The sequence below is a fragment of the Klebsiella sp. SWET4 genome (assembly GCF_024296565.1).
GTDB classification, from domain to species: domain Bacteria; phylum Pseudomonadota; class Gammaproteobacteria; order Enterobacterales; family Enterobacteriaceae; genus Klebsiella; species Klebsiella variicola.
On sequence record NZ_JANCOB010000005.1, the window covers coordinates 115,343 to 230,685 of the forward strand.

At 57.8% G+C, this 115,343-nt stretch carries 102 protein-coding genes and 1 riboswitch (2 of these 103 running past the window's edge); of the genes, 47 read left to right on the forward strand and 55 right to left on the reverse strand.

Translation table 11 applies throughout. The features are described 5' to 3' along the window. Window positions 1-866, forward strand: partial view of a glycoside-pentoside-hexuronide (GPH):cation symporter gene (locus NKJ21_RS13735; RefSeq protein ID WP_008807414.1) — the 3' portion only. It extends 541 nt beyond the left edge of the window; the window shows 866 of its 1,407 coding nt (coding positions 542-1,407); the start codon falls outside the window, past its left edge; it ends in the stop codon at window positions 864-866. Next, complete coding sequence (locus tag NKJ21_RS13740) at window positions 866-1,816, forward strand: family 43 glycosylhydrolase (protein WP_022066122.1); 951 nt, start codon at window positions 866-868, stop codon at window positions 1,814-1,816. The genes NKJ21_RS13735 and NKJ21_RS13740 overlap by 1 nt, the downstream gene beginning before the upstream one ends. A gap of 119 nt (window positions 1,817-1,935) precedes the next feature. Here the strand turns inward: NKJ21_RS13740 and ampE are convergent, their stop codons facing one another. Both ampE and ampD read right to left on the reverse strand, forming a co-directional pair. Continuing rightward, the gene (gene ampE, locus NKJ21_RS13745) at window positions 1,936-2,790 is read right to left on the reverse strand and encodes a beta-lactamase regulator AmpE (protein WP_012542846.1); all 855 of its coding nucleotides are present in this window, start codon (window positions 2,788-2,790) and stop codon (window positions 1,936-1,938) included. Further along, a complete protein-coding gene (gene ampD, locus NKJ21_RS13750; RefSeq protein ID WP_008807417.1) occupies window positions 2,787-3,350 on the reverse strand; it encodes a 1,6-anhydro-N-acetylmuramyl-L-alanine amidase AmpD in 564 nt (187 codons plus the stop codon). Before ampD ends, ampE begins: the two co-directional genes overlap by 4 nt. 133 nt (window positions 3,351-3,483) lie before the next feature. On the opposite strand from ampD, the gene nadC reads away from it, so the two are divergent. The 4 genes from nadC (at window position 3,484) to hofC (ending at window position 7,581) form a co-directional block, all read left to right on the forward strand. After that, window positions 3,484-4,377 carry a carboxylating nicotinate-nucleotide diphosphorylase gene (gene nadC, locus NKJ21_RS13755; RefSeq protein WP_002888684.1) on the forward strand — a complete coding sequence of 298 codons (894 nt, stop codon included), beginning with the start codon at window positions 3,484-3,486 and terminating at the stop codon, window positions 4,375-4,377. A gap of 181 nt (window positions 4,378-4,558) precedes the next feature. Beyond that, entirely contained in the window at window positions 4,559-4,990 is a 432-nt protein-coding gene (ppdD, locus tag NKJ21_RS13760; RefSeq protein WP_008807418.1) for a prepilin peptidase-dependent pilin, read from the forward strand. A gap of 10 nt (window positions 4,991-5,000) precedes the next feature. Beyond that, window positions 5,001-6,386, forward strand: coding sequence for a type II secretion system protein GspE (gene gspE, locus NKJ21_RS13765; RefSeq protein ID WP_254732945.1), 1,386 nt, complete (start codon window positions 5,001-5,003; stop codon window positions 6,384-6,386). Beyond that, window positions 6,376-7,581 carry a protein transport protein HofC gene (gene hofC / locus NKJ21_RS13770; protein WP_117112554.1) on the forward strand — a complete coding sequence of 402 codons (1,206 nt, stop codon included), beginning with the start codon at window positions 6,376-6,378 and terminating at the stop codon, window positions 7,579-7,581. The genes gspE and hofC overlap by 11 nt, the downstream gene beginning before the upstream one ends. A gap of 36 nt (window positions 7,582-7,617) precedes the next feature. On the opposite strand, the gene NKJ21_RS13775 is transcribed toward hofC, so the two are convergent. Then, window positions 7,618-8,661, reverse strand: a complete 1,044-nt coding sequence (locus NKJ21_RS13775) for a GMP reductase (protein ID WP_022066125.1) — start codon at window positions 8,659-8,661, stop codon at window positions 7,618-7,620. A gap of 343 nt (window positions 8,662-9,004) precedes the next feature. Between NKJ21_RS13775 and coaE the strand changes: the two genes are divergently transcribed. The 3 genes from coaE to yacG are packed head-to-tail and all read left to right on the forward strand — an operon-like array spanning window position 9,005 to window position 10,572. Next, entirely contained in the window at window positions 9,005-9,625 is a 621-nt protein-coding gene (coaE, locus tag NKJ21_RS13780; RefSeq protein WP_008807423.1) for a dephospho-CoA kinase, read from the forward strand. Then, window positions 9,625-10,368, forward strand: a complete 744-nt coding sequence (zapD, locus tag NKJ21_RS13785; protein ID WP_023322067.1) for a cell division protein ZapD — start codon at window positions 9,625-9,627, stop codon at window positions 10,366-10,368. The genes coaE and zapD overlap by 1 nt, the downstream gene beginning before the upstream one ends. 9 nt (window positions 10,369-10,377) lie before the next feature. Continuing rightward, window positions 10,378-10,572, forward strand: coding sequence for a DNA gyrase inhibitor YacG (gene yacG / locus NKJ21_RS13790; RefSeq protein WP_008807425.1), 195 nt, complete (start codon window positions 10,378-10,380; stop codon window positions 10,570-10,572). A gap of 52 nt (window positions 10,573-10,624) precedes the next feature. On the opposite strand, the gene mutT is transcribed toward yacG, so the two are convergent. The 23 genes from mutT to leuO all read right to left on the reverse strand — a co-directional run bounded on the left by mutT (window position 10,625) and on the right by leuO (window position 37,942). Next, window positions 10,625-11,017, reverse strand: coding sequence for an 8-oxo-dGTP diphosphatase MutT (mutT, locus tag NKJ21_RS13795; RefSeq protein WP_012968936.1), 393 nt, complete (start codon window positions 11,015-11,017; stop codon window positions 10,625-10,627). Between the two features lie 57 nt (window positions 11,018-11,074). Next, complete coding sequence (secA, locus tag NKJ21_RS13800; RefSeq protein WP_008807427.1) at window positions 11,075-13,780, reverse strand: preprotein translocase subunit SecA; 2,706 nt, start codon at window positions 13,778-13,780, stop codon at window positions 11,075-11,077. Window positions 13,781-13,842: 62 nt separating this feature from the next. After that, window positions 13,843-14,340, reverse strand: a complete 498-nt coding sequence (gene secM, locus NKJ21_RS13805; RefSeq protein WP_049245540.1) for a secA translation cis-regulator SecM — start codon at window positions 14,338-14,340, stop codon at window positions 13,843-13,845. 323 nt (window positions 14,341-14,663) lie between these two features. Further along, a complete protein-coding gene (gene lpxC / locus NKJ21_RS13810) occupies window positions 14,664-15,581 on the reverse strand; it encodes a UDP-3-O-acyl-N-acetylglucosamine deacetylase (RefSeq protein WP_002888632.1) in 918 nt (305 codons plus the stop codon). A 100-nt stretch (window positions 15,582-15,681) separates the two neighbouring features. Beyond that, window positions 15,682-16,833, reverse strand: a complete 1,152-nt coding sequence (ftsZ, locus tag NKJ21_RS13815) for a cell division protein FtsZ (protein ID WP_002888628.1) — start codon at window positions 16,831-16,833, stop codon at window positions 15,682-15,684. 62 nt (window positions 16,834-16,895) lie between these two features. Continuing rightward, on the reverse strand, window positions 16,896-18,158 hold the full coding sequence (ftsA, locus tag NKJ21_RS13820; RefSeq protein WP_004204343.1) for a cell division protein FtsA: 1,263 nt from the start codon (window positions 18,156-18,158) through the stop codon (window positions 16,896-16,898). Further along, entirely contained in the window at window positions 18,155-18,985 is an 831-nt protein-coding gene (gene ftsQ / locus NKJ21_RS13825) for a cell division protein FtsQ (protein ID WP_008807429.1), read from the reverse strand. The genes ftsA and ftsQ overlap by 4 nt, the downstream gene beginning before the upstream one ends. 1 nt (window position 18,986) lies before the next feature. Then, window positions 18,987-19,907, reverse strand: coding sequence for a D-alanine--D-alanine ligase (locus tag NKJ21_RS13830; protein WP_008807430.1), 921 nt, complete (start codon window positions 19,905-19,907; stop codon window positions 18,987-18,989). Then, window positions 19,900-21,375, reverse strand: coding sequence for a UDP-N-acetylmuramate--L-alanine ligase (murC, locus tag NKJ21_RS13835; protein ID WP_008807431.1), 1,476 nt, complete (start codon window positions 21,373-21,375; stop codon window positions 19,900-19,902). The genes NKJ21_RS13830 and murC overlap by 8 nt, the downstream gene beginning before the upstream one ends. Before the next feature lie 48 nt (window positions 21,376-21,423). Then, window positions 21,424-22,494 (reverse strand): undecaprenyldiphospho-muramoylpentapeptide beta-N-acetylglucosaminyltransferase, encoded by a 1,071-nt coding sequence (murG, locus tag NKJ21_RS13840; RefSeq protein WP_008807432.1) that lies wholly within the window; start codon window positions 22,492-22,494, stop codon window positions 21,424-21,426. Further along, complete coding sequence (gene ftsW, locus NKJ21_RS13845) at window positions 22,491-23,765, reverse strand: cell division protein FtsW (protein WP_004204337.1); 1,275 nt, start codon at window positions 23,763-23,765, stop codon at window positions 22,491-22,493. Before ftsW ends, murG begins: the two co-directional genes overlap by 4 nt. Continuing rightward, window positions 23,765-25,081: a UDP-N-acetylmuramoyl-L-alanine--D-glutamate ligase gene (murD, locus tag NKJ21_RS13850; RefSeq protein ID WP_008807433.1), complete on the reverse strand. Its 1,317-nt coding sequence runs from the start codon at window positions 25,079-25,081 to the stop codon at window positions 23,765-23,767. The genes ftsW and murD overlap by 1 nt, the downstream gene beginning before the upstream one ends. Before the next feature lie 2 nt (window positions 25,082-25,083). Then, window positions 25,084-26,166, reverse strand: a complete 1,083-nt coding sequence (gene mraY / locus NKJ21_RS13855; RefSeq protein WP_008807434.1) for a phospho-N-acetylmuramoyl-pentapeptide-transferase — start codon at window positions 26,164-26,166, stop codon at window positions 25,084-25,086. After that, a complete protein-coding gene (gene murF, locus NKJ21_RS13860; RefSeq protein WP_012968939.1) occupies window positions 26,160-27,518 on the reverse strand; it encodes a UDP-N-acetylmuramoyl-tripeptide--D-alanyl-D-alanine ligase in 1,359 nt (452 codons plus the stop codon). The genes mraY and murF overlap by 7 nt, the downstream gene beginning before the upstream one ends. Beyond that, window positions 27,515-29,002 (reverse strand): UDP-N-acetylmuramoyl-L-alanyl-D-glutamate--2,6-diaminopimelate ligase, encoded by a 1,488-nt coding sequence (gene murE / locus NKJ21_RS13865; RefSeq protein ID WP_008807436.1) that lies wholly within the window; start codon window positions 29,000-29,002, stop codon window positions 27,515-27,517. The genes murF and murE overlap by 4 nt, the downstream gene beginning before the upstream one ends. Then, entirely contained in the window at window positions 28,989-30,755 is a 1,767-nt protein-coding gene (locus NKJ21_RS13870) for a peptidoglycan glycosyltransferase FtsI (protein WP_008807437.1), read from the reverse strand. The genes murE and NKJ21_RS13870 overlap by 14 nt, the downstream gene beginning before the upstream one ends. A 15-nt stretch (window positions 30,756-30,770) precedes the next feature. After that, window positions 30,771-31,136, reverse strand: a complete 366-nt coding sequence (gene ftsL, locus NKJ21_RS13875; protein ID WP_002888550.1) for a cell division protein FtsL — start codon at window positions 31,134-31,136, stop codon at window positions 30,771-30,773. Next, a complete protein-coding gene (rsmH, locus tag NKJ21_RS13880; protein ID WP_008807438.1) occupies window positions 31,133-32,074 on the reverse strand; it encodes a 16S rRNA (cytosine(1402)-N(4))-methyltransferase RsmH in 942 nt (313 codons plus the stop codon). The genes ftsL and rsmH overlap by 4 nt, the downstream gene beginning before the upstream one ends. A 2-nt stretch (window positions 32,075-32,076) precedes the next feature. Continuing rightward, on the reverse strand, window positions 32,077-32,535 hold the full coding sequence (gene mraZ / locus NKJ21_RS13885; protein WP_012542858.1) for a division/cell wall cluster transcriptional repressor MraZ: 459 nt from the start codon (window positions 32,533-32,535) through the stop codon (window positions 32,077-32,079). A gap of 640 nt (window positions 32,536-33,175) precedes the next feature. After that, on the reverse strand, window positions 33,176-34,180 hold the full coding sequence (cra, locus tag NKJ21_RS13890) for a catabolite repressor/activator (protein WP_004145952.1): 1,005 nt from the start codon (window positions 34,178-34,180) through the stop codon (window positions 33,176-33,178). 180 nt (window positions 34,181-34,360) lie between these two features. Beyond that, the gene (gene ilvN / locus NKJ21_RS13895) at window positions 34,361-34,852 is read right to left on the reverse strand and encodes an acetolactate synthase small subunit (protein ID WP_002888536.1); all 492 of its coding nucleotides are present in this window, start codon (window positions 34,850-34,852) and stop codon (window positions 34,361-34,363) included. 2 nt (window positions 34,853-34,854) lie between these two features. Continuing rightward, the gene (gene ilvI, locus NKJ21_RS13900; protein ID WP_008807441.1) at window positions 34,855-36,579 is read right to left on the reverse strand and encodes an acetolactate synthase 3 large subunit; all 1,725 of its coding nucleotides are present in this window, start codon (window positions 36,577-36,579) and stop codon (window positions 34,855-34,857) included. Window positions 36,580-36,973: 394 nt separating this feature from the next. After that, entirely contained in the window at window positions 36,974-37,942 is a 969-nt protein-coding gene (leuO, locus tag NKJ21_RS13905) for a transcriptional regulator LeuO (RefSeq protein ID WP_072121929.1), read from the reverse strand. A gap of 612 nt (window positions 37,943-38,554) precedes the next feature. Between leuO and leuL the strand changes: the two genes are divergently transcribed. The 9 genes from leuL (at window position 38,555) to aroD (ending at window position 48,735) form a co-directional block, all read left to right on the forward strand. After that, window positions 38,555-38,641: a leu operon leader peptide gene (gene leuL, locus NKJ21_RS13910; protein WP_004222662.1), complete on the forward strand. Its 87-nt coding sequence runs from the start codon at window positions 38,555-38,557 to the stop codon at window positions 38,639-38,641. Window positions 38,642-38,736: 95 nt separating this feature from the next. Next, complete coding sequence (gene leuA / locus NKJ21_RS13915) at window positions 38,737-40,308, forward strand: 2-isopropylmalate synthase (protein ID WP_008807443.1); 1,572 nt, start codon at window positions 38,737-38,739, stop codon at window positions 40,306-40,308. Further along, window positions 40,308-41,399, forward strand: a complete 1,092-nt coding sequence (gene leuB, locus NKJ21_RS13920) for a 3-isopropylmalate dehydrogenase (RefSeq protein ID WP_008807444.1) — start codon at window positions 40,308-40,310, stop codon at window positions 41,397-41,399. The genes leuA and leuB overlap by 1 nt, the downstream gene beginning before the upstream one ends. 2 nt (window positions 41,400-41,401) lie before the next feature. Then, window positions 41,402-42,802: a 3-isopropylmalate dehydratase large subunit gene (gene leuC, locus NKJ21_RS13925; protein WP_008807445.1), complete on the forward strand. Its 1,401-nt coding sequence runs from the start codon at window positions 41,402-41,404 to the stop codon at window positions 42,800-42,802. Between the two features lie 10 nt (window positions 42,803-42,812). After that, complete coding sequence (gene leuD / locus NKJ21_RS13930) at window positions 42,813-43,418, forward strand: 3-isopropylmalate dehydratase small subunit (protein WP_008807446.1); 606 nt, start codon at window positions 42,813-42,815, stop codon at window positions 43,416-43,418. A gap of 397 nt (window positions 43,419-43,815) precedes the next feature. Then, complete coding sequence (locus NKJ21_RS13935; RefSeq protein ID WP_008807447.1) at window positions 43,816-45,849, forward strand: FAD-dependent oxidoreductase; 2,034 nt, start codon at window positions 43,816-43,818, stop codon at window positions 45,847-45,849. An 11-nt stretch (window positions 45,850-45,860) separates the two neighbouring features. Next, complete coding sequence (locus NKJ21_RS13940; RefSeq protein WP_239270623.1) at window positions 45,861-46,724, forward strand: shikimate dehydrogenase; 864 nt, start codon at window positions 45,861-45,863, stop codon at window positions 46,722-46,724. 10 nt (window positions 46,725-46,734) lie between these two features. Then, window positions 46,735-47,949, forward strand: a complete 1,215-nt coding sequence (locus NKJ21_RS13945; RefSeq protein ID WP_012542861.1) for an MFS transporter — start codon at window positions 46,735-46,737, stop codon at window positions 47,947-47,949. Window positions 47,950-47,979: 30 nt separating this feature from the next. After that, window positions 47,980-48,735 carry a type I 3-dehydroquinate dehydratase gene (gene aroD, locus NKJ21_RS13950; RefSeq protein WP_012968942.1) on the forward strand — a complete coding sequence of 252 codons (756 nt, stop codon included), beginning with the start codon at window positions 47,980-47,982 and terminating at the stop codon, window positions 48,733-48,735. A 37-nt stretch (window positions 48,736-48,772) separates the two neighbouring features. Here the strand turns inward: aroD and NKJ21_RS13955 are convergent, their stop codons facing one another. Further along, the gene (locus NKJ21_RS13955; protein ID WP_012542863.1) at window positions 48,773-49,669 is read right to left on the reverse strand and encodes a LysR family transcriptional regulator; all 897 of its coding nucleotides are present in this window, start codon (window positions 49,667-49,669) and stop codon (window positions 48,773-48,775) included. Between the two features lie 231 nt (window positions 49,670-49,900). Between NKJ21_RS13955 and NKJ21_RS13960 the strand changes: the two genes are divergently transcribed. Next, entirely contained in the window at window positions 49,901-51,211 is a 1,311-nt protein-coding gene (locus NKJ21_RS13960; protein WP_023339586.1) for an MFS transporter, read from the forward strand. A 44-nt stretch (window positions 51,212-51,255) separates the two neighbouring features. On the opposite strand, the gene NKJ21_RS13965 is transcribed toward NKJ21_RS13960, so the two are convergent. Further along, window positions 51,256-52,440 carry a sugar efflux transporter gene (locus NKJ21_RS13965; protein ID WP_239270622.1) on the reverse strand — a complete coding sequence of 395 codons (1,185 nt, stop codon included), beginning with the start codon at window positions 52,438-52,440 and terminating at the stop codon, window positions 51,256-51,258. 271 nt (window positions 52,441-52,711) lie between these two features. Continuing rightward, the gene (sgrT, locus tag NKJ21_RS13970) at window positions 52,712-52,864 is read right to left on the reverse strand and encodes a glucose uptake inhibitor SgrT (protein ID WP_012542866.1); all 153 of its coding nucleotides are present in this window, start codon (window positions 52,862-52,864) and stop codon (window positions 52,712-52,714) included. An 87-nt stretch (window positions 52,865-52,951) separates the two neighbouring features. Between sgrT and sgrR the strand changes: the two genes are divergently transcribed. From sgrR to thiQ, 4 genes are all read left to right on the forward strand, one after another. Further along, the gene (sgrR, locus tag NKJ21_RS13975; RefSeq protein ID WP_008807454.1) at window positions 52,952-54,607 is read left to right on the forward strand and encodes an HTH-type transcriptional regulator SgrR; all 1,656 of its coding nucleotides are present in this window, start codon (window positions 52,952-52,954) and stop codon (window positions 54,605-54,607) included. A 37-nt stretch (window positions 54,608-54,644) separates the two neighbouring features. Beyond that, window positions 54,645-54,864, forward strand: a riboswitch (TPP riboswitch). Window positions 54,865-54,896: 32 nt separating this feature from the next. Then, on the forward strand, window positions 54,897-55,880 hold the full coding sequence (thiB, locus tag NKJ21_RS13980) for a thiamine ABC transporter substrate binding subunit (RefSeq protein WP_016160289.1): 984 nt from the start codon (window positions 54,897-54,899) through the stop codon (window positions 55,878-55,880). After that, window positions 55,856-57,466, forward strand: a complete 1,611-nt coding sequence (gene thiP, locus NKJ21_RS13985; protein ID WP_039102840.1) for a thiamine/thiamine pyrophosphate ABC transporter permease ThiP — start codon at window positions 55,856-55,858, stop codon at window positions 57,464-57,466. Before thiB ends, thiP begins: the two co-directional genes overlap by 25 nt. Then, entirely contained in the window at window positions 57,450-58,151 is a 702-nt protein-coding gene (gene thiQ / locus NKJ21_RS13990) for a thiamine ABC transporter ATP-binding protein ThiQ (protein WP_023322058.1), read from the forward strand. Before thiP ends, thiQ begins: the two co-directional genes overlap by 17 nt. Here the strand turns inward: thiQ and NKJ21_RS13995 are convergent. After that, window positions 58,138-58,905 (reverse strand): DedA family protein, encoded by a 768-nt coding sequence (locus NKJ21_RS13995; protein ID WP_008807458.1) that lies wholly within the window; start codon window positions 58,903-58,905, stop codon window positions 58,138-58,140. The genes thiQ and NKJ21_RS13995 overlap by 14 nt on opposite strands. A gap of 128 nt (window positions 58,906-59,033) precedes the next feature. Continuing rightward, on the reverse strand, window positions 59,034-59,879 hold the full coding sequence (gene araC / locus NKJ21_RS14000; protein ID WP_004204301.1) for an arabinose operon transcriptional regulator AraC: 846 nt from the start codon (window positions 59,877-59,879) through the stop codon (window positions 59,034-59,036). A 336-nt stretch (window positions 59,880-60,215) separates the two neighbouring features. Between araC and araB the strand changes: the two genes are divergently transcribed. From araB to rluA, 6 genes are all read left to right on the forward strand, one after another. Next, complete coding sequence (gene araB, locus NKJ21_RS14005) at window positions 60,216-61,925, forward strand: ribulokinase (protein WP_012968947.1); 1,710 nt, start codon at window positions 60,216-60,218, stop codon at window positions 61,923-61,925. A 10-nt stretch (window positions 61,926-61,935) separates the two neighbouring features. Beyond that, window positions 61,936-63,438, forward strand: coding sequence for an L-arabinose isomerase (gene araA / locus NKJ21_RS14010; protein WP_254732948.1), 1,503 nt, complete (start codon window positions 61,936-61,938; stop codon window positions 63,436-63,438). Window positions 63,439-63,575: 137 nt separating this feature from the next. Continuing rightward, the gene (araD, locus tag NKJ21_RS14015; RefSeq protein ID WP_109909975.1) at window positions 63,576-64,271 is read left to right on the forward strand and encodes an L-ribulose-5-phosphate 4-epimerase; all 696 of its coding nucleotides are present in this window, start codon (window positions 63,576-63,578) and stop codon (window positions 64,269-64,271) included. 148 nt (window positions 64,272-64,419) lie between these two features. Continuing rightward, window positions 64,420-66,777 (forward strand): DNA polymerase II, encoded by a 2,358-nt coding sequence (polB, locus tag NKJ21_RS14020; RefSeq protein WP_155011022.1) that lies wholly within the window; start codon window positions 64,420-64,422, stop codon window positions 66,775-66,777. Between the two features lie 186 nt (window positions 66,778-66,963). Continuing rightward, a complete protein-coding gene (gene rapA / locus NKJ21_RS14025) occupies window positions 66,964-69,870 on the forward strand; it encodes an RNA polymerase-associated protein RapA (RefSeq protein WP_008807464.1) in 2,907 nt (968 codons plus the stop codon). Window positions 69,871-69,882: 12 nt separating this feature from the next. Further along, window positions 69,883-70,542: a bifunctional tRNA pseudouridine(32) synthase/23S rRNA pseudouridine(746) synthase RluA gene (gene rluA / locus NKJ21_RS14030; protein WP_008807465.1), complete on the forward strand. Its 660-nt coding sequence runs from the start codon at window positions 69,883-69,885 to the stop codon at window positions 70,540-70,542. A gap of 42 nt (window positions 70,543-70,584) precedes the next feature. On the opposite strand, the gene citX is transcribed toward rluA, so the two are convergent. Further along, window positions 70,585-71,124 (reverse strand): citrate lyase holo-[acyl-carrier protein] synthase, encoded by a 540-nt coding sequence (gene citX / locus NKJ21_RS14035; protein WP_008807466.1) that lies wholly within the window; start codon window positions 71,122-71,124, stop codon window positions 70,585-70,587. Window positions 71,125-71,303: 179 nt separating this feature from the next. Next, a complete protein-coding gene (locus NKJ21_RS14040) occupies window positions 71,304-72,668 on the reverse strand; it encodes a 2-hydroxycarboxylate transporter family protein (protein ID WP_008807467.1) in 1,365 nt (454 codons plus the stop codon). A gap of 323 nt (window positions 72,669-72,991) precedes the next feature. Between NKJ21_RS14040 and NKJ21_RS14045 the strand changes: the two genes are divergently transcribed. Beyond that, the gene (locus NKJ21_RS14045) at window positions 72,992-74,617 is read left to right on the forward strand and encodes a sensor histidine kinase (protein WP_254732950.1); all 1,626 of its coding nucleotides are present in this window, start codon (window positions 72,992-72,994) and stop codon (window positions 74,615-74,617) included. After that, the gene (locus tag NKJ21_RS14050) at window positions 74,607-75,305 is read left to right on the forward strand and encodes a response regulator (protein ID WP_008807469.1); all 699 of its coding nucleotides are present in this window, start codon (window positions 74,607-74,609) and stop codon (window positions 75,303-75,305) included. Before NKJ21_RS14045 ends, NKJ21_RS14050 begins: the two co-directional genes overlap by 11 nt. A 32-nt stretch (window positions 75,306-75,337) precedes the next feature. On the opposite strand, the gene djlA is transcribed toward NKJ21_RS14050, so the two are convergent. After that, window positions 75,338-76,165 (reverse strand): co-chaperone DjlA, encoded by an 828-nt coding sequence (gene djlA, locus NKJ21_RS14055; protein ID WP_008807470.1) that lies wholly within the window; start codon window positions 76,163-76,165, stop codon window positions 75,338-75,340. A gap of 243 nt (window positions 76,166-76,408) precedes the next feature. Between djlA and lptD the strand changes: the two genes are divergently transcribed. Genes lptD through apaH form a run of 6 tightly spaced genes read left to right on the forward strand, consistent with a single transcriptional unit; the run spans window position 76,409 to window position 83,144 of the window. Then, window positions 76,409-78,757: an LPS assembly protein LptD gene (lptD, locus tag NKJ21_RS14060; RefSeq protein WP_008807471.1), complete on the forward strand. Its 2,349-nt coding sequence runs from the start codon at window positions 76,409-76,411 to the stop codon at window positions 78,755-78,757. Window positions 78,758-78,811: 54 nt separating this feature from the next. Next, on the forward strand, window positions 78,812-80,098 hold the full coding sequence (gene surA, locus NKJ21_RS14065; protein WP_008807472.1) for a peptidylprolyl isomerase SurA: 1,287 nt from the start codon (window positions 78,812-78,814) through the stop codon (window positions 80,096-80,098). Between the two features lie 5 nt (window positions 80,099-80,103). Continuing rightward, the gene (pdxA, locus tag NKJ21_RS14070; RefSeq protein ID WP_044649825.1) at window positions 80,104-81,093 is read left to right on the forward strand and encodes a 4-hydroxythreonine-4-phosphate dehydrogenase PdxA; all 990 of its coding nucleotides are present in this window, start codon (window positions 80,104-80,106) and stop codon (window positions 81,091-81,093) included. Continuing rightward, entirely contained in the window at window positions 81,090-81,911 is an 822-nt protein-coding gene (gene rsmA / locus NKJ21_RS14075; RefSeq protein ID WP_008807474.1) for a 16S rRNA (adenine(1518)-N(6)/adenine(1519)-N(6))-dimethyltransferase RsmA, read from the forward strand. The genes pdxA and rsmA overlap by 4 nt, the downstream gene beginning before the upstream one ends. A gap of 2 nt (window positions 81,912-81,913) precedes the next feature. Next, window positions 81,914-82,291 (forward strand): Co2+/Mg2+ efflux protein ApaG, encoded by a 378-nt coding sequence (apaG, locus tag NKJ21_RS14080; RefSeq protein ID WP_004204274.1) that lies wholly within the window; start codon window positions 81,914-81,916, stop codon window positions 82,289-82,291. Window positions 82,292-82,295: 4 nt separating this feature from the next. After that, window positions 82,296-83,144: a bis(5'-nucleosyl)-tetraphosphatase (symmetrical) ApaH gene (apaH, locus tag NKJ21_RS14085; protein WP_008807475.1), complete on the forward strand. Its 849-nt coding sequence runs from the start codon at window positions 82,296-82,298 to the stop codon at window positions 83,142-83,144. 292 nt (window positions 83,145-83,436) lie between these two features. On the opposite strand, the gene folA is transcribed toward apaH, so the two are convergent. The 6 genes from folA to NKJ21_RS14115 all read right to left on the reverse strand — a co-directional run bounded on the left by folA (window position 83,437) and on the right by NKJ21_RS14115 (window position 90,106). After that, window positions 83,437-83,916, reverse strand: a complete 480-nt coding sequence (gene folA / locus NKJ21_RS14090; protein ID WP_008807476.1) for a type 3 dihydrofolate reductase — start codon at window positions 83,914-83,916, stop codon at window positions 83,437-83,439. Window positions 83,917-84,090: 174 nt separating this feature from the next. Next, window positions 84,091-85,956 (reverse strand): glutathione-regulated potassium-efflux system protein KefC, encoded by a 1,866-nt coding sequence (gene kefC / locus NKJ21_RS14095; protein ID WP_012542877.1) that lies wholly within the window; start codon window positions 85,954-85,956, stop codon window positions 84,091-84,093. Continuing rightward, window positions 85,949-86,482: a glutathione-regulated potassium-efflux system oxidoreductase KefF gene (gene kefF / locus NKJ21_RS14100; protein ID WP_008807478.1), complete on the reverse strand. Its 534-nt coding sequence runs from the start codon at window positions 86,480-86,482 to the stop codon at window positions 85,949-85,951. Before kefF ends, kefC begins: the two co-directional genes overlap by 8 nt. Before the next feature lie 95 nt (window positions 86,483-86,577). Further along, entirely contained in the window at window positions 86,578-87,882 is a 1,305-nt protein-coding gene (locus NKJ21_RS14105) for an MFS transporter (RefSeq protein WP_012968954.1), read from the reverse strand. Window positions 87,883-87,952: 70 nt separating this feature from the next. Continuing rightward, on the reverse strand, window positions 87,953-88,903 hold the full coding sequence (locus NKJ21_RS14110; RefSeq protein WP_012542880.1) for a 2-hydroxyacid dehydrogenase: 951 nt from the start codon (window positions 88,901-88,903) through the stop codon (window positions 87,953-87,955). Window positions 88,904-89,113: 210 nt separating this feature from the next. After that, the gene (locus NKJ21_RS14115; protein ID WP_080782883.1) at window positions 89,114-90,106 is read right to left on the reverse strand and encodes a LacI family DNA-binding transcriptional regulator; all 993 of its coding nucleotides are present in this window, start codon (window positions 90,104-90,106) and stop codon (window positions 89,114-89,116) included. A gap of 236 nt (window positions 90,107-90,342) precedes the next feature. On the opposite strand from NKJ21_RS14115, the gene idnO reads away from it, so the two are divergent. The 3 genes from idnO to NKJ21_RS14130 are packed head-to-tail and all read left to right on the forward strand — an operon-like array spanning window position 90,343 to window position 92,117. Continuing rightward, a complete protein-coding gene (idnO, locus tag NKJ21_RS14120; protein ID WP_008807482.1) occupies window positions 90,343-91,107 on the forward strand; it encodes a gluconate 5-dehydrogenase in 765 nt (254 codons plus the stop codon). A gap of 15 nt (window positions 91,108-91,122) precedes the next feature. Continuing rightward, a complete protein-coding gene (locus tag NKJ21_RS14125; protein ID WP_016160279.1) occupies window positions 91,123-91,653 on the forward strand; it encodes a gluconokinase in 531 nt (176 codons plus the stop codon). Beyond that, the gene (locus NKJ21_RS14130) at window positions 91,650-92,117 is read left to right on the forward strand and encodes a YhcH/YjgK/YiaL family protein (RefSeq protein ID WP_008807484.1); all 468 of its coding nucleotides are present in this window, start codon (window positions 91,650-91,652) and stop codon (window positions 92,115-92,117) included. Before NKJ21_RS14125 ends, NKJ21_RS14130 begins: the two co-directional genes overlap by 4 nt. 47 nt (window positions 92,118-92,164) lie before the next feature. Here the strand turns inward: NKJ21_RS14130 and NKJ21_RS14135 are convergent, their stop codons facing one another. From NKJ21_RS14135 to citC, 9 genes are all read right to left on the reverse strand, one after another. After that, window positions 92,165-92,398, reverse strand: a complete 234-nt coding sequence (locus NKJ21_RS14135) for a YgdI/YgdR family lipoprotein (protein WP_002888059.1) — start codon at window positions 92,396-92,398, stop codon at window positions 92,165-92,167. A 167-nt stretch (window positions 92,399-92,565) separates the two neighbouring features. Then, window positions 92,566-95,790 carry a carbamoyl-phosphate synthase large subunit gene (gene carB / locus NKJ21_RS14140; RefSeq protein ID WP_008807485.1) on the reverse strand — a complete coding sequence of 1,075 codons (3,225 nt, stop codon included), beginning with the start codon at window positions 95,788-95,790 and terminating at the stop codon, window positions 92,566-92,568. A 17-nt stretch (window positions 95,791-95,807) separates the two neighbouring features. Further along, window positions 95,808-96,956: a glutamine-hydrolyzing carbamoyl-phosphate synthase small subunit gene (gene carA / locus NKJ21_RS14145; RefSeq protein ID WP_012542883.1), complete on the reverse strand. Its 1,149-nt coding sequence runs from the start codon at window positions 96,954-96,956 to the stop codon at window positions 95,808-95,810. Window positions 96,957-97,413: 457 nt separating this feature from the next. After that, complete coding sequence (gene dapB, locus NKJ21_RS14150) at window positions 97,414-98,235, reverse strand: 4-hydroxy-tetrahydrodipicolinate reductase (RefSeq protein WP_008807487.1); 822 nt, start codon at window positions 98,233-98,235, stop codon at window positions 97,414-97,416. Between the two features lie 228 nt (window positions 98,236-98,463). Next, complete coding sequence (gene citG, locus NKJ21_RS14155; protein WP_087498587.1) at window positions 98,464-99,372, reverse strand: triphosphoribosyl-dephospho-CoA synthase CitG; 909 nt, start codon at window positions 99,370-99,372, stop codon at window positions 98,464-98,466. 18 nt (window positions 99,373-99,390) lie between these two features. After that, entirely contained in the window at window positions 99,391-100,917 is a 1,527-nt protein-coding gene (gene citF, locus NKJ21_RS14160; protein ID WP_023339578.1) for a citrate lyase subunit alpha, read from the reverse strand. Window positions 100,918-100,927: 10 nt separating this feature from the next. Next, the gene (gene citE / locus NKJ21_RS14165) at window positions 100,928-101,797 is read right to left on the reverse strand and encodes a citrate (pro-3S)-lyase subunit beta (RefSeq protein WP_087498588.1); all 870 of its coding nucleotides are present in this window, start codon (window positions 101,795-101,797) and stop codon (window positions 100,928-100,930) included. Then, window positions 101,794-102,087, reverse strand: a complete 294-nt coding sequence (gene citD, locus NKJ21_RS14170) for a citrate lyase acyl carrier protein (RefSeq protein WP_012542888.1) — start codon at window positions 102,085-102,087, stop codon at window positions 101,794-101,796. The genes citE and citD overlap by 4 nt, the downstream gene beginning before the upstream one ends. Window positions 102,088-102,117: 30 nt before the next feature. Further along, window positions 102,118-103,146: a [citrate (pro-3S)-lyase] ligase gene (gene citC, locus NKJ21_RS14175; RefSeq protein WP_239270618.1), complete on the reverse strand. Its 1,029-nt coding sequence runs from the start codon at window positions 103,144-103,146 to the stop codon at window positions 102,118-102,120. 256 nt (window positions 103,147-103,402) lie between these two features. Here citC and citS point away from each other — a divergent pair, with 256 nt between their 5' ends. The 6 genes from citS (at window position 103,403) to NKJ21_RS14205 (ending at window position 110,749) form a co-directional block, all read left to right on the forward strand. Further along, entirely contained in the window at window positions 103,403-104,743 is a 1,341-nt protein-coding gene (gene citS, locus NKJ21_RS14180) for a citrate/sodium symporter CitS (RefSeq protein WP_086631448.1), read from the forward strand. A gap of 155 nt (window positions 104,744-104,898) precedes the next feature. Beyond that, on the forward strand, window positions 104,899-105,150 hold the full coding sequence (locus NKJ21_RS14185; RefSeq protein WP_012540458.1) for an oxaloacetate decarboxylase subunit gamma: 252 nt from the start codon (window positions 104,899-104,901) through the stop codon (window positions 105,148-105,150). Window positions 105,151-105,165: 15 nt separating this feature from the next. Next, window positions 105,166-106,935: a sodium-extruding oxaloacetate decarboxylase subunit alpha gene (oadA, locus tag NKJ21_RS14190; protein ID WP_239270617.1), complete on the forward strand. Its 1,770-nt coding sequence runs from the start codon at window positions 105,166-105,168 to the stop codon at window positions 106,933-106,935. A 15-nt stretch (window positions 106,936-106,950) separates the two neighbouring features. Beyond that, complete coding sequence (locus NKJ21_RS14195) at window positions 106,951-108,252, forward strand: oxaloacetate decarboxylase subunit beta (RefSeq protein ID WP_239270616.1); 1,302 nt, start codon at window positions 106,951-106,953, stop codon at window positions 108,250-108,252. Window positions 108,253-108,423: 171 nt separating this feature from the next. Continuing rightward, window positions 108,424-110,052, forward strand: a complete 1,629-nt coding sequence (locus NKJ21_RS14200) for a sensor histidine kinase (RefSeq protein WP_063106340.1) — start codon at window positions 108,424-108,426, stop codon at window positions 110,050-110,052. Beyond that, window positions 110,045-110,749, forward strand: a complete 705-nt coding sequence (locus NKJ21_RS14205; RefSeq protein WP_023339573.1) for a response regulator — start codon at window positions 110,045-110,047, stop codon at window positions 110,747-110,749. The genes NKJ21_RS14200 and NKJ21_RS14205 overlap by 8 nt, the downstream gene beginning before the upstream one ends. A gap of 5 nt (window positions 110,750-110,754) precedes the next feature. Here NKJ21_RS14205 and NKJ21_RS14210 read toward each other — a convergent pair whose 3' ends face one another. Beyond that, a complete protein-coding gene (locus tag NKJ21_RS14210; protein WP_109910223.1) occupies window positions 110,755-111,384 on the reverse strand; it encodes a hypothetical protein in 630 nt (209 codons plus the stop codon). A 92-nt stretch (window positions 111,385-111,476) separates the two neighbouring features. Between NKJ21_RS14210 and NKJ21_RS14215 the strand changes: the two genes are divergently transcribed. Beyond that, entirely contained in the window at window positions 111,477-112,406 is a 930-nt protein-coding gene (locus tag NKJ21_RS14215) for a LysR family transcriptional regulator (protein WP_008807489.1), read from the forward strand. Here the strand turns inward: NKJ21_RS14215 and NKJ21_RS14220 are convergent. The 5 genes from NKJ21_RS14220 to lspA all read right to left on the reverse strand — a co-directional run. After that, entirely contained in the window at window positions 112,354-112,719 is a 366-nt protein-coding gene (locus NKJ21_RS14220; RefSeq protein ID WP_016160277.1) for a DUF805 domain-containing protein, read from the reverse strand. The two genes, NKJ21_RS14215 and NKJ21_RS14220, sit on opposite strands and share 53 nt — an antisense overlap. A 30-nt stretch (window positions 112,720-112,749) precedes the next feature. Next, window positions 112,750-113,664: a ribonucleoside hydrolase RihC gene (gene rihC, locus NKJ21_RS14225; RefSeq protein WP_012968970.1), complete on the reverse strand. Its 915-nt coding sequence runs from the start codon at window positions 113,662-113,664 to the stop codon at window positions 112,750-112,752. Between the two features lie 66 nt (window positions 113,665-113,730). Continuing rightward, window positions 113,731-114,681: a 4-hydroxy-3-methylbut-2-enyl diphosphate reductase gene (ispH, locus tag NKJ21_RS14230; RefSeq protein WP_002887979.1), complete on the reverse strand. Its 951-nt coding sequence runs from the start codon at window positions 114,679-114,681 to the stop codon at window positions 113,731-113,733. Window position 114,682: 1 nt separating this feature from the next. After that, on the reverse strand, window positions 114,683-115,132 hold the full coding sequence (gene fkpB, locus NKJ21_RS14235; protein WP_002887976.1) for an FKBP-type peptidyl-prolyl cis-trans isomerase: 450 nt from the start codon (window positions 115,130-115,132) through the stop codon (window positions 114,683-114,685). Window positions 115,133-115,249: 117 nt separating this feature from the next. Further along, window positions 115,250-115,343 carry the end of a signal peptidase II gene (lspA, locus tag NKJ21_RS14240; protein WP_008807492.1) on the reverse strand. 407 nt of this gene lie beyond the right edge of the window, so the window shows 94 of its 501 coding nt (coding positions 408-501); its start codon lies off the right edge, out of view — the gene reads right to left on this strand; its stop codon occupies window positions 115,250-115,252.

Below are 115,343 nucleotides of genomic sequence, written 5' to 3' on the forward strand. Positions count from 1 at the left end.
GCTACCAGATGGCGATGACCGTGCTGGCCTTTATCGGCATGTGTATGTTCCTGTTCTGCTTCGCTACCGTGCGTGAACGCATACACCCGGCGGTGCAGACGAATGATGAACTGAAAAAAGACCTCAAAGACGTGTGGAAAAATGACCAGTGGGTGCGCATCCTGCTGCTCACGCTGTGCAACGTCTGCCCGGGCTTTATTCGCATGGCCGCCACCATGTATTACGTCACCTGGGTGATGGGACAAAGCACCCATTTTGCCACCCTGTTTATCAGCCTCGGCGTGGTCGGGATGATGATTGGCAGCATGCTGGCGAAAGTCCTCACCGACCGCTGGTGCAAACTGCAGGTTTTCTTCTGGACCAACATCGTGCTGGCGATTTTCTCCTGCGCCTTCTATTTCTTTAATCCGCACGCCACCACGCTGATTATGGTGCTCTACTTCCTGCTCAACATCCTGCATCAGATCCCCTCTCCGCTGCACTGGTCGCTGATGTCCGACGTTGACGACTATGGCGAGTGGAAAACCGGTAAGCGCATCACCGGCATTAGCTTCTCCGGTAATCTGTTCTTCCTCAAGGTCGGCCTGGCGGTCGCCGGAGCAATGGTAGGTTTCCTGCTGTCATGGTACGGCTACGACGCCGGCGCGAAAGCGCAAAGCGCCTCCGCCCTCAACGGCATCGTGCTCCTATTCTCGGTCATCCCCGGCGTCGGCTATCTGATCACCGCCGGCGTGGTGCGCCTGCTGAAGGTTGACCGCACCCTGATGCGCCAGATTCAAAGCGATTTAGAGAAGCGCCGCAGCAACTACAGCGAGCTGAACGAATACCAGGAACTGAAAACCAGTGAACACGTAAGGAAAGCCTGATGAACAACTGGCCAAACCCCTTTATTGAACAGCGCGCAGACCCCTTTATTCTGCGCCACCTTAATCACTACTACTTTATTGCCTCGGTACCGGAATATGACCGGCTGGAGATCCGGCGCGCGGCCACCCTTGAAGGATTGCGCGATGCTGAGCCGGTAGTGGTCTGGCGCGCGCCGCAAAGCGGGCCGATGAGCCAGCTGATTTGGGCGCCGGAGCTGCATGAAATAGACGGTAAGTGGTATATCTATTTTGCCGCCACCCATACTCACGATCTGGATGCGCTGGGGATGTTCCAGCATCGCATGTTCGTTCTCGAGTGCGCCGACAACGATCCGCTGACCGGTCGCTGGCAGGAAAAAGGCCAGGTGGTCACGCCTTTCGATACCTTCGCCCTCGATGCCACTACTTTTATCCATCAGGGCAAACGCTGGTATCTGTGGGCGCAAAAATCCCCGCATATCGAAGGCAACTCAAACTTATATCTTGCTGAAATGGCCAACCCGTGGACGCTAAAAGGCGAGCCGGTCATGCTGAGCAAGCCGGAGTTCGACTGGGAGTGCCGGGGATTTAAGGTCAACGAAGGTCCTGCGGTGCTGGTGCATGGCGATAAGCTGTTCATCAGCTATTCCGCCAGCGCCACCGATGAAAACTACTGCATGGGGTTACTCTGGATCGATCTGCAGGCCGATCCGCTGCAGCCGACGAACTGGCATAAAGCCCCGCAGCCGGTCTTTCGTACCAGCTATGAAAACCGCCAGTATGGCCCGGGCCATAATAGTTTTACCCAAACGCCGGAAGGGGAAGATGTGCTGGTGTATCACGCGCGGAATTACACCGAGATAGAAGGCGATCCACTGTATGACCCCAATCGCCATACGCGGTTAAAACTCGTCAGCTGGAGGGAGGACGGGATGCCCGACTTCGGCATCCCGCCGGCGGATACGCTGTAGCGGTTCGGAATGAAGCCCGCTGACGCGGTTCTGCAGGCCGGGTCAGGCGAAGCCGCCACCCGGCAGCAAGAGTCCCGCAGGTGCATGCATCGTGGCAGGCTGAACGCGGGCTCAGGCCGTTAAACCAGGGTGCCGTAAATCGTCAGCAGCGCCATGATCACCACCACCACCAGCGAGGTTTTCTTGGCCATCGACACCGCGGCCTTCGGGGTCGCCACTTTATCCACGTGCGGTTCACGAGCCAGGGAATACTGCGCCAGGCGGGTCAATACCTGATACTGCGATGAATGGCGGTCGCCTAACGATGCAAACCACGCCGGGAGCGCTTTCTCTCCATGCCCCACCAGAGCATAGACAACCCCCACCAGACGCACCGGCAGCCAGTCCACGATATGCAAGAGACCATCGATCCCAGACTGCAAACGGTGATGCGGCGTCTGGTAGCGCGCCAGCCACGTCTGCCAGGCGCGCAGTACGCTGTAAGCGATAAGCGTCAGCGGCCCCCACGCGCCCCCCACCACAAACCAGAAAAGCGGCGCCAGGTAATATCGATAGTTAATCCACAGCAGCGCATTTTGCAGCTCACTCAGATATTCACGCTCATCGCAGCCCGGCGGTACGCCGTGGATCAGCGTCAGCTCGCTGGCCATGGCATCGCAGGCGCGACTGTCATTGCGCGACGCCGCTTTCAGATAGGCATGATAATGCAGCCGAACCTTGCCTGCCCCGATGCACAACAGGCCCAGCAAGATCCAGAACACCAGCAGAGGTACGTTAAATAGCTGCCCCTGCAGCAGGCGCTGAATGAGATACACCACCGCGACAGCCACCACCGTCATCAGCAGCGTGCCCAGCAGCGAAAAATGTTTTATCCGGCGGAACACCACCTCCAGCCGATGATCAAGCTGCCAGTGTTCGCCCAGCTTAAACAGCCGTTCGGCGATAAGCACCAGCAGCGTCGTAAACAGCGTCATGATGTCTCCTTATCTGACGGCGCACTGAGTAGCGCCCGGAATTTTATCCAGTCAAAGGCCGGTCCTGGATCGGTTTTCCGCACGGGCGCGATATCGCTGTGGCCCGCGATGTTTTCGGCGATAGCCGGGTAAATTGTGATCAGTAGTTCCGTCACCGCCGCCAGCTGCTGGTACTGCGCATCGGTATACGCCAGGGTATCCGTGCCTTCCAGCTCAATGCCAATGGAAAAGTCATTGCAGCGTTCTCGCCCCTGATAGCAGGAGACCCCCGCATGCCACGCACGCTTATCGAAAGGCACATACTGCACGATTTCGCCATCACGGCGAATCAGACAATGTGCCGAAACGCGCAGATGAGCAATCTCGGCAAAGAAAGGATGCGCATGGGGATCCAGGGTGCCAGTGAACAGCGCATCAATCCACGGACCACCAAATTCACCCGGTGGCAGGCTAATGTTATGCACCACCAGTAAGGAAGGGGCTTCTTCATCCGGACGGCAGTCATGGTGCGGCGAGGGAACCCGACGCGCGCCGACCAGCCATCCCTCGTTCAACTGCATGCGGGATCTCCTTTCGCGAACTCATGCTTCCGGGCCACACGCCGGCCCAAAGGATGAAGTGTGTATGGTACTGAAACGTCGTTCAGGTTAGCATGTTTCCCACTTCTGAATCTTATCTATCTGGAGCTTTATCATGTCGCCTCGTCGTTACAACCCCGACCGCCGCCGTGACGTGCTGCTGGAACGTATTAACCTCGATATTACCGATGCTGTCGCACACTCCCTGCGGGAAGATTTGGGCGGCGAAGTCGACGCCAACAACGATATTAGCGCGCAATTATTGCCGCAGGATGCACGCTCCCATGCGGTGGTCATTACCCGCGAAGATGGCGTCTTCTGTGGCAAACGCTGGGTGGAAGAGGTCTTTATTCAGCTCGCCGGTGACGACGTGAATATCACCTGGCACGTGGCCGACGGCGATGCGGTCAAAGCCGACCAGCCGCTGTTCGAGCTGGAAGGCCCGTCGCGTATTCTGCTCACCGGCGAACGCACGGCGCTGAACTTTGTGCAAACTCTCTCCGGTGTCGCCAGCGTCGTCCGTCGCTACGTCGACCTGCTGGCCGGCACCAAAACCCAACTTCTGGATACCCGTAAAACGCTGCCAGGGCTGCGTACCGCGCTGAAATACGCGGTACTCTGCGGCGGCGGCGCCAACCACCGCCTGGGCCTGTTCGACGCTTTCCTGATTAAAGAAAACCATATCATCGCCTCCGGCTCGATCCGTCAGGCGGTGGAAAAGGCGTTCTGGCTACATCCTGATGTGCCGGTGGAAGTGGAAGTGGAAACCCTGGATGAGCTGGAGCAGGCGTTAAAAGCCGGGGCGGACATCATTATGCTCGATAACTTCACCACCGACCTGATGCGCGAGGCGGTGAAAATCACTGCAGGCCAGGCGGCTCTGGAGGTCTCCGGTAACGTCACCTTCGACACCATCCGCGAATTTGCCGACACCGGCGTCGACTATATCTCCGTCGGCGCCCTGACCAAACATGTGCAGGCGCTCGACCTGTCGATGCGTTTTCGCTAAGCAATTGGCCTTCACGCTGCCGGGCGTGAGGGCCTGAATTTGCGAGCCGACTCGCAGCCGTTCATGCCCACCATGTAAGCAAAGTAAAAACCCTGGAATCTGGTTTCCCGGATCGTTTTCGCCTCCTCGCCTGGTATCCCAAATCCCGTCACAGTGCTCCAGTCACAACAAGGAGCGACTTATGGATAAACAACGTGGTTTCACCCTGATTGAACTGATGGTGGTCATTGGGATCATCGCTATTCTCAGCGCCATCGGCATCCCGGCCTACCAGAACTACCTGCGTAAAGCCGCCCTCACCGACCTGCTGCAGACCTTTGTCCCCTATCGGACGGCCATCGAACTTTGCGCGCTCGATCATGGCGGCCTGACGGTATGCGACGGCGGCAGCAACGGCATTCCCTCGCCGACAACCACTCGCTATCTCTCCGCCATGAGCGTGGCCAAAGGGGTCGTCACCCTCACCGGCCAGGAAAGCCTGAACGGACTGGGCGTCACCCTGACGCCGACCTGGGATAACGCCGAGGGCGTCACTGGCTGGCAGCGCGTCTGCACTATCACCGGCAACAGCGCCCTTCAGCAGGCCTGCGAAGACGTCTTCCGGGTGAAGTAAGGGCAAACACATGAAAACAGAACAGCTGATCCCTCTCTGTCGCCGCTATCACGCCATGTTGCTGCATAGCGACGAGCAGACGATATCCATTGCGGTGGTCGATACCCCACCAACAGAGCTGATGGAGGCGCTGCGCTTCGCGACGCAAAAGCGAATCGATATTGAATGCTGGAGCCAGGAACAGATGGACAAGCGTCTGCAGGCCCAGGAAAAGCAGGCGCAACTGGCGCAAAACGCGGGGCCAGAGAATATCGCCGAACGGGTCAACCAGATCCTCGAACAGGCTCTGCGTCAGCGGGCGTCCGATATTCATATCGAACCCACGGAAACGCATTTACGCATCCGCCTGCGGGTCGATGGCGTCCTCCATGCCCTGCCGTTGCTGGCCCCCGAGCTGGCGGCACCGATTATCGCGCGACTCAAGGTCATGGCCAGTCTCGATATCGCCGAGCATCGTTTACCACAGGATGGTCAGTTCGCGCTGAACCTCAGCGGACGACCGCTCTCCTTTCGCATCGCCACTCTACCCTGCCGCTATGGCGAAAAAATTGTCCTGCGTCTTCTGCATCAGGTTGACCAGGCCCTGGATCTGGAGGCCCTCGGACTCTCCTCTTCCCAGCTGGCGGCTTTTCGCCAGGCGCTTAATCAGCCGCAGGGTCTACTGCTGGTCACCGGCCCGACCGGAAGCGGTAAAACGGTGACCCTCTACAGCGCCCTGCAGGCCAGAAACCGGGAGCAAGTGAACATCTGTAGCGTCGAGGATCCGCTGGAGATCCCCATCGCCGGGATGAATCAGACGCAAATTAATCCGCGTTCCGGGCTCACCTTTCACAGCGTACTCCGAGCCCTGTTACGCCAGGATCCGGATATTGTCATGGTAGGCGAGATTCGTGACGCCGAGACCGCTGAAATAGCCCTGAAAGCCGCCCAGACCGGCCATCTGGTGCTTTCCACCCTGCACACCAACTCCACCAGCGAAACCCTCACCCGCCTGCAGCAGATGGGCATCGCCCGCTGGATGATATCTTCAGCGCTCTCGCTGGTTATCGCCCAGCGCCTGGTCCGCAAGCTGTGCCCCCACTGTCGGCGCAATGTCGGTAGCGCCGCCGACCTGCCGCACAGCCTGTGGCCACGCCCGCTGCCGCGCTGGCAGGCGGCTGGCTGCGAACACTGTTATCACGGTTATCACGGCAGGCTGGCGCTGTTTGAGGTCATGCCTGTCACCCCCGGGTTACGCCAGGGAATAGTCCAGGGGCTGAATGCCATTGAGATTGAATCTCTGGCGCGAGCCGCGGGGATGATGACGCTTTTTGAAAGCGGTTGTCAGGCTATCGAACAGGGGCTGACCAGCCTTGAAGAGGTGGTGCGGGTGCTGGGGATCCCCCATGGCGACTAAGCGTCTCTGGCGCTGGCGCGGTATCGATGCGCACGGCGCCCCTTGCCAGGGGATGCTATGGCAAGCCAGTCGTCTGGAGGTGCTGCACGACCTTCAGCAGCAGCGCGTCATGCCGCTGGCCGTGCGCCGCTGTGCAGTGAAGCTGAATCTCTGGCACCCACGCTACAGTAGCGAAACGATCCGTCAGCTCGCCACCCTGCTGCAGGCCGGCCTGCCGCTGGCGGACGGTTTATCTCTGCTGGCGCAGCAGCAACCACACCCGCAATGGCAAGCGCTGCTTGAGTCCCTGGGCCGCGAACTGGCTCAGGGTGTAGCTTTCACTACCGCGCTGGCGCAGTGGCCGCAAGCCTTTCCGCCGCTTTATCTGGCGATGATTAGCACCGGCGAACTGACAGGCAAGCTTGATATCTGCTGCCTGCAGCTGGCCAACCAACAGCAGGAGCAGCAGCGGCTCGCCGGCAAGGTCAAAAAAGCGCTGCGTTACCCGCTGATCGTACTCGCCCTGGCGCTGCTGGTGGTGCTGGGAATGCTCTATTTTGTCCTGCCCGAGTTCACCGCCATCTACCAGACGTTCAGTACGCCGCTGCCGCTGTTGACGCGGATGGTCGTTGCGGCAGGCGACATGCTAAGTCGCGGCTGGCCGCTACTGCTGGCCCTTTTCCTGAGCCCGCTGCTGCTCAACCAGCTGGTCCGGCGGCGTAGCGACTGGTTGCTGCGTCGCCAGCGATTGCTGAACGCGCTCCCTCTCATCGGCCCCCTGATCGGCGGCCAACAGCTGAGCCTGATCTTTACCATCCTGGCGTTAACCCAAAGCGCCGGTATTAGCTTTCTGCAGGGTTTGCAAAGTGTTGAAGCAACTCTGTCGTGCCCACTCTGGCGCCAGCGCCTGGCGCAAGCCCGTACGCTGATAGCCCAGGGGGAACCGATTTGGCAGGCGTTAAGCCGGTGCGGCGGTTTTACTCCGCTGTGCCTGCAGCTCATCCGTACGGGTGAAAGCGCGGGGGCGCTGGATCAAATGCTGGAAAATCTGGCGCACCATCATCGAGAGCAAACGCATCAGCGAGCCGACAGTCTGGCTGCGCATCTCGAACCCATCATGCTGGTGATAACCGGTTCACTGGTCGGCATTCTGGTGGTGGCGATGTATTTGCCCGTTTTTCATCTGGGCGATGCCATTGGCGGGGCGGGAGGGTGAGAAACGCTGGCGCAGCACAGGCGCCAGCGAAGCCGCTTACAGGCTATTGAATATCCGGTTCTCTTGTTCCTGAACGCGGATAAAGGTCGTCCGTTTGGTCAGCTCTTTCAGACGCGACGCGCCAACATAGGTGCAGGCTGAACGCAGGCCGCCAAGGATATCGCGAGCAGTATTATCCACCGGGCCACGCAGCGGTAGCTTAACGGTTTTACCTTCCGCCGCGCGGTATTTCGCGACACCGCCAACATGGCGCGTCATCGCCGACTCGGAGCTCATGCCATAGAACAGCATGAATTTTTCCCCGTTCTCTTCAACGATGGTTCCGCCGCTCTCTTCATGGCCCGCCAGCATGCCGCCGAGCATCACGAAATCGGCGCCGCCGCCGAAAGCTTTCGCCACATCACCCGGCATGGTGCATCCCCCGTCGCTGATGATCTGGCCGCCCAGGCCGTGCGCCGCATCAGCGCACTCGATCACGGCGGAGAGCTGCGGATAGCCGACGCCAGTTTTGACGCGGGTAGTGCAGACGGAACCCGGGCCAATCCCGACTTTCACAATATCGGCGCCAGAGAGGATCAGCTCTTCGCACATTTCACCAGTGACCACGTTTCCGGCGATAATGGTTTTCTGCGGCCAGGCTTCACGAGCTTTCGCCACAAACTGCACGAAGTGCTCAGAGTAGCCGTTAGCCACGTCGATGCACACAAATTTCAGTTGCGGATTCTGAGAGAGGATCTGTTGCGTCTTTTCGAAATCCGCATCGGAAGTGCCGGTGGAAACCATCACATGCTTGAGGACGTCTGCGGACGCGCCCTGTACAAACGCCTGCCATTCCTCAACGGTGTAGTGCTTGTGTACCGCGGTCAGAATACCAAAAGTGGCCAGTGCTTGCGCCATACTGAAGGTGCCGACGGTATCCATGTTGGCCGCAATAATTGGCACACCGGACCAGGTCTGGCCTGAATGTTTGAAAGTGAATTCACGTTCCAGCTCAACATCAGAACGGCTTTTGAGAGTAGAGCGTTTCGGGCGGATAAGAACGTCTTTGAAACCAAGCTTCAGATCTTCTTCAATACGCATGTGCGAATTCCTGGGGTTAATTGCATTATTGTGAGAGCACAACTCCAGTGACGTTATCATACGCACGAATCAGGCCTGCGCAAGACTGCGATTTTCACTTTTTTTACGCTACAATCGTATAAATTTACCTGGTGAATGGAGAAAAAAGCGCTTATGCCTTTCCTCGCCAGCGTATTATTTTTAACCATTTGATTTGCTTGATTAAAAGAAACAGAATAGCGGGCGGCGATCCCGGTTGGCACGTGACTATCACGACATGATCACTATCACCTCTCCGACGTGCGGCCAGTCATCGCTGTCTGAATGCAAAAAATACGAGCAATCCGTTTCAGGGTCAGAAGATATGGGGTACACAGTCGCGTTAACAGGTGGGATCGGCAGCGGTAAAAGCACGGTCGCAGACGCCTTCGCGCAGCTCGGGGTTAACGTTGTTGATGCCGATGTTATCGCCCGCCAGGTGGTCGAACCTGGCACCCCAGCGCTCCAGGCCATCGCCGGCCACTTTGGGTCGCAGATGATTGCCCCCGACGGCACGCTGAACCGCCGCCTGCTGCGGGAAAAAATTTTTGCTCACGTGGAGGATAAAGCCTGGCTTAACGCGCTGTTGCATCCGCTGATCCAGCAGGAAACGCGCCGCCAGATGCAGGCTGCTACCTCCCCTTATCTCCTCTGGGTCGTACCTTTGCTGGTCGAAAACCGCCTGTCCGGTCAGGCCGATCGCGTACTGGTCGTCGATGTGCCAAAAGAAACGCAGATCGAACGCACCATGCTGCGTGACAAGGTCAGCCGCGAACATGCTGAACATATTCTTGCCGCTCAGGCCACGCGCGAGCAGCGCCTGGCCGTCGCGGACGATGTTATTGAAAACACTGGCACGCCGGATGCAGTGGCATCGGATGTTGCCCGCCTGCACGAAAAGTATTTAATGCTGGCATCGCAGGCCGCCTCACAGGAAAACTCGTAATGCATACCCCCGTTCTGTTTGAACATCCCCTTAATGAGAAAATGCGTACCTGGCTGCGCATCGAATTTCTGATCCAGCAAATGGCTTTCCATCCGATGATTGCCACTCATGCCGATGCGCTCCATTTTTTCCGTAACGCCGGCGATCTGTTGGATGTGCTGGAGCGTGGCGAGGTGCGTACCGACCTGGTTAAAGAACTGGAGCGCCAGCAGCGCAAGCTCCAGTCCTGGGCTGAAGTACCGGGCGTCGATCAGGAGCGCATTAACGAACTACGCCAGCAGCTGAAGCAATCCTCCAGCACCCTGATGGCCGCGCCGCGTATTGGCCAGTTTCTGCGTGAAGATCGCCTGATTGCGCTGGTGCGTCAGCGCCTGAGTATTCCAGGCGGCTGCTGCAGCTTCGATTTACCGACCCTGCATATCTGGCTCCATATGCCACAGGCGCATCGGGATGAGCAGGTGGCCAACTGGCTCGCCAGCCTCGATCCGCTGATCCAGTCCCTGAACCTGATCCTCGACCTGATCCGTAACTCTGCGCTGTTTCGCAAACAGACTAGCCTCAACGGCTTTTACCAGGATAATGGCGAAGATGCCGATCTGCTACGTCTGCGTCTCGATCTGGCTCACCAGCTGTATCCGCAGATCTCCGGCCATAAGAGCCGTTTCGCTATTCGTTTCCTGCCGCTGGACAGTGAGTATGGGATCGTGCCGGAGCGCTTTGATTTTGAACTGGCCTGCTGCTAAGGAGATAACATGTCTGAAGAGACCATCGTCAACTGCCCGACCTGCGGCAAAAACGTGGTGTGGGGCGAGCAGAGTCCCTTTCGTCCATTCTGCAGCAAGCGCTGTCAGCTGATCGATCTGGGAGAATGGGCCGCAGAAGAGAAACGCATCCCCAGTGCGGGCGATCTCTCCGACAGCGATGACTGGAGCGAGCAGCAGCCCTGATTTACCGGCACGCTAACCCGATAATTATCGGGTTAGCGTTGTAGCTTGACGCTCAGCCCAGGCCGATAAGTTTGTTGATAACCGGTTCATTCGCCGGGGGGAACGCCTCTGGATCCAGTGTCTGACCCGCCATCCACCGTCCCGGTTGCCCTTCTTTACCCCATGGCTCGCCTTGCCAACTTTCCACAAGGAAAAACCACAGCGTTATATGGCGGTCAGGGAACTGATACTCCAGCTTATCAAATAGCGTTGCAGACCTTACCGTAATTCCAACCTCTTCCTGCAGCTCGCGAATTAGCGCCTGCTCCGGCGTCTCATCAGATTCAATCTTCCCGCCCGGGAACTCCAGCTTATTCGCCATATGGGCATCAGCGGCGCGCTGGGTAATAAAGATTTCGCCTTGCGGATTGCGAATTATCCCGACGGCGATTTGCAGTTTTTTCATTGAATCAGCTCCATAAAAAAGGCGCAGAACTCTGCGCCTTTGTTTTTTTATCAGGCCTTAGCTCAGACGGCCGTGGCACTGTTTATATTTTTTACCGGAACCGCACGGACAGGGATCGTTACGCCCCACTTTACGCTCGCCGGTTTGTGCCGCCAGATCCTCGGCAGCGGCCTCATCATCGCTCTGATGGCTGAGCTGCTGCATCTGCGCCAGGCGCTCGGCTTCTTCACGACGCTGTTGCTCCATCGCTTCGACTTCTTCCGGCATACGCACCTGGACTTTGCTCAGGGTGCTAATCACTTCATACTTCAGTGACTCCAGCATCGCAGCAAACATAGAGAACGATTCGCGCTTGTACTCCTGCTTCGGATCTTTCTGCGCATAGCCACGCAGATGGATACCCTGACGCAGATAGTCCATCGCTGCCAGGTGCTCTTTCCACAGGGAGTCCAGGGTCTGCAGCATCACGCCTTTCTCAAAGTGACGCATCATCTCGGCACCGACCACTTCTTCTTTACGCTGGTAGGTTTCTACCGCGCTCTGCAGAATACGTTCACGCAGGGTCTCTTCATGCAGCTCCGGCTCTTTATCCAGCCACTCTTTGATCGGCAGCTCGAGGTCGAAGTCGTTTTTCAGACGCTCCTGCAGGCCTTCAATATCCCACATCTCTTCCAGCGACTGCGGCGGAATATGCGCATCGATAGTCGCTTTAAAGACGTCTTCGCGGATGCTGTTGATGGTTTCGCTGACATCAGACACGTCCAGCAGTTCGTTACGCTGAGTGTAGATCGCGCGGCGCTGGTCGTTGGCCACATCATCATATTCCAGCAGCTGCTTACGAATATCGAAGTTACGGCTTTCCACTTTACGCTGAGCGTTGGCGATAGCCTTAGTTACCCACGGGTGCTCGATGGCTTCACCCGGCTTCATCCCCAGTTTGCGCATCATGCCGGACACACGATCGGAGGCGAAGATACGCATCAGAGCATCTTCCATCGACAGGTAGAAGCGAGACGAACCGGCATCACCCTGACGACCCGCACGGCCACGCAGCTGGTTATCGATACGGCGTGATTCATGACGCTCAGTACCGATAATGTGTAGACCGCCTGCGGCCAGAACCGCATCATGGCGCACCTGCCAGTCCGCTTTGATTTTTTCAATCTGTTCCGGCGTCGGATTTTCCAGCGCGGCGACTTCCGCCTGCCAGCTACCGCCGAGCATAATATCGGTACCACGACCCGCCATGTTGGTGGCAATGGTCACCGCTGCCGGATAACCCGCCTGGGCGACGATATCCGCTTCGCTGGCGTGGAACTTGGCGTTCAGTACGTTGTGCTTGATGCCGGCTTTGGTCAGCTCGCGCGAAACTACTTCGGATTTTTCGATCGAGATAGTCCCCACCAGCACCGGCTGGCCGGCAGCGGTGCGGGTTTTAATATCTTCGATAATCGCCTGAATTTTTTCCGCTTCGGTCATATAGACCAGATCCGCCATGTCCTTACGGATCATCGGACGGTTGGTCGGCACGACAACGGTATCCAGCTTATAGATAGAGCTGAATTCGAAGGCTTCGGTATCCGCTGTACCGGTCATCCCCGCCAGTTTCTCGTACAGGCGGAAGTAGTTCTGGAAGGTGATAGAGGCCAGCGTCTGGTTCTCGTTCTGGATCTCCACGCCTTCTTTGGCTTCTACCGCCTGGTGCAGACCATCGGACCAACGGCGGCCTTGCATCGTACGGCCAGTGTGCTCATCGACGATGATAACTTCGCCATCTTTAACGATGTAGTCAACGTCGCGGGTGAACAACGCATGGGCGCGCAGCGCGGCGGTCACATGGTGCATCAGCATGATGTTGGTCGGGGAGTACAGCGACTCACCTTCTTCCATAATGCCTTCCTGCACCAGCAGCTCTTCGATGAGCACCAGACCGCGTTCGGTCAGGTTAACCTGGCGGGCTTTCTCATCAACAGAGAAGTGGCCTTCACCGGTAAAGGTATCCGAATCCTCTTTTTCCTGACGGATCAGATGCGGGATGATTTTGTTTACCTTACGGTACATTTCAGAGCTGTCTTCCGCCGGACCGGAAATGATCAGCGGGGTACGCGCTTCGTCGATCAGGATGGAGTCCACCTCATCCACCAGCGCATAGTGCAGTTTACGTTGAACGCGCTCTTCCGGGCTGAAGGCCATGTTGTCGCGCAGATAGTCGAAGCCGTATTCGTTGTTGGTGCCGTAGGTAATATCGGCAGCGTAGGCTTCACGCTTCGCCGGCGCCGGCAGACCGGACATATTGATGCCCACGCTCATACCAAGGAATTCGAACAGCGGACGGTTGTTTTCGGCGTCACGCTGCGCCAGATAGTCGTTGACGGTCACCACGTGGACGCCTTTACCGGTCAGCGCGTTGAGGTACGCCGGCAGGGTCGCGGTCAGCGTTTTACCTTCACCAGTACGCATCTCGGCGATGCAGCGATCGTTAAGCACCATACCGCCCAGCAGCTGGACGTCGAAGTGGCGCATGCCGAACACACGCTTACTGGCTTCGCGAACGACGGCAAAGGCTTCCGGGATCAGGTTTTCCAGCACTTCGCCTTTTTCCAGGCGCGCGCGGAATTCAGCAGTTTTCGCTTTCAGCTCGTCATCAGAGAGTTTTTCCATCGCCGGTTCCATACCGTTGATGATATTGACAACTTTGCGCATACGACGCAGCGTACGGTCGTTACGGCTGCCGAAAACCTTAGTTAACATTTTAATAAGCATAATAAAATCTCAAACGCCCCGCGGTGCGGAGTCACAAAAAATAGGATGGTCCGTGGTTATTTTCAGCTGAGACGTTGAGGTCCTGCGCGGATCCCCGCCACCTGGCTAATCCAGGCGCTCACGCGGAAGGCAGAATATGAGGAAGAGATGTAAGCCACCTGGCGGATCACCACCGGCGGCGTGCTGTCCTGGGTCAGCAGCGCGCTGAGCGTATCAAGCAGCGCCAGATGTTGGGCCTGCAGCGGGGAAGTTTCTTCCGCCACCGGCAATGCCTGTGGCGCCATCGCGAAGGAGAGATGACGAATAACGGTGCGAATGGCGTGCTGATGCCAGTAGTCGACGGTAAAGTTCGGCCGACGATTACTCTCCAGCAGCGCCAGCTGAGAGAAGTTAACTTTGCTCGGATTATGGTTGCTGGACGTTGCCTTCGCCGGCGTCGCAGTTTCGTGGCTGTTGCTAAGCGCAGGCAGGCCGAAGCTGGCCGCGACCATCCCCAACAGGAGATGCGGCCAAAAATACCGTCTGCCAAACTGTCGCCAGCGCGTCAGCAATCCACTCACTTTCATTACCTTTCGTTGGTATACCCGTCGTCGTTCAGGCTGCCTCTTAATTAGCGTTTTTTGCAGGACACCCTGACATCCACGGGGTAAAGCAACCCGGAGAAATAATTTTGCGCTCAAATACTAACATTATTACCGCGCTGAGGCAGCATGAATGAAGGCGATTGCCCGGGGAAAACGCTTAATAAAACAGCGAACGCGCGCTAATTATTGCCCGACAATCACTGCGAAAAATAACTGGAAGGGGTTATAAAAGAAAAACGACTGGTTCCCTGGTCGGAGAGAGTACCAGGTTACCAGTCGAATTTACTGAATGGTCAGGCTTACGCCAGAACCATCGACGGTGCGCGGAACGCCATAGGCAGTTTTGCGTCGTCTTCGAAGGTCACATACTCCCAGGCTTCCTGTTTTGCCAGGACCGCCTGCAGCAGTTTGTTATTCAACGCGTGACCCGATTTGTACGCCGTGAATGCGCCGATAATGTTGTGACCACACATAAACAGGTCACCGATCGCATCCAGCATTTTGTGGCGAACAAATTCGTCTTCAAAGCGCAGACCGTCTTCGTTCAGTACGCGATAATCGTCAACAACGATGGCACAATCGAAGCTGCCGCCCAGGCACAGGCCGCGGGACTGCAGATATTCGATATCGCGCATGAAACCGAAGGTACGCGCACGGCTAATCTGACGCATGAACGCATCGGCCGAGAAGTTCAGCGTATAGCGCTGGGTGCTGGCATCAATCGCCGGATGGTTAAAATCGATGGTGAAATCCAGCGAAAAACCATTGTACGGTTTGAATTCAGCCCATTTGTCGCCATCTTCGACGCGAACCGTCTCTTTGATACGAACAAATTTCTTGGCGCAGTTCAGTTCATCGATGCCGGCGTCCAGCAACAGATAAACGAACGGAGCCGCACTGCCGTCCATAATCGGGATTTCCGGCGCATCGACTTCAACAATAATGTTGTCGATACCCAAGCCAGCCAATGCGGCGTTCAGGTGTTCAACCGTAGAAATCCGCACGTCATGCTCATTAACCAGGCAAGTACAGAGCATGGTATCACGCACAGATTTGGCATCAGCCGGAAAATCTACCGGTGGATTCAAGTCGGTGCGACGATAGATGACCCCGGTATTTGCCGGCGCAGGGCGTAACGTCAGTGTGACTTTCTTGCCGGTATGCAAACCGACACCAGTCGCCTGAACGATACGTTTAAGAGTCCTTTGTTTGATCATCGTATAATCTCGCCAATTTACCTATCCAACCGAAGTGTACACCACTATCGGGAGGCCAGTTTAGCACAAAGAGCGCAGATGCCCAACTTCCAGTCGATTCTTAATCGGCTTGCTTACGCAGGAAGGCTGGGATATCCAGATAATCCGGCTCTTTCGCGGTTTGCGGCGTATTGTCGTTCACCACTTTTGCTGCCGGCTTCTGCTCTTGCGTCAGCGGCGACATACCGTGCTGCTGGTAGCGATCCATCACCGGCTGCTGAACCTGTTTGTTGGTCACCAGGGTAATTTCCGGACGCTTGTCCATGCCGATACCAGTCGCCACCACGGTCACGCGCAGCTCGTCGTTCATATCCGGGTCCAGAGAAGTACCGATAACTACGGTCGCGTTATCCGACGCAAAGGCACGGATGGTGTTACCCACGGTTTCGAACTCATCCAGACGCAGGTCGAAGCCCGCAGTGATGTTAACCAGTACGCCGCGCGCGCCGGACAGGTCGATATCTTCCAGCAGCGGAGAAGAGATAGCCATTTCAGCCGCTTCTTCCGCACGGTCTTCACCACTCGCCACGCCGGAGCCCATCATCGCGTAGCCCATTTCTGACATCACGGTACGGACGTCCGCGAAGTCGACGTTCATCAGGCCCGGACGCGTAATCAGTTCGGCGATACCCTGCACCGCGCCTTTCAGTACATCGTTTGCCGCGCCGAACGCGTCGAGCAGAGAAATACCACGGCCGAGTACTTTCAGCAGCTTGTCGTTCGGGATGGTGATCAGTGAGTCAACGTGCTTGGACAGCTCGGTGATCCCCTGCTCAGCAAACGCCATGCGCTTCTTGCCTTCGAAATTAAACGGCTTCGTGACCACCGCAACGGTGAGGATACCCAGATCCTTCGCCACTTCCGCAACCACTGGCGCCGCACCGGTACCGGTACCGCCGCCCATACCTGCCGCGATGAACACCATGTCTGCGCCATCAAGGGCCGCACGCAGCGCTTCGCGGTCTTCGTCCGCCGCATTGCGGCCGACTTCCGGGTTCGCGCCCGCACCCAGACCTTTGGTAATACCGCTACCAATCTGGATAGTCTGGCCAACAGCCGTTTTACGCAGCGCCTGCGCATCGGTGTTCACCGCGAAGAATTCAACACCCTCAATGCGCTCGCGCACCATGTGTTCAACGGCGTTACCGCCGCCGCCACCGACGCCGATGACTTTAATCACCGCGTCGTTGGTCAGTTCCATAGGTTCAAACATAGTTTCTCTCCGTCTTGTGCCTGTCGCCTGAGAACGCTAATTGTCTGCGTTCTCTTAAAAAATTAAAACTCTTTTCGCAGCCAGCTGTTGAGTCGTTTAATCCACGAACCCACTGACGCCGTCACGCGTTTTTCGACTTCCGCTTCACCACTGAGATGTGACTCTTTGCCGTAGTGCAGCAGCCCAACCGCCGTCGAATAATACGGCTCCTGAGCGTAATCCGTTAAACCTGTAATGTTCAGTGGCGCGCCAATGCGCACCTGGGTATGGAACACCCGCTGCGCGCAGGCCGCCAGGCCTTCAATTTGCGCCGCGCCGCCGGTTAACACAATCCCTGCCGCCAGATGATGTTTGACACCCTGCTGGCGGAGCTGTTCCTGCAGCTGCAGGATCTCTTCGTTGACCAGATTAAGCAGCTCGGTATAACGCGGTTCAATCACCTCTGCCAGCGTCTGACGCTGCAGGCTGCGCGGCGGACGTCCGCCTACGCTCGGGACTTCGACGTTTTCGTCTTTACCGACGATGGAACCTAATGCGCAACCGTGACGAACCTTAATCGCTTCGGCATCGCTCGGCGGCGTACCAAAGGCATAGGCGATATCGCTGGTCACCACGTTCCCGGCGTACGGGATCACTTTGGTGTGACGCAATGCGCCGCCGGTGTAGACGGCGATATCCATTGTACCACCGCCGATGTCCACGACGCAGACGCCCAGCTCACGTTCGTCTTCTGTTAATACCGAATAACTGGCCGCTAACCCGGCGAAAATAAGTTGGTCAACTTTCAGACCGCAACGTTCCACCGCTTTAACAATGTTTTTCGCCATATCGTTATGGCAGGTAATCAGATGCACCTTCGCCTGCATACGCACACCAGACAGCCCTACCGGATTTTTAATCCCTTCCTGGTAGTCGATGGCATATTCCTGCGGAATCACGTGCAGGACGCGATGTTCATCGCGGACGCGAACCGACTTCGCGGTGTGGACCACGTTCTCAACGTCATCCAGCGTCACTTCTTCTTCCGAAATCGGTACCATCCCGATTTCATTCTGACAGCTTATATGTTTACCCGAAAGTGCCAAATAAACTGATGAAATCTGGCAATCCGCCATCAGTTCGGCCTGGTCGATGGCGCGCTGTACGCATTTCACCACCGACTCGAGGTCGTTCACACCGCCTTTATCCATACCACGTGATGGGCAACTGCCCACGCCGATGATATTAATCATGCCGTCGGGCAGAACTTCCCCTACTAAAGCGGCCACCTTAGCGGTGCCAATCTCCAGTCCAACTACCAGTTTTCTGTCCGTCGCCTTGATCATTGTTGTTCTGCCTGTGCCTGATTCTGTTGTTGATTAGTTTCCTCTACGGGAGCAGGTACCCAGCCCACTGCCGCACCCGAGTCATAACGCAAATCAACGTAGCTAATCCGTTTGCCGTCGGTCTGCGCCTGCTGCTGGAGAACCGGGTAGAGTTCCATAAAGCGCTGAAGCCGTTTCATGGTATCGCCACGGCCAAGGTTGAGCTTAATGTCATTATTAAGCGTCAACTGCCAGGAGCGACGGGCGGTCATCGCCGCCACTTTCAACGTGAATTTATCCTTTGCCAGCACCTGCCCCATGTCACGATACCCTTGCAGCACTTCGTTCTCACTGCCTTCCGGGCCGTATAACATCGGTAAATTCTGTTTGCTGGTGCGATCCGCCGGTACGCTGAAGGCATTTCCTTCTGCATCCACCATATGTTGATCATTCCAGCGCGCAATCGGCACATATTCAACCAGATGAATCTTCAATTCATCGGGCCACTGCTTACGGACGCTCGCCTGCTTAATCCACGGCAAGCGTTCAATTTGACTCTGAATAATGTTCACATCCTGAGTCATGAAAGTACCCGGTGAACCCAACGCCAGAATCGCCTGGCGGATGTCATCATTGCGCGTATAGTGACGCTCGCCGGTCACCACCATCTTCGACAGCGGCAAGCGCTGCGCATCTTCCATCCAGCCAAGAACCATCCACCCGCTGACCAGCACGGTAAACAGCACCGCCAGCAGGAAAACGATCCCTGCCAGCCGCGTTCCATTACTCCGACGCGAAGAAGAAACGTCCTCTTCATGGTTCCGCGTATTCAGCGCAGCCTGCGACATATCACCCCGCCAGGTCCAGAATTCGTACAACAAGCTGGGAGAAGCTCATTCCTGCCTGACGCGCCGCCATCGGTACAAGGCTATGGCTGGTCATGCCCGGGGAAGTATTTGCTTCCAGCAGATAAAACTGGCCATCGCTGTCCAGCATCACGTCAATACGGCCCCAGCCTTTACACCCCAGAACATTCCAGGCTTTAAGCACCAGGCTCTGGATGTCTGACTCACGCGCGGGATCTTCAAATCCAGGGCAGAAATATTGCGTCTCATCAGACAGATACTTCGCCTCATAATCATAGAAGGTTCCCGCGGCCTGGATACGTATTGACGGTAAAATTTCTTCACCGACGATGGCGACGGTAAATTCCGGCCCACTAAGCCATTTTTCGACCAAAACTTCATCATCATGCTGAAAAGCCAGCGCCAATGCACTCGGTAAATCACAGCTTTCGCTGACTTTCGACATCCCGACGCTGGAGCCTTCACGGCTCGGCTTGATGATGACCGGCAGGCCCAGCGCCGCAATCTGTTGTTCAACGGCAGCAGAAAGTCCTGCAGTAAACTGGGCGCGGGTCAGCGCGACCCACGGCGCGACCGGCAATCCCGCCCCCTGCCACAGCCATTTGCTGCGCAGTTTATCCATCGACAGCGCAGAGGCCATCACCCCGCTGCCGGTATAAGGCAACTGGATCAGATCCAGCAGCCCCTGCAATGTGCCATCTTCCCCGCCGCGGCCATGGAGGGCAATAAACGCTTTCTTAAAGCCCAGATTTTTTAACTGGGTAATATCGATGTCGCGCGGGTCGACCGGATGGGCATCCACCCCGCCTTCACGCAGCCCGGCCAGCACCGCGGCGCCTGAATTCAGCGACACTTCACGTTCAGCGGAGGTTCCACCGAAAAGCACCGCGATTTTATCAGCCATGGCGCTCTTCCTCCGTTTTTTGCGGAGCCAGTTTGATTTCAGCCAGGTGACGGGCAATTTTTCCGATATTGCCCGCGCCCTGCACCAGCACTAAATCGTTACCGGTCAGCACCGACGCCAGCATCTCCGCGGCCTGGGCCGGGTCAGAGACCAGGATTGGGTCAACTTTACCGCGACCGCGGATCGTACGGCACAGTGAGCGGCTATCGGCGCCCGGGATCGGCGCTTCGCCCGCCGGATAGACATCCAGCATCAGCAGCGCATCGACCTGGGTCAGCACGTTGGCGAAATCGTCATACAGATCGCGGGTACGGGTATAACGGTGCGGTTGGAACAGCATCACCAGATTTTTATCCGGCCAGCCAGCGCGCGCGGCTTTGATGGTGGCGTCCACTTCCGTCGGGTGGTGGCCGTAGTCATCGATCAGCATCGCGCTGCCCGGCTTGCCGTTGACTTCCGCCAGCGGAAACTCGCCAAGAAAATCAAAGCGGCGTCCGGTTCCCTGGAAACTTTCCAGCGCGCGCAGGATCGCCTGGTCGTCAATTCCCTCTTCCGTCGCCACGGCCACCGCCGCCGCCGCGTTCAGCGCGTTATGGCGACCCGGGGCATTGAGCGTGACCTGCAGGATCTCTTTATCCTGACGCACCAGGCGAAAATGGCCTTGAGCCCCAAGCTGACGGTAGTCCTCGACGCGAACGTCGGCGTCGTCGCTAAAACCGTAGGTGGTGATCTGCCGGCCTACGCGCGGCAGCAGTTCACGAATAACCGGATCGTCCACGCACATCACCGCGCGTCCGTAGAACGGCAGGTTGTGCAGGAAGTTAATAAAGGTCTGCTTCAGATTTTCGAAGTCGCCATGGTAGGTATCCATATGGTCGGCTTCGATGTTGGTCACAATCGCGACCATCGGCTGCAGATGCAGGAACGACGCATCGCTCTCATCCGCTTCCGCAATCAGATAACGGCTATGGCCGAGACGGGCATGCACGCCCGCCGCTTTCACCAGCCCGCCGTTGACGAAGGTCGGGTCGAGCCCGGCTTCGGCGTAAATACTGGACACCATCGCGGTGGTAGTGGTTTTGCCGTGAGTTCCGGCAATCGCAATCCCGTGGCGGAAGCGCATCAGCTCCGCCAGCATTTCCGCACGGCGGATCACCGGAATGCGCGCTTCGTGTGCGGCAACGATTTCCGGGTTATCCGCGGAAATCGCGCTGGAAACGACCACAACGCTGGCATCGCGCACGTTTTCCGGGCGATGGTTGAAATAAATAGTGGCGCCAAGCTGCGACAGCTGTTGGGTCACCGGATTCGGCGCCAGGTCGGAGCCGCTGATCTGGTAACCTTCATTAGCCAACACTTCGGCAATACCGCCCATACCGGCACCGCCGATGCCGACAAAGTGAATGTGCCGGACGCGACGCATCTCGGGCACTATGGAACGCAGTTTTGCCAAATCTTGTGTATTCATTCTTTACGCCATCAACTTCTGTCATTCGGGCGGTGAAAATCACCGCAATTAGCGCGCCAAAGCTACGGCGCTGACCTCTTCTGCTACTCGCTCGGTAGCGTCCGGAATCGAAGCGCCACGCGCTCGTTCCGCCATATCCAGCAACGTTTCCCGATCCCAGCTCGCCAGGGTAGAGGCAACCGCCTCTACCGTGAACTCAGGCTGTTCAAGAATTTTCGCCGCGCCGGCTTTCTCCAGCGGCAGCGCATTCCAGTACTGCTGACGATCTTTGTGCTGGAAGGGTACAAACAGCGCCGGTAAACCTGCAGCCGCGATTTCGCTGACCGTCAGCGCGCCGGAACGGCAAACCACGACATCAGCCCAGGCATAGGCAGCGGCCATGTCATCAATAAATTCCGTCACTTTATGCTGCGGCTGCCCCGCAGCGGCATAGGCCTGTTGCACGGTTTGCTGGCCACCTTTGCCGCTCTGATGCCAGATGGTCACCGCATCACCGAGCTTCGCCGCCACCTGCGGCATAGTCTGGTTCAGGACGCGCGCGCCCTGAGAGCCACCGACCACCAGCACGCGAATCGGTCCATGACGCCCCACCAGACGCTGACCCGGCAGCGGCAGCGCCAGTACATCGGTACGCACCGGGTTTCCGACCACGTCCGCATGTGGGAACGCGCCGGGAAACGCCTGCATCACTTTCTTCGCAATCTTCGCCAGCCATTTGTTGGTCAGACCGGCAATACCGTTTTGTTCGTGGAGGACCACCGGGATCCCCAACGACCACGCCGCCAGACCGCCAGGCCCGGAGACATAGCCGCCCATGCCCAGCACCACATCCGGCTGGAAACGCTTCATGATCGCTCGCGCCTGACGCCAGGCGTTGAAGATACGCACCGGCGCCAACAGTTGCGCTTTTATCCCTTTGCCACGTAGGCCGGAGATACGGATAAAATCAATCTCGATGCCGTTTTTCGGCACTAAATCCGCTTCCATACGATCGGCGGTACCCAGCCAGCGAACCTGCCAGCCCTGGTCCATTAAATGGTGCGCGACCGCCAGCCCCGGGAACACATGCCCGCCGGTACCGCCCGCCATCACCATCAACCGCTTTTCCTGACCGCTCATCGAACACCCCGTGTAAACGCCTGGGCTTTTTCCAGACGCGTTTCATAATCTATTCGCAACAACAACATGATGGCCGTCGACATAATCAGCAGACTGGAACCACCATAACTGATCAGCGGCAGCGTCAGACCTTTCGTCGGCAGCATCCCCGCCGCCGCCCCGACGTTAACTAACGCCTGGAAGCTAAACCAGATGCCAATCGCACAGGCGAGGAAGCCGGAGAAGCGATGATCGATCTCCAGCGCTTTACGGCCAATCGACATGGCGCGGAAAGCGACGAAGAATACCATTAAAAGCGCCAGTACCACACCGATATAACCGAGTTCTTCGCCGATAATGGCGAAGATAAAGTCAGTGTGCGCTTCCGGCAAATACTCCAGTTTTTGCACTGAGTTGCCGAGGCCCTGCCCCCACATCTCGCCGCGGCCAAAGGCCATCAGCGACTGGGTCAGCTGGTAACCACTGCCGAACGGGTCTTCCCATGGGTTCCAGAAGGAGGTCACGCGGCGAATACGGTACGGTTCGGCGAGGATCAGCAGGACCACCGCCGAGATACCCATGCCGATAATGGCGATGAACTGCCACAGCTTCGCGCCGGCAAGGAAGAGCATCGCCAGCGTGGTGACGAACAGCACCACCACGGTACCGAGGTCAGGCTGCGCCAGCAGCAGGATCGCCAGCACGAAAATCACGCCCATCGGTTTTAAGAACCCGCGCAGGTTGTTACGCACTTCATCCGCTTTACGCACCAGATAGTTGGCGATATAGCAGAACAGCGACAGCTTGGTGAACTCCGCCGGCTGGATGCGCAGCGGGCCGAGGGCGATCCAGCGCGATGCGCCGTTTACCGAGCTACCCACCACCAGTACGATCAGCAGCATCACAATTGAGGCAATCAGCATCGCGGTACTGTGGCGCTGCCAGAAATCCATCGGCAGGCGCAGCGTCACCAGCGCGAGGACAAAGGCCAGCACAATGTACAGGCCATCACGCTTGGCAAAGAGGAAAGGATCGTTCGCCAGGCGCTGCCCCACCGGCATCGACGCCGAGGTCACCATGATAAAGCCGATCGCCGCCAGGCCGAAGGTCAGCCATAGCAGCATCCGGTCATACATCACCAGACTGTCGTTATCTTTCGGGCGCGAGCCCATCACCCAGCCTTTTAGCGCGGCGAACAGCCAGGCGAAGATAAACATCCCCGGCAGTCGCGGCAGTCTCAACCGAGGCAAGCTCAGCTGCGGCATTCTCAGGCGTGGGAGAGAGAAACGCATCAACCTAACTCCTTCGCCAGACGGGCAAACATATCGCCCCGTTGTTCAAAATTCTTAAACTGATCCAGGCTGGCGCACGCCGGCGACAGGAGAACCATGTCGCCCGCTTTCACCAGGGGCGCTATCTGACGCATCGCCTGTTCCATGGTTTCAGTTTGTACCGCCACGTCAGGACGCAGCTCGGCGAGCTCGGCGCCGTCGCGACCAAAGCAGTACAGACGGATACGATCGCCGCCGAGGTAGCGCTTCAGCGGGGTGAAATCAGCGGACTTGCCGTCGCCGCCCAGCAGAAGATACAGCGTGCCATCCAGCTGCAGGCCGTTCAGCGCCGCCTCGGTGCTGCCGACGTTGGTTGCCTTCGAGTCGTTAATCCAGCGTACGCCGTTGTGATCCAGCACCAGCTGAAAGCGATGGGCCAGGCCAGTAAAGGTGGTTAATGCCTTGAGGCTACTGGCCCGCGGCAGGCCCGCGGCATCGGCCAGCGCCAGTGCCGCCAGGGCGTTGCTGTAGTTATGCTGACCGGTGAGAGGCATCTCTTTCACATTGAGGACTTTCTCACCTTTAACGCGCAGCCAGGTTTCGCCCTGCTGACGGTTAAGGTGGTAGTCACCGACATCGACACCAAAGCTGATGCAGCGATCGTCCGCCCCGCGTACCGGCATCGTGAGCGCATCGTCCGCGTTCACCACGCAGGTTTTTGCATTCTCGTAAATCCGCAGCTTCGCCGCGCGATACTGCTGCAGCCCCAGCGGGTAGCGGTCCATATGGTCCTCAGTCACGTTGAGGATGGTTGCCGCCACAGCCTGCAGGCTGGAGGTCGTTTCCAGCTGGAAGCTGGAGAGCTCCAGCACATATAGCTCACGATCGGTGTCCAGCAGCATCAGCGCCGGCAGGCCGATATTACCGCCCACGCCGACGTTAACCCCGGCCGCTTTCGCCATCTCGCCCACCAGAGTAGTGACAGTGCTTTTGCCGTTAGAGCCGGTAATGGCGATAATCGGCGCCTGCGCCTCGCGGCAGAACAGCTCGATATCACCAACGATTTCTACGCCTGCATCGGCTGCCGCGCTCAGTGAAGGATGGGCCAGCGCGATGCCGGGACTGGCGACAATCAGATCCGCCGCCAGCAGCCAGGTATCATTGAGTCCGCCGACATGGCATTCGACCGATTCGGGTAATTTATCCAGCCCCGGAGGCGCGACGCGGGTGTCCATTACACGCGGCGTCACGCCGCGCGCCATGAAAAAGTCCACGCATGACAGGCCGGTCATACCCAGCCCAATAATGACGACTTTTTTACCCTGATAATCTGCCATGATTAACGTACCTTCAGCGTCGCCAGGCCAATCAGCACCAGCATCAGCGAAATAATCCAGAAGCGCACGATAACGCGCGGCTCCGGCCAGCCCTTCAGTTCATAGTGATGGTGAATCGGCGCCATACGGAAGATGCGCTGACCGCGCAGCTTAAAGGAGCCAACCTGCAGGATCACCGACAGAGTCTCCACGACGAAAACACCGCCCATAATCACCAGCAGGAATTCCTGACGCAGCAGCACGGCGATAATGCCCAGCGCGCCGCCGAGCGCCAGCGAACCGACGTCGCCCATAAAGACCTGCGCCGGATAGGTGTTAAACCACAGGAAGCCCAGACCCGCGCCGACAATCGCCGTACAGACGATCACCAGCTCGCCAGCATGGCGCAGATAGGGAATGTGCAGGTAGTTGGCGAAGTTCATGTTGCCGGTGGCCCATGCCACCAGCGCAAAGCCGGCAGCGACGAAGACGGTCGGCATAATCGCCAGGCCGTCGAGGCCATCGGTCAGGTTGACGGCGTTGCCGGTACCGACGATAACGAAGTAAGCCAGCAGGATATAGAGCAGGCCCAGCTGCGGCATCACGTCTTTAAAGAATGGCACCACCAGCTCGGTCGCCGGGGTGTCTTTCCCGGCCAGATAGAGCGCGAACGCCACGCCCAGCGCGATCACCGACATCCAGAAATACTTCCAGCGGGCGATCAGGCCTTTGGTATCTTTGCGCACGACTTTACGGTAATCATCAACAAAGCCGATGATCCCGTAGCCGATTAATACCGTCAGTACGCACCAGACGTACGGGTTGGAGGGGTAAGCCCACAGCAGAACGGAGACGGTGATCGCAGTGAGGATCATGATCCCCCCCATGGTCGGCGTGCCGCGTTTGCTGAAGTGGGACTCCGGACCGTCGTTACGTACGACCTGGCCGAAGGAGAGTTTTTGCAGACGGGCGATCATGCGCGGGCCCATCCACAACGAGATGAACAGCGCGGTCAGCAGGCTGACGATGGCGCGAAACGTCAGATAAGAAAAGACGTTAAAGCCGGAATAATATTTGACCAAATGTTCGGCCAGCCATACTAACATGTCCCAGTCTCCTGTAATGCGCGTACTACCTCTTCCATGGCGGCACTACGTGAACCCTTCACTAAAATGGTCATTATCTTGTGCTCCGCCAGCAGCTCGCGCAGGCGAGCCACTACTGCGGCTTTATCATTAAAATGTTCGCCCACGCCGCTGGCGCGGCTGATATCCGCGCTCAAGGTGCCGACGCTGAGGACGCAATCCAGCCCCGCCGCTTTCGCTGCCTCGCCGACTTCGCGATGGCAGGCCGCGCTTTCCGCGCCAAGCTCCGCCATATCGCCGACCACCATCGCCCGGAAGCCGGGCATCTCTGACAGTACCTGCACTGCCGCGGTCATCGAACCAACGTTGGCGTTGTAGGAGTCATCCAGCAGCAGCTGGCTCTCCGTCAGCCGGATCGGGAACAGACGCCCCGGAACGGCCTTCAGCTGCGCCAGACCGGCTTTTACCGCCGCCAGATCGGCGCCTACCGCCATCGCCAGCGAGGTCGCCGCCAGCGCGTTAGCGATGTTATGGCGTCCCGGCAGCGGCAGCAGGACGTCAACGTTGCCGGTTGGGGTCTGCAGCGTAAATTCGGTACCGTGGCTGGTGATCTGCACGTTGGTCGCCGTGAAGTCGCTGTTGGCCGCATTCGGTGAGAAGCGCCACACTTTGCGATCGCCAATCACCGCCTGCCAGTTCAGCCAGTCGTTGTTATCAGCATTGAGAATGGCGATGCCGTTTTCCGGCAGACCGGTATAGATTTCGCCCTTCGCCTTCGCCACGCCCGCCAGCGAGCCGAAACCTTCGAGGTGCGCCGCAGCAAGGTTGTTGACCAGCGCGGCTTCCGGACGCGTCAGGCTGACGGTCCAGGCGATTTCGCCCTGGTGGTTGGCGCCGAGTTCGATCACCGCGTACTGATGCTCTTTAGTCAGGCGCAGCAGCGTCATCGGTACACCGATATCGTTGTTCAGGTTGCCAGCGGTATACAGTGTGTTGCCGCACTGGCTAAGGATCGCCGCGGTCATCTCTTTGACCGAGGTTTTACCGGACGAGCCGGTCAGGGCGACGACGCGGGTCGGTACCTGCTGACGCACCCAGGCGGCTAACTCGCCGAAAGCCTGGCGGGTATCTTTCACGATCACCTGCGGGAGATCGCAGGCCAGCGGACGGCTCACCAGCAGCGCGCCGGCGCCAGCTGCTTTCGCCTGTTCGGCAAAATCATGAGCGTCGAAACGCTCGCCTTTGAGCGCCACAAACAGGCAGCCCGCCGTCACTTTACGGGTATCGGAGGTCACCTCGTCGATAGCGATGTCGCTACCCTGCCGTTCGCCATGGGCGATCGCGGCGAGCTGGCTTAACGTAAAGCGAATCATGCTACCGCTCCCAGCAGACGCGCGACGGTGACGCGGTCGGAATAATCCAGACGGCGATTGCCGACGATCTGGTAATCTTCATGGCCTTTACCCGCCACCAGCACCACGTCGTTCTCTTTCGCCTGCATCACGGCGTTGGTGACCGCTTCCGCGCGGCCTTCCATCACCTTCGCATGACCCGCATCGAGCATGCCGGCCAGAATATCGTTGATAATCGCCCGCGGCTCTTCGGTGCGCGGGTTGTCATCAGTGACCACCACGATGTCGGCAAATTCTTCAGCGATAGCGCCCATCAGCGGACGCTTGCCTTTGTCACGGTCGCCGCCGCAGCCGAAAACGCACCACAGCTTGCCGCTGCAGTGCAGGCGCGCGGCCTGCAGCGCTTTTTCCAGCGCGTCAGGCGTATGGGCGTAATCCACCACCACGGCCGGTTTACCGGGCGCGCTGAACACTTCCATACGACCGCATACCGGCTGTAAACGCGCTGCGGTTTTCAGCAGATCGGCCAGCGGATAGCCCAGCGCCAGCAGCGTCGCCAGCGCCAGCAGCAGGTTGCTGACGTTAAAGGCGCCCATCAGGCGGCTTTCGATTTCACCGTTGCCCCAGCTGGAGTCAAACTGAATGGTCGCGCCGCTGTCGTGATAGTTGACCGCGGTGGCCTTCAGCCAGCGGCCGTGGCAGTTCGGATTGATATGATCTTCCATCGACACCGCCACCGCATCCGGCAGCTTCGCCAGCCAGCGACGCCCCACTTCATCGTCAGCGTTGACGATGGCCTGGCCGCAATGGTGGGTCGAGTACAGCAGCCATTTCGCCGCTTCGTAGTGCTCCATGTCGCCATGGTAGTCGAGGTGGTCGCGGCTCAGATTGGTAAACACCGAGGCGGCAAACTGCAGCGCCGCCACGCGGTGTTGCACCAGACCGTGGGAAGAGACTTCCATCGCGCCGAAGGTTGCCCCCTGCCCGACCAGACTGGAGAGCACATGCTGAACGTCTACCGCAGAACCGGTGGTATTTTCGGTCGGCACGACTTTATCCAGCAGGCCGTTGCCAACGGTCCCCATCACTGCGCTGGTTTCGCCGAGCAGCTTCGCCCACTGCGCCAGCAGTTGAGTGGTGGTCGTTTTACCGTTAGTACCGGTGACGCCCACCAGACGCAGCTGCTGCGACGGCTGATGATAAAAACGCCCGGCCAGCGCCGATAAGCGTTCGTTAAGCTGGCTCAGGTAAATAACCGGCACGCCGTGCATTTCACGGATCTCACCGTCTTCAGCCTCGCCCTGCGCTTCAGCAATAATGGCAGCCACACCTTGCGCTATCGCCTGCGGGATATAACGACGCCCGTCCGCCTGATGACCCTGTACCGCGATAAAGAGATCGCCGGAAGCAGCCACCCGGCTGTCCAGCGTCATCTCTCGCAGAATGCGCTCCGGTGCGTTTGGCACCCACGGAGCGAGTAGGTCGCGCAAATTACGATCTGCCACCTGTTCCCTCGCCTTGATTAATTACAAATTCACTTTTTTCGCCCGTTGCCAGCGCATCCGGCTCAATGTTCATGGTGCGCAATACGCCGCCCATGATGGCACCGAAGACCGGCGCGGAAACGGCGCCACCGTAGTATTTACCTGCCTGCGGGTCGTTGATCACCACCACCAGCGCGAAGCGCGGATGGCTGGCGGGCGCAACGCCTGCGGTGTAAGCAATATATTTGTTGATATAGCGGCCATCCGGCCCCACTTTTTTCGCCGTACCGGTTTTAATCGCGATGCGATAGCCTTTGATCGCCGCTTTCACGCCGCCGCCGCCGGGCAGCGCCACGCTTTCCATCATATGAACGACGGTACGAACGAGTGATTCCGGGAAGACGCGCTCGCCCGGAACCGGTGGATCAACCTTGGTAATTGACAGCGGGCGATAGATGCCATAGCTGCCAATCGTTGCGTAGACTCGCGCTAACTGTAACGGGGTTACCATTAGCCCGTAGCCGAAAGAAAAGGTGGCCCTCTCTATGTCAGACCACCGTTGTTTTTGAGGATATAAGCCACTGCGTTCTCCGACCAACCCCAAATTGGTCGCCTTTCCAAGCCCAAAACGTGAGTAAGTATCTACTAACGCTGAGGACGGCATCGCTAACGCCAGCTTAGAAACACCGACGTTACTCGACTTCTGTAGCACCCCGGTCAGGGTCAATTCGCTATAACGCGCCACGTCTTTGATTTCGTGGCCGTTAATTCGATAGGGAATGGTATTCAGCACGGTATTTTCGTTGACGATGCCGCGCTGCAGCGCCGTCATCACCACCATCGGTTTCACCGTCGAACCCGGTTCGAATACGTCGGTGATAGCGCGGTTACGCATGGTGTCTTTCGCCGTACCGGCGAAGTTGTTCGGGTTATAGGAGGGGCTGTTGGCCATCGCCAGCACTTCCCCGGTGTTAACGTCCACTAACACGGCGCTGCCCGACTCGGCTTTGTTAAAGGCCACGGCGTTGTTCAGCTCGCGATAGACCAGCGCCTGCAGACGTTCGTCGATGCTCAGCGCCAGGTTGTGCGCCGCCTGGCTGTCGGTAGAAGAGATATCTTCAATGACCCGGCCATAGCGGTCTTTACGCACGATACGCTCGCCCGGCTGGCCGGTAAGCCATTTATCAAAGCTTTTTTCGACCCCTTCAATCCCCTGGCTGTCGACGTTGGTAAAGCCAATGAGGTGAGCAGTCACTTCTCCGGAAGGGTAATAACGACGGGACTCTTCACGCAGATGAATGCCCGGCAGCTTTAGCTTTTTGATGTAGTCGGCCATGTCAGGGTTTACCTGACGCGCCAGATAGATAAAACGCATCCGCGGATTGGTATTGATGCGCGTTGCCAGCTGATCCAGCGGCATATTGAGGGCGTCCGCCAGCGCCTTCCAGCGCGTATCCAAGGTGACCCCGCCAGCATCATGCAGCTCCTTCGGATCGGCCCAGATAGCCTTCACCGGTACGCTGACCGCCAGCGGCCGCCCGGAGCGGTCGGTAATCATCCCGCGCGCGGTAGACACTTCCTGGACGCGCAGCGAGCGCATATCGCCCTGACGCACCAGCATGTCGGGGCTGACCACCTGGAGCCAGGCGACACGACCCAGCAGGAAAGTCAGCGCCAGCAGAATACAGCCGCACAGCAACGCAAAACGCCAACTGATAAAGTTGGCCTGTTCTTCCTGACGCTTTGCTTTTGGCGTTTTTGGCGCTGCTTTCATCCGTCGCAATAATCCTTATTTCTGTACAACGATATTTTCTTGTGATGGATCGACGTGTTGCATCTGCAACTTCTCGGTCGCGATCCGCTCAACCCGACTGTGATCGCCGAGCGCGTTCTCTTCGAGGATCAGGTTGCGCCACTCGATATCCAGGGCGTCGCGTTCCAGAACCAGTTGTTCACGCTGCGCGGTCAGCAGGCGCGTATGGTGCGCGGTGGTGACCACGGTAATCGCCGTAATAATGATGCAAATGAACAGGCAGAGTGGCAGTTTCCCAAACCGCAGAAGGTCGTCCCCGATCACGCCAGGCAAAGCATGGCGCTCGTTGCTTCCAATCGACCCTTTAACCTTGCTTAAGGCCTCTGTCACTCTGCCGATCATGCGTTCGTCCTCTCTGCAATACGCAGCACTGAACTACGGGCACGTGGATTCTCTGCCACCTCTTCTTCGCCCGGCATCAACTTGCCTAGTGCTCGTAACTCACGGCCGCCCAGTTTTTTGAGCTGCGCTTCGGTCATCGGTATTCCCGCCGGAACCTGCGGACCGCGGCTTTGTTCACGCATAAAGCGCTTCACAATGCGATCTTCCAGCGAATGAAAACTAATGATCGATAGCCGCCCACCCGGGGCCAGCACGCTGAGCGAGCTTTTTAGCGCCTGCTCTATCTCCTCCAGTTCACTGTTTACCCATATGCGCACCGCCTGGAAGGTACGGGTCGCGGGATGTTTATGCTTATCTTTTACCGGCATCGCCGCAGCAATGACCTCCGCCAGCTCTTTGGTGCGGGTCATCGGTTCAATACGGTTACGTTCGACGATCGCGCGGGCGATACGTTTACCGAAACGCTCTTCGCCGAAGGTTTTAATCACCCAGGCGATATCGGCTTCTTCTGCCGTCTGCAGCCACTCGGCCGCGGACTGACCGCGCGTCGGATCCATGCGCATGTCCAGCGGCCCGTCGCGCATAAAGGAAAAGCCGCGTTCCGCATCGTCAAGCTGCGGGGAAGAGACGCCGAGATCGAGCAGAATGCCGTCGATCTTACCGGTAAGATTACGCTCGTCGACGTAGTCAGCGAGCTGTGAAAAAGGACCATGTACGATGGAAAAGCGGGGATCATCGATGGTTTTCGCGACGGCAATCGCCTGTGGATCGCGATCGATTGCCAGCAAGCGTCCTTCCGCTCCCAGCCGGGAGAGGATCAGGCGCGAGTGACCACCGCGGCCAAAAGTACCATCAATATAGATACCGTCTGGACGAATATTGAGGCCGTTGACGGCTTCATCCAGAAGTACCGTAGTATGTTTATAATTTTCCATCATTTTTATAAGGACAAATCCTGCAGGCGCTCCGACAGTTCACCGGTCGCGGACTGCTCAGCGTCGATATCTTCCTTGACCCGTTGATACCAGGTCGTTTCATCCCACAGTTCAAACTTATTAAACTGCCCGACCAGCATCACTTCTTTTGTCAGCCCGGCATGCTGCCGTAACACCGGCGCGATGAGCAATCGTCCGGCATTATCCATCTGACATTCGCTGGCATGACCCAGAAGCAAACGCTGTACGCGCCGCTCAACGGGATTCATGCTCGATAAACGCGACAATTTCTGCTCGATGATTTCCCATTCAGGCAATGGATAAAGCAGCAGGCACGGGTGATGAATGTCAATGGTGCATACCAATTGACCGGCAGCGTCCTCGATCAGCCCATCGCGATAGCGCGTTGGCACGGCCAGGCGGCCTTTGCTGTCGAGATTGACCAACGTTGCTCCACGGAACATGCCAGCCTCACCCCTTTTCGCCACTTTATCCCACAAATTCCCACCAGAAGGAGTTTACGGAGCGGAGGAAAAGCTTGTCAAGCCAGCACGGATGCCAACAGAGCTCAAAAACCCATTATTTACAGCCGACATTAGCCCTGATGAAAAAATCATCAACAGGCGAGGCAAATTAACGTTATGAATACGTGTAAGAAAATAACCAACAAACTCGTAACAGTTATAAACAACAAAATATCTTCGGCGGGAAAATATAAAGTGTCAGTTTGCGACGCGAGCGGCATTTTAGGCCATTATGCCGGTCGTTAACAGTACCTGTTGCTGGCTGAGGGGCGGACCAGACGCGGGATAGGGCAGAAGAGAAAGGCTGGGGCGTACAAAATGAGTGTTAATTCAGCAATTAACCTGGTGAATGTAACAAAATAATACAATTAAAGCCTGCGCAATCATTTTTTGTGTCCCGTTTTGAGTAACAAAACGATTGCCAGCGAATTAAACAAAATAACACGTAAAGAAGTTTAGGGATTTGTCTGAAATATATTCAGTTTTGCATTTTGGACGTCAATTGCCTGATTAATCGCCAAAGGCCTGCTTTCCGGCAGGCCCGCCAGGAATATTCCTGGGCTCTGGCGATATTGCGCGCTTAGCGGCGATTCAGGCTACCACGACGATAGAGATTACGGCGAATACGGCTCAGGCCCGGCTTTGGCTTGCGCGGTTCATCGAGGCTGGCGAGGACGATCTCCAGCACCCGCTCAGCGACATCGCGATGGCGCTGAGCCACCGCCAGCACCGGGCACTGCAGAAAATCGAGCAGCTCATTATCGCCGAAGGTGGCGATCGCCAGCTCGGAGGGCAGTTTGCCCTCACGGCGCAGCGTCACATCCATCACGCCCTGCAGCAACGGGAAAGAGGTAGTAAACAGCGCCTGAGGCATCGGATGGGTTTCAAGCCATTTCTCAAACAGCTGAGCCGCCGCTTCGCGCTCATAGCTGTTGGCATAGAGATAATGCACCTCGCGCGGATCGTCCTGCCAGGCTTTGCGGAAGCCCTGCTCGCGCAGGAAGCTCACCGACAGTTCCGGCAGCGCGCCGAGATAAAGTACCGTTTCGCCAGGGAAGGTCCGCAGCTCGGCAGCGAGCATTTCAGCGTCATCCTGATCAGCGCCGACCACACTGGTGAAATGCTCGCGGTCAAGGGCGCGGTCAAGCGCGACAATCGGAAACGGATCGTTAGCCCAGCGTTGATAGAAAGGGTGCTCCGGCGGCAGCGAGGTAGAGACAATGATAGCGTCCACCTGGCGCTGCAGCAGATGCTCAATGCAGCGCATCTCGTTATCGGGTTGATCCTCAGAACAGGCAATCAGCAGCTGATAGCCACGCTGACGCGCCTGACGTTCGAGATAATTTGCAATGCGGGTATAGCTGGTATTTTCGAGATCCGGGATCACCAGACCGATAGATCGTGTGCGTCCTGCACGCAGGCCAGCGGCGACCGCATTCGGATGATAGTTATGCTCCCGCACCACAGCCATCACCTTTTCGACCGTTTTATCGCTTACGCGGTACTGCTTCGCTTTGCCATTAATCACATAGCTCGCGGTGGTTCTTGAAACACCGGCCAGCCGGGCGATTTCATCCAGTTTCACAATTGCCCCTTGGGTAAGAAGTGCCAAACATAACCATTATTCAGGTATGGAACCCTTTTTATAACATCTAAGCGCAGAATAGTTAGCGCAGCAACCGCTTTCGCTTACAGTTCCTACTGATTTCGCAAAAAAAAAGCCCGACAGTCGCTGCCGGGCTATTTTTGCATCAGTTCCCGATCCTCAGCGCATGATTTTATCACCGCGAGACAGGCCGACCACACCGGAGCGAGCCACTTCTACGATCCGAGCGACATCGCGCAGCGAAGCCAGGAAAGCATCAAGCTTATCACTGGTTCCGGCGAGCTGAACGGTATAGATAGAAGGCGTCACATCGATAATCTGTCCGCGAAAGATTTCGGTGTTGCGTTTCACTTCTTCACGGCCATAGCCGCTGGCCTGAACCTTCACCAGCATGATTTCGCGTTCGACATGGGCCCCCTGCCCCAATTCGCTGACTCGCAGCACATCCACCAGCTTGTGCAGCTGCTTTTCAATCTGCTCGATCGCTTTTTCATCGCCCACGGTCTGGATGGTCATTCTGGAGAGCGTAGGGTCGTCCGTCGGCGCCACAGTCAGGCTTTCTATATTATAGCCGCGCTGGGAAAAGAGGCCGATAACGCGGGACAATGCGCCCGATTCGTTTTCCAGTAATACCGATAATATCCGGCGCATAATCAGGTTCTCTCCGTTTTGCTCAACCACATCTCATCCATGCCGCCGCCGCGGATCTGCATGGGGTACACATGCTCACTGCCGTCGACGGTGACATCGACAAACACCAGCCGGCGCTGACGCACCTGCTCCAGCGCTTCAGCAAGCTTTGACTCCAGCTCCTGCGGCTCACTGATGCGGATCCCGACGTGACCATAGGCTTCCGCCAGACGCACAAAGTCCGGCAGCGATTCCATATAGGACTGGGAGTGGCGCCCGGAATAGAGCATATCCTGCCACTGCTTCACCATCCCGAGATAGCGGTTGTTGAGGTTAAGCACCAGAACCGGTAACTCATACTGCAGCGCAGTAGAGAGTTCCTGAATGTTCATCTGGATACTGCCGTCACCGGTCACGCAGACCACCATTTCGTCCGGCAGAGCCATTTTGACCCCCAGCGCAGCCGGTAGGCCAAAGCCCATGGTGCCGAGACCACCGGAGTTAATCCAGCGCCGTGGTTTGTCGAAAGGGTAATACAGGGCGGCGAACATCTGGTGCTGGCCCACATCGGAAGTGACGTAGGCATCGCCCTGGGTCAACCGCCAGATAGTTTCAATCACCGCCTGCGGTTTGATTTTATCGCTCTGGTCGTCGTAGCGCAGACAATGGCGGGCACGCCATTGCTCGATCTGTTGCCACCAGTCGCGAATGTCGTCCAGCGGCTGCTGCGTCTCTTCCTGGTCCAGTAGCTCCAGCATCTGCTCCAGTACCAGCCGGGCATCGCCGACGATCGGCACATCTGCCGGCACGGTTTTCGAGATCGAGGTCGGATCGATATCAATATGCAGCACCGTCGCGTTCGGACAGTACTTGGCCAGATTGTTGGTAGTCCGATCGTCAAAGCGGACGCCGACGGCGAAAATGACGTCCGAATGGTGCATGGTCATGTTGGCTTCATAGGTGCCGTGCATACCCAGCATCCCCAGCGCCTGCGGGTGCGTCGCCGGGAAAGCGCCAAGCCCCATCAGAGAGGAAGCAACCGGCAGCTTCAGCTTTTCCACCAGTTCACGCAGCTGGGGTTCGCAATGCGCATTGATCGCCCCGCCGCCGACGTAAACGACCGGCTTACTCGCCGCCACCAGGGTCTGCAGGGCGCGTTTAATCTGTCCCTTATGACCGCTGGTGGTCGGGTTATACGAACGCATACTCACCGCCTCCGGCCAGGCGTACGGCAGCTTTTTCGCCGGATTGAGGATATCTTTCGGTAGATCGACCACCACCGGTCCGGGGCGACCGCTGGCCGCCAGCCAGAAGGCTTTCTTCAGGACACCGGGAATATCTTCGGTCTGCTTCACCAGGAAACTGTGCTTCACCACCGGACGGGAAATCCCCACCATGTCGCACTCCTGGAAGGCATCGTAGCCGATCAGCGATGTCGCCACCTGCCCGGAGAGGATCACCAGCGGAATGGAATCCATATAGGCCGTCGCGATGCCGGTGATGGCGTTCGTCGCCCCTGGTCCAGAGGTGACCAGCACGACGCCAACCTCGCCGGTCGCCCGCGCCAGGCCATCCGCCATATGCACTGCCGCCTGCTCGTGGCGAACCAGCACATGATCGATACCGCCAAGGGTATGTAACGCATCATAGATATCGAGGACTGCGCCTCCGGGATAGCCGAATACTTGCTTGACGCCCTGATCGACAAGCGATTGGACGACCATCTCGGCTCCTGACAACATCTCCATGGTTTGCCTCCAGGCTTATTGTTTTACGACAGCGGAACTCAATTTCCGCGCGCTCGCACGATGCGGAGGAGAGACCCTCCGCACTGAGGTGAATGGACTGCATGCCACTACCATAACTGCTCGCCAGCAGGCAGGCAATTCGCCGCAGGGGATGTGTTATCCCCGTAATAAGAAGAAAAGAAAGCGGAGAAGTGAAAATATGGTGGATTGCTTCAGAGATAAGAAAAGGGAATGGTAAATACTCGGAGAAAAGGCGTGATAGCAGGAATTGATCCATTTTTCACGAACCAAACGAATGCCTCGAACAGGTCAAACAGAACAAAATTCTGCATTATCGAATTTACATCATATAAAAAAAGGAGCCGAAGCTCCTTTTACCCTCGTTGCCATCGGCTCAGCGCTTGCAAATATCCACCAGCAGCTCTTCCATCCACTGATGGCCTTTATCGCGGCCAGCCGCTTCATGCCACGAGAGATAGCAGGTCCGGCTGTTAACCTTCAACGGCAAAGGTAATATTTGCAGGGCTAATTTATCGGCAAACTCATTGGCCAGCCAGCGCGGGGCAATCGCCACCATCTGAGTTTGCGATACCACGTTTAATACGCTGACCATCGCATTACCCTGATAGGCGATACGCGCCTGTTTATCGGCCGTGTCATACCACGGTAAACTGAATGAGGCATACCGATCGAGAGCCACCGTAGCATGCTCCTCACGATAAATATCCGCCTCCATCACCGGCCCGGAAATACGGGGGTGGTTGCGACTGGCCACCAAAACCATTTCGTCTTTGAATAACGGGACGCAGGCAAACTCAGGGCGACGGAACTCTTCATAACCGATCACAAATTCCGTTTCCTGATAACGTAACTGATGTTCCGTATTTTGATTCAGCGCGGATTTAAAGACCAAATGAATATTGGGTGCGATCTCCGCAACTTTATTAAAAATAACCGACGTCAGGATGTTATCCAGCGGGCTGCAGACGCACAGATGGAAAACGCGCTCACTGCTTAGCGGTTCAAAACCGGAGCCCGGCAATTCGTTTTGGACCAGCTGCAGCGCCTGGCGCACAGAACCAAAAAGCTGATAGGCCCGCGCCGTCGGCTGAATACCGCGGCCATATCGCACAAACAGCTCATCATTAAACATCACTTTCAGACGTGAAACCGCGTTACTCACCGCGGGTTGAGACATGCCGAGCGTATGGGCGGCACGGGTGATATTCTGCTCTTGCATAACCGCATCAAAAACGGTGAGCAGATTGAGATCAACCATCCGTAGTTGAGGTTTAACGACTTCCTGTCCGGGGGCTGATTTATATTCTGGAGTGTCAATTAACATATCTAATTCCGCCGTCACGATGAATTCCCTTTACTAAACCGCTATAATTAGCGTCGAAAATATCATTTATCATGCAAATGACATTTGCAAAATAGCAAAGGAGATTTTTAGGAATATATCAAGGCTATGAGTGGCAGTGAAAAAGCGGGACTACCAGGAAAATGAACCGCTCAAACCATACCGGTTACTTAATGATGGTGAGTGTAACCATAATCCGTAAAAATAAAAACAACACCACTAGTTAACTGTAACTTAAGCAATAATAAAGTATTTTATTTTTAACCTCATAAAATTAACAACTGCTTATCATTGAAAAATAATCCGCTAATGGGCAAATACATTCATAAGGAAAATAAATATAATATTTTCATTCAGATAGCTTTTTTTGTCGCCTCGTTCATGGCACATCGTGAGCGATGCGTTGAATGCAAAGCACTTTTTCAAATGAAACAATTGAGGACGCGCCTCCCTTTGTCCAAAATAGGATCTTCGGCAAAACAGGGCTTACATCAGCACAATTTGCTAATTCACATCGTGAGCCAATAACGCTTTTTCCGTGCCAGGGGTTGACTTTAAAACGGCTATCCAGTAACTCTAAAAGCATAACGATTTCATCTGGAGTTTGACGCAATGATTCGCACCGCTCGTATCACCAGCCTACTACTACTAAACGCATGCCATTTGCGCGGTAGGCTGTTGGGCGACGTTCAGCGTTAAGTCATCTTCCAGCAAGACTATAAAACCCGCGCCTTGGCGCGGGTTTTTTTATGCTCGTCAACAAGGCGCCAGGACACAGACTAAGGATCCAAACCATGAGCCAGCAAGTCATTATTTTCGATACGACCTTACGTGATGGCGAACAAGCGTTACAGGCAAGCCTGAGTGTCAAAGAGAAGCTGCAGATCGCTCTGGCCCTTGAGCGTATGGGGGTCGACGTAATGGAAGTCGGTTTCCCGGTCTCTTCCCCGGGCGATTTTGAATCGGTGCAAAGCATCGCACGCACCATCAAAAACAGCCGTGTTTGCGCTCTAGCGCGCTGCGTTGAGAAAGATATCGATGTGGCAGCAGAATCCTTAAAGGTGGCTGAAGCTTTCCGCATCCATACCTTTATTGCGACCTCGCCGATGCATATCGCCACCAAACTGCGCAGCACGCTGGATGAAGTGATTGAGCGCGCGATCTATATGGTGAAGCGGGCGCGCAACTACACTGACGATGTCGAATTCTCCTGTGAAGACGCCGGCCGCACGCCGATTGCCGATCTGGCTCGCGTCGTGGAAGCGGCGATCAACGCTGGCGCCACCACCATTAATATCCCGGACACCGTCGGCTACACCATGCCGTTCGAATACGCCAACATTATCAGCGGCCTGTATGATCGCGTGCCGAATATCGACAAAGCGATTATTTCCGTCCACACCCATGATGACCTGGGCATCGCCGTCGGTAACGCCCTCGCCGCGGTCCACGCCGGTGCGCGCCAGGTAGAAGGCGCGATGAACGGTATCGGCGAACGCGCTGGCAACTGCGCGCTGGAAGAAGTGATCATGGCGATCAAAGTGCGCAAAGACATCATGAACGTGCACACCAACATTAATCATCATGAAATCTGGCGCACCAGCCAGACCGTCAGCCAGATCTGCAATATGCCTATCCCGGCCAACAAAGCCATCGTCGGCACCGGCGCCTTCGCCCACTCCTCCGGCATCCACCAGGACGGCGTACTGAAGAACCGCGAAAACTACGAAATCATGACCCCGGAATCCATCGGCCTGAACCAGGTACAGCTGAACCTGACTTCCCGCTCCGGTCGCGCGGCGGTGAAACACCGGATGGAAGAGATGGGTTACCAGGAGAGCGATTACAACCTGGATCATCTGTACGACGCGTTCCTGAAGCTGGCGGACAAAAAAGGCCAGGTCTTCGATTACGATCTGGAAGCGCTGGCGTTTATCAACAAGCAGCAGGAAGAGCCGGAGCATTTCCGCCTGGACTACTTCAGCGTCCAGTCTGGCTCCAGCGATATCGCCACTGCTTCAATCAAGCTGGTCTGCGGGGATGAAATCAAAACCGAAGCCGCTAATGGCAACGGTCCGGTCGACGCCATCTACCAGGCTATTAACCGCGTGACAAACTACAACATTGATTTAGTGAAGTATGGCTTAAGTGCGAAAGGCCACGGCAAAGACGCCCTGGGCCAGGTGGATATCGTCGTTGACTACAACGGCCGCCGTTTCCACGGTGTTGGTCTGGCCACAGATATCGTTGAGTCGTCAGCAAAAGCCATGGTTCACGTGCTGAACAACATCTGGCGCGCCGCCGAAGTCGAAAAAGAATTGCAACGCAAAGCTCAGAATAAAGAGAACAATAAGGAAACCGTGTAATGTCGAAGAATTACCATATTGCCGTTTTGCCGGGTGATGGCATTGGCCCGGAAGTGATGAACCAGGCGATGAAAGTACTGGAAGCCGTGCGCCAACGTTTTGCCATGCACATTACCACCAGCCAGTATGACGTCGGTGGGGCGGCTATTGACCGTCAGGGGACTCCCCTGCCGCAGGCGACCGTCGCCGGATGCGAACAGGCGGATGCGATCCTGTTCGGCTCCGTCGGTGGTCCGAAATGGGAACACCTGCCGCCCGCCGAGCAGCCAGAGCGCGGTGCGCTGCTGCCGCTGCGTAAACACTTCAAACTGTTCAGCAATCTGCGTCCGGCCAAACTGTACCAGGGGCTGGAGGAGTTCTGCCCGCTGCGCGCCGACATCGCTGCCAACGGCTTCGACATTCTCTGCGTTCGCGAACTGACCGGCGGCATCTACTTCGGCCAGCCAAAAGGCCGCGAAGGCAGCGGTCAGCATGAGAAAGCCTTTGATACCGAGGTGTATCACCGCTTTGAAATCGAACGTATCGCGCGCATCGCTTTTGAATCCGCTCGTAAGCGTCGTCACAAAGTGACCTCCATCGATAAGGCCAACGTCCTGCAGTCGTCCATTCTGTGGCGCGAAATCGTCACCGAGATCGGCAAGGAGTATCCGGACGTTGAGCTGGCGCATATGTATATCGATAACGCCACCATGCAACTGATTAAAGATCCGTCCCAGTTCGACGTGCTGCTGTGCTCCAACCTGTTTGGCGACATCCTCTCCGACGAGTGCGCGATGATCACCGGCTCTATGGGCATGTTGCCGTCCGCCAGCCTCAACGAGCAAGGTTTTGGCCTGTATGAACCAGCGGGCGGCTCGGCGCCGGACATCGCGGGCAAAAATATCGCTAACCCGATCGCGCAGATCCTCTCTCTGGCCCTGCTGCTGCGCTACAGCCTCGACGCTGACGAAGCGGCGACCGCCATTGAAAGCGCCATCAACCGTGCTTTAGAGGAAGGGGTTCGTACCGGCGACCTGGCGCGCGGAACGGCGGCGGTCAGTACTGATGAAATGGGCGATATCATTGCCCGCTATGTCGCAGAAGGGGTGTAATCATGGCGAAGACGTTATACGAAAAATTATTTGATGCGCACGTAGTGTATGAGGCGCAGAACGAAACCCCGCTGCTGTACATCGACCGCCATCTGGTGCACGAAGTGACCTCCCCGCAGGCGTTTGACGGCCTGCGCGCGCATGGCCGCCAGGTGCGCCAGCCGGGTAAAACCTTCGCGACCATGGATCACAACGTCTCGACGCAGACCAAAGATATCAACGCGTCCGGCGAGATGGCCCGCATCCAGATGCAGGAGCTGATTAAGAACTGTAAAGAGTTTGGCGTTGAGCTGTATGACTTAAATCACCCATACCAGGGTATCGTCCACGTCATGGGCCCGGAGCAGGGCGTCACCCTGCCGGGGATGACCATTGTTTGCGGTGACTCCCATACCGCCACCCACGGCGCGTTCGGGGCGCTGGCGTTCGGTATCGGCACCTCCGAAGTGGAGCATGTGCTGGCGACCCAGACCCTGAAACAGGGCCGCGCGAAGACCATGAAAATCGACGTGCAAGGCAAAGCGGCGCCGGGTATTACCGCCAAAGATATCGTGCTGGCCATCATTGGTAAAACCGGTAGCGCCGGCGGCACCGGCCATGTGGTTGAGTTCTGCGGCGAAGCGATCCGCGATCTGAGCATGGAAGGGCGTATGACCCTGTGCAACATGGCGATCGAGATGGGCGCCAAAGCGGGCCTGGTCGCGCCGGACGAAACCACCTTCAATTACGTACGCGGCCGTCTGCATGCGCCGAAAGGCAAAGATTTTGACGATGCCGTCGCGTACTGGAAAACCCTGAAAACCGACGATGGCGCGACGTTTGATACCGTGGTGACGCTGCAGGCGGCGGAGATTGCCCCGCAGGTGACCTGGGGCACCAACCCGGGCCAGGTGATCTCAGTGACGGATAATATCCCCGATCCGGCGTCATTCAGCGATCCCGTGGAACGCGCCAGCGCCGAAAAAGCGCTGGCCTACATGGGCCTGAAATCCGGGATCCCGCTGACGGATGTGGCTATCGATAAAGTGTTTATCGGCTCCTGCACCAACTCGCGAATCGAAGATTTACGCGCCGCGGCGGAAATCGCTAAAGGGCGTAAAGTGGCGCCGGGTGTCCAGGCGCTGGTGGTGCCGGGTTCCGGTCCGGTGAAAGCGCAGGCGGAAGCGGAAGGCCTGGATAAGATCTTCATCGAAGCCGGCTTTGAGTGGCGCTTACCGGGTTGCTCGATGTGTCTGGCAATGAACAATGACCGCCTGAATCCGGGCGAGCGCTGTGCCTCCACCAGCAACCGTAATTTTGAAGGCCGTCAGGGCCGCGGCGGACGCACGCACCTGGTGAGCCCGGCAATGGCCGCAGCGGCAGCTGTTACCGGTCATTTCGCCGATATCCGTAATCTGAAGTAAGGAGACCATCATGGCAGAGAAATTTACCCAACATACCGGCCTGGTGGTTCCGCTGGATGCTGCAAACGTCGATACCGACGCGATTATTCCCAAGCAGTTTTTGCAGAAAGTGACTCGCACCGGCTTCGGCGCCCACCTGTTTAACGACTGGCGCTTTCTCGACGATAAAGGCCAGCAGCCGAACCCGGATTTTGTGCTGAATTTCCCGCAATACAAAGGGGCGTCAATCCTGCTGGCACGTGAAAACTTCGGCTGCGGCTCCTCGCGCGAGCACGCGCCGTGGGCGTTGACCGATTACGGCTTTAAGGTCGTGATTGCGCCAAGCTTTGCCGATATCTTTTACGGCAACAGCTTCAATAACCAGCTGCTGCCGGTGACCCTGAGCGACGAGCAGGTCGATGAGCTGTTCAAGCTGGTGCAGGCCAACCCGGGCATGACGTTTGAAGTGGATCTGGAAGCGCAGGTAGTTAAAGCTGGGGATAAAACCTACAGCTTTAAGATCGACGACTTCCGCCGCCACTGTATGCTCAACGGCCTGGATAGCATCGGCCTGACGCTGCAGCACGGAGAGGCGATTTCCGACTATGAACGCAAGCTGCCGGCGTTTATGAATTAACCTTCGGGCCCGGTCATTTGACCGGGCTTTTTAATTTTATCGCGGCGGAAATTGCGATCTCACGCACAAAAAACAATATTGATTCGCTGATTGTCAGGCCTTGACCCCACCCTGCCCCACACCATAAAGAAGAATCATTCCGCTTTCCTTCTCTTCCTCATCGTTGTTTATGTATTATCCCTTCACTGCAAGTAAAAATAAGGCACGAGTGTTTAATATAAAAATATAAGAATGTGAAAGAAGCGTTAATCTCATAGAGAACCCCTATAGCTCAGAACAAAAAAAAACATTATTTTTCGATTTTTCCCCTCGCTATCTTTGCCCACAGAGAAATATTAACTAAGGACACGCCCGGGCCCCCGCATATCGGCCTCCCGGCCTCCTGTGGAGAGAAGAGATGAGCCACTATCCGCACCTTTTCAGTCCGTTGACCATCAACGGCATGACGCTAAAAAACCGCATTATCATGCCCCCTATGGGCACCAATATGGCCACGCTCAACGGCGAGGTGTCGCAGGAACAGCTGGAATACTATGAACTGCGGGCCAAAGGCGGCACCGGACTTATCACCATCGAAAACATCTGTATTGATTTTCCCTTTGCTTCCAACGGCACCACGCAGTTACGCATCGATAACGATCAATATATTCCGCGGCTGTTTAAATTAACCGAGACCCTGCATAAACATGGCGCCTGCGTATCCATTCAGTTAAATCATGCTGGCGCTTCGGCGTACGCCTACCGCCTTGACGGTCAGACGCCACTCTCTTCCTCCACGACGCCCTCGAAAAAGCACGGAAATATTCCACGCCCGATGACGCATGAGGAAATTTATCATGCGGTAGAAAAATTTGGTGATGCCGCGGAGCGCGTTCGTCGCGCGGGTTTTGACAGCGTTGAAATTCATGCCGGTCATTCCTATTTAATTAGCCAGTTTTTATCGCCATTATTTAATAAGCGCACCGATGAATTTGGCGGCAGCGTCGAAAACCGCACCCGGATATTAAGTCTGATTATCGATAAAGTGCGCGCCTGCGTGGGGCCGCGTTTTCCGGTCAGCCTGCGCATCAGCGCCGACGACTTCCTCAAGGGGGGCAATACCCTCGAAGATTCCCTGCGCATCCTTGAACTCTGCCAGGATAAGGTCGATATCATCAACGTCTCTGCGGCGCAGAATGACAACCTGAATCTGCAAATCGATCAGATGTCGCTGGAGGATGGCTGGAAGCGCTACCTCTCCCGCGCGGTGCGCGATAAATTCCATAAGCCCACGGTCATCGCCGGCAATATTCGCTCACCACAGGTGGCCGAGGATATTCTCGCCAGCGGCGATGCCGACCTTATTGCCATTGGCCGCGGCCTGATTGCCGAGCCGGAGTGGGTGCAGAAGGTGCAAGGCGGTAAAGAGCGCCTGATGCGCAAATGCATCTCCTGCAATATCGGTTGCGCTGACCATCGTATCGCCCGCTCGCGCCCGCTGCGCTGTTCGATTAACCCGGACATCATCCACGGCGATGCCTACAAAATGCGCCGCGTCAGTCGCGAAACGAACGTGGTGGTCATCGGCGCTGGCACCGCCGGGATGGAAGCCGCCTGCACGGCGGCGGAAGTCGGTTGCCATACCTGGCTGCTGGAGGCGAAAAACCACGTCGGCGGCCTCGCCAGCGATATCTCCCGTCTGCCGGAGAAAAAGCGTATCGCCGATTTCCCGCAGTTTATGAAAAATCGCATCGCCTCGCTGGACAACCTGATGCTGCAGGTCGGCAAACGTGCCGACGTGGCCTCAGTTTCCGCCCTGCATCCGCATCTGATTGTCAACGCCACCGGCTCAACGCCGCTGCTGCCGCCCATTGAGGGCTTGCGGGAAAACATTGATACCGCGGACGGCAAAGTCTTTTCCATTACCGGCATGATCGACAACCTGGCGAAATTTACCAATATCGAGGGTAAACGCATCGCCGTCGTCGGCGCTGGCGCCGTTGGCCTCGACGTTATCGAATACTTTACGGCGCGCGGCGCGCAAGCGGTATTAATCGAAATGCAGGACGCCGCCGGTCGCGATCTCGACATCATTACCAAAAATGCCATGTTGACCATGCTCGACGAGCACCAGGTCGAACAGCACATGAATACCCAACTGATGGCAGTCGCTGCCGACCATTTCCGGGTGAAAAATACACAGCAAACCTTCGATATCCCCTTTGACTACGGCTTTGTCTGCCTGGGGATGCGCGCCAACCGGACGGGTCTCGACGAGATCGAGCGCTGGGCCAATGCCAATAACGTCAAAATCATGAATATCGGCGACAGCCTGATGGCGCGGCGCATTATCGACGGCATCCGCGAAGGCCGCAACGTGCTGGATACCCTGGAAGACATGGGTGCGCTGGGCAGTCGCGAAGCACAACGAATTCCCTTTCTAACTTATTGAGGATTTTTGTCATGGCAGAACGTATTACTGGACACACTGAGCTGATTGGCCTGATCGCCACCCCGATTCGCCACAGCATGTCACCCACCATGCATAACGAGGCTTTCGCCCATCTCGGGCTGGACTATGTTTATTTGGCTTTTGAAGTCGGTAATCAGGAGCTGAAGGACGTTGTGCAGGGCTTTCGGGCAATGAAGCTGCGCGGCTTTAATGTCTCTATGCCGAACAAAACCGAAATTTGCCAGTATCTCGATAAGCTGTCGCCGGCGGCGCAGCTGGTCGGGGCGGTCAACACCGTGGTCAACGACGATGGCGTACTGACCGGGCATATCACCGACGGCACCGGCTATATGCGCGCCCTTAGCGAAGCGGGTATCGATATCATCGGCAAGAAGATGACCGTCCTCGGCGCCGGCGGCGCGGCGACCGCCCTCTGCGTCCAGGCGGCTCTGGATGGCGTGAAGGCGATCTCCATTTTTAACCGCCGCGATAAATTCTTCGCCAACGCCGAAGAGACGGTAGCTAAGATCCGCAACAACACCAACTGCGAGATCCATCTGTTCGATCTCGACGATCATGACAAGCTGCGCGCCGAAATCGACAGCAGCGTGATCCTGACCAATGCCACCGGCGTTGGCATGAAGCCGTTCGAAGGCCAAATGTTGCTGCCGAACGACAGCTTCCTGCGCCCGGATCTGATCGTCTCTGACGTCGTCTACAACCCGCGTAAAACCCACCTGCTGGAAGTGGCGGAGAAAAAAGGCTGCCGCGCCCTGAACGGTCTGGGGATGATGCTGTGGCAAGGCGCGCGCGCGTTCGAAATCTGGACGGGTAAACAGATGCCGGTTGATTACATCAAGAGCATTCTGTTCTAAGAGGCGAATGATGAAAAATAAATACATCCCTACTGCGGCAGGGCTGTATCTCAACTACCTGATTCACGGCATGGGGGTGCTCTTAATCACCCTCAACATGGCCCATCTTCAGGAACAGTGGGGAACAGACGCTGCTGGCGTATCCATCGTTATCTCCTCGTTAGGTATCGGCAAGCTGGCGACCATTGTGACCGGCTTTTTGTCGGATCGCTTTGGCCGTAAGCCTTTTATTTATCTGGGGATCCTCAGCTATCTGATCTTCTTCGTCGGCATCCTGCTGACTAAAAATATCTATCTGGCCTACGTCTTCGGCATTATGGCGGGCCTGGCGAATAGCTTCCTCGACTCCGGAACCTATCCGGCGCTAATGGAGTCTTTCCCGCACTCCGCCAGCCGGGCCAACGTGCTGATCAAAGCCTTCGTTTCCGCCGGACAGTTCCTGCTGCCATTCATTATCAGCTTCCTGATCTGGGCGAATCTGTGGTTCGGCTGGTCGTTCGTCATTGCGGCGGGACTGTTTGTCCTGAGCGGCATCTACCTGCTCAAAATGCCATTCCCGGATAGCCAGTCGGCGAAAAAAGAGGAGGCCCCTACGGCGCAGGCGGAGGCAACTGCCCGGCCGCAGGCTAATAAGCTGGATATGGTGATCTTCACCCTGTACGGCTACATTGGCATGGCAACCTTCTATCTGGTCAGCCAGTGGCTGGCGCAGTACGGTCAATTCGTGGTCGGCCTGCCCTACGCCTCGGCGATTAAACTGCTTAGCATCTATACCGTCGGTTCGCTGGTCTGCGTCTTCGTGACCGCCGCCTTCGTCAAAGAGGTGTTCAGCTCAGCCATCGCCATGATCATCTATACTGGCCTGTCGATGATTTCGCTGCTGCTGGTGTGCCTGTTCCCGACGCCGATGATGGTCACCGGCTTCGCCTTTATCATCGGCTTTGCCGCCGCCGGCGGGGTACTGCAGTTGGGAGCAACAATCATGGCGATGAGTTTCCCGAACGGAAAAGGCAAAGCAACCGGGATCTTCTACACCGCCGGCAGTATCGCCAGCTTCACAATCCCCCTGATCACCGCAAAGCTTTCGCAGATCAGTATTGCCAGCATTATGTGGTTTGATTTTGCAATCGCCGTGATCGGCTTTGTGATCGCCCTGTACATCGGCTATCGTCAACTGCAGGCTCGGGCGGCGCAAAAAGTGTCCCGCACCGCAGTCACCGCCTGAGGTTCAACGCGAACAATAATGGATACCTACATGACAAATGCAGTAACCGTAAAGAACATCACCTTTCAGGAAGGGGAAACCCTCATTTGTGTACCGCTGATCGGCAAAACCCTCGATGAGATACTGGGTAACGCCCATGGTCTGGTCGATGCCGGCGCCGATATTATCGAATGGCGCGTTGACCACTTTACCCAGGTCAGAGACATGACCCAGGTGATGGCCGCGCTGGCGGAAATCCGTGGCGCGCTGAAAGCGCTCCCGCTGCTGTTCACCTTCCGCAGCAAGAAAGAAGGTGGCGAAACCGAGATCAGCGACGAAGCGTACTTCGCGCTCAATCGCGAAGCCGCGCGCAGCGGACTGGTTGATGTTATCGATATCGAGCTATTCAATGATGAAGCGCAGATCCGCGCGCTGGTTGACGATGCGCATGCCGCGGGCGTCAAGGTGATCATGAGTAACCATGATTTCCACAAGACTCCCGCTCAGGAAGATATTATCTATCGCCTGCGCCGCATGCAGGATCTGGGCGCCGACCTGCCGAAGATCGCGGTGATGCCGCAGTCGCCGCAGGACGTTCTGACCTTGCTTGCCGCTACGCTGACCATGAAAGAAAAATATGCCACTCGCCCGCTGATTACCATGTCGATGGGCAAATCCGGTGGCGTTAGCCGGGTGACCGGGCGCTTATTCGGCTCGGCGATGACCTTCGGTACCGTAGGACAGGCTTCTGCGCCAGGACAGATCGCCATCGCCAAACTACGTGAAGTGATGGATATTCTCTCCTGATGCCCGAATGGCCCGGAGGCGATCTCCGGGCCATCCGCTAACAGAGATTCTGGCTGTCGTGGATAACCACATTTTTAAATGACTGTAGCGCCGGGGAAAGTAACCGATCTTTCATTGTCGCCAGATAGATATAGCGTGGGGGGATGGTGTTTTTAATCTTCAGGATGTGAACGTTGTAATAGGAGAGCGCAGAGATCCGCGGCATAATCGCGATCCCATAGTCAATACTGACCAGCCCGGCCATCGCGGTATCCTCATCCACGTAGCAGGCGATCTCCGGCACCAGCTTTTGCTGCATAAACACATTATCGATAAACGGACGTAAACCGCTATTCTCTGAAAAATAGATATAGGGATAATGAATCGTCTCTACCAGATCGACCTCATGTTCATACAGGCGGGCCAACGGATGATCCTTCGCCGTGACCACCACCAGCTCCTGCTGAATAACAGGAATAAAATCGATATCCGGCTCATCCGCAATATAAGAGCAAATCGCCAGATCGACTTTGCCTGCTTTCAGCTCCTGCAATAGGGTCAGCGATGTCCCCTGAGTAAAAGAAAAAGTAACGTTGTGACATTCAGGTGAAAGAGAATATTGATTAATTAACTGCGGAACAACATATTCGCCCATCGTGTAAATAAAGGCGATGCGAATATTCTCTTTATTCTCGGCGCCATTTTTTTGTAATGTCATCCGGCCATTCTCCAGCGAGGCCAGCGCATCTTCGACATACGGCAAAAAACGCTTGCCGTTTTGCGTAATTTTAACGTTCCGTCCCTGTCTGGCGAACAGCGCGACCCCTAACTCCTTCTCCAGCTCCGATATCGCATGGCTTAGCGAGGGCTGGGTGATGCACAGACTGGAGGCGGCTTCGGTGTAATGTTCGGTTTCAGACAGACGTTTAAAATAATAAAGTTGCTTTAGGTTCATTATTTTTGCCCGTATAATATAAGAATAAATGCACTGACGCTAATATACCATGCAAGCCACCAATAATGTGCGAGAGCGGGTAAATATCGGCGTTACATCAAATATTCTTTTGTGAAGCGTATGAATGTGCAACAAAGCGTTGCCATTCATAGATACTATCTATAGTTCCTGGAGATGTTTTTGCATGTGCGAATATATGCAAAAATATTTTAAACTTTAAAGGAACTCGCTATGAGTATGTCAAACTCTCAGGAAGTCCTCACTTCCTCATCGGGGACGAAAAAAAGAAGCCGCGTTCGGATAGTTATTTTACTGCTGTTGTCCGTCGGAACGATGATCAATTATCTCGATCGCACCATCCTGGGTATTGTCGCCCCACAATTAACCCAGGAAATTCATATCGATCCAGCGATGATGGGCATCATTTTCTCCGCCTTTGCCTGGACCTATGCGCTGGCGCAGATCCCTGGCGGGGTATTTTTAGACCGTTTTGGTAACAAGCTCACCTATACCCTGTCTATTTTCTTCTGGTCGCTGTTTACTCTGCTGCAAAGTTTTACCCTCGGGCTGAAAACCCTGCTCCTCCTGCGCCTGGGGCTTGGCGTCAGCGAAGCGCCCTGCTTTCCGGCCAACAGCCGCATCGTCAGCACCTGGTTTCCCCAGCATGAGCGCGCGCGGGCGACGGCAACATATACAGTTGGCGAATATATAGGGCTGGCCGCTTTCTCGCCGCTGTTATTTTTAATCCTCGAACACCATGGCTGGAGAACGCTGTTTTTTCTCACCGGCGGATTAGGTATTTTATTTACGTTGGTGTGGTGGCGTTTTTATCACGAACCGCATGAATCACGCACGGCTAATAAAGCAGAGTTGGATTACATCGGCGCAAACAACATTAACAATAAAATCCAGAACGTTCCATTTAACTGGCGTGACGCCAGGCGTCTGCTGGGCTGTCGTCAGATCGTAGGCGCCAGTCTGGGCCAGTTCGCCGGGAACACCACGCTGGTGTTTTTCCTGACGTGGTTTCCCAGCTATCTTGCCAACGAGCGCCATCTTCCCTGGCTTCACGTCGGATTTTTCGCCACCTGGCCCTTCCTCGCCGCCGCGATCGGCATCCTCTTCGGCGGCTGGATCTCGGACCGGTTGCTGAAGCGAACCGGCTCCGTCAACATCAGTCGAAAGTTACCAATAATTTCCGGTTTACTACTGTCCAGCTGTATTATTGCGGCGAACTGGGTAAGCGCTAACAGCACCGTTATCATTATTATGTCGGTGGCATTTTTTGGCCAGGGGATGGTCGGTCTGGGCTGGACCTTAATTTCTGATATTGCCCCGGAAAATATGGCAGGCCTCACCGGCGGCATATTTAACTTTTGCGCCAATATGGCATCTATTATTGCGCCACTGATAATTGGCGTGATTATCTCCGCAACGGGTAATTTCTTTTACGCGCTGATCTATGTCGGCCTGACGGCGCTGATCGGCGTGATTGCCTACATTTTTATCATCGGCGATATCAAGCGTATCGTCCTGGAGTAGTCAGCTTGCCCCGGCGACGCGGCTCGCCGGGGCAAGGCAGATTGTCAGATATCCTTCACCCTGCTGGTCAAAAACAGTGTCACCAGCGAAATCGCGGCGATTGTCCAGTAGACGCTGGCGTGGCCATAACTTTGCGACAGCGCCCCCTGCATCACGCCGGCGAGGATCACGCCGGTGGAAATACTGTTGGTGAACAGGGTGGTCGCCGCCCCCGCCCGACCCGGCATTAAGTCCTGGAACCACAGCATACCGATCCCGGCGATAATACCGATAAAGACCGCGTTAAATAGCTGCAGGGCCAGCAGCGCCGTACGGCCATGAAACAGAATCAACCCGGCATAAAACAGCACACCGGCCGCGACCGCCGCCACCATCATTTTACGTTTACCAAAGTGCTTCACGTAGTAGCCGGCGAGGATCATCGCCGGTATTTCCAGTCCGGCGGCAGTGCCCATCAGGATCCCGGCAAGGCTGTCGGGAAGACCGAGATCGTTACTGATCCACAGCGGCATATCAATGATATACATCGTGTTGCAGGTCCACATCAGCGTGGAGGCGATAAACAGCATGCGCACGTTCTTATCCTGCCAGCCGCCGGCCTGCACCAGCGCCGCCGCCTCTTCCGAAGGCTGTTCCACCCGCGGGACCGAGGGCAGCTTGATGGCAATCAGCGCCAGGCTAATGACAAAGATGCCCGCCGCAATGGAAAACATGGTGGTAAAGCCATAATTGAGGGCCAGCATAAAGGCCAGCGGCGGGCCAATCACCCACGCCAGCGACAGCTGGGCACGCATGATCGAGCTGAACATCACCACTTCCCGCGCCGAGCTGTCGGCATACTCCCGGGCCAGGGCGAAGAGCTGCGGCATGGCGGCATTGGCGATGGACGCCAGCATCACCCCGCAGGTAATTAACGTCAGGTAGTGACGGTTGAAGGCAAACAGCAGCGCATTGCCCACCGCCATCAGGCAGCAGAGCATAATTAACCGCCGCCGATCGCCGCGGCTATCAGAGCGCTTAGCCAACGCCAGACTCACCAGGATCCCGGCAATGGCATTTACCGTGTAGAACAGGCCCACCCAGAACGGCTGCGCCCCTACTTCGCGGCTGAGAAACAAACTCAACGTCGGCGCCTGCAACGCGCCCGCCACGCCCATCATAAAAGCAACCAGCATAAAGGCGGCATACACGCCGTTTAGCCGTCGTCCCATCGTCATCAACCACAGCATGGAATGTCCTTAACACACGCGAAGTAAACGAAAAAAGCCAGCAGAGGATTTCTGCTGGCGGGTGATTCTATACTCTATGGGTTTCATGTTGCAGGACAAAACGGTTAACCGTTTTGCACAGCGCTTGTGCTGGCCCTGAAAGGGTGAGCGTGGCCAGAACGTCAGGCCCTGAGCGCATCGACAGCGAAACGAGCGGTCGCGGCCAACGCCCCTGCAGCGTGAAAAACGACGAGTATAACACCAATGCTCAGTCACACATGATGTCTGCAAGTCAATGATCAGAGGCCTTTGACGTCACTCCCCACTGCATCAGTTCTCCCAGGATTTCCTGTTGTCGTCCTGCCATCAGGCGGGCCAGCCAGGACGCATCCTGCGTCGCAGAAAAATAGCGCTGGTAGAACGATTTTGCGGTAGACCTCATCATATTCACCTCCTCGCTTCATCGGGATTCATTATTGGCTTAATATGGGGAGTAATAAATTGCTGAGTTTTGCGCAGGAGTTCCCCTTTTATGTCTTCCAGCCGTCTGCAACAACAGTTCATCCGCTTATGGCAGTGCTGCGACGGCAAGTCGCAGGAGACCACCCTCAACGAGCTGGCGGAAATGCTGAGCTGCTCGCGTCGCCATATGCGCACCCTGCTCAATATGATGGAGTCCCGCGGTTGGCTGGCCTGGGAGGCGGAGGCAGGTCGCGGCAAGCGTTCGCGGCTGACCTTTCTCTATACCGGCCTCGCCCTGCAGCAGCAGCGTGCCGAAGATCTCCTCGAGCAGGATCGCATCGATCAGCTGGTGCAGCTGGTCGGCGATAAGGCCGCCGTCCGCCAGATGCTGATCTCTCATCTTGGCCGCAGCTTTCGCCAGGGACGCCATATCCTGCGCGTGCTCTACTACCGTCCGATGAAGAATTTACTGCCCGGCAGTGCGCTGCGGCGTTCGGAAACGCATATTGCCCGGCAAATTTTCAGCGCCCTGACGCGGGTAAATGAGGAAAATGGGGAACTGGAAGCCGATATTGCCCACCATTGGCAGCAGCTGACCCCCACCCACTGGCGCTTTTTCCTCCGCCCGGGCATCCATTTTCACCACGGCCGTGAGCTGGAGATGGCGGATGTGATCGCCTCTCTGCAGCGCAGCAATGCCCTGCCGCTCTATTCACATATCGAACGCATCGAATCGCCCACCGCCTGGACCCTGGATATTCATCTGCGCCAGCCCGACCGCTGGCTGCCCTGGCTGCTGGGTCAGGTGCCGGCGATGGTGCTGCCGCAGGAGTGGCAGACCATGAACCACTTTTCCTCCATGCCGGTCGGCACCGGCCCTTATGCCGTGGTGCGTAACAATCAGAACCAGCTCAAGATCCATGCCTTTGAAGACTATTTTGGCTACCGGGCGCTGATCGATGAGGTGAACGTCTGGGTGCTGCCGGAAATTAGTGAAGAGCCCAATGGCGGCCTGACGCTGCAGGGCAATACCGAAAGCGAAAAAGCGGTGGAGAGTCGCCTGGAAGAGGGCTGCTATTACCTGCTGTTCGACTCGCGAAGCCCGCTGGGGGCCAACGACGCGGTGCGTCGCTGGTTAAGCTATCTGTTTCAGCCCGCCAACCTGCTCTACCATGCGGGCGAACACTACCAGGGCAACTGGTTTCCCGCCTACGGCCTGCTGCCGCGCTGGCATCACGCCAGCAACCACGCCTGCGAGAAGCCGGCGGGGCTGGAGACCGTCACCCTCACCTATTACCGCGATCACGTCGAACATCGGGTGATCGGCGGGATTATGCGCGACCTGCTGGCAGCGCATCAGGTAAAACTGGAGATCCAGGAGCTGGAGTATGATGCCTGGCATCGCGGCGAGGTGGTCAGCGATATCTGGCTCAACAGCGTTAACTTCACCTTACCGATCGAATTCTCACTCTTCGCCTATCTGTACGAAGTCCCGCTCATTCAGCGCTGCATCCCCATTGACTGGCAGGCAGACGCCTGCCGCTGGCGCGCGGGAGAGTTTAATCCGGCCACCTGGAGCCAGCGGCTGCTGGCCGGGCAACATATCGTGCCGCTGATCCACCACTGGCTGATGATTCAGGGGCAGCGCAGTATGCGCGGCGTACGGATGAACACCCTCGGCTGGTTCGACTTTAAATCCGCGTGGTTTGCGCCGCCGGAGCCGTAAGCGCTTTCCGTCATCTGACAAAATCATTACACTAAGGCCGTTCTCAACGGGGTGCTAATAAACATACGCAATATCATTCAAGTTGCATCAAGGCAGCAAGCGGGTGAATCCCCTGGAGCATAGATAACTATGTGACTGGGGTGAACGCGCGAAGCTAACGCAGATGCGGCTTGAAGGATGAAGCGTATGGGCTGAGAAAATACCCGTCGAACCTGATCCGGATAACGCCGGCGAAGGGATTTGAGGCTCACTCAAAATCCTTTGCCACCCCTTTTTTCTGAGGTGCAAAGTGTTGAAAAAATTACTCCCGCTGCTGGCGCTGGTCGCCATGCCCGCTCTGGCTAAGCCTGTCCTCACCGTCTATACCTATGACTCCTTCTCTGCCGACTGGGGCCCCGGCCCGGCGGTCAAAAAAGCCTTTGAAGCGGACTGCGGCTGCGAACTGAAGTTCGTCGCCCTGGAAGATGGCGTTTCGCTACTGAATCGCCTGCGCATGGAAGGCAAGAATAGCAAGGCCGACATCGTGCTTGGCCTGGATAACAACCTGCTGGAAGCCGCGGCGCAGAGTAAACTGTTCGCCAAAAGCCACGTTCCTGCCAGCGCGGTCAGCGTGCCGGGCGGCTGGGATAATGACACCTTTGTCCCCTACGATTACGGCTATTTCGCCTTCGTCTATGACAAAAATAAACTGGCTAACCCGCCGAAAAGCCTGAAAGAGCTGGTTGAGAGCCCGCAGAAATGGCGCGTCATCTACGAAGATCCCCGCACCAGCACCCCGGGGCTGGGCCTGCTGCTGTGGATGCAAAAGGTCTATGGCGATAAAGCGCCCGAGGCCTGGCAGAAGCTGGCGGCGAAAACGGTCACCGTCACCAAGGGCTGGAGTGAAGCCTACGGTCTGTTCCTGAAAGGGGAAAGCGACCTGGTCTTAAGCTACACCACCTCGCCGGCTTACCACATTATTGAAGAGAAGAAAGACAACTATGCGGCGGCGAGCTTCGCCGAAGGCCATTATCTGCAGGTCGAAGTTGCCGCGCGTACCGCCGCCAGCAAGCAGCCGGAACTGGCGGAGAAGTTCCTCAAATTTATGGTCTCGCCTGGCTTCCAGAACGCCATCCCCACCGGGAACTGGATGTATCCGGTGACTCAGGTCGCGCTGCCGGCCGGGTTTGATACCCTGGTGAAGCCGCAGACCACCCTGGCGTTTACCCCGCAGCAGGTCGCCAGCGAGCGTCAGACCTGGATTAGCGCATGGCAACGCGCCGTCAGCCGCTAAACCTTCGCGGGCTATTGCCGGGCCTTTTTGCCGCCACCCTGCTCTGCGCCGTCGCGCTGGCGGCGTTTCTGGCGCTGTGGTTTAGCGCCCCCGGCGCGGGCTGGCAATCGGTCTTCAGCGATAGCTACCTGTGGCACGTGGTGCGCTTCTCCTTCTGGCAGGCGTCGCTGTCAGCGCTGTTCTCGGTGGTGCCGGCCATCTTTCTCGCCCGCGCCCTTTACCGGCGTCGCTTCCCGGGCCGCACGCTGCTGCTGCGCCTGTGCGCGATGACCCTAATCCTGCCGGTGCTGGTGGCGGTGTTCGGCATCCTCAGCGTCTATGGCCGCCAGGGGTGGATCGCCGCGCTGTTCCACGCGCTCGGCTGGCAGTGGGATTTCTCGCCCTACGGTCTGCAGGGCATCCTGCTGGCGCACGTCTTTTTCAATATGCCGATGGCCACCCGCCTGCTGCTGCAGGCGCTGGAGAGTATCCCTGGTGAACAGCGGCAAATTGCCGCCCAGCTTGGCATGCGCGGTTATGCCTTCTTCCGCCTCGTCGAATGGCCGTGGATGCGCCGGCACATTCCCGCCGTCGCTGCGCTGATTTTTATGCTCTGCTTCGCCAGCTTCGCCACCGTGCTGTCGCTGGGCGGCGGCCCGAAGGCCACCACAATTGAGCTGGCTATCTACCAGGCGCTGAGCTTTGACTACGATCCGGCGCGCGCGGCAATGCTGGCGTTGATCCAGATGCTTTGCTGCCTGGGGCTGGTGCTGCTCAGCCAGCGCCTCAGTAAAGCGGTGGCTATCGGCGTCAGCCATGTCCGCGGCTGGCGCGACCCTGACGATCGTCTGCACAGCCGCCTGAGCGACGGACTCTTGATCGGCGCCGCCCTGCTGCTGCTGCTCCCGCCGCTGCTGGCGGTCATCGTCGACGGGATCAACCGCAACATGCTGAACGTGCTGGCGCAGCCGGCGCTCTGGCAGGCATTGAGTACCTCTCTGCGCATCGCCATCGCCGCCGGGCTGTTGAGCGTAACCCTGACGATGATGCTGCTGTGGAGCAGCCGGGAGCTGCGCGCCCGCCAGCGGCCGCTGGCCGGGCAGGCGATGGAGCTGAGCGGCATGTTAATCCTTGCCATGCCGGGGATTGTGCTGGCCACTGGCTTTTTTCTGCTGCTCAGTAACAGCGTCGGACTGCCGGAGTCCGCCGACGGCATCGTCATCTTCACCAATGCCCTGATGGCGATCCCCTACGCGCTTAAAGTGCTGGAAAACCCGATGCGCGACGTGACCGCTCGCTACAGTATGCTGTGCCAGTCGCTGGGTATTGAAGGCTTCACGCGGCTGCGGGTGGTTGAGCTTCGCGCCCTCCGGCGCCCGCTGGCCCAGGCGCTCGCCTTTGCCTGCGTGCTGTCGATTGGTGACTTCGGCGTGGTGGCCCTGTTCGGCAACGAGGCGTTCCGCACCCTGCCTTTCTATCTCTACCAGCAGATAGGCGCCTACCGCAGCCAGGACGGCGCCGTCACCGCCCTGCTCCTGCTGCTGCTCTGTTTCTTATTATTTACGCTGATTGAAAAACTTCCGGGGCGTGATGCTAAAACTCAATGATGTGACCTGGCTGTACCAGCATCTGCCGATGCGTTTTACCCTTGACGTCGCGCGCGGCGAGCGCATCGCGGTGCTCGGCCCCAGCGGCGCCGGAAAGAGCACCCTGCTGAATCTGATCGCCGGTTTTCTACCGCCCGCCAGCGGCAGCCTGCGGATCAATGGCGAGGCGCATAACGCGACGCCGCCGGCGCAGCGTCCGGTCTCGATGCTGTTCCAGGAGAATAACCTGTTTAACCATCTCACGGTTCGGCAGAATATCAGCCTCGGGATCCACCCGGGCCTGAAACTGAGCCGCGAGCAGCAGGCGCAGGTGGCGGCGATGGCCGGACAGATGGGAATTGATGCGCTGCTGGAACGCCTGCCGGGCGAGCTTTCCGGCGGTCAGCGGCAGCGCGCGGCGCTGGCCCGCTGTCTGGTGCGCCAGCAGCCGGTGCTGTTACTGGATGAACCCTTCTCAGCGCTTGACCCGGCGCTGCGTCAGGAGATGCTGTCCCTGGTCGCCGATGTCTGCGAGCAGCAGCAGCTCACTCTGCTGATGGTCTCCCACAGCGTGGAAGATGCCGCGCGCATCGCGCCGCGCTCGATAGTGGTCGCCGAAGGGCGGATTGTCTGGGATGGCGCCACCGCCGAGCTGTTAAGCGGCAACAGCAGCGCCTCACATCTGATGGGCATCAGCGCGCAATAACCTTGTGCAGGATCGCCAGATAGACCGGCATCAGCGGATGGCGGCAGACCAGAGTCAGCGCCGTCGCGGCGACCACCACCATCAGCGGTGACAGCCACAGTAGTCGGCCGCGCGGCAGCCAGCGGGTCAGGCGATCGCCTGAGGTTTTCGCGCTCCGCCACAGCCGCCAGCACAGCCACCCTGCCAGCCAGGCCAGCAGCGCCGCCCCCAACAGCAGCCATTTAAAGCTGGCGCTGTTTTCATCGGCCGGAATATCAATCGCCGCCCCGGCGAGAATGCCGGGCAGGAAATAGAGCGGCGGCCAGAGCAGGCAGCCGATAATATTCGGTAGCACAAACTTCGCCACCGGCAGATCGAGCATCCCGGCGACCATCGGCACCAGCGGTCGCGTCGGCCCAACAAAGCGGCCGATCAGAATGGTGATCATGCTGTGCTGATGCAACGCATGCTCGGTCTTCTCCAGCAGGGCACGGTTTTTCTTCATAAACGACCAGCGGTGCAGCGGCTTTTTAAAGCGCCAGCCGAGCCAGAATGAGATCCAGTCGCCCAGCAGACAGCCGACAATCCCCGCCAGCCACGCCTGCCAGAAGTTAACCTCACCGCTGCCGATAAGCGCCCCAAGGCCGGCCATCATCACCGTTCCGGGTAAGATAAGCCCCACCAGCGCCAGCGACTCGAGAAAGGCCACCAGCATCACGGCTAACAACGAGTAGACCGTGGATTGGGTGATAAAGTGTTCCAGCAATGCTTGCATAATGTACCCGGTTAAAAAACGAAGCCCGGATTCTCCGGAGCCATCGCGCCCTCGTCAAGCCACCAATTGTCTTAATAGTTTACTGGCTGTGATATTTAAGCGGGTCATCATTTCACTTTCTTTACTTTTTATTCACATCCTGCACGGAATTCGCTCGGGCTGGCGCCGGTGCATTTTTTAAATACGCGCGAAAAATAGAGCTGATCTTCAAAGCCAACGTTGCGCCCGACGGTGGCGATCGGCATCCGTGTCGTGCTCAGCAGCAGTTTGGCCTGGCTGATGCGCTGATCTTCCCGCCAGCCGAGCACACTGATCCCCAACTGCTGGCGGAACAGGTGCGACAGACGCGAGGGCGACAGGCAGACGTGCTGGGCGACGCTGGCAATATCAAAATGGCTGTCCGCCAGATGGTCGCTGATGTACTGGCAGGCGTCGCGCACCCGGTTATCCAGCGGCGGATGCAGCGATTCGTTGATCGCCTCCATGCGCCGCAGCAGCAGCTGTTCCAGCAGATTTATCGCCAGCAGTTCGGAATAGCGCCCCGCCCCCTGCCCGGCATCGACGATCTGGCCGAACAGTTCGCCAAAGCGCGCCTGCCACTGTTCATCCGGACGGAAAAAGCCGGTCTGGGCGAAGATCGTCGGCCAGTTGAGCCACTCGTGCCAGTAGGCGCGTGGCCGGAAGTAGACCCACTGGTGATACCACTCGCTGGCGTCGGGATGGCGGCCGTAGTGATGGATTTCCCCTGGCGGGAACAGCAACATATCACCCGGCCGGCAGACGAACTGCTCGCCGTGGTTGTTGATAACACCCTCGCCGCGGATCGTCAGGTTGAGAATATAGCCTTTCATGCCCAGCGGGCGGTCGATAAAGAAATCCAGGTATCCCTGCGCCTCAATCGGCGTGAGGCCGGTGACCAGATGAGCGTTAAAAGAGTAGCCCGGCAGCAGCGGATCGTTTTGCGTTTCGGCCATACGCGTGGTTCTCCCCGAAGGTATTAGTGACACCAATTGTCCATATTCATCATTTTATCGCTCTCGGCCCTGTCGCGACTGCGACGGCGGTGGGAATTTCGCTAAAAAGCCGCACGGTAAGCGAAAAAGCGCCAGCAGCGTGCATTCCACTGTGATATACCGGGTAACAAAAGTGTCTATAAATACGGCAGGAAAGTCCACATCGAATATTTGCACGGCGTCACACTTTGCGAGGTGACAGCAAAATAATCCATAAGATTAGCGAATCCGGCCTGACGGATTTTGCCGGGGATATCTACTGTTGCTGCATGAATGATTTCTGCATGGAGTAACAAGATGGCAATTGCGATTGGCCTCGACTTTGGTAGTGACTCAGTCCGCGCCCTGGCGGTGGAATGCGCGTCCGGCGCAGAGCTGGCGGCAAGCGTAGAGTGGTATCCGCGCTGGCGGGAAGGACAGTATTGCGATGGGGCTAACAACCGGTTCCGCCACCACCCGCGAGATTACATCGAGTCCATGGAAGCGGCGCTGAAAAGCGTGCTCGCTTCGCTGAGCGCCGAACAGCGCGCCGACGTCGTGGGCATTGGCGTCGATAGCACCGGCTCAACCCCGGCTCCCGTTGATGCCGAGGGCAACGTGCTGGCGCTGCGCGAAGAATTCGCTGACAACCCTAACGCCATGTTTGTCCTGTGGAAGGATCACACCGCGGTCGAGGAAGCCGAGGCGATCACCCGCCTGTGTCACCAGCCGGGCAAAGAGGATTACTCGCGCTATATCGGCGGTATCTACTCCAGCGAATGGTTCTGGGCCAAAATCCTTCACGTCACCCGCGAAGATAGCGCCGTCGCCCAGGCTGCCGCCTCGTGGGTAGAGCTTTGCGACTGGGTACCCGCCCTGCTCTCCGGCACCACCCGTCCGCAGGATCTGCGCCGCGGCCGCTGCAGCGCCGGACATAAATCGCTGTGGCACGAAAGCTGGGGCGGTCTGCCGCCGGCCAGCTTCTTCGATGAGCTTGATCCCATCATTAACCAGCATCTGGCCTGGCCGCTGTTCACCGATACCTGGACGGCCGATGTGCCGGTCGGCACGCTGAGCGCAGAGTGGGCCCAGCGTCTGGGTCTGTCGCAGACCGTGGCCATCTCCGGCGGCGCCTTCGACTGCCATATGGGCGCCGTTGGCGCCGGGGCGCAACCTAACGCGCTGGTGAAAGTCATCGGCACCTCCACCTGCGACATCCTGATTGCCGATAAAGAGAGCGTCGGCGAGCGCACGGTAAAAGGTATCTGCGGGCAGGTTGACGGCAGCGTGGTTCCGCACTTTATCGGCATGGAGGCAGGCCAGTCCGCCTTCGGCGATATTTACGCCTGGTTTGGCCGCATTCTCGGCTGGCCGCTGGAACAACTGGCTCAGCAGCAGCCGGCGTTGCGCGAGCAAATCAAAGCCAGCCAAAAACAGTTACTGCCGGCGCTCACCGAAGCCTGGGCCAATAATCCGTCCCTCGATCACCTGCCGGTGGTGCTCGACTGGTTCAACGGCCGCCGCACGCCGAATGCCAACCAGCGTCTGAAAGGGGTGATCACCGATCTTAACCTGGCGACCGACGCGCCGGCGCTGTTCGGTGGCCTCATCGCCGCCACCGCCTTTGGCGCCCGCGCCATTATGGAGTGCTTCACCGAGCAGGGGATCCCGGTTAACAACGTGATGGCCCTCGGCGGTATCGCACGGAAAAACCAGGTCATCATGCAGGCCTGCTGCGATGTGCTGAACCGCCCGCTGCAGATTGTCGCCTCCGATCAGTGCTGTGCGCTGGGGGCGGCTATCTTCGCCGCCGTCGCCGCCGGCGTCTATGACGATATTCCCGCCGCCCAGCAGCGGATGGCAAGCCAGGTGGAAACCACCCTGCAGCCACGCCCGGCGCAGGCGCAACGTTTCGAACAACTCTATCAGCGCTACCAGCAGTGGTCGGTCAGCGCTGAACAACACTATCTCCCTTCGGCTGCAAAGGCGGAAAAAGCCCCGCAATCTCAGGCAGCGCTCACCCATTAAGGATACGAAAATGACGATTTTTGATAACTATGAAGTATGGTTCGTTATTGGCAGTCAACATCTGTACGGCCCGGAAGCCCTGCGCCAGGTGACGAAGCATGCCGAACATGTGGTGAACAGCCTGAATGCGGAAGCCAAACTGCCTTGCAAACTGGTCCTTAAGCCGCTGGGCACCACCCCGGACGAGATCACTCATATCTGCCGCGACGCCAACTACGATGACAAATGCGCCGGGTTAGTGGTCTGGTTGCATACCTTCTCGCCGGCAAAAATGTGGATCAACGGCCTGACCATCCTCAATAAGCCGCTGCTGCAGTTCCATACGCAATACAATGCCGCGCTGCCGTGGGACAGCATCGATATGGACTTTATGAACCTGAACCAGACCGCGCACGGCGGCCGCGAGTTCGGTTTCATCGGCGCCCGTATGCGCCAGCAACACAGCGTGGTCACCGGCCACTGGCAGGATAAAGAAGCCCACCAGCGCATCGGCGGCTGGATGCGCCAGGCGGTCTCCAAACAGGATACTCGCCATCTGAAAGTGTGCCGTTTCGGCGATAACATGCGCGAAGTGGCGGTGACCGACGGCGATAAAGTCGCGGCGCAGATCAAGTTTGGCTTCTCAGTGAACACCTGGGCGGTCGGCGATCTGGTGCAGGTGGTCAACAGCATCAGCGACGGCGATATCAGCGCGCTGGTCGATGAATATGAAAGCACCTACCGTCTGACCCCGGCGGCGCAGGTTCACGGCGAGAAGCGCCAGAACGTGCTGGACGCCGCGCGCATTGAGCTGGGGATGAAACGCTTCCTCGAGCAGGGCGGGTTCCACGCCTTTACCACCACCTTTGAAGATCTCCACGGCCTGAAACAGCTTCCGGGTCTCGCCGTGCAGCGCCTGATGCAGCAGGGCTACGGCTTTGCCGGTGAAGGCGACTGGAAAACCGCCGCTCTGCTTCGCATCATGAAGGTGATGTCAACCGGTCTGCAGGGCGGCACCTCCTTTATGGAGGATTACACCTACCACTTCGACAACGGCAACGATCTGGTGCTCGGTTCGCATATGCTGGAAGTGTGCCCGACGATCGCTACCGCTGAGAAACCGATCCTCGACGTCCAGCCGCTGGGTATCGGCGGCAAAGCGGATCCGGCGCGTTTGATCTTCAATACCCAGACCGGCCCGGCGATTGTCGCCAGCCTGATCGATCTGGGAGATCGCTTCCGTCTGCTGGTCAACACCATTGAAACCGTCCCGACGCCGCACGATCTGCCGAAGCTGCCGGTGGCCAACGCTCTGTGGAAAGCGCAGCCGGATCTGCGTACCGCTTCGGAAGCCTGGATCATCGCCGGTGGCGCGCACCATACCGTCTTCAGCCATGCGCTGAATCTCGACGATATGCGCCAGTTCGCCGAGCTGCACAATATCGAGCTGACGGTCATCGACAACGATACCCGTCTGCCGTCCTTCAAGGACGCGCTGCGCTGGAATGAAGTGTATTACGGTTCAAAACGCTAAGAGGCCGTCCCCTCACCCTTTCCCTCTCCCCGTTGGGGAGAGGATACCGTCAGGGCGCCATGCCGCCTTTCTCCCTCTCCCGCCGGGAGAGGGTCGGGGTGAGGGATACCCGACTCGCCTGCTATTCGGAGCACACTATGTTAGAAGATCTTAAACGCCAGGTTCTGGAAGCCAACTTAGCGCTGCCGCAGCATAATCTGGTGACCTTAACCTGGGGCAACGTCAGCGCCGTCGACCGCGACCAGGGCGTTCTGGTTATCAAACCCTCCGGCGTGGATTACCGCGTGATGACCGCCGACGATATGGTGGTGGTCAGTCTGGAGACTGGCGAGGTGGTGGAAGGCAACAAGAAGCCCTCGTCGGATACCCCTACTCATCGCCTGCTGTATCAGGCCTTCCCGACGCTGGGCGGTATTGTGCATACCCATTCGCGCCACGCCACCATCTGGGCGCAGGCCGGGCAATCCATTCCAGCGACCGGCACCACCCACGCTGACTATTTCTATGGCCCGGTTCCCTGCACCCGGTTGATGACCGATGCGGAGATCAACGGCGAATATGAGAGGGAAACCGGCAACGTGATTGTCGAAACTTTCCGTCAGCAGGGAATCGACCCGGCGCAGATGCCCGGCGTGCTGGTGCATTCCCACGGCCCGTTTGCCTGGGGTAAGAATGCCGAAGACGCGGTGCATAACGCCATCGTGCTGGAAGAGATCGCCTATATGGGCATCTTCTGTCGCCAGCTGGCGCCGCAGCTGCCGGATATGCAGCAGACGCTGCTAGATAAGCATTATCTGCGTAAGCACGGGGCCAAAGCCTACTACGGCCAATAATCACCCTGCTCGCCACCGTCTGGTAGCCCGGATAAGGCGCAAGCCGCAATCCGGGGCCACCTTAGCGCCGAATACCTGTATAAAACCCCAGCATCCATCATGAAACCAGGCTATAATCAGGCCTGGTTTTTTATCGGCGAGAATACCCGTGACCCAGCCACGAGCAGGTTTTTTACTCACCCGTCACTGGCGGGACACCCCGCAGGGCAGCGAGCTTTCCTTTTGGCTGGCCACCGACGACGGCCCGCTGCAGGTCACGCTGCCGCCGCAGGAGTCCGTTGCCTTTATCCCCGAAGCGCAGCAGGCGCAGGCTGAACGGCTGCTGCAGGGGGAGAAAGGCTTCCGCTTCGCTCCACTGACCCTGAGAGATTTCCACCGGCAGCCGGTTGTCGGCCTTTACTGTCGCGCCCATCGTCAATTGATGCGTCTGGAGAAGATGCTCCGCGACAGCGGCGTCACCGTCTACGAGGGTGATATCCGTCCGCCGGAGCGCTACCTGATGGAGCGCTTTATCACCGCCCCGGTGTGGGTAGAAGGCGAAACGCGCGGCTCACAGCTGGTCAACGCGCGCATGAAACCGAACCCTGACTATCGCCCGCCGCTGAAATGGGTGTCGCTGGATATCGAAACCAGCCGCCACGGCGAGCTGTACTGCATCGGTCTGGAAGGCTGCGGCCAGCGGGTGGTCTACATGCTGGGCCCCGAACCGGAAACGCCGCCAGACGTCGACTTCGAGCTGGTCTTCATCGCCAGCCGTCCCCTGCTGCTGGAAAAGCTCAACGCCTGGTTTGCCGAACACGACCCTGACGTGCTGATCGGCTGGAACGTGGTGCAGTTCGATCTGCGGGTCCTGCAAAAGCACGCCGAGCGCTATCGTATCCCGCTGCGTCTCGGCCGCGGCAACAGCGAGCTGGAGTGGCGTGAGCACGGTTTTAAGAACGGCGTCTTTTTCGCCCAGGCCAACGGGCGGCTAATTATCGACGGCATCGACGCGCTAAAATCCGCGTTCTGGAACTTCTCCTCCTTTTCACTGGAGGCCGTGGCCCGCGAACTGCTGGGTGAAGGTAAAGCCATTGACAACCCGTGGGATCGGATGGACGAGATCGATCGCCGCTTCCATGAAGACAAACCGGCGCTGGCGATCTATAACCTGCAGGATTGCGAGCTGGTCACGCGGATCTTCCACAAAACGGAGATCATGCCGTTTCTGCTCGAACGGGCGACGGTTAACGGTCTGCCCGCCGATCGCCACGGCGGATCGGTGGCCGCCTTCAGCCATCTCTATTTCCCACGCATGCACCGCCTGGGCTACGTGGCGCCGAACCTCGGCGACGTCCCCCCGCAAGCCAGCCCCGGCGGCTACGTGATGGACTCCCGCCCCGGTCTGTATGACTCGGTGCTGGTGTTGGACTATAAAAGCCTGTATCCGTCGATTATTCGTACCTTTCTAATCGATCCGGTCGGCCTGGTGGAAGGCATGGCGCAGCCCGATGATCAGCACAGCATCGAGGGCTTCCTCGGCGCCCGCTTTTCGCGCGACAAACACTGCCTGCCCGGCATCGTCGGGCAGATCTGGCACGGCCGCGATGAAGCCAAACGCCAGCATAATAAGCCGCTCTCCCAGGCGCTGAAGATTATCATGAACGCCTTCTACGGCGTGCTGGGCACCAGCGCCTGCCGCTTCTTCGACCCGCGTCTCGCCTCGTCGATTACCATGCGCGGTCACGCGATCATGCGCCAGACCAAAGCGCTAATTGAAGCCAAAGGCTACGACGTTATCTACGGCGATACCGATTCCACCTTCGTCTGGCTGAAACGCCCGCACAGCGAAGCACAGGCAGCGGAGATCGGCCGCGAGCTGGTCAGCGACGTCAATGCCTGGTGGGCGCAGGAGCTTGGTAAAAGCCAGCTGACCAGCGCCCTGGAGCTGGAGTATGAAACCCACTTCTGCCGCTTTTTAATGCCGACGATCCGCGGCGCCGATACCGGCAGCAAGAAGCGCTATGCCGGGATGATTCAGGAGGGCGATGCCCAGCGCATGGTGTTCAAGGGGCTGGAGACGGTACGCACCGACTGGACGCCGCTAGCCCAGCAGTTTCAACAGGAGTTATACCTGCGCATCTTCCGCAACCAGCCGTATCAGGATTATGTGCGGGAGACTATCGCCAGGCTGATGAATGGCGAACTCGACAAGCAGCTGGTTTATCGCAAGCGCCTGCGCCGACCGCTGGCCGAGTATCAACGTAACGTGCCGCCGCACGTGCGCGCCGCGAGGCTGGCGGATGAACACAACGTGAAGCTTGGGCGGGCGCAGCAGTATCAGCAGCGCGGCACCATCAAATACGTCTGGACCACCAGCGGCCCGGAGCCGGTGGATTACCAGCAGTCGCCGCTCGATTACGATCACTATTTAACAAAGCAGTTGCAGCCGGTGGCGGAAGGGATCCTGCCCTTCGTCAACGATGACTTTGCTACAATAGTGACAGGACAGCTGGGGCTATTTTAATTTTTTCTCACTCATTCCGCAGGCACAAAAGCCGAAAAATGAAGGGTGCGGAGGAGGTGACGAACGTTCCTCCATCCAGTAATATAGCGCCCTTTCCATTCCTGGCCCCAATTTTGACGCATCTCCGATTATTCATGGAGATGATCAACTATTGCCTGCAATTAAAGAACAAAGAGCCGAACACATATGCCTTTTACACTTGGTCAACGCTGGATTAGCGACACAGAGAGCGAACTAGGATTAGGGACGGTGGTAGCGCTGGATGCGCGCATGGTCACTCTCCTTTTCCCCGCCATCGGCGAAAACCGTCTGTACTCTCGCAACGATTCCCCGATCACCCGCGTGATGTTTAACCCGGGCGACACCATTACCAGCCATGAAGGCTGGCAGCTCCACGTTGACAAAGTGAATGAAGAGAACGGGCTGCTGTCCTACACCGGTACTCGCCTGGACACCCAGGAAGCGAACGTGACTCTGCGTGAAGTGCTGCTCGACAGCAAACTGGTGTTCAGCAAGCCGCAGGACCGCCTGTTTGCCGGTCAAATTGACCGTATGGACCGCTTTGCCCTGCGCTACCGTGCGCGTAAGTTCCAGAGCGAGCAGTACCGCATGCCGTGGAGCGGCCTGCGCGGCCAGCGCACCAGCCTGATCCCGCATCAGCTGAACATCGCCCATGACGTGGGCCGTCGTCACGCGCCGCGCGTCCTGCTGGCCGATGAAGTGGGCTTAGGTAAAACCATCGAAGCCGGGATGATCCTCCACCAGCAGCTGCTCTCCGGCGCCGCCGAGCGCGTGCTGATTGTGGTCCCGGAAACCCTCCAGCACCAGTGGCTGGTGGAAATGCTGCGCCGTTTCAACCTGCGTTTCTCGCTGTTCGACGACGAACGTTACGCCGAAGCGCAGCACGATGCCTACAACCCGTTCGAAACCGAACAGCTGGTGATCTGCTCTTTAGACTTCGTGCGCCGCAGCAAACAGCGCCTGGAGCATCTGTGCGACGCCGAATGGGACCTGATGGTGGTCGACGAAGCGCACCACCTGGTGTGGAGCGAAGAGGCGCCGAGCCGTGAATATCAGGCCATTGAACAGCTGGCCGAGCGCGTGCCGGGCATCCTGCTGCTGACCGCGACGCCGGAACAGTTGGGGATGGAGAGCCACTTTGCGCGCCTGCGTCTGCTGGATCCAAACCGCTTCCACGATTTTGCCCAGTTTGTTGAAGAACAACAAAACTACCGCCCGGTCGCCGATGCCGTCGCCCTGCTGCTGGCGGGCAACACGCTGAGCGATAGCGAACTCAATACCCTTGGCGATCTGATCGGCGAGCAGGATATCGAGCCGCTGCTGCAGGCTGCCAACAGCGATCGCGAAGACGCTCAGGCCGCGCGCCAGGAGCTGGTCTCGATGCTGATGGACCGCCATGGCACCAGCCGCGTGCTGTTCCGGAACACCCGTAACGGAGTGAAAGGCTTCCCGAAACGCGAGCTGCACACCATTCGTCTGCCGCTGCCGACCCAGTACCAGACGGCCATCAAGGTCTCTGGCATCATGGGCGCCCGCAAAACCGCGGAAGAGCGCGCGCGCGACATGCTCTATCCGGAGCAGATCTATCAGGAATTTGAAGGCGATACCGGCACCTGGTGGAACTTCGACCCGCGCGTCGAGTGGCTGATGGGCTATCTGACCAGCCATCGCTCGCAGAAGGTCCTGGTGATTTGCGCCAAAGCCGCCACCGCGCTACAGCTGGAGCAGGTGCTGCGCGAGCGCGAAGGCATCCGCGCCGCGGTGTTCCATGAAGGGATGTCGATTATCGAACGCGACCGCGCCGCGGCGTGGTTTGCCGAAGAAGACACCGGCGCGCAGGTGTTGCTGTGCTCCGAAATCGGCTCCGAAGGACGTAACTTCCAGTTCGCCAGCAACCTGGTGATGTTCGACCTGCCATTTAACCCGGATCTGCTGGAGCAGCGTATCGGCCGTCTCGACCGTATCGGTCAGGCGCACGATATCCAGATCCACGTTCCATACCTGGAAAAGACCGCGCAGTCGGTGCTGGTGCGCTGGTATCACGAAGGGCTCGATGCCTTCGAACATACCTGCCCGACCGGCCGCACCGTCTACGACAGCGTCCATGATGAACTGATCAACTATCTTGCGGCGCCAGAATCCACCGACGGCTTTGACGATCTGATCAAATCCTGCCGCCAACAGCATGACGCCCTGAAGGCGCAGCTGGAGCAGGGCCGCGACCGTCTGCTGGAGATCCACTCCAACGGCGGCGAGAAAGCGCAGGCGCTGGCGGAGAGCATCGAAGAGCAGGATGACGACACCAGTCTGATCGCCTTCTCGATGAACCTGTTCGATATCGTCGGCATCAACCAGGACGACCGCGGTGAAAACCTGATCGTCCTCACCCCGTCCGACCATATGCTGGTCCCGGATTTCCCGGGCCTGCCGGAAGACGGCTGCACCATCACCTTCGAGCGTGACGTGGCGCTGTCGCGTGAAGATGCGCAGTTCATCACCTGGGAACATCCGCTGATCCGCAACGGTCTGGATCTGATCCTCTCCGGCGATACCGGCAGCAGCACCATTTCCCTGCTGAAGAATAAGGCGCTGCCGGTCGGCACCCTGCTGCTGGAGCTGATCTACGTCGTCGAAGCGCAGGCGCCGAAGCAGCTGCAGCTTAACCGCTTCCTGCCGGCGACCCCGGTTCGCCTGCTGCTGGATAAAAACGGCAACAACCTCGCCGGCCAGGTGGAATTTGAAAGCTTCAACCGCCAGCTGAGCGCGGTCAACCGCCACACCGGCAGCAAACTGGTCAACGCGGTGCAGCAGGACGTTCACGCCATTCTGCAACAGGGCGAAGCGCAGATCGCCAAAGCGGCGCAGGGGCTGATCGACGCAGCGCGTAACGAAGCCGATGAAAAGCTGACGGCGGAGCTGTCGCGTCTGGAAGCGCTGAAGGCGGTGAACCCGAACATCCGTGACGACGAACTGGCGGCGATCGAAAGCAACCGTCAGCAGGTGATGGATGCGCTGGCGCAGGCCGGATGGCGTCTGGACGCGCTGCGTCTGATCGTCGTCACCCACCAGTAACGGAACGCGAACATGGCGATGGAAAACTACAATCCGCCGCAGGATCCCTGGCTGGTGATCCTGTATCAGGATGAGCACATCATGGTGGTCAACAAGCCGAGCGGCTTGTTGTCCGTACCCGGTCGTCTTGAGGAGCATAAAGACAGCGTGATGACGCGCATTCAGCGCGACTTCCCGCAGGCCGAATCGGTGCATCGCCTTGATATGGCCACCAGCGGCGTGATTGTGGTGGCGCTGAATAAGGCCGCGGAGCGTGAGCTGAAACGTCAGTTCCGCGAGCGCGAGCCGAAAAAACAGTACGTCGCCCGCGTCTGGGGCCATCCGCAGCCGGCGGAAGGTCTGGTGGATTTACCGCTGATTTGCGACTGGCCGAACCGGCCAAAGCAGAAGGTGTGCTACGAAACCGGCAAAGCGGCGCAAACCGAGTATGAGGTGCTGGAGTACGCGGAGGACAACACCGCCCGCGTGCGCCTGAAGCCGATTACCGGACGCTCGCATCAGCTGCGCGTGCATATGCTGGCGCTGGGGCATCCGATCCTTGGCGACCGCTTTTACGCCACGCCGGAGGCGCTGGCGATGGCCCCGCGTCTGCTGCTGCACGCCGAGACGCTCACCATCACCCACCCTGCCTACGGCAACGCGATGACCTTTCGCGCGCCGGTCGACTTTTAGGATGTCCCCGGTAGCGCCTTGCCGCCGGGGAATACTGACCCGTTAGTCGCGGGCAAACCACGCATCAATCATCTGCTCAACGCGCGCCACGACGAGATCGGTGTCGTGGCGACGGCTGCGCGCGCAGGCGTGCGCCGGCTCATCACACAGCAGACAGCGGCGCTGCGACTCACCCAGCGACTGACGTCCCACCTGCCCGTTCTGTGGACAGATCACATCGATATCCCACAGGCGTCCCAGCGGATGGCTCTGCTCCAGCGTGCTGCACATCGCTTTGATTTCGCTGGCCGGGTGCGCCACGCACCACAGCGCTTCGGGCCCGGTCGGCAACCACAGCACCTGACGATCCAGCGCTTGCCAGCGGTGCTTCCACAGCAGCTGGTCGCAGGCCTGGAGGGCAACGCCCATCATGTTGCGATAGCGAATGCTGTCTTTCACCGCCCCCGGGGTCACCAGGGTCAGGGAAATAACAGGCTGCTGATAATGGGCCAGCCAGTCAGCCTGGCGGGCTGCACGCTGCTCTTTCGCCGCCAGCAATGCATCGATGCTGACGCCCGCCTGGGCGGGAGTATCCACTGACATTAATTCCTCTCCTACATATGATAAATGCGACAGCGCCTGGGCTGTCATGATGATGGATGCGATAGCCGATCGCGCGCTGATTGTAACGCTAAATGCGGAGCATTTAGGATACAGAACGCAGATATTTTCTGCGTTCTGTAGCGGAAAATGGCAGATTTATCGCTTAGCGCAGCGTTTAATCACGCCAGATAGTGGCTGAGGAACAGCAGTCCCAGCGAGACATTTATCGCCCCGCCGATGCGGGTAGCGATCTGCGCGAACGGCATCAGGCTCATGCGGTTACCGGCGGTCAGGATCGCCACATCGCCGGTGCCGCCCTGCCCGCTCTGGCAACAGGAGACAATCGCCACATCGATCGGGTGCATCCCTATTTTTTTACCCACAAAGAACCCGGTCGCCACCAGCGCCGAGACGGTACTGACGATCACCAGAAGGTTGGTCAGCGTGAAGGCGTTTACCAGTTCCTGCCACGGGGTGATCGCCACGCCGACGGCAAAGAGGATCGGGTAAGTCACCGCGGTGCGGAAGAATTTATACACCATCTGCGATCCCTCCTGCAGGCGTGGAGAAACCACGTTAGCCAGCTTTAACAGCACCGCGAGGAACAGCATGCCCACCGGCGCCGGCAGGCCAATCAGTTTGTGGCCAAGCATCCCCATCATATACAGCAGCACCGCCAGCAGCGCGCCGGAGGCCAGGGTCCCGACGTCGGTTTTGCCGCTCACGCCTTCGCTCTCGCCGAGGCTACGGGTTTCATTGCTGCGGTTCGGCATCAGTTGCCCTTCACCGGTGAGATGCGGGGAGCGCTTGCCGAGCTGGTTGAGGCAGCCGGAGATAACGATCGCCGTCAGACTGCCGAGCATCACCATCGGCAATATCCGGCCCAGCGCCACGCCCTGCTCCATATGCATCAGCGCGGCGTAACCCATTGACAGCGGGATCGCCCCTTCCCCCACGCCACCGGCCATGATCGGCAGCACGATAAAGAAGAACACCTGGAACGGCTCCATGCCCAGCAGCGTGCCGACGCCGATGCCCACCAGCATGCCAACCACTTCGCCGCACAGCATCGGGAAGAAGATCTTCAGAAAGCCCTGAATCAGCGTGGTACGGTTCATACTCATGATGCTGCCGACGATGATGCAGCAGATGTAGAGATAGAGGATATTGGTGGATTTATAGAATTTGGTGGTGGATTCCACGACCACATCCGGCAGCAGACCGTAGTGGACCAGCGCGGAAGGAATAAAAGTGGCGCAGATCGCCGCCGCGCCGAGTTTTCCCAGCACCGGCAGACGCTTACCAAACTCGCCGCAGGCGAAGCCAAAGAAAGCCAGGGTGGCCACCATCACCACGATATCGCTCGGCAGTTTACCGCCAAGGCAGTCGAGGGCAATCAGCCCCCCGGCCAGCAAAAACAGCGGCAGCGGGACGATCCCTACCTTCCAGTTATCCATGATGTGCCACCAGCGCTGCTTCAGCGTGGTTTTCGGCGTATTGATTGGTTCAAGGGTTGCAGAGAATGCATTGTCTGTGGTGCTCATAAATTCAGCCCTGTCGTTATTATTCATTTTCAGCGTAAAGGGACAGCGGCGTCGTTAATGTGAAGCTCCCCAGATTAAAAAAGAAGTTTTAATGGTCACTATGGTTTTTATGGTTTCTATTCACGGAACCGCTAAGGGGTGATATATCTCTGATTTATTATTGTGGTTTTTATGGTTTTTATTCTCCCTGACGCGTTATTTCCACTGAGTCCCCCGCCGACAGCCAGCGCCTGCGCAGGCGATCACAACTTCTTCTTAACATTTACGTCACGTGACAGAAAAATGATAGAGTGCCGATATGGTGAATACGCAGTACGGGACCTATGAAGCTCTCTTTTCAATATAAGCTGTTTATTTCGCTGGTCGCCTTTTTCTCGGTCCTCTTTATAGCGCTGGGCATTTATTATTATTTTGACGCCAGCCGCCAGCTGTATCAGGAGATGAGTGGCCGGGCCAAAATTCAGGCTGAAGAGATAGCCCTGATGCCAAATTTGCGTCAGCAGGTCAGCCAGCACGATCCGCAGGCGATCCGGGCGTTTATGCAGCAAATCGCCGCCCATAGCGACGCCAGTTTTATCGTCATCGGCGATCGGCAGGGCGTGCATCTGTTTCACTCCGTCCATCCGGAGTGGGTTGGCACGCGGCTGGTCGGCGGCGACAATCAGGCGGTGCTGGAGGGGCGCACCATCACCACCATTCGCAAAGGCGGCCTCGGCGTCTCACTGCGCAGCAAAACGCCCATCGTCGATGACGAGGGGCAGGTGATCGGCATTGTCTCCGTTGGCTACCTCACCAGCTATCTCGACAGCATCACGCTGACCAAAGTGATCAATATTTTTATCGCCGCCATCCTGCTGCTCATCGCCCTGTTTATCTTCTCCTGGTACTTTACCCGCAGCATCAAGAAGCAGATTTTTTCGCTCGAGCCGCGGGAGATAGGCCTGCTGGTACGTCAGCAAAAGGCAATGATGGAGTCGATCTTTGAAGGGGTGATCGTCATCGATCATCAGCGGCGCATTGAGGTGATTAACCATGCCGCCCGCAGCCTGCTGGGGCTCAGCCAGCCTGCCCGTCAGCTACGCGGCCAGTCAATCGACAGCGTCATTTCGCCGCAACCGTTTTTCGCCAGCGGCGACATGCTCGAGCGTGACACTCATGACGAGCTGTGCCGCTTCAACCAGCTGACCGTGCTCGCCAGCCGGGTGCGCATTATGCTGGAGAATACGCTGCAGGGCTGGGTGATCACCTTCCGCGACCGCAACGAAATCAATGCCCTCACCGCCCAGCTCAGCCAGGTGAAGCGCTATGTCGACAACCTGCGCATCATGCGCCACGAGCAGCTCAACCGGATGACCACCCTCTCCGGTCTGCTGCATATGGGTCACTATGACGAAGCGATCCGCTATATTCAGGCCCAGTCGGAGCATGCCCAGGAGCTGCTGGACTTCATCTCCTCGCACTTCCACTCGCCGACGCTGTGCGGCCTGCTGTTGGGCAAAGCGACCCGCGCCCGCGAAAAAGGCGTGGTCCTGAGCTTCGACCCGGCCTGTCTTATCGATCGTCCGCTGCCGTCGCTAAAGGAATCCGAACTGATCTCCATCATCGGCAACCTGCTGGATAACGCCATCGAAGCCACGCAGCGCGCCGAGCTGCCGCACGAGCCGGTGGAAGTGCTGATTCAGCTCAACGCCCGGGAACTGATCATCGAAGTGGCTGACCGCGGCGTCGGCATTCGTCCCGATATTCGCGACCGCATTTTTGAACGCGGCGTGACCACCAAAACCCGTGGCGATCACGGCATTGGTTTGTATCTTATTGAACATTATGTCACTCAGGCGGGCGGCACCATCGAAGTCGCCGACAACGCGCCGCGGGGAACCATCTTCACCCTGTTTATCCCGGCCGACGCCCCCGCCTGTCCGCAAACGGAGGCCCACAATGCATCATGACCTGGTCGATGTGCTGATCATTGAAGATGAGAGCGAGCTGGCGCGCCTGCACGCCGAGCTTGTGCAAAAACACCCGCGACTGCGGCTGGCAGGCATGGCGGCCTCCCTCGCTCAGGCGCGGCAGTTGCTCCACGCCAGTCCGCCGCAGCTGGTGCTGCTGGATAACTATTTACCGGACGGCAAAGGCGTCACGCTGATGACCGACCCGGTGCTGGCAACCACCCATTGCTCGGTGATCTTTATCACCGCCGCCAGCGATATGGAAACCTGCAGCCTGGCCATCCGCAACGGCGCCTTCGACTATATCCTTAAGCCCGTCTCCTGGAAGCGGCTGAGCCAGTCGCTTGAGCGCTTTATCCAGTTTTACGATCAGCAGCGGGAATGGAAAATCGTCGATCAGCAGAACGTCGATTCTCTCTACCAACTGCAGGCGAAGAACTTCCGCGTGGATAGCGGCAGTAAGGGCATTGAAGAGAAGACGCTGGCGCTGGTGCAGGGATTGTTTAGCGGCCGGGAAGCACACTGTTTTTCCGTCGATGAGGTGGTCAGCGCCGCCGGGCTCAGCAAAACCACCGCCCGGCGCTATCTGGAACACGGTGTCGAGACCGGCTTTCTGGAAGTGGAGATGCTGTATGGAAAAATCGGCCATCCGCGGCGGCTGTACCGACGCGCACAGCCTAAAAACTAAAACCCCTCGACGGACGGGAGGGGCGGGAAAACTCAGAAGCCGCGCTGCTCTTTGATCAGCTCCCAGGCCTTCTGGATCTCCTGAGCTTTCTGTTTGGCCATCTCCATCATCTCCGGCGGCAGCCCTTTCGCCACCAGCTTGTCCGGATGATGTTCGTTCATCAGCTTACGATAGGCGCGCTTCACCGTCGCCGCGTCATCGGTCGGTTTCACCCCCAGCACATTGCAGGCATCTTCGAGGGTTGGCCCGCGCTGCGCCTGCTGCCAGCCGGCATTGCCGCCGTGCTGACCATACGATTGCTGCTGCGAACCGCCGCCAAACTGGGCGCCGCCCTGCATCATCCGCAGGAATTGATCGAACTGGGCGCGGGAGATGCCAAGCTCGTCAGCGATGACGAACAGCACTTCACGTTCGTTGGGGTGCAATTCGCCGTCAGCGAACGCCGCCTGCAGCTGAATTTCCAGAAACATCCGAATCAGATCGAAGCGCCCAAAGCAGACGCTGCGCAGCTGACGCATCTTCTCGCGCAGCGGATAGTTGTCGGCCTTGCCGTCGCGAAACGCCTGCTGCGCCGCCGTACGCGATGCGCCGTGCAGGTTCATGCGATCCATCAGCACATTGGCGACATGAATATCAGCTTCGGTGACGCGACCCTTGGATTTGGTCAGATGCCCCATCACTTCAAAGGTGGTGGAAAAGAAGAGCGACTGGCGTTCCTGTTGATTGGCGAAGAGATTCAACCGGCGACTGCGCGCCCGGTCAAACATATGGCCCACCAGGAAGCCGAGCACGACACCCCAAAACCCACCGCCCATCAGCAAAGCCACTGCCACGCCAATCACTTTACCCAAATACTGCATAGACTCCCCAACTGTTTATCGCCGTTAAGCTCGAATATGACCGCACGTTACCCGGCACTCGCGCCTCGGTCAATTGTGGGACATAGCCTATAATTTGCTTTATCATACTCGTCATTCAACAGGGTGCCTAACGCTCGGGCTCGAAACGGGCAGGATTAACACTAGCGTGATAATGTTGAGTAAGTTAGGCTCTGACCGTTTGCAAGCCGCTGCCACAAGATGATGGAACAATAAATACAACGTATGAAAAAACGTATTCCCAGCCTCCTGGCTACGATGATTGCCAGCGCCTTGTATAGCCAACAAGGCCTCGCTGCCGATCTCGCAACGCAATGTATGCTTGGCGTGCCAAGCTTTGATCGTCCGCTCGTGGAAGGGCGGCCTGGCGATCTGCCGGTGACGATTAACGCCGATCATGCGAAGGGCAACTACCCGGATAATGCCGTCTTCACCGGCAACGTCGATATTAACCAGGGGAACAGCCGCCTGCGTGCCGACGAAGTGCAGCTGCATCAGCAGCAGGCCGCGGGCCAGGCGCAACCGGTGCGAACGGTGGATGCGCTGGGCAACGTCCATTACGACGATAACCAGGTGATCCTCAAAGGGCCTAAAGCCTGGTCAAACCTGAACACCAAAGATACCAACGTCTGGCAGGGCGATTATCAAATGGTCGGACGCCAGGGACGCGGCACGGCGGACCTGATGAAACAGCGCGGCGAAAACCGCTATACCATTCTGGAAAACGGCAGCTTTACCTCCTGTCTGCCGGGCTCCGACACCTGGAGCGTCGTGGGCAGCGAAGTCATCCACGACCGTGAAGAGCAGGTTGCCGAGATCTGGAACGCCCGCTTTAAGCTGGGCTCAGTACCGATTTTCTACAGCCCTTACCTGCAGTTGCCGGTGGGCGACAAACGTCGTTCCGGTTTCCTGATCCCGAACGCCAAATACAGTACCAAAAACGGTGTGGAATTCTCCCTGCCGTACTACTGGAACATTGCGCCGAACTTCGATGCCACTATCACCCCGCACTATATGAACAAACGCGGCGGCGTGATGTGGGAAAACGAATTCCGCTACCTGACCCAGCTCGGCAGCGGCTTAACTGAATTCGACTACCTGCCGTCGGATAAAGTCTACGAAGACGATCATTCGAGCGACAGCAACAGCCGCCGCTGGCTGTTCTACTGGAACCACTCCGGGGTTATCGATCAGGTATGGCGTCTGAACGCTGACTACACCAAGGTCAGCGATCCTGACTACTTCAACGATTTCAGCTCGAAATATGGTTCCAGTACCGACGGCTATGCGACGCAGAAATTCAGCGCCGGTTACGTCAATCAGAACTTTGACGCGACGGTATCGACCAAGCAGTTCCAGGTCTTTGACCGGGAATCGAGCAACTCCTACTCGGCTGAGCCGCAGCTCGACATCAACTACTACCAGAACGATGTCGGCCCGTTCGATACCCATCTGTACGGTCAGGTCGCCCATTTTGTTAACTCGAATAACAACATGCCGGAAGCGACCCGCGTTCACCTCGAACCGACGATCAACCTGCCGCTGTCCAACGCCTGGGGCAGTCTGAATACTGAAGCCAAGCTGCTGGCGACCCACTACCAGCAGAGCAACCTCGATAAGTACAACGCCGCCAACGGCACTGACTACAAAGAGTCTGTCAGCCGCGTAATGCCGCAGTTTAAAATCGACGGTAAAATGGTCTTTGAACGCGACCTGCAGGAGGGATTCACCCAAACGCTGGAACCGCGCATGCAGTATCTGTACGTGCCGTACCGCGATCAGAGTGAAATCGGTAGCTACGACTCCACGCTATTGCAGTCGGACTACACCGGCCTGTTCCGCGACCGTACCTATAGCGGTCTGGACCGCATCGCGTCAGCCAACCAGGTCACTACCGGCATCACCTCTCGCGTGTATGATGCCGCCGCCGTGGAACGTTTTAATATTTCCGTTGGTCAAATCTACTATTTCACCGAGTCACGCACCGGTGATGACAACATCAACTGGGAGAACAACGACACCACGGGTTCACTGGTATGGGCCGGCGATACCTACTGGCGCATCGCCGATGACTGGGGTTTACGCGGAGGGATCCAGTACGACACCCGTCTGGATAACGTCGCCACCGGTAACGGCACCATTGAATACCGTCGCGATGAAAACCGCTTAGTCCAGCTTAACTATCGTTACGCCAGCCCGGAATATATTCAGGCTACACTGCCTTCATATTCCACGGCGGCACAATATAAACAGGGTATTTCGCAGGTGGGGATGACCGCCAGTTGGCCGATCGTCGATCGCTGGTCCGTGGTCGGGGCATACTACTTCGATACCAATACCCGGAAAGCAGCAAACCAGATGTTGGGTGTTCAGTATAACTCCTGCTGCTACGCCATCCGTCTTGGCTACGAACGTAAAGTCAACGGCTGGGATAGCAACAACAACGGCGGCGAGAGCAAATACGACAACACCTTCGGAATCAATATTGAATTGCGCGGTCTGAGCTCTAACTACGGCCTCGGCACCCAGCAGATGCTGCGTTCGAACATTTTACCGTACCAGAGCTCCCTGTGATGCGGCTGGTTTACAACATCGTCCGCATTTGCGGTTAATTGAAATGGAAAAAGTATGAAGAACTGGAAAACGCTGCTTCTCGGTATCGCCATGATCGCGAATACCAGTTTCGCTGCCCCTCAGGTGGTCGATAAAGTAGCGGCCGTCGTCAATAATGGCGTCGTGCTGGAAAGCGACGTCGATGGTTTGATGCAATCAGTTAAGCTCAATGCGGGTCAGGCTGGCCAACAGCTGCCGGATGACGCGACACTGCGCCATCAAATCCTCGAAAGACTGATCATGGACCAGATCGTATTGCAGTTGGGGCAGAAGATGGGCGTGAAGGTCTCTGACGACCAGCTCGATCAGGCCATCGCCAACATCGCCAAACAAAACAACATGACCATGGATCAGATGCGCAGCCGTCTGGCCTATGAAGGCATCAACTACAACACCTACCGTAGCCAGATCCGCAAAGAGATGCTGATTTCGGAAGTGCGTAACAATGAAGTGCGTCGCCGTATCACCGTGCTGCCGCAGGAAGTCGAAGCGCTGGCAAAACAGATTGGCGACCAGAACGATGCCAGCACCGAGCTTAACCTGAGCCACATCCTGATCCCGCTGGCGGAAAACCCGACCGCGGATGAAGTTGCCGCAGCTCAGGAGCAAGCAAATGCCATCGTTGAACAAGCGCGCAACGGCGCTAACTTCGGTAAACTGGCCATCACCTACTCCGCTGACCAACAGGCGCTGAAGGGAGGCCAGATGGGCTGGGGTCGTATCCAGGAGCTGCCTGGTATTTTCGCCCAGGCGTTAAGCACCGCCAAAAAAGGGGATATCGTCGGCCCGATCCGCTCTGGCGTCGGCTTCCACATTCTGAAAGTCAACGACCTGCGCGGCGGGACTCAGAACATCTCCGTCACCGAAGTGCATGCCCGTCATATTCTGCTTAAGCCGTCGCCGATCATGAATGATGCCCAGGCCCAGGCCAAGCTGGAACAAATCGCGGCTGACATTAAGAGCGGGAAAACCACCTTCGCCAAAGCGGCGAAAGCGTTCTCTGAAGATCCGGGTTCAGCAAACCAGGGCGGTGATTTAGGTTGGGCGACGCCGGACATCTTCGATCCGGCATTCCGCGATGCGCTGATGCGTTTGAACAAAGGGCAGACCAGCGGACCGGTGCACTCCTCCTTCGGCTGGCATCTGATCGAACTGCTGGATAGCCGTCAGGTCGACAGAACCGACGCCGCGCAGAAAGATCGTGCATACCGCATGCTGATGAACCGCAAATTCTCTGAAGAAGCGGCAACCTGGATGCAGGAACAGCGCGCCAGTGCGTATGTTAAAATTCTGAGCAACTAATATCGATGCCTGAAACCCGTAAAGTTGTCATCACTCCCGGCGAACCCGCCGGGATTGGCCCTGACCTGGTCGTGCAGCTTGCCCAGCGCGACTGGCCAGTTGAGCTGGTGATCTGCGCCGACGGCGCCCTGTTAACTGACCGAGCCCAGCGGCTCGGTCTTCCTTTATCTCTCCTCCCATACGATCCTGCGCAACCGCCCGTTCCGCAACGCGCTGGTACGCTGACGCTGCTTAACGTACCGCTGAACGTTCCGGCGGAACCCGGCGTGCTGAGCGTGCAAAACGGCGCCTATGTCGTGGAAACGCTGGCGCGCGCTTGCGACGGCTGCCTTAGCGGCGAATTTGCGGCGTTAGTGACCGGCCCGGTGCACAAAGGCAACATCAACGACGCCGGCATCGCCTTCACCGGTCATACCGAGTTCTTCGAAGAGCGCGCGAAGGCCAGCAAAGTGGTGATGATGCTGGCGACCGAGGAGCTGCGGGTGGCGCTGGTGACGACCCATCTGCCGTTGAAAGCCATCAGCGAAGCAATAACGCCCGAGCTGCTGCGCGAGATCATCACCATTCTCGATCACGATCTGCGCACGAAATTTGGCATTGCCCAGCCGCATGTGCTGGTTTGCGGGCTTAACCCGCACGCTGGCGAAGGCGGCCATATGGGAACGGAAGAGATAGACACCATTATTCCGGTGCTGGAAGAGATGCGCGCGAAGGGGATGAACCTCAGCGGTCCGCTGCCGGCAGACACCCTCTTTCAGCCCAAATACCTTGACCATGCCGATGCGGTACTCGCGATGTACCACGATCAGGGCCTGCCCGTGCTAAAATACCAGGGCTTTGGCCGCGGCGTGAACATTACGCTCGGTTTACCTTTTATTCGTACCTCCGTCGACCACGGCACCGCACTGGAATTAGCGGGTCAGGGAAAAGCGGACGTCGGCAGTTTTATCACGGCGCTTAATCTCGCCATCAAAATGATTGTTAATACCCAATGAATAATCGAGTCCATCAGGGCCATTTAGCCCGTAAACGCTTCGGGCAGAACTTCCTCAACGATCAGTTTGTGATCGACAGCATCGTCTCGGCGATTAATCCACAGAAAGGCCAGGCAATGGTTGAAATCGGCCCGGGTCTCGCCGCGCTGACCGAACCGGTCGGCGAACGTCTTGACCAACTGACCGTTATCGAACTGGACCGCGATCTGGCGGCTCGCCTGCAGACGCACCCGTTCCTCGGACCGAAGCTGACCATCTATCAGCAGGATGCGATGACCATGAACTTCGGCGAACTGGCGGAGAAAATGGGCCAGCCGCTGCGCGTCTTCGGCAACCTGCCGTACAATATCTCGACGCCGCTAATGTTCCATCTGTTCAGCTATACTGATGCCATTGCCGATATGCACTTTATGCTGCAGAAGGAAGTGGTCAATCGTCTGGTTGCCGGGCCGAACAGTAAGGCGTATGGTCGGTTAAGCGTGATGGCGCAATATTATTGCCAGGTTATCCCGGTACTCGAAGTGCCGCCGAGCGCGTTTACCCCGCCGCCTAAGGTCGACTCCGCGGTGGTTCGCCTGGTGCCGCACCGCACCATGCCGTATCCGGTAAAAGAGGTCCGGGTACTGAGCCGCATCACCACCGAAGCCTTCAACCAGCGCCGTAAGACCATACGCAATAGTCTCGGCAATCTGTTTAGCGTTGAAGTGTTGACCGAGCTGGGCGTCGACCCGGCAGTGCGTGCGGAAAATATTTCTGTAGAGCAGTACTGTAAGATGGCCAACTGGTTATCCAACAATCTGCCTTCGAAGGAGAGCTAACCATGATTAATTCGCCTCGTGTTTGCGTTCAGGTGCAAAGCGTCTATATCGAATCGCAGTCTTCTCCGGAAGAAGAGCGTTACGTCTTCGCTTATACCGTCACCATTCGCAATCTGGGGCGGAGTCAGGTTCAGCTGCTTGGCCGCTACTGGCTCATCACTAACGGCCACGGTCGTGAGACTGAAGTTCAGGGTGAAGGGGTGGTCGGCGAGCAACCACATATTCCCGCTGGCGGTGAATATCAATATACCAGCGGCGCGGTCATCGAAACGCCGCTGGGAACCATGCAGGGTCATTATGAGATGATCGATATCGACGGCGCGCCGTTCCGTATCGAGATCCCTGTGTTCCGTCTCGCAGTTCCAACGCTCATTCATTAAAACAATGTCAACATACCTTATTGGCGACGTTCACGGTTGCTACGATGAACTGATCGCATTATTAGCGCAGGTTGAATTCGACCCGAGCACCGATACGCTATGGCTGACCGGCGATCTGGTGGCCCGTGGCCCGGGGTCGCTGGAGGTCCTGCGCTATGTCAAATCTCTGGGCGACAGTGTGCGACTGGTGCTGGGCAACCATGATCTCCACCTGCTGGCCGTCTTCGCCGGTATCAGCCGTAACAAGCCGAAGGATCGTCTGAAATCCCTGCTGGAAGCCCCGGATGCCGACGAGCTGCTCAACTGGTTGCGTCGCCAGCCGCTGCTGCAGGTGGATGAAGAGAAAAAGCTGGTGATGGCCCACGCGGGCATCACGCCGCAGTGGGATCTGGAGACCGCCCAGCAGTGCGCGCGCGATGTAGAAGCGGTGCTCTCCAGCGACTCCTACCCTTTCTTCCTCGATGCCATGTATGGCGATATGCCGAATCACTGGAGCAACGAGCTGAGCGGTCTGGCGCGCCTGCGCTTTATCTCTAATGCTTTTACCCGCATGCGCTACTGCTTCCCCAACGGCCAGCTGGATATGTATTCGAAAGAGGCGCCCGAGGACGCCCCAGCGCCGCTGAAGCCGTGGTTTGCCATTCCTGGCCCGGTCAGCAATGCCTACAGCATTGCCTTTGGCCACTGGGCTTCACTGGAGGGACGCGGTACGCCGGAGGGGATTTACGCCCTGGATACGGGCTGCTGCTGGGGCGGGGAACTCACCTGCCTGCGCTGGGAAGATAAGCAGTACTTCACCCAGCCGTCGAACCGCCAGAAAAGCCTCGACGAAGGCGAAGCCGTCGCGTCCTGAGTCTTCCCGGATGGCGGCGCGTTGCGCCTTATCCGGGCTACATTGCCTTGCGATTTGTCGCCCCGGGCAAGAACGGCGGGCGCGGAGCCACTTTTGTGTCGGGTGGCGGCTCACGCCTTACCCGACCTACATTTCCTTGCGATTTGTCGCCCGGACAGCGCTCCCGAAAGACGAAGCCTGCGACGGGGAACATGACGAGATACTGAGTGCGCCTTCGTCGCGGAATTCACGCAAAAGAAAACCCCGGTCACGCCAGGCGCGACCGGGGTTTTTTCATTGCTATCCTTCCCGCTTAACGGCGTTCGAGGATCTCAAAGCAGTAGCTGTGGGAGTTCTGCGCGTCAGCGTCATGAAACTCGCTGAACACCGACTCCCACTCGTCCGGGTCGTAATCCGGGAAATGGGTATCGCCTTCCACTTCCGCATCAATGTGCGTCAGATAGAGCTTATGCGCTTTCGGCAGGAACTGCTCATAAACGCGGCCGCCGCCAATCACCATAATCTCTTCCACATCGCCGCAGGCAGCAATCGCTTCCTCCACTGAGGAGACCCACTGCACGCGATCGTCGCTGCCGGGTTTGCTGCTGATCACGATATTTTTACGCCCCGGCAACGGGCGCCCAATGGATTCCCAGGTCAGACGCCCCATCACCACCGGCTTATTTAACGTGTTGCGTTTGAACCAGGCGAGATCGGCAGGCAGGTTCCATGGCATGGCGTTTTCCATACCAATGACGCGATCTACCGCTAACGCCGCAATCAGACTGATCATTCATTCATTCCCGAGTGCAAAAAATTGTCGCCACTATACGGAAAGCGTACTACTTCGTCGACTGGCCGGAAGGTAAAGAATAAGAAAATTTTCTGATTTGCTGGCAAGCCCACGTTCACACCGTGGGCCGCCAGAACCGGTTCTAAACGGAAAACAAAATGTTACTGACGAGCGTCAGGCTGAGGGCTTATTTTCCGGCTCATCGGCAATATCCCCGGTGTGCCTGCCCTCTTCCGTCCCCTGCCAGCCGTGACGCTGCACCAGCGACAGATGATGACGATCTTCGTTGATGATGCCGGTGAGCATATCGCTGGTCCGCTTGAAGACCGCCACCCGCGACGCCGCGTCGTTTTCCGCCATCGCCACCATCTCTTCGACCATCTGCAGGTTGAAGCGACGGAACAGATCGGCCCGCTCGCGGGCTTCATAGGCGCCGAGTCCCAGCGCCTCCAGCGTCATTCGGCCGGACTTCAGCGCCGCCTCGAAGGTTTCACGCTCCGGCGCCTCGACGCCAGCCTGGCGCAGCTTAATGTAATGATCGACATCGCGGGCGCGGGAGATGATCTGCAGATGCGGAAAATGCTCTTTTACCCTTTCCACCAGCTCAAGGCTGACGTGCGGATCGTCTATGGCATTGATCAGTACTTCCGCCTTTTCGGCGCCGGCCGATTCCAGCAGGTCGACCCGGGTGGCATCGCCGTAGAAAACCTTCATATCAAATTTGCGCAAGGTATCAACATGATCCGGGTCGTGATCGAGGATCACCATCTTCACCCCGCTGGAGAGCAACAGTCGCCCGGCAATCTGCCCGAAGCGGCCAAAGCCGGCAACAATCACCCGCGGCTGCTCTTCATCAATCTCGTCAGCATCCCGCGCCTGGCCGCTGGCCGATTTCTCCAGACGGGTCAGCAGGACCAGCAAGACCGGCGTTGCCGCCATCGACAGCGCCACCGCCAGGGTCAGCGCCTTAGCCCATTCGCCGTCCAGCACATCCGCCATCCGCGCGGCGCCAAAGACCACAAACGCGAACTCGCTTCCCTGCCCCAGCAGCACCGCAAACCAGCGGCGCTGGGCGCGCGGCACGCCCAGCGGCCTGGCGATAAGCCACAGCATCAGCATTTTTATCGCCAGGAAACCGACCAGCAAAATAACGATACGCAACGGATGGGTCACGAGAGTGCCGAAGTCAATCGACATGCCGACGCCGATAAAGAACAGCCCCAGCAGCAGCCCTTTAAACGGCTCGATATCGCTCTCCAGCGCATGACGATACTCGGAGCTGGCCAGCAGCACCCCGGCGAGAAACGCCCCCATCGCCATCGACAGCCCGACTTCCTCCAGCAGCAATCCAAAGCCGAAGACCAGGAACAGCGCCACGGCGCTGAACACTTCGCGCAGGCCGGAACGGGCGACAAAGCGCAGCAGCGGACGGGTCAGATAGCGCCCCAGGGCCACCACCAGCGCCAGCGCCGCGGCCACCTTCAGCGCGGAGAGGGCAAACGCCACCAGCGAGGTGGCGCCGCCGCTGGCCGCCAGCAGGGGGATCATCGCCACCAATGGGATCGCCGCGATATCCTGGAACAGCAGCACCGCGAAGGCGCTCCGCCCCATCTGCGACACCGTCAGATTGCGCTCATTCATCGCCTGCATCGCAATGGCTGTGGAAGAGAGCGCCAGGGTCATGCCTATCAGCTCGGCCACCTGCCAGCGCAGGCCCAGCAGCATGCAGAACAGACCGATCAATACCCCGCAGGCTACCATCTGCAGCGCGCCGCCGCCGAACACCGAGGCGCGTAGCTTCCACAGCCGCTGCGGATCCAGCTCCAGACCAATCACGAACAGCATCAGCACCACGCCGATCTCGGCAAAGTGCAGAATCGCCTCGGCGTCAGTCACCAGCCGCAGCCCCCACGGGCCGATAATACAGCCAGCGATCAGATAGCCCAGCACCGACCCCAGCCCCAGGCGGACGGCGATGGGCACAATCAGCGCCGCGGCGCCCAGGTAAATCAGCGCTTGTATCAGCGTATGGCTATCCATTCTGGTGTGCCTCCTGCCAGTCGATTAAGCGTTGACGATAATGGCGGGCCTGCGCCTGCAGCGTTTCGTCATCGCAGATAAAAGTGCAGTGCATGGCGAACGGCGGCAGCCATTTCATTCCGCAGTAAAGCGCGGTTGCCTGCAACGGCTGCGCCAGCACCGGAAAACCGGGGAATGAGCCGATGTCGAAGTGGCTTTCACCGCCGCCGGTGGTCACCGCCCACATCAGCGATTTACCGCGCAGGGCAATACCGTTGTGACCATAGGCCCAGCCGTGCGCCAACACTTTGTCCATCCACAGCTTGAGCAGCGGCGGTACGCTATACCATTGCATAGGGTGCTGCCAGATAACCAGATCGGCACGGGCCAGCGCCGCCTGCTCGGCGGCGACATCGATATTAAAGTCGGGATAGAGTTGATAGAGGGAGCGTATCTCTACGCCTTCAAGCGTCCCTGCCTGTTCAAGCATTCGCTTATTCGCATGAGAATGCTGCGGATAAGGATGCGCATAAATTATCAGAATCATTGATTGGCCTGCGTTTGCTCTTGTCGTAATCAGCAAGAGTGTAGACAGTTAAGCCAACCGCTTACAATGATAACTGTGATTTATGTCGCAGTGGGTTACGCATTTCGGGGTTGATTCTTGATCGCCACATCAGAATCGCTGTCGACCAGATCGCATTGCTTCGGTAGCAGAAAGGTCATTGTGCCGGCGATAATCAACGAACCGGCCAGGGCGCAGACCGCCACATTCTGGCCGTAGAGATACATCATCACGCCCACCAGATAGGGGCCACAGAATCCGCCGAGATTGCCCAGACCATTGATCACCCCGCGTGCGCTGCCCGCCACCTCCGGCGAAGCGATACGCCCCGGCATCGACCAGAACGGACTGGTAGCCGATTTGAGAAAGAAACCGCAGATCACCAGTGCGATATAGGCCGCCACCATCTGGTCGCGGAGCACTACCGACGCCACCAGCGCTGCCGCAAAACTGTAGAGCGAGAAGCGAACCCACAGACGACGCTTACCGCTGTGGTCGCTGAACAACGAAATCACATAGATCCCGGCCAGCGTGGCGACAAACGGCAGCACCGCCAGGAAGCCAACGCTGGCCATGTTGCCGCCGGTTAACCCCTTCAGAATGGTCGGCAGCCACAGCGTGTAGCCATAATCCCCGGTCTGGTAGAAAAAATTGAGGATCACCAGCTTCATCAGTCCGGCATTACCAAACACATCCTTCACCGGGGCCTTGCTGACAGGGGCTTCTGCCTGCTTCGCCGCACGCTCGGCGGCCAGGGTGGTCACCAGATAGTCACGCTCGCGGGCGGGCAACCAGTGGGCCTCTTGCGGACGGTCGCTGATCATAAACCACCACACGACCAGCACCACCAGCGACAACAGCCCTTCGATGATAAACAGCCAGCGCCAGTCAAGCGCCGCAATAATGGCCCCGGAGACCGGCGCGGTGAGCATGCCGCCGAGCGGGGCAAACATCATCACAAACGCGTTCGCGCGACCCAGCTCTTTTTCCGGAAACCAATTGCTGACCATGGTCAGCACTACCGGCAGCATTCCCCCTTCCGAAACCCCGAGAATAAATCGCAGCACCAGCAGTTGATATTGATGAGTCACAAACCCTGTCGCCACGGAAACGATAGCCCAGGCTACCAGCGACCAGGCAATAAATTTTTTACCGCTGCCGTTAACCGCAATTCGCCCACCGGGAATTTGCAAAAATAAATAACCAATAAAAAAGATACCGCTGGCCACGCCAGCCATTTGGCTGGTAATGCCTAAATCGGCCTCCATGCCGCCTGGCAGGGCAAAGCTAATATTAACCCGGTCCATAAATGACATAATGCAGGCAATTAACACCGGCACAATGATACGCAGCCAACGGGTGCTGGGAATTTTCTCGTTCATATATTTGCACTCTCTATGCAGAGGTTATTGTTTTGATTGAGATCGCGCGGGTACAGAAATAAAAAGCTAATTAATCGATAGCGTTTGGCAGCGCTGCGCCGGCAAACCAGGCGGCGACGTTAGCAAAAACCACTTCGCTCATTTTCTGTCGTGTTTCCTGCGTGGCGCTGGCGACATGCGGCTGCAGCACCACGTTATCGAGGGCGATCAGCGCCGCCGGGACCTGGGGTTCCTGTTCGAAAACATCGAGCCCGGCCCCGGCGATAACGCCGTTTTGTAACGCGTGGATCAACGCCTTTTCATCCACCAGCGAACCGCGGGCAATATTGATAAGCCAGGCATGCGCCGGCATCACGTTAAACACCGAGGCGTCGATGATGCCGCGGTTCGCCTCGCCGCCGGATGCGGCAATCACCAGAAAATCGCTCTCATGCGCCAGGGTATGCAGGTCGGCACACCACTGATAATCGAGGCCCGCTATCTTTTTACGGTCGGTATACAGCACCTGCATATCAAAACCCCGCGCCCGGCGGGCGATCGCCTGGCCAATATTCCCCATACCCAGCAGGCCGATACGCTTCCCGCTGACCTGAGTCGCCAACGGCATACCACCGCTCAGCCAGCGTCCCTCGCGGACAAAGCGATCGCCCTGACAGAGCTGACGGGAACCGGCCAGCAGCAGCCCCATCGCCAGGTCAGCGACATCATTCGTCAACACCCCGGAGGTGATGGTGACGGCAATTTGCCGCGAGCGGGCATACGCCAGATCCACCGCATCGGTACCGACGCCGAAGATGGCAATCAGCCCAGCCTGAGGCAGCAACTCAAGGACGCTGTTTGCTACGCCGACGTCGCCGCGAGTGACCACGACGGCAATGTTCTCTCCTTGTTCACGCAGAAAGGCGATCGGATCGTCCTGCTCGTAGAGACGCAGCAGCGGGAAATGCTCCGCCAGCTGCAGCTGCAGGGTTTCAATTACGGGGGCCACTAAAAGGACGGCGCGGGGAATAACACTCTTCATCAGATCACCTGTTTGACGTTTGGTTACGACGGTAGCCACTATCAAACGGGTTTTTATCGGGGGATTTTGCGATCTGTATCACGCTGAATCGTGTTAAAAATGCATGTTACCGGACGCGTGATCGTGAAGACAAAACGGCGACCAGACAGGCGATGGACTGCGCGCGCATTAACCTTTCGCTAACACACGACAGGCGCTGGCTGGTGGCCGTTAAATCGTTTCGCCCATCGACAGGCGGTAGTGGAGATCCACCTTTTCAATGGTGGGCAGTCCTTTGATTTTCTTTATTAAAATCTCTGTCGCCACCTTACCCATCTCGAAGCGCGGCGTCAGGACGCTGGCCAGCCGGGGAGAGACGATCTGGCCAATCTCCAGGCCATGAAAGCCCGCGATAGCCAGCTCCTGGGGCACGCTGATACCGGATGCCAGGCACTCCTGTAACACGCCCACCGCCAGGTCGTCATTAGTGCACAGGATACCGTCCATATCGGCGTACATTTGCCGCGCCAGGGTCATCATGCCGGTGCCAATGGAAACCGACGAGACTTTATTCGGCGCAATGCGCCCCACCGCCAGCCCGGCATTCTCCATCGCCCGACAGTAGCCCAGATAACGCTGCTCGTCGCGGACGTCGGACATCGAGCCGAAGTAGATGATCCGTCGTTTACCGCTGGCCAGCAGCATGGTGGTCATATCGAAGCCGGCCTGGAAGTTATCGAATCCGACGTTGATGCGTCCTGGATTCTCCGCCAGCCCCATCACTTCGGCGATCGGGATCTTCGCGGCATTCAGATACTTGTCCGCCCGCAGGGAGTGCACCGACTCGGTCAGCAGCAGTCCTTTCACATTAAACGCCAGCACGGCGGCAATCTGCTCCTCTTCACGCTGGCGATCGTAGTCGTAATTCACCACCAGCGTCTGGTAACCATGCCCGGCGGTAACAGATTCGATGCCGGCCAGCAGATCGGCAAAAATTTGATTATGAAAGGAGGGAATGAGTACGCCAATCCGCGGCACGGCGACGCTGGTCATCGCCGGATTATCCGGGTCGGGCTGATAGCCGATCTCCGCTATCACGCTGGCAATACGCTCCGCCGTCTCCGGTTTCACCTTTTCCGGGGTGCGCAAATAGCGGCTAACGGTCATCTTGGTTACGCCAGCCAGCTCGGCAATATCATGGAGAGTAATGCGTTGTGCTTTCATCTGTGTGTCCGCCAAATACCTGACTGCTTCAGGCCATTATGCCTGTCGGGGGGGCAAAAGAGAATGCCAGTCCGTAGCCGTTAACCTGTTGAGTCAGCGAGATTTACCGGCAGCGTCACGTTTAAAGTAACCCCTTTTTGTAACACGGTTCCGAGTGATCTTCATCACAGTTTCCCCCGGTAAAAATCCGTGAGATAGGGCACAGGTTTTCTTCAGCCGCTAATCAGGATATCGAGATGAACGATCTTTTCAGCTTACAAGGTAAACGCATTTTAATTACGGGCGCAGGACAGGGGATCGGTTTTGTCATGGCTCAGGGTCTGGCGCAATATGGCGCAGAAATCATTATTAATGACCTTTCTGCCCCGCGAGCGGACGATGCGGTGATGAAGCTCCGCGACGAAGGCGCCACCGCCCATGCTGCGGTATTTAACGTGACCGATGCCGAGGCCGTTGAAGAAGCCATTGCCAATATCGAAGCGCATCTTGGCCCGATTGACGTGTTATTCAATAACGCCGGGATCCAGCGCCGCCACCCGTTTACCGAATTCCCGGTGCAGGAATGGAATGACGTGATTTCAGTTAACCAGACGGCGGTATTTCTCGTCTCTCAGGCCGTCGCGAAGCGCATGGTTGACCGCCAGCAGGGAAAAATCATCAATATCTGCTCCATGCAGAGCGAGCTGGGGCGCGACACCATCACCCCCTACGCCGCCGCCAAAGGCGCGGTGAAGATGCTAACCCGCGGAATGTGCGTTGAGCTGGCGCGGCACAACATTCAGGTCAACGGCATTGCCCCGGGCTACTTTAATACGGCGATGACCCGGACGCTGGTTGAGGATAAGGCGTTTACCGACTGGTTATGCAAACGCACCCCTGCCGCCCGCTGGGGCGATCCGCAGGAGCTGGTCGGCGCTGCCGTCTTTTTATCGTCAAACGCGTCGAATTTCGTCAACGGCCATCTGCTGTTCGTTGACGGCGGCATGCTGGTCGCGGTCTGAGAGAAGGAGCGCATGATGGCAGGACAATGCATTATTTTGATGGGCGTCTCCGGAACCGGCAAATCCACCGTCGGTCAGGCATTGGCCCACGCGCTGGGAGCGAAATTTATCGACGGCGACGACCTTCATCCACGCAACAATATCGTCAAAATGGCCACCAGCCAGCCGCTGAATGATGAGGATCGTCAGCCGTGGCTGACGCGTATCGCCGACGTCATTTTCAGTCTTGAGCAGAAAAACGAGTCAGGTGTATTGGTCTGTTCCGCATTAAAAAAGCGCTATCGCGACCGCCTGCGTGAGGGGAACGCGAAGCTACGCTTCCTGTGGTTGACCGGGGATTATGACTGCATTTTGCAGCGAATGCGCCAGCGTAAAGGCCACTTTATGCCAGAAGCGTTACTGCGTAGCCAGTTTGCCGCCCTGGAGACGCCAGACGCCAGTGAAAGCGATGTTCTGGCCGTCGATATTACCCCCGACATCGCCAGTATTGTCGCTCACTCATTAACGTTACTTCATTCGCAACAACCGCAGAGGATCCCGGCATGATTATCGATACCTTAACCGCCGCCGCCGAAAATGAGCTCTATCCGCCGGTGATCCGCCAGGCGCTGCAGGCCGTGTTACAGCAACAACCGCACGCGCTGCCGCCGGGGAAATATACCGTCGAGAGTGATAATGTGTTTTTTACCGTCGTCGAAGGCCATACCCGGCCGCTGAGCGAGCAACGCCCGGAATATCATCGTCAATATCTCGACATTCACATTGTGCTGAAAGGTGAAGAGATCATCGGTGCCGGGAATAAAGGGCTGCCGGTCGTTGAAGATGGTCACTTCAACACGACGCAGGATATCGGTTTCTGTCAGGCTATCGACAGCGAAACGCTGATTCATCTCTACCCGGAAGAGCTGGCGATCCTCTTCCCTGGCGAATTACACCGCCCGATGGCCTGCCTCGAACAAGGCGCAGCGTTGCGTAAAATCGTGGTTAAAATCGATCGCGCGCTACTGTAACGCGATCGTTCGGCCCCGCACACTCCCCGCGGGGCCTGGGATAACCATTAGTTATCCAGCTCATCCATGGACTTCACCTGGTCGCGGTTAATCTGCTCCACGCGGCCGGTTTCGGCATTTTTGTATGAGACGAGGCCGGTGTCATCATCCACCTGCGGTTTGCCGCTGGTGACAATGGTCTTGCCATCGGTGGTTTTGATCGACTGATTCGATGAGCAGCCGGCCACGAACATGATTGCCGTCGCTGCCAGTGCGGATGCCACCAGAATATTGTTCCGCATTGTATCCTCCTGTCTTTTCATCAATAGGTATCGTTATGGTGCTCACTATAGTTAGCCTGACCCGACAGGTGGTTAAAAGCAGAACTCTCCGAAGATGACTGCAGCCAAAAAAAGGGCTGACGATGTCGTCAGCCCTGGTTTGTTGCTCTCCGGCCAGGCCGGCGCGCTTATTTGGTGATTTGCGCGTGCATTTCCTGAACCGAAATCACCTTCTCGGTGGCGTCAGCGTTCAGCGCCATCGCGGTGGCAAAGCCGCCGTTCAGGGTGGTGTCGTAATGCACCTTGTACTGCAGCGCGCTGCGGCGAATCAGCTTGGAGTCTTCAATCGCCTGGCGACCTGCGGTGGTGTTGATGATGTAGGTGTATTCGCCATTCTTGATACGGTCCTGAATGTGCGGACGACCTTCATGCACCTTGTTCACCAGACGCGGGTTGATACCGGCTTCGCCCAGCACAATCGCCGTACCGTGGGTCGCATCCAGCTCAAAGCCAAACTTCAGCAGCTTCGCCGCCAGGTCGACCACGCGCTCTTTGTCGCCTTCGCGAACGGAGAGCAGTGCACGGCCCTGTTTCTTCATGGTCGAGTTGCTGCCCAGCTGCGCTTTGGCGAATGCTTCCGCGAAGGTACGGCCCACGCCCATCACTTCCCCGGTAGAGCGCATTTCTGGCCCTAACAGCGGGTCAACGCCCGGGAATTTGTTGAACGGCAGAACCACCTCTTTCACCGAGTAGTACGGCGGGATGATCTCTTTGGTCACGCCCTGCTGCGCCAGCGTCTTACCGGCCATTACGCGCGCCGCGACTTTCGCCAGCGGGACACCGGTGGCTTTGGAGACGAACGGCACGGTACGCGCCGCACGCGGGTTCACTTCAATCAGATAAACTTCGTTATCTTTCACCGCGAACTGGACGTTCATCAGACCACGAACCTGCAGCTCGAAAGCCAGCTTCTGCACCTGCTCGCGCATCACATCCTGAATTTCCTGGCTCAGCGTATACGCTGGCAGGGAACAGGCTGAGTCGCCGGAGTGTACGCCCGCCTGCTCGATATGCTCCATGATGCCGCCAATCAGCACCATTTCGCCGTCGCAGATGGCATCGACATCCACTTCAATCGCGTCGTCGAGGAAGCGATCCAGCAGTACCGGTGCATCGTTGGAGACGCTAACCGCGGTCTGGAAGTAGCGGCGCAGATCCTGCTCGTCGTAAACAATTTCCATCGCCCGGCCGCCGAGCACGTAAGACGGACGAACCACCAGCGGGTAGCCAATCTCTTTCGCTCTCTCTACCGCCTGCTCAATGGCAGTGACGGTGGCGTTCGCCGGCTGCTTCAGCTTCAGACGGTCAACCGCATGCTGGAAGCGTTCACGGTCTTCCGCGCGGTCGATAGCGTCCGGGCTGGTGCCGATAACCGGTACGCCTGCGGCTTCCAGGGCGCGCGCCAGCTTCAGCGGCGTCTGGCCGCCGTACTGGACGATAACGCCCTTCGGCTTCTCGATGCGCACGATTTCCAGCACGTCTTCCAGGGTCACCGGCTCGAAGTACAGACGGTCGGAGGTGTCATAGTCGGTAGACACGGTTTCCGGGTTACAGTTGACCATGATGGTCTCGTAACCGTCTTCGCGCAGCGCCAGAGAGGCGTGTACGCAGCAGTAGTCAAATTCGATACCCTGGCCGATACGGTTCGGGCCGCCGCCGAGGACCATGATTTTATCGCGGTCAACGGACGGGTTGGACTCACACTCTTCTTCATAAGTGGAGTACATGTAGGCGGTATCGGTGGCGAATTCGGCGGCGCAGGTGTCCACGCGCTTGTAGACCGGATGCAGGTCATACTGGTCGCGCAGCTTGCGAATTTCCGCTTCCCGCACGCCCGCCAGTTTCGCCAGACGCGCATCGGCAAAGCCTTTACGCTTCAGGGTACGCAGGAAGTCGGCGTCGAGGCCGTTGATGCCCACTTCCACCACTTTCTCTTCCAGACGCACCAGCTCTTCAATCTGCACCAGGAACCAGCGGTCGATATTGGTCAGGTTGAAGACGCCGTCTACCGAGAGGCCGGCGCGGAAGGCATCCGCGATGTACCAGATACGCTCGGCGCCAGCGTCTTTCAGCTCGCGGCGAATTTTAGTCAGCGCTTCCGGGTCGTCGAGGCTCACTTTCGGGTCGAAGCCAGTGGCGCCCACTTCCAGGCCGCGCAGCGCTTTCTGCAGCGATTCCTGCTGGGTGCGGCCAATGGCCATCACTTCGCCGACGGATTTCATCTGGGTGGTCAGACGGTCGTTCGCGCCAGCGAATTTTTCGAAGTTGAAGCGTGGAATTTTGGTGACCACGTAGTCGATGGACGGCTCGAAGGAAGCCGGAGTGCGGCCGCCGGTGATGTCGTTCATCAGCTCGTCAAGGGTGTAGCCCACTGCCAGCTTGGCCGCCACTTTAGCAATCGGGAAGCCGGTGGCTTTCGAGGCCAGCGCCGAAGAGCGGGAGACGCGCGGGTTCATTTCGATAACGATCAGGCGACCGTCTTTCGGGTTCACCGAGAACTGCACGTTAGAGCCGCCGGTTTCCACACCGATTTCACGCAGGACCGCCATCGAGGCGTTACGCATGATTTGGTATTCTTTGTCGGTCAGGGTCTGCGCCGGGGCAACGGTGATGGAGTCGCCGGTATGGATCCCCATGGCATCGAAGTTTTCAATCGAGCAGACGATGATGCAGTTGTCGTTCTTATCGCGCACCACTTCCATCTCGTACTCTTTCCAGCCGATCAGCGATTCATCGATCAGCAGTTCGTTGGTCGGAGAGAGATCCAGGCCGCGTTCGCAGATTTCTTCGAACTCTTCGCGGTTATAGGCGATACCGCCGCCGGTGCCGCCCATGGTGAAGGACGGACGGATGATGCACGGGAAGCCAACGTCGGCGGCAACCGCCAGCGCTTCTTCCATGGTGTGGGCGATGCCGGAGCGCGCGGTGTCGAGGCCGATTTTCTTCATCGCCACGTCGAAGCGACGACGGTCTTCCGCTTTATCAATCGCGTCGGCAGTGGCGCCGATCATGGTCACGCCGAACTCTGCCAGCACGCCCTGACGTTCCAGCTCCAGCGCACAGTTCAGCGCCGTCTGGCCGCCCATGGTCGGCAGCACCGCATCCGGGCGCTCTTTTTCGATAATTTTACGTACCACTTCCCAGTGAATCGGCTCGATGTAGGTCGCATCGGCCATTTCCGGGTCGGTCATGATGGTCGCCGGGTTGGAGTTCACCAGGATAACGCGGTAGCCCTCTTCTCGCAGGGCTTTACAGGCCTGCGCGCCGGAGTAGTCAAACTCACACGCCTGACCGATAACAATCGGGCCCGCGCCCAGAATCAGGATACTTTTTATGTCTGTACGTTTTGGCATTGCTCTTTTACTCCTGATTATTTCGCGGACTGACGGTAGAGCTCAATTAACTCGATAAAGTGGTCGAACAGCGGCGCGGCATCATGCGGCCCCGGGCTCGCTTCAGGGTGCCCCTGGAAGCTAAACGCCGGTTTGTCGGTACGATGAATGCCCTGCAGGGTGCCGTCGAACAGCGACTTGTGGGTCACGCGCAGGTTGGCCGGCAAGGTGGCTTCGTCAACCGCAAAACCGTGGTTCTGCGCGGTGATCATCACCACATTGTTATCAATATCTTTCACCGGATGGTTGCCGCCGTGGTGGCCGAACTTCATCTTAATGGTCTTCGCACCGCTCGCCAGCGCCAGCAGCTGATGGCCAAGGCAGATACCGAATACCGGAATATCGGTCTCAAGGAATTTTTCAATCGCGTCGATAGCGTAATCGCACGGCGCCGGGTCGCCTGGGCCGTTAGAGAGGAAAATACCGTCCGGATTCATTTTCAGCACGTCTTCGGCAGAGGTCTGCGCCGGCACCACCGTCAGGCGGCAGCCGCGGTCCACCAGCATGCGCAGGATGTTGCGTTTCGCGCCGAAGTCATACGCCACAACGTGGAACGGCAGCTCGCTTTCCGCTTTCGCTTCCGGCAGGTCGCCCGCCAGAGTCCAGCTGCCCTGCGTCCAGCTGTAGGTTTCTGCGGTGGTCACTTCCTTCGCCAGATCCATGCCGTTCAGACCCGGGAACGCTTTCGCTTTCTCCAGCGCCAGCTGAGCATCCGGGCTGTCGCCCGCGATGATGCAGCCGTTCTGCGCCCCTTTCTCACGCAGCAGACGCGTCAGCTTGCGGGTATCGATATCGGCAATCGCCACGATGTTATGGCGCTTCAGATAAGAAGAAAGATCTTCAGTATTGCGGAAGTTGCTGGCAATCAGCGGCAGATCGCGGATCACCAGACCCTGCGCGTGTACCTGAGAAGATTCTTCATCGGCGGCGTTGGTGCCGACATTACCAATATGAGGATAAGTAAGAGTGACGATTTGGCGGGAATAGGAAGGATCAGTGAGGATTTCTTGATAACCGGTCATTGAAGTATTGAAAACGACTTCCCCAACCGCCGTGCCGGTTGCCCCGATGGCCCGACCGTGAAACTGGGTTCCGTCTTCCAGAACCAATAGCGCTGACTTAATCAAAACACCCTCCAGAGAATATCCACTCACTTTATTTGCATATTAATTCATAAACACGATCTGAATCAATGCAAATCTGTTGCCCGCAGATTTTTGGCAAACGGCGGCATTCTGGAGAGATGTCGGATAAAAGTCAACTTAAAGCGGAGATTTTTAATGTCATTTTACGCCACTGGTGCATAACATGTGATTTTTACGCCAAAAAGATCAACAAACCTGGCTGAGAAAACGCTTGCGGACGGGAAAGAGTGTAAAACCTGGCGACGAAGCGCTAAAAAGTGGACCAAATGGTCAAAATTTACATTTCATTCACCAAAAACAGCATGAATATTATTATTTATAGCTATCACAACGTAAAACACACACCAAACCCATAAAAATAAAAAAGGGCAACAATATATTGCCCCTTGCATCAATAACTTATTGATTGCAATAACCACATCACGATGGGTAATAATCGTTATAAACTGTTCAAATCCAGCACATCACGCATGTCAAACAGACCATTTTTCTTGTCTTTCAGCCATAATGCAGAGCGAACCGCGCCATTAGCAAAGGTCATCCGGCTGGAGGCTTTATGGGTGATTTCAATACGCTCACCGATATCAGCAAACATCGCCGTATGCTCCCCGACGATATCGCCCGCACGGACAGTGGCGAAGCCAATGGTGCCCGGAACGCGTTCGCCGGTATGACCTTCACGACTGTAGACGGCGCATTCCTTCAGATCTTTGTTCAATGCTCCGGCGATCGCTTCGCCCATCGCCAGCGCGGTGCCTGACGGCGCATCCACTTTATGCCGGTGGTGCGCTTCGATAATTTCGATGTCGGTGTAGTCGCCCATCACCTTTGCCGCCTTCTCCAGCAGCTTTAACAGGACGTTGACGCCGACGCTAAAGTTAGCGGCGAAGACAATGGCAATCTCCTGCGCGGCGTCGCGAATCGCCTGCTTGCCAGCGTCGTCAAAACCGGTGGTGCCGATGACCATCCCTTTGCCGTGCTCGCGGCAAAACGCCAGATGGTTCAGCGTGCCTTCCGGGCGGGTAAAATCGATCAACACGTCGAAATCATCTTTTACCGCCGTCAGGCTGCTCTGCACCGCGACGCCCGCTTTGCCGGCGCCCGCCAGCTCCCCGGCGTCGCTGCCCACCAGGCTTGACCCTTCGCGCTCCAGCGCCGCGCCCAGCGCCACGCCTTCCATCTGCAATGCAGCCTGAATTAACTGGCGTCCCATCCGGCCGCCCGCGCCGGCGATGGCCACGCGGATTTGTGCATCATGCATAGCTATTCTCTTTTGTTAACATTACGTAAATTGTTTTCAGAGTAACCAGCCCGTCAGCGGGCCGCTACTCAAAAACGCCGATAATTAGAAATTTATGACAAACGGCGGACGATATCAGTAAAAACTATACGATTGTGCCGCAATTCCATGTTTACGTAGTGACAACCGGGAAGACTAATGATGGCGCCTTCGCCCGTACAGTGCGGGCGAAGGCGGTGTTGCAGTGGGTTACAGCGGGAAAAGCGCGCCGGCGGGAAACGTGGATAAAAACCAGGTCACCGCCAGCAGATCGGCGCTGCCGCCGGGGCTGAGATGGCGGGCAATCAGCTCATCGTCAAACTGGCGCAGCGCCTCCAGCCCGCCGTCCGCCAGCACGCCGCCCTGCCACAGCAGTCGCTGCGCCTCCTGCTGGACAAAGTTCAGCCCGGCAAGCCCGCCGCGCGAGACCAGGTTGGTGTCATCATTCCACGCCATCAGATGCAGCAGGGTTTGCAGCAGCGCCAGATTGCTGTCGCCGGTCTCTTCCATCATGCGGGTAAAGACTGGCAAGGCCTGGGTACGCACCGTCAGGAAACCGCTCTCCGCCTCGCCGCGGGCCCCGGGGAGACCATAACGCAGAAAATGAGCCTCGCCTTTACTGAGCCGTTCCCCGCCAGCAGAAGACAATTCCTGCATAACCATGCCGCGACAGAAGCGCGCCACCTGATCGCAAAGCCGGTGCAGCTCTATCGGCTCACCTTTCGACACCAACCTGCCCGCAGCTGCGCTGAGCAGGCCAAAAGCGAAGATCGCCCCGCGATGGGTATTCACCCCACCGGTGGCCTCCAGCATATCGTTCTCACAGGCCATCCCTACCGGGCGCAGCATCATCAATACCTGCTCCGGCGCGACCGCCGCAGTATCGTGGCCCATGATGAAAAATTTCTCCATCCATGGCGCCACCACCGCGGTGCTGGCCTCAAACGAGGCCAGATCCATATCCCGGTGCGCGCCAGCGTTACGAATATCCACCAACCCGGGCTTAGGGGTCAGGCGAACTTCGGTCAACAGCGCGCGCTCTACCGCGCTGACCACCTCTTCGGCACTCAGTGGCTTCACGCGCCGCACACGCGCCGGATTCATTAACACGTCGCTCATGGCCTTTCCCCTCTGCGTTTAGTCGCTGTTTTTCACCTGACGAATCACATCGATGACCGAACCGTCGCGATAGCGCACCACCGCCACCACCCGATCGGTAAATTCGATCGGCTGCGGCTTGCCGGTTAGCAGTTCCGCACGCTGCTGCAGCTCCTCAATGGTCATCAGCGGAATGCCTGCGCTGCGCAAATTGTCGATCAGGTCCTGACGTGCCGGGTTGACCGCTATGCCGTGGTCAGTGACCAGCACATCCACGCTGGCTCCCGGCGTCACACGGGTCAGCACTTTTTCCACGACGCAGGGAATTCGCCCGCGAACTAACGGCGCGGTAATGATGGTCAGATCCGCGCCGGCGGCGGTATCGCTATGTCCGCCGGATGCGCCGCGCAGCACGCCGTTAGAGCCGGTCATCACGTTGACGTTAAAGTCGGTATCGATTTCCAGCGCGCTGAGCATTACCACGTTTAAGCGCTCGCAGGAGGCGCCTTTAGAGCCTGGGCTGGCATACTGATTGGTGGAGATCTCGACGTGGTTCGGGTTCTGCGCCAGCGAACGCGCGGCGTCGCCATCGAACGACTGGGTATCGAGCAGCGTTTTGATCAGCCCCTTTTCGTGCAGATCGACCATCGTGCCGGTGATGCCGCCGAGGCCGAAGCTGGCGGTAATGCCGTTACGGCGCATTTTGTCTTCGAGGAAGCGGCTCACCGCCAGCGAGGCGCCGCCGGTGCCAGTCTGCAGCGAGAAGCCGTCTTTAAAGTACCCGGAATGCTCGACCACCTTCGCCGCCTGGCGGGCAATCAGCAGTTCGCGCGGGTTGCTGGTCAGACGGATCGCCCCAGCGGTAATTTTTTGCGGATCGCCGACTTCGTCCACCTGGACGATCAGATCCACCTGATCCTGGGCAATGCTGGCCGGATAGTTTGGGTAATCCACCCACGCTTCGGTCAACAGCACCACGCATTTGGCATGTTCCGCATCAACGCGCGCATAGCCCAGCGAACCGCAGCGCGACTTACCGCTAAAGCCGTTGGCATTGCCAAACTCATCGCAGCAAGGGACGCCGAGAAACGCCACATCAATCGACAGTTCACCGCTTTGGATCAGCTGTACGCGACCGCCGTGGGAGTGGATCTGCACCGGGTTTTCCATTAATCCGGCGGAGATCTCCTCGCCCAGCTTGCCGCGCAGACCGGAGGTGTAGATCTGGCGGATCACGCCATTTTTAATATGCTCGATCAGCGGCCAGTGGGCGTCGATCAGCGAACTGGATGCCAGGGTCAGATCGCGAAAGCCCATTTCCGCCAGCGTTGCCATGACCATGTTGACCACTTTGTCACCGCCGCGAAACGCGTGGTGGAACGAAATGGTCATGCCGTTTTGCAGGCCGGAGCGACGGATTGCCGTTTCCAGCGAGTCGCAAATTTTACGCTGGCGCTTTTCTGTTTCACTGGCCAGCCACGGACTTTTCGCCGTCACGCCCGCATAAGGGGTCAGTCCTTCCGGCATCACGTACTGCTGATTAAGCATTGCTACTGTCTCTTTCATCTTGTTCCCCTTAATCACGAATCCCGGAAGCCGAGAGCGCCACCACTTTGCGAGCGTGGTCGATAATCGGTCCATCGATCATCTTGCCGTTGAGCGACACCACGCCCAGACCGCGCGACTCTGCCTCTTCCGCGGCGGCAATCACCTCCAGCGCATGGTCGACCTCTTTGCGCGTCGGGGCATAGACCTGATGCAGGAGTTCAATTTGTCGTGGGTTGACCAGCGATTTGCCGTTGAAGCCGAGGTTTTTAGCCAGATTTGCTTCCGCCAGGAAGCCCTCTTCGTTATTGATATCCGACCACACCACGTCATAGGCGGCGATGCCGGCAACGCGCGCGGCATGCAGTACCGCACAGCGGGCGTAGAACAGTTCAGTACCGTCGCCGCGGGAGGTGCCCATATCCATGACGTAATCGAAGGCCGCCAGCGCGATCGCCGCCAGACGCGGGCTGGCGCGCGCAATCTCCACCGCGTTCACCACGCCCAGCGCCGACTCGATCGCCGCCATTAACTTGGTGCTGCCCACTTCCCGGCCGCACTCGCATTCAATCCGCTCAACGTGCGCTTCCAGCTCATGGATATCTTCTTTGCTGTCGGTTTTCGGCAAACGCACCATGTCCACACCCGCGCGGACCACCGCTTCAAGATCGGCCAGACCGAACGGCGTATTCAGCGGGTTAATGCGCACCACGGTTTCGATATCCTGATACAGCGGATGCTGCAGCGCCTGATGCACCAGCAAGCGGGCGGTATCTTTTTCGCGTAGCGAAACGGCATCTTCCAGGTCGAACATCACCGCATCAGCGCCGTAGACGAATGACGTGCTTAACATGGCGGCATTGGCGCCAGGGATGAACAGCATACTGCGACGTGGTTTCATAACTGGCTCCATTGCAATTGAGACTGTTGCGCCGCGCGCAGCGCCGCGGCCTGTACACGGGCCCGCAGTACGCACTCCAGGGCGCCTTTATCATCGACCACCACGTTGGCCTGCTTCACGCCAAGCTGCGCCAGCGTTTCTCTGACCACCTGCTCAATCGCAGCGCCAAACTGTTGTTTCACAATGCTGTCGATTTCCAGCTGAATGCCCGGCTGCGCCGCCGGTCCAATCCTGACCATCACATCGCTGGACTCCAGCGTGCCGGCCAGGGCGTCAATCTTCATTTCCATAGGGGAAAATCCTTTGTTAGGGCGTATAAATCAGGCGGTTTGATGTTCGCTCTCCGCCAGTTGCATCAGAAAAGAGAGGGTGCCCGGCGGCACCAGCGCCGCGACGGCTTGCCAGTTGCGCTGTCGGTACAGCTCGCGCACGCGGGAAGCGGATATCGGCCCGCCGTTTTTTTCGATGCGCGCCAGCTCCACAACTTCAACTGGCGGCGCGTCACCGGGCGCTTCCAGCAACGCTTTCATGCGCTGGTTGTAGCTACGGGTCAGCGAACACAGCGGCTCGGTGCCGACAAAGCGATGGGTTATCTGCAGCGCCGGGGCCAGGCGTTCACGGAATATCTGCAGGTCAATCTGGCTGTGGCAGTCATCGACCACGCCCTGCTCTTTGAGGAAGTAGCCGGGAAACGTCGCCCGCGAGATGAGGTATGCCGAGCCGGGATGCAGCGTCACTTTGTCGATGCCGGCGATACCTTTTTCGATAAGCGTAAAGCGATCGTGACAGGAAAAGCAGGAGGCATCTTCCTTCACGACAAACAGATGTAACCAGTCGCACTGGCGTGCCGCCTGCTCCACCAGCCAACGGTGGCCGAGAGTGAAGGGATTGGCATTCATCACAATGGCGCCGATTTTGCGCCCCGGCTGACGGTACATCGCCAGCTGTCGGCAATAGCGCGTCAGCCGTTCGCGGCTGTTTTCCATTAATACAGCGCGATCGCCCGCCTGGGCAATTGGCCAGAAGCCTGCCCCGGAAAATAGCGCAGCGTTACTGGGTTTAGTGAATAAAAACAGCTCGCTGCGCCCCAGCTCATAGGCCAGCGTCAGGAGCTCGGTCAGTAATTTAAGGCTCAGCCCCTCCCCCTGCAGCGAGGGATCGATGGCGATGCATTTCAGCACATTGCCGGCGATAGCACCGCAGCCGACCAGCCGCTGCTGATACTCGGCGATAATCGCCATTTCGCAGTCGGCCTCTAACGACAGTTGATGCTGGCGGAGAAACCGATCGATCGCCTCTCGCCGCGGTTTATCTTTTAATAGCTGAACGCGTTTTAATATCAGTGTCATTTTTTAGCGCTTCGTCATTTCAAAACGAACTGTATTTCGCCAGCGTTCGGCTATGGATTCTTGTATTTAAGTCACAGTTTTTCTCGTGGCTTAATTGGCTTTATGGTTTTTATGTTGTTAATTAATTCAGAATCATAAAACCAATTAAATTAATAAAAAACACGAGTATTCAGTGAAGGTAATCACACCTTACCCCTGGGTCTATTTATTACTATGCGCCGGTCTTACTACTCCATCAATAAACAGGATAACGTTTATGACTAACATGAGTCAGGCTCCGGCAACGGAGAAGAAGGGCGTTAGCGACCTGCTGGGATTTAAAATCTTCGGCATGCCGCTACCTCTTTACGCGTTTGCGTTAATTACACTATTACTTTCACATTTCTATAACGCTTTACCCACCGACATTGTCGGCGGATTCGCCATCATGTTTATTATCGGCGCCATATTCGGTGAAATTGGCAAACGCCTGCCAATATTCAACAAATATATCGGTGGCGCTCCGGTGATGATTTTCCTGGTGGCGGCTTATTTCGTCTATGCCGGTATTTTCACGCAGAAAGAGATAGATGCTATCAGCAACGTGATGGATAAAAGTAACTTCCTTAACTTATTTATCGCGGTATTAATCACCGGTGCAATCCTGTCGGTAAACCGCCGCCTGCTGCTGAAATCACTGCTCGGCTATATTCCAACCATCCTGATGGGCATTGTCGGCGCGTCGATTTTCGGCATCGCTATCGGTCTGGTGTTCGGGATTCCGGTGGATCGCATCATGATGCTCTACGTCCTGCCGATCATGGGTGGCGGCAACGGCGCGGGCGCAGTCCCCCTGTCGGAGATCTACCACTCCGTCACTGGTCGTTCTCGCGAAGAATATTACTCTACTGCCATCGCTATCCTGACCATCGCCAACATCTTCGCCATCGTCTTTGCCGCGATACTCGATATCATCGGTAAAAAGCACACCTGGCTGAGCGGCGAAGGCGAACTGGTGCGTAAAGCCTCATTCAAAGTGGAAGACGATGAAAAAGCGGGACAAATCACCCATCGTGAAACCGCCGTCGGCCTGGTGCTGTCCACTACCTGTTTCCTGCTGGCCTACGTCGTCGCCAAGAAAATCCTGCCCAGCATTGGCGGCGTTTCGATTCACTACTTCGCGTGGATGGTATTGATCGTTGCGGCGCTAAACGCCTCCGGCCTGTGCTCACCAGAAATCAAAGCCGGCGCCAAGCGTCTGTCTGATTTCTTCTCTAAACAGTTGCTGTGGGTACTGATGGTCGGCGTCGGCGTCTGCTACACCGACCTGCAGGAAATCATCAATGCCATTACTGTCTATAACGTTGTTATCGCCGCCGTAATCGTTATCGGCGCAGTGCTCGGCGCGGCGATCGGCGGCTGGCTGATGGGCTTCTTCCCAATTGAATCGGCGATCACGGCGGGCCTGTGTATGGCCAACCGCGGCGGCTCCGGCGACCTGGAAGTTCTCTCTGCTTGTAACCGTATGAACCTTATCTCTTATGCGCAAATCTCCTCCCGTTTGGGCGGGGGTATTGTGTTGGTCATCGCCAGCATAGTGTTCGGCATGATGGTTTAACCCATTTGCACGATGGCACGTTGAACTGACAGGTGAAGAACGTATCAGGGTCCTATGCCGGGAGCGGCAGAGGGAAATCCACCCTGCTCCTTAGCCGGAAACGCCAGAAACCTTGTCAGACAGCGCGTCATCGTGCCCCTATTTGAGATGTACCAATGACTGACAATGCCGTCCTGTTAGGCGAAGGCTTCACCCTGATGTTTCTCGGCATGGGCTTTGTGCTGGTGTTCCTGCTGCTGCTCATTTTCGCCATCCGGGGAATGTCCCTCGCCGTCAACCGCCTGTTTCCCGAGCCGCCTGCCGCCCCCAAACCGGCCCCGGCCGCCGTCGCGCCCGCCGACGACTTCGCCCGCTTAAAGCCAGCGATTGTCGCCGCCATTCACCACCATCGCCGTCTTCACCCTTAATTCACGGAGGAATTTATGACCGTTGCCATTACCGATGTCGTCCTGCGCGACGCCCACCAGTCCCTGTTCGCCACCCGTCTGCGTCTCGACGATATGCTCCCCGTCGCCGCTCAGCTGGATGACGTCGGCTACCGCTCGCTCGAGTGCTGGGGCGGCGCCACCTTTGACGCCTGCATCCGCTTCCTCGGCGAGGACCCGTGGGTCCGCCTGCGCGAGCTGAAAAAGGCGATGCCGAAGACCCCGCTGCAGATGCTGCTCCGCGGCCAGAACCTGCTCGGCTACCGCCACTACGCCGACGACGTGGTGGAGCGCTTCGTGGAGCGCGCCGTCAAAAACGGCATGGACGTCTTCCGCGTCTTCGACGCCATGAACGACCCGCGCAACATGCAGGCCGCCCTGCAGGCTGTCCGCCGCCACGGCGCCCACGCCCAGGGCACGCTTTCGTACACCACCAGCCCGGCCCACACCCTGCAGACCTGGCTTGACCTCACCGAACAGCTGCTGGAGACCGGCGTTGACTCCGTCGCCATCAAGGACATGTCCGGCATTCTGACGCCGCATGCCGCCTTTGAGCTGGTCAGCGAAATCAAGAAGCGCTACGACGTCACCCTGCACCTGCACTGTCATGCCACCACCGGGATGGCGGAGATGGCCCTGCTGAAGGCCATTGAAGCCGGGGTCGACGGCGTCGACACCGCCATCTCCTCAATGAGCGCCACCTACGGCCACCCGGCCACCGAGGCGCTGGTCGCCACCCTCGCCGGCACGCAATATGACACCGGACTGGATATCCACAAGCTGGAGAGCATCGCGGCCTACTTCCGCGAGGTGCGTAAGAAGTACCACGCCTTCGAAGGCCAGCTGAAGGGCACCGACAGCCGTATCCTCGTCGCCCAGGTCCCGGGCGGGATGCTCACCAACCTCGAAAGCCAGCTGAAGCAGCAGAATGCCGCGGACAAACTCGACCTGGTGCTGGCGGAAATCCCCCGCGTGCGCGAGGACCTCGGCTTCATCCCGCTGGTCACCCCGACCTCGCAGATTGTCGGCACCCAGGCGGTGCTCAACGTCCTGACCGGCGAGCGCTACAAAACCATCGCGAAGGAGACCGCCGGTATCCTGAAGGGTGAGTACGGCCGCACCCCGGCGCCGGTGAACGCCGCCCTGCAGGCGCGGGGGCTTGACGGCGCTGAAGCCATCACCTGCCGCCCGGCCGACCTGCTGAAGCCGGAGCTGGCGCAGCTGGAAGCCGACGTCAGACGGCAGGCGCAGGAGAAGGGCATCACCCTTGCCGAAAACGCCATCGACGACGTGCTCACCGTGGCCCTGTTCCCGCAGCCCGGCCTCAAGTTCCTCGAAAACCGCCACAACCCGGCGGCCTTTGAACCGCTGCCGCAGGCGGAAGCCGCGCAGCCGCTGGCAAAAGCAGAAAAACCTGCCGCCTCCGGCGTCTACACCGTGGAGGTGGAAGGCAAAGCCTTTGTGGTCAAAGTCAGCGACGGCGGCGACGTCAGCCAGCTCAGCGCCGCGCCGGTGGCCGCTGCGCCTGCTGCCGCCCCGGCTCCGGCCGGCGCCGGCACCCCGGTGACCGCCCCGCTGGCGGGCACTATCTGGAAGGTGCTGGCCGCGGAAGGCCAGACGGTGTCCGAAGGCGAGGTGCTGCTGATTCTGGAAGCCATGAAGATGGAGACCGAAATCCGCGCCGCGCAGGCCGGGACCGTGCGCGGTATCGCGGTGAAAGCCGGCGACGCGGTGGCGGTCGGCGACACTCTGCTGCAGCTGGCGTAAGGACGAGGAGCGGAAATGGAAAGTCTGAACGCCCTGATTCAGGGCATGGGGCTGATGCACCTCGGCGCCGGCCAGGCCATCATGCTGCTGGTCAGCCTGCTGCTGCTGTGGCTGGCGATTGCGAAGAAGTTCGAGCCGTTACTGCTGCTGCCGATTGGCTTCGGCGGCCTGCTGTCGAACATCCCGGAGGCCGGGCTGGCGCTCACCGCCCTGGAGAGCCTGCTGGCCCACCACGACCCGGCGCAGCTGGCGGTGATTGCCGCGAAGCTCCACTGCGCGCCGGACGTCCACGCCATTAAGGAGGCGCTGGCGCTGGCCCTGCCGTCGGTGCAGGGGCAGATGGAGAGCCTCGCGGTGGACATGGGCTACTCCGCCGGGGTGCTGGCCATCTTCTATAAGGTGGCGATTGGCTCAGGCATTGCGCCGCTGGTCATCTTTATGGGCGTCGGGGCAATGACCGATTTCGGCCCGCTGCTGGCCAACCCGCGCACCCTGCTGCTGGGGGCGGCGGCGCAGTTCGGGATCTTCGCCACCGTGCTCGGGGCGCTGACGCTGAACTACTTCGGCATCATCAGCTTCACCCTGCCGCAGGCGGCGGCCATCGGCATCATCGGCGGCGCCGACGGCCCGACGGCGATTTACCTGTCGGGCAAGCTGGCACCGGAGCTGCTGGGGGCCATCGCGGTGGCGGCCTACTCCTATATGGCGCTGGTGCCGCTGATCCAGCCGCCGATCATGAAGGCGCTGACCAGCGACAGGGAGCGGAAGATCCGCATGGTGCAGCTGCGCACGGTGAGTAAGCGGGAGAAGATCCTCTTCCCGGCGGTGCTGTTGCTGCTGGTGGCGCTCCTGCTGCCGGACGCCGCGCCGCTGCTGGGGATGTTCTGCTTCGGCAACCTGATGCGCGAGAGCGGCGTGGTGGAGCGGCTGAGCGATACGGTGCAGAACGCGCTGATCAACATCGTGACCATCTTCCTCGGACTGTCGGTGGGGGCCAAGCTGGTGGCGGACAAGTTCCTGCAGCCGCAGACGCTGGGGATCCTGGTGCTGGGGGTGATCGCCTTCTGCGTGGGCACCGCGGCCGGGGTGCTGATGGCGAAGCTGCTGAACAGGTTCAGTAAGAACCCGATCAACCCGCTGATCGGCTCGGCGGGGGTGTCGGCGGTGCCGATGGCGGCGCGGGTGTCGAACAAGGTGGGTCTGGACGCGGACGGGCAGAACTTCCTGCTGATGCACGCCATGGGCCCGAACGTGGCCGGGGTGATCGGCTCGGCGATCGCCGCCGGGGTGATGCTCAAGTACGTGCTGGCGATGTAGGCCAGCGTTCTTCCCGGAGGTGTGTCTGTCGCCCCGCCTCCGGGCTGATTTGATACCCACTCCTGGCATGACGGGGCCGGGTACATGTCTGAAATTTTCTGTTCTGTGCTCCACCTGTCGGCGCCGGGGGCGCAAAACGGGGAGAATAACAATTTAATGTCTATCGACCCAATGTATACCCGAAAAATCACCCACTGGTTTGCCCGGCGATCGTTTCAGAATCGCATCTTCCTGCTGATCTTATTTACCTCGACTACCGTCATGCTGGCGATGTCATGGTATCTGACAGACATTACCGAGGAGCGTCTGCATTATCAGGTCGGGCAACGGGCGCTGATTCAGGCGATGCAGATTTCGGCGATGCCGGAGCTGGTGGAGGCGGTACAGAAACGCGACCTCGCCAGAATCAAAGCCCTTATCGACCCCATGCGTTCGTTCTCCGACGCCACCTACATCACCGTCGGTGATGCCAGCGGCCAGCGCCTCTATCACGTCAATCCTGATGAAATCGGCAAATCGATGGAAGGCGGCGATAGCGATGAGGCGTTGATAAACGCCAAAAGCTACGTGTCAGTGCGCAAAGGCTCGCTGGGATCCTCGTTGCGTGGTAAATCGCCGATCCAGGACGCGACCGGCAAGGTGATCGGCATTGTGTCGGTAGGCTATACCATCGAGCAACTGGAGAACTGGCTCAGCCTGCAGATAAGCTCGCTGCTGATCCCGATGGCCATCATGTTACTGCTCCTGCTCTATTGCGCCCGCCGCTTCTCACTGCATATCAAAAAGCAGATGCTCAATATGGAACCCCAGCAGCTGTCACAGCTGTTGATCCAGCAAAGCGTGCTGTTTGAATCGGTGTTCGAAGGGCTTATCGCCATCGACTCCGGTTATAAAATCACTGCGATTAATCAGACTGCCCGCCGCCTGCTCAATTTGAGCCAACCGGAAACCACGCTTATCGGCAAAGGGATCAACAGCGTTATCTCGCAGGAGACCTTTTTCTACGATGCGCCACAGGCCAATAAAAAAGACGAAATCGTCACCTTCAATCAGATCAAAGTGATCGCCAGCCGGATGGCGGTGATCTTAAACAATGAGCCACAGGGTTGGGTGATCAGCTTTCGCAGCAAAGACGATATCAACACCCTTAGCCTGCAGCTCAGCCAGGTGCAACAGTATGCGGATAACCTGCGCGCCGTGCAGCATGAGCATCGCAATCTGATCTCCACTATCGCTGGCCTGCTGTTTCTTAAACGCTACGATCATGCGCTGGATCTGATCCAACAGCAGTCGGAAAGTCACCAGAAGGTGATCGATTTTATCGCGCGGAATTTCCAGGATAACCATCTGGCCGGACTGTTGATCGGCAAGTATTACCGGGCCAAAGAGCTCGGTCTGGAGCTGGTTTTCGATCCGGCCTGCTTCGTTGACAGATTACCCACCGCCCTTTCTCACAATGAATGGATCTCGATCGTGGGGAATCTGCTTGATAACGCCTACAATGCCAGCCTGCGTCAGCCGCAGGGGTCAAGGCAGATAGAATGCCTGATCAACAGCGACGGTCACGAAGTGATCATTGAGATCGCCGACCAGGGATGCGGCATTGACGAGACGCTGCGCGATCGGATCTTCGAGCGCGGCGTCACCAGCAGCGCCAGTAAAGATCATGGTATCGGACTCTGGCTGGTACGCAGCTATGTGGAACAGGCAGGCGGCAGTATTGTCGTCGAAAATAATATTCCTTTTGGCACCATCTTTACGCTTTATATCCCCCTGACCCGAGAAGAACATCATGGATAGCATCACTACTCTTATCGTTGAAGACGAACCTATGCTGGCGGAGATCCTGGTGGATAACATTAAACAGTTTCCCCAGTTCGACGTCATTGGTATTGCGGATAAGCTTGAGAGCGCCAGGAAACAGCTCAGACTGTATCAACCGCAGCTGATCCTGCTGGATAATTTTTTACCCGACGGCAAAGGTATCGATCTGATCCGCCATGCTGTCAGTACGCATTACAAGGGACGGATTATCTTTATTACCGCAGATAATCATATGGATACCATTAGCGAAGCGCTGCGTCTTGGGGTGTTCGATTACCTGATTAAGCCGGTGCACTATCAGCGCCTGCAGCACACACTGGAGCGCTTTGCCCGCTATCGTAGCTCGCTGCGCTCCAGCGAACAGGCCAGCCAGATCCATGTCGATGCACTGTTTAATATTCAGGCCCGGGAGCAAACGGAACCCGCCAGCGCACCACTGCGCGGGATCGATGAAAGCACCTTTCAGCGCGTGCTCCAGCTGTTTGCCGACCCGTCGGTGGTACATACCGCCGACTCGCTGGCCCGTATCCTCGGCAGCAGCAAAACCACCGCCCGCCGTTATCTGGAACAAGGGGTGAAGAACGACTTTCTGGAAGCGGAAATCAGCTACGGCAAGGTTGGCCGACCGGAGCGCATTTATCACGGCAAGCAGGCCTATCCTGAGCAGAGATAAAACGCTTACGCCAGGGTGTAGCTGACCACCAGCTGCCCCTTCTTCATTTTAATCTGGCTGACGACGACGTCGCCCAGCTCCGCCAGACGGGCGACGTGGGTGCCACCGCAGGGATAAGCGGGCAGTTCGCCGAAGCCCACCTGGCGCAAGCCATCAGCGAACGTCACCTGACGCGGTAAGTCCTGCGCCTGCCAGGCCTTCACCGGCGCCAGTAGCGCACTGGCGTCCGGCAGCGCGGCATTGTTCCTGCAGGTAAAGGTTATCCGCCCTTCGCCGGGCCAGTGGTGCGCTTTCACCGGTTGCCAGCCAAGCTGTTCGCCCGCCAGGCCAAGCAGGTGGCCGGCAGAATGCAGACGGGCATGCAGCTGTCTCGCGGAGGCATCAATTTTCATCTCCACGTCACCGAGGGGAAGCGCTTGCGACAGGATATGCAGCACGCTGTCGCCGCGCACAATAACCGTCTCAACCACCTGCCCGGCTATCCAGCCGCGGTCTGCCGGTTGACCGCCTCCTTGCGGGTGAAACAACGTCCGATCCAGTTCGATGGCGTAACGGCCATCCACTTCTGCGGTGCAGGCGATGATCTGGGCGCGCCCGTCGGTAGCATCGCTGGTGTAATAAACTCGTTCAGTCATGGTGATTCTCCTCTCTGTCCGACCAGTATATTGATAATATCGACAGCGATAATCCCACCACCCGCCAATGCACTTTTGCCCCGGGAGCACAAATGAATCTAAACCTCCTGCCGGACCTCGCCCTCTTCGTCCAGATTGTCGACCAGGGCAGCTTTTCCGCCGTCGCCCGCCAGAGCGGACTGACGCCCTCCGCCGTGAGCCGCAGCGTGTCGCGGCTGGAGCGGGAGATGGGCAGCAAGCTGCTGCATCGTACCACCCGCAAGCTGCGACTGAGCGATGCCGGGGAAACAGTGTATCAGCATGCCCAGCAGATGCTGGAAGCGGCGCGGCAGGCGATAGATTCCGCCAGCAGTCGCCAAACGGTCGCTCAGGGAAAGCTGACGCTCAGCGTACCGAAAGCCGTCGGCCGCTTTGTGATCCACCCGCTGATGATGGCGTTTTTCCATCGCTACCCGCAGGTGGACGTCTGCCTGCGGCTGGAAGATCGCCCTCTGGATTTTATCGATGACGGTATTGATTTGGCGCTGCGCATCACCGATACCCCTTCCCCTGGTCTGCATGGCAAACCGCTGATGCCAATCAGGCACGTTATCTGCGCCACTGAGCCCTATTTACAGCAGCACGGTACGCCGTATACGCCGCAGGATCTGCGCGCGCATTGCTGCATTAGTCTTGGCGAAACGCCCGCCGACGCGCGCTGGAAGTTCCGCCGGGAAGGGAAAAGCGAAACAGTGCAAACCTACGGGCGGTACGCCGCCAACCATACCGCCGTCCGCCTCGACGCGGTTAAGCAGCATCTGGGCATTGGCAGCCTGCCGCTGTTTACCGCTCGCGAGGCGCTGGCGAAGGGCGATATCGTGCAGGTGCTGCCCGAGTGGGAATTCATCAGCAGCTACTCCGGCGACCTGTGGCTGCTGTGGGCGGGAGATAAGCATATGCCCGCCAGGATGCGGGTGATGATTGATTATCTCAGCGAGACGGTGCCGGCGTTGAACGCAGGCAGCACAGAGCCAGCGAAATAATTGCAAACCACGGAATGATAACCCCCAACACAAACCAGATCCCGGAGCGGCCGATATCATGCATTCGCCGGCAGCCAACAGCCAGCAAGGGGAGCGCCATCAGCAGCAGCCAGAGCGCGGCAAAGGGAATGACAACAAAACTGAGGATACCGTATTGAGGGTTAACGCTGGTTGCCAGACACCAGGCCGCCAGCGGCATGGTGGCGATCAATACATTGATGAGAAAAAACGTCCAGAACTGCTGCCGGCTGGCGCGGCCACTAAAATTAAAGGTCTCTTTCCAGCCGCTCAAATACGCCTGTCCATAGGTCATTGCTTCTTTCCTTGAAAATCGAGTGATTTATCACGGCGCCAGGGCAATCACCTCCGCTGCCCAGCGCTGAAACCCTTCCACGTCGATATCCAGCGCCACCTGGGCGTTCGCCGGCTGGCCCAGTCGCCCTTCGATATCCACCACCGTGGTGCCCGCGGTCCAGGTCCCCTGCGTCTCCACCGCCACAAAGCACGGCTGGAGAGTGAACAGTTCCGGGCGCGCCAGCCACGCAATAGCGCAGAGATCGTGCATTCGCAAACCACTGCTCATGCTGCCGCTGCGATAGTGGCTAAACAGAGCATGAAGCATTTTACCAGTCTGGTTCAGCGTCGGTAGCGTCGCCAGGTAATCTGCCGCCAGCAGCGCTCGGTTGGTGACGTCCAGCCCGCACATGACTATGTCCAGCCCGCTGTGGAAGACTTTCGCGGCGGCTTCCGGGTCGATAGCGATATTGAATTCCGCATTCGGCGTGAAGTTGCCGCGCCCCGCGGAACCGCCCATGATCACCAGTCGGCGAATGTTGAACACACATTCTGGATACTGGGTCAGCAGCAGCGCTATATTGGTCAGCGGGCCAATCGCCACCAGAGTAATCGGCTCGGCAGCGTGCATCAATGCATCGCGGATCGCCTGGAAGGCCGGCTTCGCCAGCGGCTGACGTTGATGCTCAACAAAGTCATACCCCTCCATGCCGGATTCGCCATGCACCGAGGCGGCGTCGCGCAACGGACGCACCAGCGGCATCGACGCCCCTTGCGCCAGCGGCACATCGGCATTCCAGAAGTGCAGCAGCTGCAGCGCGTTACGGGTCGTCTTCTCCACCGAAACGTTGCCCGCCACGGTGGTCATCAGTTGCAGCTCCAGCTCGGGCGCGAACAGCGCCGCGGCAATGGCGGCAGCATCGTCGATGCCCGGGTCAGTATCAAGAATGATCGGTAAGCGCATGGTTTCTCCCTAAAAAAATGCCAGACGTTAAGTCTGGCATCTTCTCATACTGCTGGAGGAAAGAACTTACTCTACTTCACGGACATCCACACGCAGCTCTTTCGGCACTTCAAAGACGATATTCTCTTCCCGGCCTTCCAGTGGCACGGCTTCGCCGCCGCCCAGCTCCTGCAGGCGGGTAATGACGTTCTGCACCAGAATATCCGGCGCCGATGCGCCCGCCGTCACGCCGACACAGGCCGCATCCTTGACCCACGCTTCCTGGATATCGGAGGCGTCGTCAATCAGGTAAGCCGCTTTGCCCATCCGCTGCGCCAGCTCGGCGAGGCGGTTAGAGTTGGAGGAGTTTTTCGACCCGACCACCAGCACCACGTCAGCCTGCTCCGCCAGCGCGCGCACGGCTTCCTGACGGTTAGTGGTGGCATAGCAAATGTCGTCTTTGCGCGGGCCGACGATTTTCGGGAAACGCGCGCGCAGGGCGTCAATAACGTCAGACGTATCGTCGACGGAGAGCGTGGTCTGGGTCATAAACGACAGCCGGGCGTCGTTTTTGACTTCCAGCTTGAGAACGTCTTCCGGCGACTCGACCAGGTACATGCCCCCTTGCGGGTTGTTGTACTGTCCCATGGTACCTTCGACTTCCGGGTGGCCGGCATGGCCAATCAGAATCGACTCTTCGCCGCGGCGGCTGGCGCGGGCGACTTCCATATGGACTTTGGTCACCAGCGGACAGGTGGCATCGAACACCGTCAGGTCGCGGCTCTTCGCTTCGTTGCGTACCGCCTGCGAAACACCGTGGGCGGAGAAAATCAGGATCGCGCCGTCCGGCACTTCGCTGATCTGTTCGATAAAAATGGCGCCGCGCTTGCGCAGGCTATCCACCACATAGCGGTTGTGCACCACTTCATGGCGAACATAGATCGGTGCGCCGTACAGCGTCAGCGCGTTTTCTACAATGCTGATAGCGCGGTCAACGCCAGCGCAAAAACCGCGCGGGTTAGCCAACAGGATCTGCATGTTACTCCTCCAGCGCCGGATCGATCTCCAGCACTTCAATATCAAAATGAACGGTGCGCCCGGCCAGCGGATGGTTGAAGTCGACGGTGATGGAATCGCCGTTCACTTCGCGGATCACGCCAGGCATTTCGCTGCCATCCATTGCGGTAAAGAGCATAATCGCGCCGATCTCTGGTTCGCCAGCGTCGATAAACTCACGGCGAGAGAAATACTGAATCAGGTCCGGGCTGGGTACGCCAAAGGCGGCGTCAGGCTCCAGCGAAAAGGCCTTTTTCTCCCCCTCTTTCAGACCGAGAAGCTGTTGCTCCAGCCCTTCAGACAGAGAGGTGTCGCCGAGGCGAAACAGCGCCGGTTTGCCGTTGCTGCGGGTGGACTCGGCGGTGGAGCCGTCGTCCAGTTTCAGTGTGAAGTGCACCAGTACCGCGCTGTTGCTCTGTACGGATTTAGACATGCAAATTGCTCGCTTGTTTTAGGTCACCGGTTGCCCGGTGGCGCTATGCTAACCGGACCGACGGGCGGCCACAAATTCTGTAGGCCGGGTAAGCGTAGCGCCACCCGGCATTGACATTTACGCCTGCTCTTTCGCGGTCGGTTTCGGCAAGAAACCTTCCAGCACAATCAGCGCTGCGCCGATGCAGATCGCACTATCGGCGAGGTTGAAG

Bases quoted from the DNA above. Each gene is read 5' to 3' on its own strand.
- carB (WP_008807485.1), bottom strand. From the start codon at position 95,790: ATGCCAAAACGTACAGACATAAAAAGTATCCTGATTCTGGGCGCGGGC.
- rihC (WP_012968970.1), bottom strand. From the start codon at position 113,664: ATGCGCTTACCGATCATTCTTGATACTGACCCGGGCATCGACGATGCT.
- NKJ21_RS14040 (WP_008807467.1), bottom strand. From the start codon at position 72,668: ATGAGCACCACAGACAATGCATTCTCTGCAACCCTTGAACCAATCAAT.
- kefC (WP_012542877.1), bottom strand. From the start codon at position 85,956: ATGGATAGCCATACGCTGATACAAGCGCTGATTTACCTGGGCGCCGCG.
- mutT (WP_012968936.1), bottom strand. From the start codon at position 11,017: ATGAAAAAACTGCAAATCGCCGTCGGGATAATTCGCAATCCGCAAGGC.
- rsmH (WP_008807438.1), bottom strand. From the start codon at position 32,074: ATGATGGAAAATTATAAACATACTACGGTACTTCTGGATGAAGCCGTC.
- NKJ21_RS13965 (WP_239270622.1), bottom strand. From the start codon at position 52,440: ATGCTGTGGTTGATGACGATGGGACGACGGCTAAACGGCGTGTATGCC.
- rapA (WP_008807464.1), top strand. From the start codon at position 66,964: ATGCCTTTTACACTTGGTCAACGCTGGATTAGCGACACAGAGAGCGAA.
- djlA (WP_008807470.1), bottom strand. From the start codon at position 76,165: ATGCAGTATTTGGGTAAAGTGATTGGCGTGGCAGTGGCTTTGCTGATG.
- dapB (WP_008807487.1), bottom strand. From the start codon at position 98,235: ATGCATGATGCACAAATCCGCGTGGCCATCGCCGGCGCGGGCGGCCGG.
- ftsQ (WP_008807429.1), bottom strand. From the start codon at position 18,985: ATGTCGCAGGCTGCGCTGAATACGCGGAACCATGAAGAGGACGTTTCT.
- citE (WP_087498588.1), bottom strand. From the start codon at position 101,797: ATGAAACCACGTCGCAGTATGCTGTTCATCCCTGGCGCCAATGCCGCC.
- citG (WP_087498587.1), bottom strand. From the start codon at position 99,372: ATGAGCGACGTGTTAATGAATCCGGCGCGTGTGCGGCGCGTGAAGCCA.
- NKJ21_RS13940 (WP_239270623.1), top strand. From the start codon at position 45,861: ATGGCAGAACGTATTACTGGACACACTGAGCTGATTGGCCTGATCGCC.
- NKJ21_RS13740 (WP_022066122.1), top strand. From the start codon at position 866: ATGAACAACTGGCCAAACCCCTTTATTGAACAGCGCGCAGACCCCTTT.
- ftsL (WP_002888550.1), bottom strand. From the start codon at position 31,136: ATGATCGGCAGAGTGACAGAGGCCTTAAGCAAGGTTAAAGGGTCGATT.
- NKJ21_RS14115 (WP_080782883.1), bottom strand. From the start codon at position 90,106: ATGAAAGCACAACGCATTACTCTCCATGATATTGCCGAGCTGGCTGGC.
- apaG (WP_004204274.1), top strand. From the start codon at position 81,914: ATGATTAATTCGCCTCGTGTTTGCGTTCAGGTGCAAAGCGTCTATATC.
- zapD (WP_023322067.1), top strand. From the start codon at position 9,625: ATGCATACCCCCGTTCTGTTTGAACATCCCCTTAATGAGAAAATGCGT.
- ampE (WP_012542846.1), bottom strand. From the start codon at position 2,790: ATGACGCTGTTTACGACGCTGCTGGTGCTTATCGCCGAACGGCTGTTT.
- lpxC (WP_002888632.1), bottom strand. From the start codon at position 15,581: ATGATCAAACAAAGGACTCTTAAACGTATCGTTCAGGCGACTGGTGTC.
- NKJ21_RS13830 (WP_008807430.1), bottom strand. From the start codon at position 19,907: ATGGCTGATAAAATCGCGGTGCTTTTCGGTGGAACCTCCGCTGAACGT.
- NKJ21_RS14105 (WP_012968954.1), bottom strand. From the start codon at position 87,882: ATGAACGAGAAAATTCCCAGCACCCGTTGGCTGCGTATCATTGTGCCG.
- NKJ21_RS14185 (WP_012540458.1), top strand. From the start codon at position 104,899: ATGACTGACAATGCCGTCCTGTTAGGCGAAGGCTTCACCCTGATGTTT.
- NKJ21_RS13995 (WP_008807458.1), bottom strand. From the start codon at position 58,905: ATGCAAGCATTGCTGGAACACTTTATCACCCAATCCACGGTCTACTCG.
- citS (WP_086631448.1), top strand. From the start codon at position 103,403: ATGACTAACATGAGTCAGGCTCCGGCAACGGAGAAGAAGGGCGTTAGC.
- citC (WP_239270618.1), bottom strand. From the start codon at position 103,146: ATGACACTGATATTAAAACGCGTTCAGCTATTAAAAGATAAACCGCGG.
- NKJ21_RS13945 (WP_012542861.1), top strand. From the start codon at position 46,735: ATGAAAAATAAATACATCCCTACTGCGGCAGGGCTGTATCTCAACTAC.
- ftsA (WP_004204343.1), bottom strand. From the start codon at position 18,158: ATGATCAAGGCGACGGACAGAAAACTGGTAGTTGGACTGGAGATTGGC.
- NKJ21_RS14195 (WP_239270616.1), top strand. From the start codon at position 106,951: ATGGAAAGTCTGAACGCCCTGATTCAGGGCATGGGGCTGATGCACCTC.
- ilvI (WP_008807441.1), bottom strand. From the start codon at position 36,579: ATGGAGATGTTGTCAGGAGCCGAGATGGTCGTCCAATCGCTTGTCGAT.
- kefF (WP_008807478.1), bottom strand. From the start codon at position 86,482: ATGATTCTGATAATTTATGCGCATCCTTATCCGCAGCATTCTCATGCG.
- araA (WP_254732948.1), top strand. From the start codon at position 61,936: ATGACGATTTTTGATAACTATGAAGTATGGTTCGTTATTGGCAGTCAA.
- ampD (WP_008807417.1), bottom strand. From the start codon at position 3,350: ATGCAGTTGAACGAGGGATGGCTGGTCGGCGCGCGTCGGGTTCCCTCG.
- NKJ21_RS14220 (WP_016160277.1), bottom strand. From the start codon at position 112,719: ATGACCTATGGACAGGCGTATTTGAGCGGCTGGAAAGAGACCTTTAAT.
- NKJ21_RS14210 (WP_109910223.1), bottom strand. From the start codon at position 111,384: ATGACTGAACGAGTTTATTACACCAGCGATGCTACCGACGGGCGCGCC.
- ftsZ (WP_002888628.1), bottom strand. From the start codon at position 16,833: ATGTTTGAACCTATGGAACTGACCAACGACGCGGTGATTAAAGTCATC.
- murC (WP_008807431.1), bottom strand. From the start codon at position 21,375: ATGAATACACAAGATTTGGCAAAACTGCGTTCCATAGTGCCCGAGATG.
- NKJ21_RS14045 (WP_254732950.1), top strand. From the start codon at position 72,992: ATGAAGCTCTCTTTTCAATATAAGCTGTTTATTTCGCTGGTCGCCTTT.
- ppdD (WP_008807418.1), top strand. From the start codon at position 4,559: ATGGATAAACAACGTGGTTTCACCCTGATTGAACTGATGGTGGTCATT.
- mraZ (WP_012542858.1), bottom strand. From the start codon at position 32,535: ATGTTCCGTGGAGCAACGTTGGTCAATCTCGACAGCAAAGGCCGCCTG.
- folA (WP_008807476.1), bottom strand. From the start codon at position 83,916: ATGATCAGTCTGATTGCGGCGTTAGCGGTAGATCGCGTCATTGGTATG.
- ispH (WP_002887979.1), bottom strand. From the start codon at position 114,681: ATGCAGATCCTGTTGGCTAACCCGCGCGGTTTTTGCGCTGGCGTTGAC.
- mraY (WP_008807434.1), bottom strand. From the start codon at position 26,166: ATGTTAGTATGGCTGGCCGAACATTTGGTCAAATATTATTCCGGCTTT.
- nadC (WP_002888684.1), top strand. From the start codon at position 3,484: ATGTCGCCTCGTCGTTACAACCCCGACCGCCGCCGTGACGTGCTGCTG.
- murD (WP_008807433.1), bottom strand. From the start codon at position 25,081: ATGGCAGATTATCAGGGTAAAAAAGTCGTCATTATTGGGCTGGGTATG.
- leuC (WP_008807445.1), top strand. From the start codon at position 41,402: ATGGCGAAGACGTTATACGAAAAATTATTTGATGCGCACGTAGTGTAT.
- thiQ (WP_023322058.1), top strand. From the start codon at position 57,450: ATGCTAAAACTCAATGATGTGACCTGGCTGTACCAGCATCTGCCGATG.
- lptD (WP_008807471.1), top strand. From the start codon at position 76,409: ATGAAAAAACGTATTCCCAGCCTCCTGGCTACGATGATTGCCAGCGCC.
- leuB (WP_008807444.1), top strand. From the start codon at position 40,308: ATGTCGAAGAATTACCATATTGCCGTTTTGCCGGGTGATGGCATTGGC.
- NKJ21_RS13960 (WP_023339586.1), top strand. From the start codon at position 49,901: ATGAGTATGTCAAACTCTCAGGAAGTCCTCACTTCCTCATCGGGGACG.
- NKJ21_RS14205 (WP_023339573.1), top strand. From the start codon at position 110,045: ATGGATAGCATCACTACTCTTATCGTTGAAGACGAACCTATGCTGGCG.
- yacG (WP_008807425.1), top strand. From the start codon at position 10,378: ATGTCTGAAGAGACCATCGTCAACTGCCCGACCTGCGGCAAAAACGTG.
- sgrT (WP_012542866.1), bottom strand. From the start codon at position 52,864: ATGATGAGGTCTACCGCAAAATCGTTCTACCAGCGCTATTTTTCTGCG.
- coaE (WP_008807423.1), top strand. From the start codon at position 9,005: ATGGGGTACACAGTCGCGTTAACAGGTGGGATCGGCAGCGGTAAAAGC.
- NKJ21_RS14125 (WP_016160279.1), top strand. From the start codon at position 91,123: ATGGCAGGACAATGCATTATTTTGATGGGCGTCTCCGGAACCGGCAAA.
- fkpB (WP_002887976.1), bottom strand. From the start codon at position 115,132: ATGTCTAAATCCGTACAGAGCAACAGCGCGGTACTGGTGCACTTCACA.
- NKJ21_RS14130 (WP_008807484.1), top strand. From the start codon at position 91,650: ATGATTATCGATACCTTAACCGCCGCCGCCGAAAATGAGCTCTATCCG.
- leuA (WP_008807443.1), top strand. From the start codon at position 38,737: ATGAGCCAGCAAGTCATTATTTTCGATACGACCTTACGTGATGGCGAA.
- leuD (WP_008807446.1), top strand. From the start codon at position 42,813: ATGGCAGAGAAATTTACCCAACATACCGGCCTGGTGGTTCCGCTGGAT.
- rluA (WP_008807465.1), top strand. From the start codon at position 69,883: ATGGCGATGGAAAACTACAATCCGCCGCAGGATCCCTGGCTGGTGATC.
- citX (WP_008807466.1), bottom strand. From the start codon at position 71,124: ATGTCAGTGGATACTCCCGCCCAGGCGGGCGTCAGCATCGATGCATTG.
- NKJ21_RS13935 (WP_008807447.1), top strand. From the start codon at position 43,816: ATGAGCCACTATCCGCACCTTTTCAGTCCGTTGACCATCAACGGCATG.
- ftsW (WP_004204337.1), bottom strand. From the start codon at position 23,765: ATGCGTTTCTCTCTCCCACGCCTGAGAATGCCGCAGCTGAGCTTGCCT.
- idnO (WP_008807482.1), top strand. From the start codon at position 90,343: ATGAACGATCTTTTCAGCTTACAAGGTAAACGCATTTTAATTACGGGC.
- sgrR (WP_008807454.1), top strand. From the start codon at position 52,952: ATGTCTTCCAGCCGTCTGCAACAACAGTTCATCCGCTTATGGCAGTGC.
- araC (WP_004204301.1), bottom strand. From the start codon at position 59,879: ATGGCCGAAACGCAAAACGATCCGCTGCTGCCGGGCTACTCTTTTAAC.
- murF (WP_012968939.1), bottom strand. From the start codon at position 27,518: ATGATTCGCTTTACGTTAAGCCAGCTCGCCGCGATCGCCCATGGCGAA.
- pdxA (WP_044649825.1), top strand. From the start codon at position 80,104: ATGCCTGAAACCCGTAAAGTTGTCATCACTCCCGGCGAACCCGCCGGG.
- NKJ21_RS14200 (WP_063106340.1), top strand. From the start codon at position 108,424: ATGTATACCCGAAAAATCACCCACTGGTTTGCCCGGCGATCGTTTCAG.
- NKJ21_RS13955 (WP_012542863.1), bottom strand. From the start codon at position 49,669: ATGAACCTAAAGCAACTTTATTATTTTAAACGTCTGTCTGAAACCGAA.
- rsmA (WP_008807474.1), top strand. From the start codon at position 81,090: ATGAATAATCGAGTCCATCAGGGCCATTTAGCCCGTAAACGCTTCGGG.
- citD (WP_012542888.1), bottom strand. From the start codon at position 102,087: ATGGAAATGAAGATTGACGCCCTGGCCGGCACGCTGGAGTCCAGCGAT.
- thiP (WP_039102840.1), top strand. From the start codon at position 55,856: ATGGCAACGCGCCGTCAGCCGCTAAACCTTCGCGGGCTATTGCCGGGC.
- hofC (WP_117112554.1), top strand. From the start codon at position 6,376: ATGGCGACTAAGCGTCTCTGGCGCTGGCGCGGTATCGATGCGCACGGC.
- NKJ21_RS13775 (WP_022066125.1), bottom strand. From the start codon at position 8,661: ATGCGTATTGAAGAAGATCTGAAGCTTGGTTTCAAAGACGTTCTTATC.
- secA (WP_008807427.1), bottom strand. From the start codon at position 13,780: ATGCTTATTAAAATGTTAACTAAGGTTTTCGGCAGCCGTAACGACCGT.
- NKJ21_RS13870 (WP_008807437.1), bottom strand. From the start codon at position 30,755: ATGAAAGCAGCGCCAAAAACGCCAAAAGCAAAGCGTCAGGAAGAACAG.
- NKJ21_RS14135 (WP_002888059.1), bottom strand. From the start codon at position 92,398: ATGCGGAACAATATTCTGGTGGCATCCGCACTGGCAGCGACGGCAATC.
- citF (WP_023339578.1), bottom strand. From the start codon at position 100,917: ATGAAAGAGACAGTAGCAATGCTTAATCAGCAGTACGTGATGCCGGAA.
- apaH (WP_008807475.1), top strand. From the start codon at position 82,296: ATGTCAACATACCTTATTGGCGACGTTCACGGTTGCTACGATGAACTG.
- oadA (WP_239270617.1), top strand. From the start codon at position 105,166: ATGACCGTTGCCATTACCGATGTCGTCCTGCGCGACGCCCACCAGTCC.
- araD (WP_109909975.1), top strand. From the start codon at position 63,576: ATGTTAGAAGATCTTAAACGCCAGGTTCTGGAAGCCAACTTAGCGCTG.
- NKJ21_RS14215 (WP_008807489.1), top strand. From the start codon at position 111,477: ATGAATCTAAACCTCCTGCCGGACCTCGCCCTCTTCGTCCAGATTGTC.
- ilvN (WP_002888536.1), bottom strand. From the start codon at position 34,852: ATGCGCCGGATATTATCGGTATTACTGGAAAACGAATCGGGCGCATTG.
- gspE (WP_254732945.1), top strand. From the start codon at position 5,001: ATGAAAACAGAACAGCTGATCCCTCTCTGTCGCCGCTATCACGCCATG.
- NKJ21_RS14050 (WP_008807469.1), top strand. From the start codon at position 74,607: ATGCATCATGACCTGGTCGATGTGCTGATCATTGAAGATGAGAGCGAG.
- aroD (WP_012968942.1), top strand. From the start codon at position 47,980: ATGACAAATGCAGTAACCGTAAAGAACATCACCTTTCAGGAAGGGGAA.
- araB (WP_012968947.1), top strand. From the start codon at position 60,216: ATGGCAATTGCGATTGGCCTCGACTTTGGTAGTGACTCAGTCCGCGCC.
- murG (WP_008807432.1), bottom strand. From the start codon at position 22,494: ATGAGCGGTCAGGAAAAGCGGTTGATGGTGATGGCGGGCGGTACCGGC.
- NKJ21_RS14110 (WP_012542880.1), bottom strand. From the start codon at position 88,903: ATGAAGAGTGTTATTCCCCGCGCCGTCCTTTTAGTGGCCCCCGTAATT.
- surA (WP_008807472.1), top strand. From the start codon at position 78,812: ATGAAGAACTGGAAAACGCTGCTTCTCGGTATCGCCATGATCGCGAAT.
- leuL (WP_004222662.1), top strand. From the start codon at position 38,555: ATGATTCGCACCGCTCGTATCACCAGCCTACTACTACTAAACGCATGC.